The sequence below is a fragment of the Chryseolinea sp. H1M3-3 genome, from assembly GCF_029360725.1.
Lineage (GTDB): Bacteria > Bacteroidota > Bacteroidia > Cytophagales > Cyclobacteriaceae > Chryseolinea.
Genome location: NZ_JARKMY010000019.1, coordinates 230685 through 346027, shown reverse-complemented (window position 1 = coordinate 346027; position 115343 = coordinate 230685). Strand labels below are relative to the sequence as shown.

At 42.4% G+C, this 115343-nt stretch carries 76 protein-coding genes (2 of these 76 cut by a window edge); 24 read left to right on the top strand and 52 right to left on the bottom strand.

Annotated elements, in window-relative coordinates; all coding sequences use genetic code 11:
* Positions 1 to 1124, bottom strand: the 5' portion of a protein-coding gene (locus tag P2W71_RS28465) for a carboxylesterase family protein (RefSeq protein WP_276375001.1). 463 nt of this gene lie to the left of the window's left edge; only the first 1124 of its 1587 coding nucleotides appear in the window; its start codon is at positions 1122 to 1124; the stop codon falls past the left edge of the window.
* 138 nt (positions 1125 to 1262) lie between these two features.
* Between P2W71_RS28465 and P2W71_RS28460 the strand changes: the two genes are divergently transcribed.
* The gene (locus tag P2W71_RS28460) at positions 1263 to 1961 is read left to right on the top strand and encodes an NUDIX domain-containing protein (RefSeq protein ID WP_276374956.1); all 699 of its coding nucleotides are present in this window, start codon (positions 1263 to 1265) and stop codon (positions 1959 to 1961) included.
* 126 nt (positions 1962 to 2087) lie between these two features.
* Positions 2088 to 2513, top strand: a complete 426-nt coding sequence (tsaA, locus tag P2W71_RS28455) for a tRNA (N6-threonylcarbamoyladenosine(37)-N6)-methyltransferase TrmO (protein ID WP_276374955.1) — start codon at positions 2088 to 2090, stop codon at positions 2511 to 2513.
* Positions 2514 to 2997: 484 nt separating this feature from the next.
* Here tsaA and P2W71_RS28450 read toward each other — a convergent pair whose 3' ends face one another.
* Positions 2998 to 3393: a rhodanese-like domain-containing protein gene (locus P2W71_RS28450; protein ID WP_276374954.1), complete on the bottom strand. Its 396-nt coding sequence runs from the start codon at positions 3391 to 3393 to the stop codon at positions 2998 to 3000.
* Between the two features lie 206 nt (positions 3394 to 3599).
* On the opposite strand from P2W71_RS28450, the gene P2W71_RS28445 reads away from it, so the two are divergent.
* The 5 genes from P2W71_RS28445 (at position 3600) to P2W71_RS28425 (ending at position 8530) form a co-directional block, all read left to right on the top strand.
* Complete coding sequence (locus P2W71_RS28445) at positions 3600 to 4505, top strand: LysR family transcriptional regulator (RefSeq protein WP_276374953.1); 906 nt, start codon at positions 3600 to 3602, stop codon at positions 4503 to 4505.
* On the top strand, positions 4493 to 4942 hold the full coding sequence (locus P2W71_RS28440; protein ID WP_276374952.1) for a GNAT family N-acetyltransferase: 450 nt from the start codon (positions 4493 to 4495) through the stop codon (positions 4940 to 4942). Before P2W71_RS28445 ends, P2W71_RS28440 begins: the two co-directional genes overlap by 13 nt.
* Before the next feature lie 140 nt (positions 4943 to 5082).
* Complete coding sequence (locus P2W71_RS28435) at positions 5083 to 7005, top strand: tetratricopeptide repeat-containing sensor histidine kinase (RefSeq protein WP_276374951.1); 1923 nt, start codon at positions 5083 to 5085, stop codon at positions 7003 to 7005.
* Positions 7006 to 7139: 134 nt separating this feature from the next.
* The gene (locus P2W71_RS28430; RefSeq protein WP_276374950.1) at positions 7140 to 7955 is read left to right on the top strand and encodes a helix-turn-helix domain-containing protein; all 816 of its coding nucleotides are present in this window, start codon (positions 7140 to 7142) and stop codon (positions 7953 to 7955) included.
* 62 nt (positions 7956 to 8017) lie between these two features.
* Positions 8018 to 8530, top strand: coding sequence for a VOC family protein (locus tag P2W71_RS28425; protein ID WP_276374949.1), 513 nt, complete (start codon positions 8018 to 8020; stop codon positions 8528 to 8530).
* Positions 8531 to 8535: 5 nt separating this feature from the next.
* Here P2W71_RS28425 and P2W71_RS28420 read toward each other — a convergent pair whose 3' ends face one another.
* A complete protein-coding gene (locus tag P2W71_RS28420) occupies positions 8536 to 9303 on the bottom strand; it encodes a LuxR C-terminal-related transcriptional regulator (RefSeq protein WP_276374948.1) in 768 nt (255 codons plus the stop codon).
* Between the two features lie 235 nt (positions 9304 to 9538).
* On the opposite strand from P2W71_RS28420, the gene P2W71_RS28415 reads away from it, so the two are divergent.
* The gene (locus P2W71_RS28415) at positions 9539 to 11053 is read left to right on the top strand and encodes a hypothetical protein (RefSeq protein ID WP_276374947.1); all 1515 of its coding nucleotides are present in this window, start codon (positions 9539 to 9541) and stop codon (positions 11051 to 11053) included.
* Positions 11050 to 11580, top strand: coding sequence for a YceI family protein (locus P2W71_RS28410; RefSeq protein ID WP_276374946.1), 531 nt, complete (start codon positions 11050 to 11052; stop codon positions 11578 to 11580). Before P2W71_RS28415 ends, P2W71_RS28410 begins: the two co-directional genes overlap by 4 nt.
* A gap of 137 nt (positions 11581 to 11717) precedes the next feature.
* Here the strand turns inward: P2W71_RS28410 and P2W71_RS28405 are convergent, their stop codons facing one another.
* On the bottom strand, positions 11718 to 12524 hold the full coding sequence (locus P2W71_RS28405) for an ion transporter (RefSeq protein WP_276374945.1): 807 nt from the start codon (positions 12522 to 12524) through the stop codon (positions 11718 to 11720).
* 38 nt (positions 12525 to 12562) lie between these two features.
* Positions 12563 to 15322, bottom strand: coding sequence for a discoidin domain-containing protein (locus tag P2W71_RS28400; RefSeq protein WP_276374944.1), 2760 nt, complete (start codon positions 15320 to 15322; stop codon positions 12563 to 12565).
* 263 nt (positions 15323 to 15585) lie between these two features.
* Here P2W71_RS28400 and P2W71_RS28395 point away from each other — a divergent pair, with 263 nt between their 5' ends.
* On the top strand, positions 15586 to 16440 hold the full coding sequence (locus P2W71_RS28395) for a sugar phosphate isomerase/epimerase (RefSeq protein ID WP_276374943.1): 855 nt from the start codon (positions 15586 to 15588) through the stop codon (positions 16438 to 16440).
* A gap of 252 nt (positions 16441 to 16692) precedes the next feature.
* Here P2W71_RS28395 and P2W71_RS28390 read toward each other — a convergent pair whose 3' ends face one another.
* The 4 genes from P2W71_RS28390 to P2W71_RS28375 form a co-directional block, all read right to left on the bottom strand.
* Complete coding sequence (locus tag P2W71_RS28390) at positions 16693 to 18801, bottom strand: molybdopterin cofactor-binding domain-containing protein (RefSeq protein ID WP_276374942.1); 2109 nt, start codon at positions 18799 to 18801, stop codon at positions 16693 to 16695.
* A 3-nt stretch (positions 18802 to 18804) separates the two neighbouring features.
* A complete protein-coding gene (locus tag P2W71_RS28385) occupies positions 18805 to 19254 on the bottom strand; it encodes a (2Fe-2S)-binding protein (RefSeq protein WP_276374941.1) in 450 nt (149 codons plus the stop codon).
* A gap of 233 nt (positions 19255 to 19487) precedes the next feature.
* Positions 19488 to 20150, bottom strand: coding sequence for a DinB family protein (locus P2W71_RS28380; protein WP_276374940.1), 663 nt, complete (start codon positions 20148 to 20150; stop codon positions 19488 to 19490).
* A gap of 234 nt (positions 20151 to 20384) precedes the next feature.
* Positions 20385 to 22442, bottom strand: coding sequence for a CehA/McbA family metallohydrolase (locus tag P2W71_RS28375; protein ID WP_276374939.1), 2058 nt, complete (start codon positions 22440 to 22442; stop codon positions 20385 to 20387).
* Positions 22443 to 22602: 160 nt separating this feature from the next.
* On the opposite strand from P2W71_RS28375, the gene P2W71_RS28370 reads away from it, so the two are divergent.
* Complete coding sequence (locus P2W71_RS28370; protein ID WP_276374938.1) at positions 22603 to 23607, top strand: glycoside hydrolase family 5 protein; 1005 nt, start codon at positions 22603 to 22605, stop codon at positions 23605 to 23607.
* A gap of 476 nt (positions 23608 to 24083) precedes the next feature.
* Here P2W71_RS28370 and P2W71_RS28365 read toward each other — a convergent pair whose 3' ends face one another.
* Together P2W71_RS28365 and P2W71_RS28360 are read right to left on the bottom strand one after the other, a co-directional pair.
* Positions 24084 to 25655: an OmpA family protein gene (locus tag P2W71_RS28365; protein WP_276374937.1), complete on the bottom strand. Its 1572-nt coding sequence runs from the start codon at positions 25653 to 25655 to the stop codon at positions 24084 to 24086.
* 62 nt (positions 25656 to 25717) lie between these two features.
* Positions 25718 to 26308, bottom strand: a complete 591-nt coding sequence (locus P2W71_RS28360; protein ID WP_276374936.1) for a DNA-3-methyladenine glycosylase — start codon at positions 26306 to 26308, stop codon at positions 25718 to 25720.
* A gap of 72 nt (positions 26309 to 26380) precedes the next feature.
* On the opposite strand from P2W71_RS28360, the gene P2W71_RS28355 reads away from it, so the two are divergent.
* Positions 26381 to 27232, top strand: coding sequence for a DUF2911 domain-containing protein (locus tag P2W71_RS28355; RefSeq protein WP_276374935.1), 852 nt, complete (start codon positions 26381 to 26383; stop codon positions 27230 to 27232).
* A 458-nt stretch (positions 27233 to 27690) separates the two neighbouring features.
* Here the strand turns inward: P2W71_RS28355 and P2W71_RS28350 are convergent, their stop codons facing one another.
* The gene (locus P2W71_RS28350) at positions 27691 to 28539 is read right to left on the bottom strand and encodes a neutral zinc metallopeptidase (protein WP_276374934.1); all 849 of its coding nucleotides are present in this window, start codon (positions 28537 to 28539) and stop codon (positions 27691 to 27693) included.
* A gap of 407 nt (positions 28540 to 28946) precedes the next feature.
* Here P2W71_RS28350 and P2W71_RS28345 point away from each other — a divergent pair, with 407 nt between their 5' ends.
* Positions 28947 to 30161, top strand: a complete 1215-nt coding sequence (locus P2W71_RS28345) for an MFS transporter (protein ID WP_276374933.1) — start codon at positions 28947 to 28949, stop codon at positions 30159 to 30161.
* A gap of 152 nt (positions 30162 to 30313) precedes the next feature.
* A complete protein-coding gene (locus P2W71_RS28340; RefSeq protein ID WP_276374932.1) occupies positions 30314 to 30985 on the top strand; it encodes an SGNH/GDSL hydrolase family protein in 672 nt (223 codons plus the stop codon).
* 86 nt (positions 30986 to 31071) lie between these two features.
* Here P2W71_RS28340 and P2W71_RS28335 read toward each other — a convergent pair whose 3' ends face one another.
* From P2W71_RS28335 to P2W71_RS28280, 12 genes are all read right to left on the bottom strand, one after another.
* Positions 31072 to 31680, bottom strand: coding sequence for a hypothetical protein (locus P2W71_RS28335; RefSeq protein ID WP_276374931.1), 609 nt, complete (start codon positions 31678 to 31680; stop codon positions 31072 to 31074).
* A 37-nt stretch (positions 31681 to 31717) separates the two neighbouring features.
* On the bottom strand, positions 31718 to 32485 hold the full coding sequence (locus tag P2W71_RS28330; RefSeq protein WP_276374930.1) for a hypothetical protein: 768 nt from the start codon (positions 32483 to 32485) through the stop codon (positions 31718 to 31720).
* A gap of 146 nt (positions 32486 to 32631) precedes the next feature.
* On the bottom strand, positions 32632 to 33429 hold the full coding sequence (locus P2W71_RS28325; RefSeq protein WP_276374929.1) for a penicillin-binding transpeptidase domain-containing protein: 798 nt from the start codon (positions 33427 to 33429) through the stop codon (positions 32632 to 32634).
* Between the two features lie 102 nt (positions 33430 to 33531).
* Positions 33532 to 33951 (bottom strand): nuclear transport factor 2 family protein, encoded by a 420-nt coding sequence (locus P2W71_RS28320; RefSeq protein WP_276374928.1) that lies wholly within the window; start codon positions 33949 to 33951, stop codon positions 33532 to 33534.
* A gap of 398 nt (positions 33952 to 34349) precedes the next feature.
* Positions 34350 to 36635, bottom strand: coding sequence for a glycoside hydrolase family 65 protein (locus tag P2W71_RS28315; protein WP_276374927.1), 2286 nt, complete (start codon positions 36633 to 36635; stop codon positions 34350 to 34352).
* Positions 36636 to 36738: 103 nt separating this feature from the next.
* Positions 36739 to 37383, bottom strand: a complete 645-nt coding sequence (gene pgmB, locus P2W71_RS28310) for a beta-phosphoglucomutase (protein WP_276375000.1) — start codon at positions 37381 to 37383, stop codon at positions 36739 to 36741.
* A 26-nt stretch (positions 37384 to 37409) separates the two neighbouring features.
* On the bottom strand, positions 37410 to 38381 hold the full coding sequence (locus tag P2W71_RS28305) for a PfkB family carbohydrate kinase (protein WP_276374926.1): 972 nt from the start codon (positions 38379 to 38381) through the stop codon (positions 37410 to 37412).
* A gap of 71 nt (positions 38382 to 38452) precedes the next feature.
* Complete coding sequence (locus P2W71_RS28300; protein WP_276374925.1) at positions 38453 to 38815, bottom strand: glyoxalase superfamily protein; 363 nt, start codon at positions 38813 to 38815, stop codon at positions 38453 to 38455.
* A gap of 10 nt (positions 38816 to 38825) precedes the next feature.
* On the bottom strand, positions 38826 to 39761 hold the full coding sequence (locus tag P2W71_RS28295) for an ROK family protein (protein WP_276374924.1): 936 nt from the start codon (positions 39759 to 39761) through the stop codon (positions 38826 to 38828).
* A 258-nt stretch (positions 39762 to 40019) separates the two neighbouring features.
* Positions 40020 to 41666: a glycerol-3-phosphate dehydrogenase/oxidase gene (locus P2W71_RS28290; protein ID WP_276374923.1), complete on the bottom strand. Its 1647-nt coding sequence runs from the start codon at positions 41664 to 41666 to the stop codon at positions 40020 to 40022.
* 145 nt (positions 41667 to 41811) lie between these two features.
* Complete coding sequence (gene glpK, locus P2W71_RS28285) at positions 41812 to 43296, bottom strand: glycerol kinase GlpK (RefSeq protein ID WP_276374922.1); 1485 nt, start codon at positions 43294 to 43296, stop codon at positions 41812 to 41814.
* A gap of 76 nt (positions 43297 to 43372) precedes the next feature.
* On the bottom strand, positions 43373 to 44083 hold the full coding sequence (locus P2W71_RS28280) for an MIP/aquaporin family protein (protein WP_276374921.1): 711 nt from the start codon (positions 44081 to 44083) through the stop codon (positions 43373 to 43375).
* A 262-nt stretch (positions 44084 to 44345) separates the two neighbouring features.
* On the opposite strand from P2W71_RS28280, the gene P2W71_RS28275 reads away from it, so the two are divergent.
* Positions 44346 to 46766 (top strand): TonB-dependent receptor, encoded by a 2421-nt coding sequence (locus P2W71_RS28275; protein WP_276374920.1) that lies wholly within the window; start codon positions 44346 to 44348, stop codon positions 46764 to 46766.
* A gap of 68 nt (positions 46767 to 46834) precedes the next feature.
* A complete protein-coding gene (locus tag P2W71_RS28270) occupies positions 46835 to 47836 on the top strand; it encodes a DUF4249 domain-containing protein (protein WP_276374919.1) in 1002 nt (333 codons plus the stop codon).
* Position 47837: 1 nt separating this feature from the next.
* Here the strand turns inward: P2W71_RS28270 and P2W71_RS28265 are convergent, their stop codons facing one another.
* The 13 genes from P2W71_RS28265 to P2W71_RS28205 form a co-directional block, all read right to left on the bottom strand.
* Positions 47838 to 49184: a vanadium-dependent haloperoxidase gene (locus P2W71_RS28265; protein WP_276374918.1), complete on the bottom strand. Its 1347-nt coding sequence runs from the start codon at positions 49182 to 49184 to the stop codon at positions 47838 to 47840.
* A gap of 592 nt (positions 49185 to 49776) precedes the next feature.
* The gene (locus P2W71_RS28260) at positions 49777 to 52983 is read right to left on the bottom strand and encodes a VCBS repeat-containing protein (protein ID WP_276374917.1); all 3207 of its coding nucleotides are present in this window, start codon (positions 52981 to 52983) and stop codon (positions 49777 to 49779) included.
* A 297-nt stretch (positions 52984 to 53280) separates the two neighbouring features.
* The gene (locus P2W71_RS28255) at positions 53281 to 56616 is read right to left on the bottom strand and encodes a VCBS repeat-containing protein (protein WP_276374916.1); all 3336 of its coding nucleotides are present in this window, start codon (positions 56614 to 56616) and stop codon (positions 53281 to 53283) included.
* Positions 56613 to 59942, bottom strand: a complete 3330-nt coding sequence (locus P2W71_RS28250) for a VCBS repeat-containing protein (protein ID WP_276374915.1) — start codon at positions 59940 to 59942, stop codon at positions 56613 to 56615. The genes P2W71_RS28255 and P2W71_RS28250 overlap by 4 nt, the downstream gene beginning before the upstream one ends.
* A 10-nt stretch (positions 59943 to 59952) precedes the next feature.
* Positions 59953 to 60522, bottom strand: coding sequence for a hypothetical protein (locus P2W71_RS28245; protein WP_276374914.1), 570 nt, complete (start codon positions 60520 to 60522; stop codon positions 59953 to 59955).
* On the bottom strand, positions 60519 to 63863 hold the full coding sequence (locus tag P2W71_RS28240; protein WP_276374999.1) for a VCBS repeat-containing protein: 3345 nt from the start codon (positions 63861 to 63863) through the stop codon (positions 60519 to 60521). Before P2W71_RS28240 ends, P2W71_RS28245 begins: the two co-directional genes overlap by 4 nt.
* Positions 63864 to 64030: 167 nt before the next feature.
* Positions 64031 to 65644, bottom strand: coding sequence for a RagB/SusD family nutrient uptake outer membrane protein (locus P2W71_RS28235; protein ID WP_276374913.1), 1614 nt, complete (start codon positions 65642 to 65644; stop codon positions 64031 to 64033).
* Positions 65645 to 65662: 18 nt separating this feature from the next.
* Positions 65663 to 68665 carry a SusC/RagA family TonB-linked outer membrane protein gene (locus P2W71_RS28230; RefSeq protein ID WP_276374912.1) on the bottom strand — a complete coding sequence of 1001 codons (3003 nt, stop codon included), beginning with the start codon at positions 68663 to 68665 and terminating at the stop codon, positions 65663 to 65665.
* Between the two features lie 129 nt (positions 68666 to 68794).
* A complete protein-coding gene (locus P2W71_RS28225) occupies positions 68795 to 70726 on the bottom strand; it encodes a glycoside hydrolase family 13 protein (protein ID WP_276374911.1) in 1932 nt (643 codons plus the stop codon).
* A 19-nt stretch (positions 70727 to 70745) separates the two neighbouring features.
* Complete coding sequence (locus P2W71_RS28220) at positions 70746 to 73595, bottom strand: alpha-amylase family glycosyl hydrolase (protein WP_276374910.1); 2850 nt, start codon at positions 73593 to 73595, stop codon at positions 70746 to 70748.
* A 66-nt stretch (positions 73596 to 73661) separates the two neighbouring features.
* Positions 73662 to 75257, bottom strand: a complete 1596-nt coding sequence (locus tag P2W71_RS28215) for a SusF/SusE family outer membrane protein (protein WP_276374909.1) — start codon at positions 75255 to 75257, stop codon at positions 73662 to 73664.
* Positions 75258 to 75282: 25 nt separating this feature from the next.
* Positions 75283 to 76878, bottom strand: coding sequence for a RagB/SusD family nutrient uptake outer membrane protein (locus P2W71_RS28210; RefSeq protein ID WP_276374908.1), 1596 nt, complete (start codon positions 76876 to 76878; stop codon positions 75283 to 75285).
* Positions 76879 to 76892: 14 nt separating this feature from the next.
* Positions 76893 to 79934 carry a TonB-dependent receptor gene (locus P2W71_RS28205; protein WP_276374907.1) on the bottom strand — a complete coding sequence of 1014 codons (3042 nt, stop codon included), beginning with the start codon at positions 79932 to 79934 and terminating at the stop codon, positions 76893 to 76895.
* Between the two features lie 211 nt (positions 79935 to 80145).
* Between P2W71_RS28205 and P2W71_RS28200 the strand changes: the two genes are divergently transcribed.
* The 4 genes from P2W71_RS28200 to P2W71_RS28185 all read left to right on the top strand — a co-directional run bounded on the left by P2W71_RS28200 (position 80146) and on the right by P2W71_RS28185 (position 86694).
* Entirely contained in the window at positions 80146 to 81195 is a 1050-nt protein-coding gene (locus tag P2W71_RS28200) for a LacI family DNA-binding transcriptional regulator (RefSeq protein WP_276374906.1), read from the top strand.
* Between the two features lie 133 nt (positions 81196 to 81328).
* Complete coding sequence (locus P2W71_RS28195; protein ID WP_276374905.1) at positions 81329 to 83734, top strand: glycoside hydrolase family 31 protein; 2406 nt, start codon at positions 81329 to 81331, stop codon at positions 83732 to 83734.
* A 127-nt stretch (positions 83735 to 83861) separates the two neighbouring features.
* Positions 83862 to 85199 carry an MFS transporter gene (locus P2W71_RS28190; RefSeq protein WP_276374904.1) on the top strand — a complete coding sequence of 446 codons (1338 nt, stop codon included), beginning with the start codon at positions 83862 to 83864 and terminating at the stop codon, positions 85197 to 85199.
* Positions 85200 to 85554: 355 nt separating this feature from the next.
* Positions 85555 to 86694, top strand: coding sequence for a hypothetical protein (locus P2W71_RS28185; RefSeq protein WP_276374903.1), 1140 nt, complete (start codon positions 85555 to 85557; stop codon positions 86692 to 86694).
* Between the two features lie 47 nt (positions 86695 to 86741).
* On the opposite strand, the gene P2W71_RS28180 is transcribed toward P2W71_RS28185, so the two are convergent.
* From P2W71_RS28180 to P2W71_RS28160, 5 genes are all read right to left on the bottom strand, one after another.
* Complete coding sequence (locus P2W71_RS28180; protein ID WP_276374902.1) at positions 86742 to 87428, bottom strand: response regulator transcription factor; 687 nt, start codon at positions 87426 to 87428, stop codon at positions 86742 to 86744.
* Positions 87425 to 89002, bottom strand: a complete 1578-nt coding sequence (locus tag P2W71_RS28175; protein WP_276374901.1) for a HAMP domain-containing sensor histidine kinase — start codon at positions 89000 to 89002, stop codon at positions 87425 to 87427. Before P2W71_RS28175 ends, P2W71_RS28180 begins: the two co-directional genes overlap by 4 nt.
* Before the next feature lie 90 nt (positions 89003 to 89092).
* Positions 89093 to 90016 (bottom strand): polysaccharide deacetylase family protein, encoded by a 924-nt coding sequence (locus tag P2W71_RS28170; protein WP_276374900.1) that lies wholly within the window; start codon positions 90014 to 90016, stop codon positions 89093 to 89095.
* Between the two features lie 132 nt (positions 90017 to 90148).
* Positions 90149 to 91045 carry a phytanoyl-CoA dioxygenase family protein gene (locus P2W71_RS28165; protein WP_276374899.1) on the bottom strand — a complete coding sequence of 299 codons (897 nt, stop codon included), beginning with the start codon at positions 91043 to 91045 and terminating at the stop codon, positions 90149 to 90151.
* 293 nt (positions 91046 to 91338) lie between these two features.
* Positions 91339 to 91644 (bottom strand): hypothetical protein, encoded by a 306-nt coding sequence (locus P2W71_RS28160; protein WP_276374898.1) that lies wholly within the window; start codon positions 91642 to 91644, stop codon positions 91339 to 91341.
* 236 nt (positions 91645 to 91880) lie between these two features.
* On the opposite strand from P2W71_RS28160, the gene P2W71_RS28155 reads away from it, so the two are divergent.
* Positions 91881 to 92747 (top strand): AraC family transcriptional regulator, encoded by an 867-nt coding sequence (locus P2W71_RS28155; protein ID WP_276374897.1) that lies wholly within the window; start codon positions 91881 to 91883, stop codon positions 92745 to 92747.
* A 67-nt stretch (positions 92748 to 92814) separates the two neighbouring features.
* Here the strand turns inward: P2W71_RS28155 and P2W71_RS28150 are convergent, their stop codons facing one another.
* The 4 genes from P2W71_RS28150 to P2W71_RS28135 form a co-directional block, all read right to left on the bottom strand.
* Positions 92815 to 94965 carry a molybdopterin cofactor-binding domain-containing protein gene (locus P2W71_RS28150; RefSeq protein WP_276374896.1) on the bottom strand — a complete coding sequence of 717 codons (2151 nt, stop codon included), beginning with the start codon at positions 94963 to 94965 and terminating at the stop codon, positions 92815 to 92817.
* Between the two features lie 2 nt (positions 94966 to 94967).
* Complete coding sequence (locus P2W71_RS28145; protein WP_276374895.1) at positions 94968 to 95429, bottom strand: (2Fe-2S)-binding protein; 462 nt, start codon at positions 95427 to 95429, stop codon at positions 94968 to 94970.
* A gap of 134 nt (positions 95430 to 95563) precedes the next feature.
* Entirely contained in the window at positions 95564 to 96025 is a 462-nt protein-coding gene (locus P2W71_RS28140) for a hypothetical protein (protein WP_276374894.1), read from the bottom strand.
* Positions 96026 to 96225: 200 nt separating this feature from the next.
* The gene (locus P2W71_RS28135; protein WP_276374893.1) at positions 96226 to 98133 is read right to left on the bottom strand and encodes a sialate O-acetylesterase; all 1908 of its coding nucleotides are present in this window, start codon (positions 98131 to 98133) and stop codon (positions 96226 to 96228) included.
* Between the two features lie 257 nt (positions 98134 to 98390).
* Here P2W71_RS28135 and P2W71_RS28130 point away from each other — a divergent pair, with 257 nt between their 5' ends.
* From P2W71_RS28130 to uxaC, 3 genes are all read left to right on the top strand, one after another.
* A complete protein-coding gene (locus P2W71_RS28130; protein WP_276374892.1) occupies positions 98391 to 99797 on the top strand; it encodes a DUF1080 domain-containing protein in 1407 nt (468 codons plus the stop codon).
* A 46-nt stretch (positions 99798 to 99843) separates the two neighbouring features.
* The gene (locus P2W71_RS28125; RefSeq protein WP_276374891.1) at positions 99844 to 101205 is read left to right on the top strand and encodes a Gfo/Idh/MocA family oxidoreductase; all 1362 of its coding nucleotides are present in this window, start codon (positions 99844 to 99846) and stop codon (positions 101203 to 101205) included.
* 370 nt (positions 101206 to 101575) lie between these two features.
* On the top strand, positions 101576 to 102985 hold the full coding sequence (uxaC, locus tag P2W71_RS28120) for a glucuronate isomerase (protein ID WP_276374890.1): 1410 nt from the start codon (positions 101576 to 101578) through the stop codon (positions 102983 to 102985).
* A gap of 170 nt (positions 102986 to 103155) precedes the next feature.
* Here the strand turns inward: uxaC and P2W71_RS28115 are convergent, their stop codons facing one another.
* From P2W71_RS28115 to P2W71_RS28090, 6 genes are all read right to left on the bottom strand, one after another.
* A complete protein-coding gene (locus tag P2W71_RS28115) occupies positions 103156 to 104706 on the bottom strand; it encodes a hypothetical protein (RefSeq protein WP_276374889.1) in 1551 nt (516 codons plus the stop codon).
* A gap of 254 nt (positions 104707 to 104960) precedes the next feature.
* A complete protein-coding gene (locus P2W71_RS28110; RefSeq protein WP_276374888.1) occupies positions 104961 to 105158 on the bottom strand; it encodes a hypothetical protein in 198 nt (65 codons plus the stop codon).
* 268 nt (positions 105159 to 105426) lie between these two features.
* Positions 105427 to 105654: a hypothetical protein gene (locus P2W71_RS28105; protein WP_276374887.1), complete on the bottom strand. Its 228-nt coding sequence runs from the start codon at positions 105652 to 105654 to the stop codon at positions 105427 to 105429.
* A gap of 59 nt (positions 105655 to 105713) precedes the next feature.
* The gene (locus tag P2W71_RS28100; RefSeq protein WP_276374886.1) at positions 105714 to 106253 is read right to left on the bottom strand and encodes an ORF6N domain-containing protein; all 540 of its coding nucleotides are present in this window, start codon (positions 106251 to 106253) and stop codon (positions 105714 to 105716) included.
* Between the two features lie 1272 nt (positions 106254 to 107525).
* Positions 107526 to 108101, bottom strand: a complete 576-nt coding sequence (locus P2W71_RS28095; RefSeq protein ID WP_276374885.1) for a hypothetical protein — start codon at positions 108099 to 108101, stop codon at positions 107526 to 107528.
* Positions 108088 to 115343, bottom strand: partial view of an Ig-like domain-containing protein gene (locus tag P2W71_RS28090; protein ID WP_276374884.1) — the 3' portion only. The gene runs 1315 nt beyond the window's last position; 7256 of the gene's 8571 nt are visible here — the last part of the coding sequence; the start codon falls outside the window, past its right edge — the gene reads right to left on this strand; the stop codon is at positions 108088 to 108090. The genes P2W71_RS28095 and P2W71_RS28090 overlap by 14 nt, the downstream gene beginning before the upstream one ends.

Here is a 115343-nt window from a genome sequence, read left to right as displayed (position 1 = left end):
AATCTATCCGAAGCCAGGGCCGTAGCCGATACTTCAATCTCTCTGGGACTGCCGTGCGGATAAAGCTTCAAAACCTCATCGGCATGATTAGGATATACTTCCTTTACTTTTTTGATGTAGTTCTCTTCAGAATAAGGCAATCCTTGCATAAATGCTCCGCCAGGAATTTCAGCGGAGTTCCAACCCAGTAATAATGGTACTTGTGCCTGCTCCTTTGCTTTAAAAATTTCAGGGATGGTTTTCGGATAAAAATATCCGTCGATTACAGAAGGAAATCCAAAACGTTTTGACTCGTTATAAATTTCGTAGATCTCACGTGTTGATAATGCACGAAGCTGCGCCAGTGTTGGATAGCCTGCGTTCTTAGCGAACTCGGATCCAATTTTCTCAGCTTCGATCAGCGGCACGGGTGCCAGCGTCGGATTGATGCCGGCCCCGCTTTCGCCGATGGCTCCTGAGATTAGATTTCTTGACAACGGTGATGCCATTTGAGCACTGACGGCAATCGACCCGGCCGATTCTCCGGCGATCGTCACTTTCTTAGAGTCTCCACCAAATGCTGCAATATTTTTTTGAACCCATACCAAGCTGGCATGCTGATCGAGCAGTCCATAGTTACCTGATGCTTTGTATGGTGACTCTTTACTAAGTTCTGGGTGTGCAAAAAATCCGAAGATGTTTAAACGATAATTGACGGTGACAACCACAATACCTTTTTTCGCCATACTTGCACCATCATATCTTGGCTCGGATCCATCACCGGCTACAAAGCCGCCGCCAAAGAAATACACAAGTACGGGTAGCCCGGACGTGTTCCGTTTTGCTGGCGTCCATACGTTGAGATATAAACAGTCTTCGCTAACGCCATTGGAACGTGAATTCATATCACCAAACACGACAGCTTGTACAGGACGCGGGCCAAATGCCTTGGTTTTCAACACATCCTTCCACGGCTCCAACGGCTGGGGTGCTTTCCAACGCAGATCGCCTATTGGTGGTTTTGCAAATGGAATTCCAAGATAAAGTTGAAGCCCGGAACGGGTATCATAAAGTCCTTCAATTACACCATGTTCAATCTTCGCCTGAACCGGAAAACTATCTTTTTGCTGCGCACTTGCTGTCATGTTTAGGATAGAAATGGCACTTAAGGCAAAGGTTAACTTCAGAACAGTGATACCGTATTTCATTATTGTCTCATTTCATGACAATAATAATTAGCTTTTTGGTGAGATGCCATTTATTTTTGAAAAAACAGGTTTAAGGTGGCGTCAACAGACTATATTCCCCATATTTCTTACGATTCAGTGATTTTTGGATTTTCGGGTGATAAACTAAAAATACTATTGCTAGAGTACCACAACACGGAATTGCTGGCGCTGCCAGGCGGTTTTGTAAAAAATACAGAAGATTTGAATGATGCTGTACGCCGCGGGCTTGAGGAACGCACCGGTCTTAAAAACATTTACCTGGAACAGTTTTACACGTTCGGTAATTATCAGCGCCACCAGCCACAAGTATTAAAAACCATACTGGAGGCTAATGGCTTTGATTCAGGCGGTGAATATCGATGGATGCTGGACCGTTTCATTACCGTCGCCTATTATGCACTTATCAATTACAATGAAGTTGTGCCCCAGCCAGACGAGCTGTCGGATTTCTGTAAATGGTATCCTGTCGATCAGTTACCACCATTAATGCTGGACCATGCTGACATCGTCGCTAAAGCGATCGACACGCTCCGGGAAAACATTGACCGCAAATTAATCGGCATGAATCTACTACCCGAAAAATTTACGATGAAAGAGCTGCAGCACGTTTATGAGGCAATCCTTGGAGTCAACCTGCGTCGTACTACTTTTCAGCGTAAAATGCTCGCTTCAGATTTATTGATAAGACACGAAAAAAAATATTCAGGAGAAGCACATAAGGCCCCTTTTCTTTATAGTTTCCGAATTAAGTAAGTGTTGAGGTGTTGATGTTCGAAGTGTTGAAGTGTAGTGAGGGGCGAATGAGTGCTTCAGAAGTAAATTGATTATTGCTTATATCATGGCTCATAAGTTTTTATCGTTCGACTATAATTTCAATATATGACAGATCATGACACTACGCTTCTTCCCACGCTTTATCCGGTTGGTATTGTAAGATCTGGGTTACTTCGAAAAGAAGATTGCCCTTTGCAGGGAGATGAAGGTGCACCGGAAGCCTGGGTCGAGATTGATGAAAAGTTCTCGGAAGGATTAAAAGGACTTAAAGCCGGGCAGTCCGTTATTTTACTTACGTGGTTTCATTTAGCAAACCGCGAGACGTTGGCCTGTTATCCAAGAAATGAGATACATGCGCCGCATGTTGGTGTATTTACAACGCGTTCTCCCGATCGTCCAAATCCAATTGGCTTACATCGGGTAAAAATTTTAGACATCGCAAATGGAAAGCTGAAAGTATATCCTTTAGAAGCTTTGAATGGCACTTTGGTGATTGATATTAAACCCGTCCTTTCTGCTGAAGAATCCTGAATAGAAAGGGAGACTCATCATCAACCCACTAACCTTTAATTTTTATCAGGATGGCATTCATGGACCATCCCGGATTTAGTCCTATTGTAAAGTGCAGACAGTGTGGAGCAAGAGTGGAGCGACAGTGGAACCAGGTTAAGGTTTTCGATCGATGTCTAAGTACCACGCATCCATAATCTCCAACATCCTTACAAGATAAAAAAATGCAACGTAATAAGACAGAATAGCAACGAAAATCACACTTCAAATTTCCTTGCTGCATTGCATAAGTCCCGTTAGGGATAATATATTGGTAGAAGAATATTTCATGCCCATGGTAATCCCGTTAGGGATGGTATATCGTTAGAAAATTCATCACGTTCGAACAAATCCCGTTAGGATGTAATATCATTCACCCCCCGGGATGACTTTAAACCTTTGCCGAATCACCGTTGTGCACCATGACTCACTAAGGAAATGATGCACAACATTTCGGTAAGTTAAGCTAACAAAAGCATCGAACCTTTGCACCCAGCGTTACACCTTGCGTTCCTTCTGTATCATATCCATCCAACTTCCACCACTCAATTCCCCCGATAAGCTCCTTTACTTTAAATCCAAATGAAGCTAACTTAAGCGCACCCTTCGTTGAGGCGTTGCAACCAATACCATCACAATACGTAACGTACAAAACATCCTTCGCAAGGGTCTTGGTGCTTTCTTCACTCATCAATCGATGCGGGAGATTAATAGCACCCGGAATGTGTTCCTTGCTATAACCTTCCGGTCGCCGTGCATCCACCGGAATAATTTTTTCACCATTATTCATCCCTTCAAATAGGTCGGAGGGATCCATCTCGTAAGCAAGTTTGTTCTCGTAGAAATTTACTTGTGCATTCATTGTTGTTTGGTTTAAACACATCAAAAGTGCGCGATAAACAAGTTGTATAAAAACGAAAAGATTTCATCAACATCATCAGCATCGTTCATAATCCAATTTCGATGTCAATAAGACATTTTAACGCTTTTATTTCATCAAATGCATTAGAAAATTTCATTCATAGTCCTGGGGCTAATCACTAACTTTGTCGTCATAAGAATGGGTTCATGGAAATCAGACATCTACGGCTAATAAAAGCAATCGTTGAGGAAGGGAGTATTACCAAAGCCATCGATAAATTGCATCTCACACAATCGGCGTTAAGCCACCAATTAAAAGAAGCAGAATTCCAACTCGGGACGCCCATCTTTCACCGTATCAATAAAAAGATGGTCCTCACTAATGCGGGGGAAAAATTGTATGCCACAGCTAATGAAATTCTTCAAAAACTTTCAGAGACGGAATCTGAAATAAAAAAAATGGTTTTTGGTGAGTCGGGAGAAATTAGAATTAGTACGGAGTGTTATTCCAGTTATCATTGGCTTCCATCATTGATGCGCCAATTTCATTTGCTTTACCCCAATGTTGAACTTAAGATCGTAATGGAGGCGACGCATTATCCATTGGAGAAATTGTTAGCCGGAAATCTTGATGTGGGACTCGTGACCGACATTATCAAGGATGACAACATCGAGTATCTCGAATTATTCCAGGATGAAATGGTTGCTGTCGTAAGCGGGATGCATGAATGGACCGAGCGCAGATATGTAGAGGCAGAGGATTTTGCCAAAGAAAATTTATTCATTCATTCATTGCCCATCAATACTGTCACGGTACATGAAATGGTACTGAAGCCAGCAAATGTAAAACCGAAGAAGATCACGGTGTTACCGATGACCGAAGCATGCCTGGAAATGGTAAAAGCTGAGATGGGAATTATTGTGATGGCCAAGTGGGCGCTAAAACCTTACCTATCACTGTATAATGGGCATTTAAAAATGGTTAAAATCGGAAAACAAGGTTTGAAGAGAACACATTATATCGCAACATTGAAGAACAAGGAAAAGCCGGACTACTTTAAACAGTTTATCGAGTTTTTACAGCATGAAATTACGACAGCATGGAGTATTTGATCCGAAATTTTCAAGAGGGTGATACTACTTCTTTAATTGTATTGTGCGGAAAGCATGCAGCCCATGAGCAAGCGCACTACGAACCAAAGGGGAAAGCCATGAAACTAAAATCAGTACTACTTTCTTCCCCTCCGGCACTTCACTGCTGGGTTGTCGTTGTGGATGGCAATGTTGTCGGATATGCGTCGTTCACATTTGATTTCTCCACATGGGATGCCGGATACTACCTTCACGTCGATTGTATTTTCCTCGACGAACCTTTCCGGGGCCTTGGCATCGGCAAGGATCTTATGAACCGTTTGCTGCAGGTGGCCGTTCAGCGGGGATGTATTAACATGCAGTGGCAGACACCAGCTTTTAATAACCAGGCTATCCAATTTTATAACCGCCTCGGTGCCCAGTCACTGGACAAGAAACGTTTCTTCATAAATTTCTGATCTTGCACCTGTGAAATTGCAGAACGTTATCATTTTTAGCTAGCCGTACATGTTTTATATTATCTTTTAAAGCAAAAGTATTTTAAACAATTATATTTGTTCGGATAACGTGTTGTGCGAATTAGATTTATTTTCATGCAATGAATAAGACGGTATTTACCCTTTTATTATTTCTTACACTGCACTGCCATTTTTTACTTCTTGGGCAGCGCGTTGAAAGTATAGATAGCCTCAAGCTTGCATTAACGACACCTGATGTTAGTGACACCACGGAAATCCACTTGCTGCTTACCATATCCATGAAGTATCAAGGCTTTCAAAACGACTCAGCAATGGCTTATGCTTCGGCGAGTTTAAAGAAGGCAGATGCGATTCAGTATACAAAAGGAAGGGCCGATGCATTGCTTCAAATCGGGCGATTGAAAAGGGATCAGGACAATGCCGCTGAAGCCCTGACTGAAATGTTTACGGCGTTAAAACTATATCGAGAAATTAACGATCAGGTACAAATAGCCAATGCGTTAAATGATATCAGTATCATCTATGCAAATTCGGGTGATTACGAAAAATCATTAGCATATTTCAAACAAGCTCTTGAAATCTTCAGGCAAATGGGTGATTCAAAGGGCGAGTCATATGCCTTGAATAATATAGGGATGATTTATCAGGAATTGAATGACGATGCGATGGCAAAAGATTATTTTTTACAGTCGCTTAAGATTAAAGAGAAGAATCATGACATATACGGCATCTCCCGCGGATACTCTAACCTCGGCTTGCTATCTGAAAACAGCAAACAATGGAATGAGGCTTTGCAATATTACTACAAAGCGGACAGCCTTTATGAAAAAGCGCTGGATGTGAAAGCCCAAGCTATTAATCTAATTTCCATCGCGAGAATAAAAAAAATACAAGGAAAAAATAATGAGGCGAAAAAATATGTTACGCTGGCATTAGAGAAAGGGAAAGAAGTCACAGCGCTTTCTACTATGCTTAATGCATACGAACTCTTATCGTCCCTGGAAGAAGAAAAGGGTAATTTCAAGGCTTCATTGGAATATCAAAAATTATATAATCGCACGGCAGATAGTCTCAACAATGAGAACCACAGGTCCAACCTTGAAGAACTGAAAACAAGATTTAACCTCGAAGAAAAAGAAAGAGAAATTGCGCTGCTAAAAAAAGACAGGGAGTTGCAGCAAGCTGTAGTAGAACGGAAAAATATTGTGACCTATGGGCTAACGGCAGGAATTGTTTTGATGGTCATCATCTTAGCGCTGGTGTTTTACGCTTATCGAGCTACAAAAAGTAAAAAGGATAGTCTCACCGTTAAGAACAAAGAAATTGAACAGCAGCGAAACGACCTTGATAAACTGAATAAAGACAAAGACAGATTTTTCTCTATTTTATCGCATGACCTACGCGGTCCCCTCAGCTCTTTGAAAGGACTCTCCCATTTGCTTACAGGTCATTTAGATGCGTTCACTCCACAGGAACTTATCCAAATTAGAACGAAGATTGACATGTCACTCGACAATCTCACCAACCTGATCAATAATATTTTGGAGTGGTCAATTGCTTCGTCACAAAAAAGAAAAGCAAAGTTCGACAAGATCAATACGCTCGATTTAATTCAAAAAAATATTTCTTTCTACAAGACTATCGCGGAAACCAAGGGAGTAACCATCAGGCACGAGCCGCAGGCAGAATTGTTTGCCTACGCCGATTATCATGCCATTGACACCGTTGTTAGAAATTTGCTGTCGAACAGTATCAAATTCAGTCATCCCAATAAGGAGGTTAGTATCGCTGCATCCAGGTCGAATGGATCAGTTCTCATTTCAGTAAAAGACCAGGGTATTGGTATTCCATTAGACATTCAAAACAATCTATTTACACTCACCGGAAACGTTAGCCAGCCTGGCACCAATAACGAAAAGGGCACCGGACTAGGCCTGACATTATGCAAGGAGCTGATGAAAGAAAATCATGGGGATATTCAAGTAAAAAGTAAACCCGGTGAAGGCAGTGAATTTATTATTACCATTCCAGCGCACGCCTGAATGAAAGTGTCAGGATGCTCTAATCATATATGCGTATAAACCACGTCCCCAGCCATAACACTTTAAAAACGTTTTACGGTGATTGACGGACGTTCGATTCGAGAAATGAATTGATTATCTTTATCAGATTAATCATGGCAATGATTGAAACTTTTCACCAACAGACATTCACACCTATGCAGCCAACGGTCAGGCCAGCAGATCCATTTGTTTCTTATACCGAATTAAAACCAGCCTTTGCGCTTACAGACTTTATATATTGCTATTGGCGACTTAAGTCGGGGAATTTAATTTCCCCGTTTACTTACCGCGTAATTCCTGACGGGTGCATTGACATTTTTTTTGATATGAATAATGTTAACGACAGCAGTGTTATGGGTTGTAGTACGTCGTATTCATCGTTCGACCTGGGGCTTTCGTTCGATTATATCGGCATCAGGTTCATGCCTGCGGCTTTTACGTGCCTCTTCGGGATTGATGCATCGCTATTAGCAAATAAGGAAGAGAATTTTGGTAATGTCGTTCCTGGGGTTTCAAAACAATTATGCCAACTGCTCGAAGGTGTTAGGGATTTTAGCCTTGTAAAAGAGATATTTGATCAATACTTTTTAAAAAAAACTGCTGAACAAAAATTTGCCGTTGACCCTCGCCTACACCAGGCAATTTTGAAAATATGTAAAACACACGGCGGTGTTCATTTGGAACGTGAAATTGATACAGGCCTAAGTCCGAGACAACTACGACGACTTTTTGATTTTTATGTGGGTACTTCTCCGAAAATGTTTTGTAGAATAATTCGTTTTCAATACTTTTTTCACCTCCTAGCTTCATCGGATGGTCCGGGCTACAATAAGTTGCTATATGATGCCGGGTATTATGATCAACCGCATTTTGTGAAGGACTTCAAAAGTTTTTTTGGCCTCACTCCTTCCGAGGCATTACATTCCTAAGATGTCCGTTTTTTACAAGACATTTCCGCCTGCGAAAAGCAGCTTTGTAAAAACTTTGACAAATGACGAAATCCATGTTAACAGCGCTGTTTATAGCGACCATTACATCTGCTGCCTGGAGTCAACAAAACGTAATATCAGATACAATGAATGTAATTAAAATCGATCATGTGTATACGGTTTTTATCACTGCAAAACTTGAGGAGACCGTGAAATTTTATGAACAATATTTTGGATTTACAAAGCTATTCGAATCTGGTTTTTTTGTATTGCTTCAGAGTGCTGGCGACTCAAAATTCAATATCGCCTTTATGGATGAAAAACATCCAACAACTCCGCCTAACCCAAGGGCATTCAATGGCAATGGATCATTTATAACACTTGAAGTCTCTGATGCAAAGATCGTATATGAATCGTTGAAAAGCCGTAAACTTCCCATTGCATATCCATTGAAAGATGAACCGTGGGGACAAAGACGGTTTGGTGTTTTAGATCCCAACAATCTTTGGGTTGATGTTGTCGAACAAATAGAACCTCAACAAGGATATTGGGATCAGTATATGAAGAAACAATAAACCTTTCAATAGTTCTGCCTCACGTAGTTAGCGAGTTCGAGGCTGTTTTTTACATTTGCTTTCCTGAAAAGCATTTGCTTATGATTCTTGACTGTGTATATACTCACAGAAAGCTGATCGGCAATTTCCTGATTTGTAAAACCTTTTACGATTAGTTTTGCAATATCATTTTGACGTGGTGTAATACCTTTTTGTTCTTGCTTGGGATTATAGGTATAAGATTTTATAAAACCATTTTTCCCTTGTTTGAATACATCCAGTGTTACATGGTAAAACTTTTCTTCCGCGGAAACATTGGAGAAGACCATCAGATACAAATACGTTTCGTTGGAAGTTTTGATGGCAAGATTATCATTTTGAATATGCACATATTCACCGTGTTTATTTCTTACCCGATACCGTATCACAAATCGGTGGGCAGATGGATCGTAAGGCTCCGATTGTTTGATGAAAGCGAAGCATTGCTTCAAGGGATGAAGATCATCTTCATGCACAAGCTGAAAAAAATCAGCAAGGTCAAGCTTTTCTAAAAAATCATGAGGATGACCAAAAATTCTTTCGCAATTGATACCCACATATTTGGATTTTACATGGGAGATTGGGCAAAGCATTATTCCACCCTCAGGAAATATCATTTCCGCAAATCGCAAATGGGTAAAAATGATATCACTATTATCCTCAGCTTTATACTCATCATGCTGTGATCCCTTGATTTGTTCGCTTGCAAAAAGATTCTCGTAAGCCTTTGCGGTGTTCTGGGCCTCTCTCTTCATGTTCAGACAATGTTTTTTGTTTCGAAAGTACTGCTAAGAAATGCCCCAAAGTGTCACCTAATTATTGTCAACGTTGGAAGCAATAGTATCTATACGTGATTTTTCAGAATAGGGTTATGAAATTGATTCTTTAGTACTATTTCTACACCAGCGGCAATTCTAAAACTTTGTGCCACAAAAAATTCTCAATAAGGCGAATACACTTTTTTGTTAACGTCACTTTACAACTTATCAAATGAAAAAAATCATTCTCCTGCTTGCGGGTACTTTAATGATACTTCCCGTCACTTCGTTTATAAAAAATTTCAATGGCATACCAAAAACATGGAACTTAGAAGCTATCAAGGCATTCCATCTACCTCCACCTGACGCTAGCGTGAAGGTAGTATATGCGCCAGAGGAATATTACAATTCGTTACCGGATCATATTATTTACAAAACATTTCCGGTATACCTCAGGGAATTTGAAAAACCAGGTTATGTCGATTCATTGAGAAATCTTGAGCCCGAGGTAGTCTTTGATCCGACCAAACTAAAAACACCAGAAGATTGGATCAAAGCTGGGGAACTTGTTTTTAACTGGCCAGTTGCGTATAGCCCTATGAATGACAGCGTGTCAAAGTTAAGCAAAAGTTTATTCGAAGGTTCAAACGGGAGAACTACCCTTGACGGCATTTACCCTTTCAATCGCTATGTACTTTCGGAGAAAGGAAAACTTATGGTTGGATCAGTTTCCTGCGCGTCGTGTCACACCCGAATAATGGATAACGGCGAAGTGATTGCAGGGGCACAGGGAAATCTTTTTAACAATACAAATTTTGCAAATGCAATCCGTAGTGGAAAAATTCCTTTTCCAATTTTGCAGCAAGGATCACATCAATTGAATTATGCACCATGGTCACCATCCAACGTAAAGACTATGCCCTCGAATGCGAATGAGTTTGCGGACTATATTCAGTCAGCACCCGGTGGTGTCATAGACCGGCAAGGTGGTGGTTACGAATATCCTTTCGCGGTGCCCAGCCTGATCGGGATTAAAGACATCAAGTATTTTGATCGCACCGGCTTAATGAGACATAATGGTCCCGGCGACCTCATGCGTTATGCAGCCTTCAATCAAGGAATGGACATGCTTACTTCTTATAACGGTTATATTCCAGGCGGAAAAAACAAGAATTCAGAACTACCAGCTCCCAAGGAATGGAATCATCCGTTTGGATATGTCGGAAAGAAATATACAGACGCACAGCTGTATGCATTGACGCAATACATCTATTCGCTTAAACCACCAAAAAATCCAAACAAGTTTCCCGCTGAATTAATTACACGAGGACGGGCAGTCTTCGCCAAAGCCGGATGTGTTTCATGCCATACGCCTCCGTTGTACACCAATAACAAGCTCACACCGGTGAACGGGTTTGAGCCTCCTAAAGAACATTTTGAAAAGTACGACATCTTTAATGTATCCGTAGAAACAGACTCAGTATCCGCCTTGTATACCAGACGAGGAACAGGCTATTACAAAGTGCCATCATTGCGAGGTGTCTGGTATCAAAGCGCTTTCTTTCACAACGGTAGCCTTAGTACACTGGAAGAAGTGCTGGATCCTAAACGACTTCAACCTGATTTTATTCCCACCGGATTCAAGCCACCACACGTCAAGACGATGGCCGTGAAGGGCCATCCGTTTGGCATGGAGTTGAGTGATGGTGATAAGCGTGCGTTAATTGCCTTTATGAAAACCCTATGAAGATGTTGACAATTTTTCTTTTTGTGTTGGCAATTAAATCAGCACAAATGAACACATCGCCTGTGCCCAGTTGCACGGTAAACTTCAACGTCAATAATGCTGGGTTTGACGTTGAAGGGTCTATCGGTGTCATTGATTCAAAAATTGAATTTGATATCAACGATCCGTCTCATGGAATTATGGAGGCCATCTTGGATCCAGCTACTATTAGAACTGGAATTGACATTCGGGATAAACACCTTAAGCGAAGCGACTTTTTCGACATAGAGAATTATCCAAAAATTCATGTTCGCTCCATTCGTTTCAAGAAAACCGGCAAAAATAAGTTCGATGCTGAATTCGCAATCACCATTAAATCAATAACGAAAAATATTATTGTGCCTCTAACCGTCAGGCAGGAAAGTCGCAAAATTTCTTACACCGCCAATTTTAAAATCAATCGACTTGACTTTAAAATCGGTGAAGAAAGTCTTACGCTTGATGAAATTGTAAATGTAGATGTTCAGGCTAGTGTCAATATTCATTAATAAATTCAAACAAGAGAATTATTACCTACGGCAATACCGTTTCCGCACAACATTCCATGGTTATGCCAGGAAATTAAGGTCTCCAGGACAAAAGTCCTTGACGCTTTTGCAAAAGATCTCATGATTATGCTGATGCATCAAGTTCGAATTTTCTTCTCAAAAGATTTTAATATTTCTTTCATCTCAAGGACCTCACGTTGGAGCATCTCAATTTGTTTTGCACCGGCAATCTCAGCCTTTTTGTTTTCCGCGTCCCGTCCGAGGAAAAATGTTGCAATAGTCGCAGTGATGTATCCGAAGACAGCAAAGGCGAATAGCGATAGGATTATGCATAGCACCCGCCCTTCTGGGGTTTGAGGCCAATACTCGGAACCTAACGTTGTCATGATCATGGTGGTCCACCAAAGTGCCGTACCATAATCGTTTAATCCTCCGGTAATATCTTTTTCGAAGGCATACATTCCTGCCGCCCCTGCAAAAATTACAATTGTTGTCAACAGCAAAACATATCCGAAAGCCCGCCGCTCCATCGTGGCGGATAGCGCTTTAATACCTCTATTTAGACTGCCGATAATTTTAACCAATCTTAAACTTCTTGAAAACCGCAGAATCCGTACGACACGAAAGACGCGTGCAATACGTAACGCAGGTACGACTAAGGAGATCACCGTTAGTACGTTCGACTTGATGTATTGAACTTTCTTTGGCGCAAGAGAAAACTTCAACAAAAAATCAATAATGAAAATAATCCAAATGACGACACCAATTCGTTCGAGCAATGGGTTCGTCTCGAACACAAGTTCGACAACCAGTAAAATCAGCCAGATAAATCCGAGTATGATCAGTGGACCCTCAAAGAGATTTTCAATCCTGGCTAAAAGTCTCTTCCTTTCTTTGATTGCGTTTGTACCCATCCGTTGTTTCTTATCTTCTGGATTAAACAACAGGATTCTAATTTTGATTAGCGGATCATTTGTTTTCCCTATAAGAAACCGTACAGTTTAAACTCTCGCATTGTCCATGCCACTTCATAGTCAAATGGTTGACCCCTTCTTTCTCCGTGAACGATGGATTCTGATTTAGTCAACGTAATGCGGAAAAATTTTGCTTGAACCGGGTTGAATCGAATGGTAGTATTTGCTCCGGAGCCTTCACCATCGCTAACTATTTTCGTCCACTGACTGCCGTCCATGGAGACTTCCAAGTCATATCCCCTTGGATAGGTATGAATAGGTGGTGGCGAGCCTTGTCTCCAGCCCCTGTTGATCGGTGGCGACTTAAACTGAATTTCAGAAATGGTTGCCACTTTTGGAAGTTCAACCTGGAACCACATCCCTTTTTGTTGCGTAACGCCCGTGGTCCAACCTTCAAAGTTAAACGCTCCAAGTGCCGATGCGGTGCTCCCTTTCCGGACTTCCCCTGTATGACTTGCGGTCATTTTCCATTGCGGATCAGCCTCCAGCACTTTTGGAATGGATGCCCACAATGCATCAAACTTATACATAGATTTTTGCTGCGCAGTTTCCTTCCGCACGCGTGCTACGTCGGCTGGCGTGATCAATGAAGATTCATTCTCGAAATTGGCCCTTACAAAAGAGGCGACGGAAGCGATCCATTTGTCGTTATTGCTACCCATAGGCGCCATCATAATACCTGCATACGATTCACCCTGGATATCCCCCGTCATGCCATGAAGAAGGGTTTTAACAATGTAATCAGGATGGGCCTGGATGCGAGACGAGCCCACCAACGATGGTGCTAATAGCTTGCCCTGGCCAGCAGGCGTTCCGTTGCCCAGCGGACCATGACATGTTGCACACAGGCTGCTGAAAATCTTCGCCCCTTCGCTTACAAGTGCCTGCTCTTCTTCGCTGAAGTTTGGATTACTTCTTCCAAAAAAGGCGGTAACCACGGGTGGTTCCAAAACTTGCTTTCCTACTAACTGGACACCAGCCGTCGTATCACTCGCCATAACCTTTTTAACTTTGTCATTGGTGCCCGGAATTTTCAAAAGTCTACCGGTCATCATAGCACGCATTTTTACCTGCGTGTCTTTGTCGTCCATCATGCTAAGATAGTCATCGGCAAAGGACTTATCTCCAGCTTTATAAAGTGATTCGCTTACCCAAAGCGCCATCGCCCGCATGCGTGGGTTTGAATCTTTTAACAGTTCTTTAACGAGCGGCGATTCCAGCGCTCCAATGCCCTCCAATACCCATAGTGCATGGAATTTTGCTACCAGGTTATCGCTTGTTTTTACGATGTTAACCAACGCTGGGGCTACAGATTTATCTTGCCGTTGCACTAATACCTGTTGGGCCATATCGCGCCACCAGCCATTCGGGTGACTGAGGTGCTTTAACAATTCCTGCGATGATTCTTCATACATTCTGGGCTTCGTTTTATCGCGATCCATGTCTTCGTATGTCAATCGCCAGATCCGTCCTAAGTTTATCACCTTATCCAATTGATACTGCTCGATTTTCGCTCTTAGATAGGAACCCACAGGTGTCCATTCGCCCTCTTGAATAATTCCATGATACATATCAACAATGTACAGGGTACCATCAGGTGCTGTCGCCATATCGACGGGTCTGAAAAGCGGATCTGACGAGCGAATAAATTCTGCTTTCTGATCCTGATATACATTATGCAGTATGGACAACCCACCTTTTATTTCTGTATTGACTTGTCTTACGATACGGGCTACTGGCTCACCGTAAAAATACTGTCCAACCAACTCTTTGGGTAGGCGGTGACCCCGGAAGATATCGTTACCAGATGCGCCCGTTACACGATTGAGCGTTCCCTCAGGCATCCTCACCGCGGCCATACCACCTTGCATGTCGGCTACGAGTACCGGTGCACCCCACGGCACATCGAAACCTTCGGCGAAATTCTTTTCAACAATATAGTCACCATAGTGAACTGGAAACTGAAAATAGGAAGGCAATCCATTCGAGCCACCTTGAAACCAGAGTTTGCCGTCATCATCATGAGTTATTCCCCACTGCGCGTGGTTCGATGCCGTTGATTCGCGTATAACACCGTTTGGCGTTTCGCGAACGCGAAATGGATTAACGGTACTGTATAACCAGTTATCCATACCCCAGTATAAAAATGCCTGCTGATGTTCAACATTACCGGCGCGACCAAAATTGCCTGTAAAAAATTCCTTCTTATCTGCTTTGCCGTCGTTATTTGTGTCGGTGTATTTATAAACATTGTCGGCATTGGATTCCATGGTAAGAATGCTGTTGGGTCCAACGGGTAATACGAAGCGCGGAAACACGAGGCTATCTACGAACATACCGCCACTTTCATACACCCCATCATTGTCTTCGTCCTCCCAGCGGGAAATTCCACTCACGGGTTCGAGTGTACCTTTTGAATCGGCTGTTAGCATGTATGAACGAAGTTCCAGTACATACATTCTCCCGTTACCATCAAATGTAATTGCACCCGGCTGCTGGATCTGAGGCTCGGTCAGCACGGCTTCTAATGAATATCCCTTCGGCAAAATAAACTTATCTTTTTCTTCGTCGACAGGCAATGGAAGCACCGGAGGTTTCGGTTCGAGATCAATACCTTTCCAATATTCACTGGTAGTGTCGGCGCCCTCGGGTAATTTTACCACCGGCCAACTTGCCTTGTCTGCTTCTTTGTTAGCTTTAGAACAGGCGGAAAAAATAAACACGGTACCGGCAAAAAAATAAACATGCCGGATGCGAAAGACTTTCATTGAAATCATAATGTGGTTAATTGGGTATGCAAAATATCCTGTTACGCATTAATATCATAGCCGCTTAAATAAGATATGAGGAATCTGTCAACCGTTGGTCTTTAATGGCCCTCCGAAGGATTGCGGAGATGATAAAAATGAATATCATCCACCTCTGAAAAAAATCCTGTTTGACAATTCATGGAATTAGCTTAATTAGCCTGGGACTGATTCAATAAACCCAAGTTACCTAAGCAACTCAACCACTAAACACATTACAACACATGAAAAAGTTAACAACGAAATGTCTGTTGATATTGATGCTGATCATTCCAGCCTGCGTTCTGGAAAGCCACGCGCAGGCAATTGGAATTCAGTTAGGCACGATGCGTAAAATGATGCCGGAAGGAATGCCAGCAGTTATCGCAAAATTAAAGGAACTCGGGATAACGGAGATTGAAGGAGGTGGCGGCAGAAATATGGATCCCGCAGCTTTCAGAAAGTTAGTAGAGCAAAATGGATTAAAGGTAATTGCCACCGGTGCTGGTTTCGATAATCTGCAAAACAAAGACAGCATTCAAAAAATTATTAAGAATGCAAAAGCACTTGGTGCTCAATACGTCATCTGCTATTGGATTCCTCATGACGGCGATAACTTCACCTTTGCAGACATGAAAAAAGGAGTTGAAGTATTTAATGCTGCCGGCAAAACATTAAAGGAAAACGGCTTGACATTATCCTATCATGCCCATGGCTATGAGTTTAGAGAATATGCAGAAGGAAAAGGAACGCTTTTCGAATACTTTATGGAAAACACCAAACCGGAATATGTAACGCTTCAGATGGATGTTTTTTGGATGAAAAATCCTGGACAAGATCCTGTAGCACTACTAAAAAAATATCCAACGCGTTGGAAAAGCCTTCATCTTAAGGACAGAAGAGTTGGAACACCTGACAATCTAAACGGACGCCAGGATAAGGAAACAAATGTAGTGCTCGGTACAGGTGACGTTGGAATTGGAGAGGTTATGAAAACTGCCAAACAAATAGGCATTAAACATTTTTTTATAGAAGACGAATCTACGCGAGCGCTGGAACAATTGCCGCAACATGTGGCGTATCTAAAGTCGCTTAAATAGTGAGCGCAAGTAGTGTCATCGTTAGCCGCGACCTGATTTCAAGAAATGATTGTACAAAGCGTAAGTATTAAAACTTCGGCGGTAATTGGAGCTTGCACGATGCCAAGGCGAACAGGTTAAATTCGTTTTTGCGTCGTGCAAGCCTTTTGTATTTCTGGCAGGGAGTTCAAAAAACTACTGGCAATAAAAGGCATCCTTAGTCACACGATGTATCTTCCGTATTTAGTGAATTACCTGATTGTCTCTGTAAGCTTACGTGGTCATGTCCAGCGGCAGGCCATACATCTTCCTTCCGGTTGCATGATCTATCGCATTCCTGACTGCCGGTGCAATACCAAGAATAGGTGTCTCCCCTGCTCCCACTGAAGGGATATCTTTCCGGTTGAGCATGACAACGTCCAGTTCGGGAGTGTCGCTAAACCGCGGCACACGATACTTTGAAAAAGATGCATTTAGTATTTTTCCGTCCTTGAAGTCAATGCGTTCAAAGAGTGCGCCGCCCAATCCTTGAATTACTGCGCCCTGAATTTGATTTTTCAAATGTTCTGGATTGATAATAGCCCCGCATTCGAACGCAACGACTACACGCAGCAATTTTGGAATCGCGTTTGAGGAATCTATTGATACCTCCGCGCAGGTGGCAACATAGCTTCCCTTTTCATTGCCACACGCAATTCCATAGCCATGGTTAGCGTCCGGCTTTTTATTCCATCCAAACTTTTGCGCCGCAGCTTGGAGTACATCCTTCATCCGCTGTTCACGCAAATTTTTCAACCGAAACTCCAATGGGTCTTGCTTTAGTTCCCTAGCGAGGTCATTCATTATACATTCTCTTGCAAAGACATTGGCAGTGGCAGCCAATCCACGGTAACTGCCCTGACGCAACGGAGAATCCATGCCGTGAAATTGAATCTTCTTATTGGTCACCTCATATGGTGTTTCAATTCCTGATCCACCCGAATTATGATTGTGAAATTCCCAGGATGTTAACTTACCGTCTTTGCCTGCGCTTGCTTTTATATCGATAACACCAGCGGGACGAAAATATGCCCAGGTAAATTCTTCTTCACGTGTCCACACAATTTTCACCGGCATAGTTGCAGCTTTCGCTAAGCGCGCAGCTTCAATGCCAGCTTCGCCTGTATGTTTTCCGCCATACCCTGAGCCTGTATCGGGTTGGATAACGCGAATGTTTTCTTTTGGCATGTTAAATACTTCCGCAAGATCTTCTTGCACACCAAAAGGACGTTGCGTTCCTGTCCAAACCGTAAGTTTATTATTTGCCCATTGCGCAAGACCCGCGCGGGGTTCTAAAGGAGCATGTGCGATATAGTCGATCGTAAATGTTTTTTCAATCTTTACCTCCGCATTGGTAAACGCATTGGCAGCATCGCCAGCGGAACCTTCGTCGGAACCATTTTTGTCCGAGTGCTTCCTGATGTAATCAAATATTTCCGTTCGAGATGGTTGAGGAGTTGTCTTCCATTCCGCTTTAATTGCTTTTATAGCTTTGGATGCAGTAGCCAAATCGGGGGCTGCCACTCCGATAAAATCTCCCTCGTGAACGACCGTCACTCCGTTCATATCTTTCGCAGCCTTTGCATCAACCGATATCAGCGATGCCCCGAAAGAAGGAGCACGAAGGACCTTTCCATAAAGCATACCCGGCAACTTCATATCGGAAACAAACTTATGTTTGCCCGTAACAAATGATTCGCCTCTCACCTTTTTAATGGAGGTTCCCGCGACTTTCCATTCGTCGACGCGCTTAATATTTACTTTATCATTAATGGATTTGAGTAGCTTCTCGCCTTTTGTTAATTCACCAATATTTATGGATTGATCGGCTGTAGTATTTTTTATGACGCCGTTTTCCATGAACAACTGTCTGCGTTCAATTTTCCATTTTGCTGCGGCCATGTCCATCAGGATCTCCCGAGCAGTTGCAGCAGCTTTTCTCAATTGTGGTCCCATGTAAGGAATAGACCTGCTTCCAAATGTGCCGCGATCGTATGGCGTAAGCGCCGTGTCTCCCATTACCATATCAATCTTGTCCATTGAAACCGGGAATTCTTCCGCCACAATTTGCGCGAGAGAAGTTCGAATGTTTTGTCCTACTTCTGCTTTACCGGTGTACACAGTAACCTGACCTGTCTCGTTCACATGAATCCATGCTGCAACCTGATCTTCCGGCACGGGTGATATCAGTTCTTTTGATAAACCGGTTGTGAGGGTAAACGTAACAGCAATACCACTTCCCAATATTTCAAAGAAGCTTCTCCTGTTCATTTTAAACTGATGCGATGGTTTTTCAAACAGTTCATACTGCTCCGGCGCAATGTCTGGCTTTTCTGCTTTCATAATTTATACCGTTGAAGCTTCCTGAATTGCTTTAATAATACGTGGATAAGTGCCGCACCGGCAAATGTTACCTTGCATAGCGGATACTATGTCTTGATCCGAAGGATTTGAGTTCTTTTGAAGCAAGGATACCGCTGACATGATCATGCCAGGCGCGCAGTATGCACATTGAAATACATCAGCATTAAGAAACGCCGTTTGTACCGGATGCAACTCACCATTCTTTTCCAGGCCTTCAATGGTGGTGATTTCTTTTCCTTCCATGCTACTGGCTGGTGTTATGCACGAACGGGTGGCCTTTCCATCTATCAATACAGTGCATGCGCCACAAGCGCCTTCCCCGCATCCATATTTGCTTCCTGTAAGATCGAGGTGATTGCGCAATACCATCAGCAAACTTTCGTCAGGGCCAGCGTTTACTGAATGTTGCTTATTGTTTATGTTTAGTACCATAGGCAATTGGTGGTTAGCGGATCCAGATAATTACATGAAACGTAATTATTCGTTAACAAATTTTGTTCATAATTGTCTCAACGCCCTGATAATTGTATTCGAAAAGGAAATCGAGGCAGGCATATTAATCGTAGTATGGCTAAAGATGCATCGTTTGATATTCTTGGCCTGCCATCAAAAACTTGCGCAGATCAAATCGAAATATTGAGCAACATTAATATACAATAGCGATATTAATCATTACCCGGTTTAGCCCCTGGCAGGCGACTTCTTAAAAATGCAATCTGCCCGCGGTGATTTGCTTCGTGCTCACAGACATGAAACCATTTCCAGTACGTGTTTAGCGGGCGCTCTTTTGACCATTCAGGATCAACGGCTAACAACCAGTTATCGTCTTTCTTTTTTAATTCGGCCAGGGTCTTTTGTCGTACTTCAGTAATGGCATCAATATAATATTGGACTTCCTTTCCTTTAATATTTTTTCTGCCTTCATCGCCCAGCTTCATCGCAGCTCCCCACATTTTTTTTTCTTCATCATTATAATCTTGCCTGCCTTCGAATGTATTGGCCTGATAAAACTTCTCCGTGGCGCCTAAGTGCATTATTAAGGCACCGATGGTATTGGCATGCGCATCGTGCTGGTAATCCAGTTGCTGCATGGACATAGATTTAACCATAGAGATGATTGTATGGCGGTTATAGTTCAGCATAGATACCAATGTTCCAATTTGAGGCGAATAACCTTCCAAAGGTCCGATTACAAAAACACTTTCATCGGAAGCGATTTCATTTGCATAAGCAACTTGGTTTAATCCGCTAAAGCCGATGAGACTTGTAGCAACGGAAGCAGTCGTTTTGAAAAACTTCCTTCGGTTTACTTGTTGAACGGGTTTCATTTTATTGAGGGTATTTTGAGATATCGATCGGTAATTAAAGTTAACGGATAAAAGTGCATAATGATAATCCCGACTTCGAATTTGCGGAAACTATTTTGACCCACGAGATAGCTTACCCTTAGAGTTTTAACGAATAGTTGAGCTAGTTTCTGATCCTGTCCTCATCATTCGCTCGACACATTCATGTACTAATTAATCTGGAGAGTTTACCGGCGTAATTTAATGGTGTAAGATTCAATCCCGTTTCAACAATTTTATTTCATTCGTCGCTACCTCAAATCCCGATTTTGTTTTCGCCTCTGCACTCCTCAAAGCTTTTGTTATCTCCGGCGAAGTCAGAATTTTCCCTTGTTTCCACAATATAACAGCAGCTTGAATTGCAACGGCTTCGTCAAATGCGGCGAGTTGTTTTATGATGTTGTCGACATCTCCCTTTGACGTATCGACGATCGTTTTAGCATAATCAAAGGCAGAATCCCGTCTGCCATTTTTATCTCCATCAAACCAGACGGCGCCGGTTGAGCCCATCAATTTGGGTGTCCAATCTGTTGACGCTGGCTGATATGGCTTTGCTATTGGCCAATAACGCATTCCCTGACCAGGACCTTCTGCAATGGCAACCAGGAAAATATCATGTTTAGGAAGTTGAAGATTCCAGGTACGTTTCCATTTCATACCTGCCAAATTTTGTGTATTAATCAATTCTTCACGGATCTTTTTTCCATTGGAATACAGAACCACGCGATCTGCATTTGTCCACGACGGACCCGTGACCTCAATTGTAACGGTGAGCCTATTGGAATACGGAGCAATATCGCCAGGCCCGTATTGATCATTGACAAGAATTTTAGTCATTAATCCTAAGCTAACCATCACTTTTCCATCTCGAAAATTTTTAATTGCCTCATCGACGTTTATCTCACCAGGATCTTTGTCATTGCATTGTATATACGTTCTGCCTTGACCTACAATAAAACGACTTACATCATGCGAATCGCTTGATCCGGCTGGTGTTAAAAAATAACCGCGGTTAAGCATACCAAACCAATCGTGAAAGAGATTCATGATGTGAGTTTGTTGCGAGCCCGAGTTAATAACTTCCATTGCATTGGCTGGAAATTTCCAATCCTCCGCGGATGTACCAGCACTGGATAAATGACGTTCCGGACCAAATGGACGAAAGCCGTGATGAATATCACGGGCGTGATTGAGAATTACAGCGCCCCGGTTTTTAACATCACCGATATTTTCTAATACATCGTTCCAATCCTTTACTTCGTGATCGATGGCAGGTGCTCCTACCGAAGTTTTAAACAAATTGAAATGCCCGAATTTCGTTGTCAGTTCATCTCCTGTTACCGGTGTAAAAAACTCAGCAACACCCATCGCTTTTGCTGCCGGTGATAAATCAATATTCAGATTATGATCTGTAAGAATGGGTAATTCAATTCCTTCTCCTGCAATGGTAATGGCACGTTCTTCTATCGAGGCATCACCATGGCGTGAATGCGTAAACGTATGGATGTGTGTATCGCTGCTGATCCAGCCCTCCGTATCAACTTCACGTTTCAGTTGTAAAGTTTTTTTAATATGATCTCCAGCTTTCAAATTTAATTGAATCGAATCAACATTATATTCAAAACCACGGCCCGCGTATAGGGTATACCGTCCGGCGGGCAAATGCAGCAGCACCTTTCCATTTCCGGAATACACGATGCCCGGTCTGATGGCTAGCTGTGCAGTTTCAGGTGATGTTACGGTTTGAAGAATTCGATTATGATTTACGATCGTCAGTCGGCAAGGAAGATGTTTTTTTGATATCTCCTCTAAAACACTAATTTCAACAGCAGCTTCAGAAAGCACATCTTTCAATTGGCGCGTATCAATTTTAATATTGCCAACCTTTATATCATCCGATGTTGTATAGTCACTACATTTGATTTGCAATTTATTCTCTCCATCTAGAAGTAAATTCGATGGAATTGAATAGTAGGTCATCATGGCTTGTTCATCAATGACAAGTGAACCGATCTCGCGATTATTAATTTGTATTTTCCAGTTTTGTTTTACATCGTATTGCTGCAACGATAATGTTTGTTCACTGACATTGACATGCCCGCGAAAATGTATAACGAGTTCTTTTTCGTTTGCATCTAACGGGAATTCGGACCATTCCCTGCTTCCACCATTTCGCAAGTGGTGCATGACGTTATCGAGAGCTACACCCTGACCATAGCTTTCATAGCCCAATAATATCCCTATGCATACAATTCTCACAAAGTAATTCACCATGTCACACGCTCATTTTAATGTCTGATCTTCACATACACCCAAGGCGGTAAAAGTTAATTCTTTTAACCATTTTTTCTATTACTTTTAGGACGCTAAAAATTATAATGCCGTTTCATGCAACTCAAATATCCAATGCTAAACCGCTTTCAACTTTACATCCATGAAAAACCATTTTGCAACCCTCACTTTTAGTCTCGTTTGTTTTATTTGTCTGAGCGCCTATTCACAAAACAAAGAGCTTAGTCGCATCGGTGTCAAGGGAAATAAATTTGTAACAGCTGACGATAAGGTTATTGTTTTCCGTGGGCTCGATACCAGTGATCCGAACAAATTGTCCAAAGAAGGCCACTGGAACAAGGAATACTTTCAGGAAATGAAAAACTGGGGCGCTAATATTTGCCGTTTTCCTGTTCATCCCGCCGCATGGCGTGAACAAGGAAAAGAAAATTATATCAAACTACTGGACCAGGGAATTGCATGGGCGAAGGAAATGGGGATGTATGTCATTATCGATTGGCACAGCATTGGGAATTTGAGAACGGAGATGTATCAGAATGATATGTATGAAACCACGCAAAAGGAAACGTTCGAATTTTGGCGTACCATGGCCAAACAATATAAAGACAATACTAGCGTAGCCTTCTTCGAACTTTTTAATGAACCCACTATTTACAATGGTCAACTTGGGCAATGTACATGGCCGCAATGGAAGGCGCTTGTTGAAGAGATGATTGGAATCATCCGCGCGCACGGATGTACAACGGTACCCCTGGTCGGTGGATTTAACTGGGCTTATGATCTTAAACCCGTGGCAACAGATCCGATTAACGCCGAAGGAATTGGGTATGTAAGTCACCCATATCCAATGAAACGCCAGAAACCCTGGGAAGCACAATGGACGGCTGACTGGGGTTTTGTAGCTGAAAAATATCCGTTGATTTTAACGGAAATCGGATTCTGCGGACCCGATGACAAAGGTGCACATGTTCCTGTTATTAGCGACGAATCTTATGGCGATGCGATAACCAAGTATTGCGCTGAACGAGGCATCTCTTATACGGTCTGGGTTTTCGATCCACAATGGTCACCGATGCTTTTCACGGATTGGAATTTTACGCCTTCAAGACAGGGGAAATATTTTAAAGCAGCGTTGCAGAAAAAATAGAAAGAGTGATTTTGGACCGAGTGATTCCAAATGCTTGGGTGACTTCGAGAATTGGCCTAACGTTCAAATTGCCGTTATTACGGCTACGTGTTACAGCAGTGAACTGATGAGATACACTAGACCCGTGATCGCAAGAACTGCTGCATAAAACATCATCTCAGCCTGGAGCAATAAAAGGAATCCTTTTCCAACTCGTTTTAAAATATTCATAATGGCAGAAGTTTAATGTTTAAACGGAATGTAAATGGGTTAGGTTTGGAAGTCCGAATGAGTCTTCTGTTTACGATTTAGGACCTCAATGTCCTAACGGCATAGCATTCGACCTCGCCACCTAAGATAGTGAGAGTTTAGACTTTTAACAAGTCCCTTACCCTTGATTCATAGATGAACCCCCGACGTACGGAAGACCGGATTTGAATATAAATTTCCAGCTATACCTTAAAAAACTACTAGTTGATTTATCGATAAAAAAACCCTCAGTACTTCTTGATCGTAAACTCCACCCTTCTGTTTAACAGTCTCGTTTCTTCGGATTCGTTGCTGGCAATAGGTTTTGATCCGCCATATCCTTTTCCGGTAATTCGTTTTTTTTCAATTCCTTTGGAGACCAGGTACGATTTTACTTTTTCTACCCGCGCTTGAGACAACTTCAAGTTTTGTCCTGGTATACCACGATTATCTGTGTGGCCAGCCAATTCAATTTTTACTTTCGGGTTTGACTTTAGAAATGCAACGACAAGATCAAGTTCCGGGTATGATTGAGATAACAGCGTGGTTTTACCTTGTTCAAACAGGATGTCTTTCAAATTGACGGTCGTTCCAACTTCAACCGGCTGAAGCTTAAAATTCATTTCAAGCTCCTTCATTTCATAAGTTTGGATGTCAAGTTTCTCAAGCGTGCTGATATACCCTGGCGCTTCAATCTTTACGGAATATTGTTCTGTGGAAGGAACCAACACATCGTAACCTGATTCAGTGGTCGACCGAGAAGATTCACTTAGGAACGCGGAAGAAAAGTAAATGCTTGCGTTGATCGGTTCACCAGTCTTTGAGTTTGTTACTTTCCCATAAACTTTTACGCGTTTATCAGCTGTGGCTTCTCGTGGCACCTCCACAATTTTAATGGTGTCGGGAACTGCCGCCGGTATGGTATCTTGAATAGCGGGTTCGCCGCTGATAAATATTTTCACATCACCATAACCGTCGCTATTTTTTGTACTTGTATATAAAGCATAACCAGATTTTTCATAGGGGCGATAAAACAATTCGCGTCCTTCTGAATTGATAGCATTGCCAAGATTTTCCGGCGTTGACCAATTCGTCCAGGTATCATCTTGCCGTGTTGAAGAATATACATCGAAGCTTCCGGCACCTTTGCTTCCATTGGTTGAAAAGTAGAGTGTCTTACCATCGTTTGACAGGGAAGGGCTAAGCTCCTGGAAAGGTGTATTAATTGTTCCTCCCAAATTTTTTGGTTCCGACCAGGTACCGTCTGATTTTTTTGTACATACATAAATATCTTCAACACCACGGGATCCGTATGTTTCAGCTGAAAATATAAACACAGATTGATCAGGTAGTATGTACCCACTCAGTACACCGGATTTGTTCTGGAAATATGGGATAGCAATGTTTTCTGGCTTAGACCAACCGTTGCCACTTGAACGTGACATAGAAATACCTTGTGTACGCGCCGCATTTCCACCGCTGCCATAGTGACTTAATAAAAACATCAGGCTTCCGTCTGCCGAAAAGCCTGCTACCGCGTTGTAGCTGTTGTCGTTTAACACGGGTCCTGCATGAACCGGCGCAGACCATTGATTATTTTCGGTGAGCACAGAAATCCAGATATCACCCGGATCTCTTTTACCTCCTTCGTTCTGGGGATGATTAGCTACTGTAATATATTGTGAACGACCATCAGGACTGATCACTGGGTTTAGCTCATCATAACCTGTGTTAGACTGTTGAAAGGAATTCGTGGTTAAGCTTTGCGCTGAAGATAAAAAAGTCACGAATAATAAGGCTGAGGAAAAAATAAATCTCATGCGTTGAAAGAAACAATTTGCTGCAAATATACGCTCCTGATTCATTTCTCAAATGTATTCGCTTACTTACTCACCCAATCATTTCCTTTTACTGTAAACCTCCAGGGTAACAATGCGTCTTCTCCCGCATAGTCTATACCTATACGTGGACTTGCAATGATGTTACGCGTTGGAATCCGATGGCCTTTATCTTCGACCCAAACTTCGTCACCTTGTAAAAACTTTGCATTTAACTTTCTGTCAATGCCCATCGCTTTAGTCAACTTGCCAGGACCGGAGGTAAGATGAAAATTGTTTTTCAACTTGCCTCTTCGCAAATGCATCTCCTCAATTCCGTGGAGAGGTTCAAGGGCGCGGATCAGTACTGCCTCGGGAATATCCGGTTGGTTCGTAACGATGTTAAACAGATAATGCATGCCATAGCAGAGGTACACATAGGTAAATCCACCGTTTTCAAACATCACTGCATTGCGCTGGGTCTTCTTTGCTCCATACGCATGACAGCCTCTCTCCTTCCAGGAATACGCTTCTGTTTCCACGATCATACCGCCAGTGACAATTCCATTGATGTTCGTATACAACACTTTACCCAGTAATTCACGTGCAATCTTCACGACATTTGTCCGCTGGTAAAAGCTATCTGCAAGCTTCATGTTTTCTTGATTCAATCTCTCAAAAGATTAGTTAACTTTGACACCCAAACTTAAAATATAAACATACCACCAATGAAAAAAAGTTTATTGATTGTTGCCCTCGCTATTTTATCGCTAGTTGTGGAGGCCCAGGTTCAAACCCCACAACCTAGTCCGGCAGGCTCTGTGTCCACAGTCGTGGGACTTACCGATGTAAAAATTGATTACTTCAGGCCACGCGTTAAGGGTAGAAAAATTTTTACAACGGATGCTTCTGCTTTGGTGCCTTATGGAAAAATCTGGAGAACCGGCGCTAACAACGGAACAAAGATCACATTTTCAGACGACGTAAAAGTTGAAGGTACTGCTGTACCCAAAGGTGAATATCTTATTCTCACATGGCCCGGCGAAACTGAATGGACTGTTTCCTTGTACAAAGACCTTGGTCTTGGCGGCAATATGAATGCATATGATGCCAGCAAAGACGCTGCAAAGTTTAAAGTGAAGCCAACAAAACTTGCCGAAAAAGTTGAGACATTAACCTTTAACATCGGCGATATTTCTGATGACAGCAAGAGTGCAAAGGTTCAGATGGCCTGGGAAAATACTTCCGTAAAATTCACGATTGCAACGGATTATGATGCTAAGGTTATGAAATCAATTGAAGCATCTACAAAAGTAAATCCTAACAACTATTTCCAAGCCGCAGTCTATTATCTAGAGAATGGTAAAGATTTGAAACAAGCAAAAGTGTGGATCGACGAAGCTGCAAAAGCTAATCCGACTGCATTCTGGGTTCTCCATCAAAAAGCTAAAATTGAAAAAGCCCTTGGTGACAAGACGGCAGCTTCAGCGTCGGCAAATGCATCTTTAAAAGCTGCTAAGGAAGCGAACAACCGTGACTATCAAATGATGAATGAAGAACTATTGAAATCCCTGAATTAATATTTTTTTGTTATCCGTTATCCGAATCGCTCTAATGATACGGATAACGGATAACAATTTACACTTTACTTACCAGCCTTCTTTGCTTTCTTCTCGGCACGTTTTTCTTTCAACGATTTGGCTGCTGGTTTTTTTGTTTCTTTCTTCTGATCGCGTGACTTTGACATAAAATTAAATTTTAAAGTTTAAGGTTTATTTTCAGATTCGTATAGATCCATTGATGCCGGGACGGGACGGACCCAACGTATGACAATTGATATTAAGGTTGCATAGATGCGATGGACTTGTAGATTTTGCCTTTTCAATAGGCCAAATATAGCGGTTTAAAAAAATCTACTCACTTCAATCGAAGCACAAAATATTTCAAAACTTGGGTTTGGATTTTTTTTCCTAAAAGTACGATGGTACTATCAATACCGTTTACCTGATCACAGAATACCTGACCACTAATTGCCTGCCTACAAATCCTCCCTAAAAGTATCTCCCTGCTCAATATCGCCAGTCTCGAAACCTTTCTTAAACCAAAACATCCGTTGTTCGGAAGTGCCGTGGGTAAATGCATCTGGTACCACATAGCCCTGAGATTGCTTTTGAAGACGATCATCGCCAATAGCATTCGCCGCATTCAATGCTTCTTCTATATCGCCAGGCTCCAGGATATTATTTAATTTTTGATTATGATGTGCCCAGACTCCGGCCAGAAAATCAGCCTGAAGTTCAAGCTTCACCGACATCTTGTTATTTTCTTCTTCGTTGAGTCGATCACGCATTCCATGTACCTTATCTGTGATGCCCCACAAATGTTGAACATGATGACCAACTTCATGGGCAACAACGTATGCCATCGCAAAATCTCCCGGCGCGCCGAAGCGTGATTGAAGGTCATCATAAAAGCTTAAGTCGATATATACTTTTGAGTCCAATGGACAATAAAATGGTCCCATCGCTGCGCTTGCCATCCCGCACCCCGATTGACCGCTCCCGGTAAATAGCACCAGTACAGGTTCCTGGTATGCCTCTCCCCGTTGCTGGAACAGCGCGTTCCAAACATCTTCAGTATCCTTTAACACAACTCGCACAAACTGTGCCTGTTGGTTCTCTTCCTCAGGTCTGGGCACCTGCTGCTGTTGTTCATAAGCGGAAGAGCCGCCATCGGCATTGAGGTAATCAAGTGGATTTTGTCCGAGAAGCAAACTGATGATTACGATAATCAAACCTGCACCACCGCCAATGGCAATTTTGCCACCACCGCCCATCCCCCGACGGTCTTCTACATTACCACTTCCTTGTCTACCGATCCAGCGCATATTATATTTAAGTTTAAAGATTGTATATAAAACAAGAGGTTTGTAAGAAGGTTATTGTCCTCTGGAGCCGATAAACTTGCTAGTTAAAAGTTAATGGATTACAGGAGTAGTAGCAAAGGCAACGCAGATAAAATTCTTTTGATTTGGGAATATTTCCGAGAAATGGCCAACAAAGCTAAACGTCCATAGCTTCACTTTTAACTTTCGCTAACACAAAATCACAAAGCTGTTGCAGAATTTTCTTTTTAGGCGCATCTTAACCGGAATAAACCGAAACCCAAAGAACATGGAACCGAAATCCGACCCTTGACCAAGGTACCCTATCTTTATTGCCACGGTAAGGCCATGCTACGTGGTAATTGAAAAATTATTATTTTCCCGGTACACAAACTTAAACCAGACAATATATGAGTGATCAAAACCATAAAAGACTCTTTTACGGTAGTTGCTTTGCCTTAATCACAACTGCTTTTTCCTTCAGTATCAGAGCCGGTATTCTTCCACAGCTGGGAGAAACATTTAGCCTCAGCGCATCACAACTCGGACTAATTAACTCCATGTGGTTCTTAGGTTTTCCGATTTCAATGGTGTTGGGTGGAATATTTTACGGGTCAGTTGGGCCGAAAAAAATCATGATTATTGCCTTTTTTGCACATACCCTTGGTATCCTGCTGACGATTTATTCCGGTGGATATGTCGGTCTGCTCATCTCAACTTTACTTATTGGAATTGGTAACGGATGTACTGAAGCTGCCTGTAATCCGATGATTGCAACTGCGTACAGCGGTAAACTCATGAACACTTTGCTGAATAGATTTCATATGTGGTTTCCAGGAGGTATCGTGATCGGTAGCCTGGTATCCCTGTTCATGACAAAAATGAATTTGGGGTGGGAAGCGCAAATATGGATCATCATGATTCCGACACTGATTTATGCATACTTGTTTTACGGACAAACATTTCCGGAACCAACTGGCGAAGTTTCTTCGCTGGCAAGTAATCTTAAAGCGATGGCCACGCCGCTCTTTATTTTTATTACGGCTTGCATGACCCTTACTGCTATCTCTGAGTTTGGTCCTACGCAGTGGGCCCAATTAATTCTCGCCAAAAGCGGCGCAGAGCCCATGGTGATCCTTGCACTTATCACTGGATTGATGGCCGTCGGAAGGTACTTCGGTGGTGAGTTCGTTCATAAGTTTGATCAGACAGGTGTACTTCTTGCCTCTGCTATTTTAACTGCCCTGGGGATCTTTTTATTCAGCACCCAGACAGGCGCAATGGCTTATGTTGCTGCAGTGGTATTTGCAACCGGCGTCTGCTATTTCTGGCCGAATATGATTGGCTTTACCGCGGAAAAAATTCCTTTAAGTGGTGCGATTGGGATGTCTATCGTAGGTGCTGCAGGTATGTTTTCAACTTCCATCTGGCAATCAGTTATTGGCGGTTGGATCGATAGTGCCCGCGAAGAGGCGTCATCTACTGGATTAACGGGTGATGCATTGGAACTTGCTGCTGGGCAAGCAACGCTACAAAAGATGTTGACATTTCCAATCATCCTGATTGTGTTGTTCACCATTCTTTTATTCTGGGTTCGAAGAAGAAAGGCTGCAACTGCCCATTGATTGAAAGCAATATGTATTACCTGAATAATAACGGAGGATGGCGAAAACCATCCTCTTTGTTTTTGTCGTAAGTCAACAAAATTTAAAGACCTACTGTTTGATTTATTATGAAAGTGCTGACTCCACTCCTATTTTTGATTTCATCATCGACAATGGCGCAGTTAATAATTGAGGACAATGTAAAATTTTTAGCCCTTGGTGATTCGTACACCATTGGTGAGAGCGTGGTGGCAAATGATCGCTGGCCAATTCAACTCTTGGATTCCCTGAGTGTGCGCGGACTGGATTATGTAGAGTGTAAAATTATTGCTGTTACAGGATGGAGAACGGATAACCTGAGAGAAGCAATCAAGGACGCGAAGATAAAATCTGAATATACGCTGGTGTCATTGCTTATTGGTGTGAATAATTATTACCAGGGAAAATCTGTTGAAAGTTATCGACCTGAGTTTGAAGAGCTATTGCAAACCGCGCTCAAACTTGCCGGCGGAATTAAATCACGCGTATTTGTATTATCGATTCCAGATTACGGGTACACACCTTTTGGAAAAGAGAAGCAGCAAGTTATTAGCAAAGGAATAGATGCTTTTAATGCCGTAAATGAATCGATCACCAAGAAATATAATATAGAATACATTAACATCACCGATATTTCTAGGAGAGGTTTGAAAGAACCGGACCTGGTAGCTTTTGATGGGTTGCATCCCTCGGGTAAGATGTATAGTGAATGGGTTCAACGAATATTGCGAGAAGCAAAGCTCAAGTTTTCTGCAGCGTCTGATCTTGAGGCTGATGAGGACAGTGCTGACGATGATGGAAAGTGATCCAGAGCGGAGGTTGAGAATCTGTTAAAATTATATCCTAAAGACCCTGTCCAATTATTGTATGTTCGATGAGTTGCGGGAGGGTGTTACTTTGAATTGTATAATTTCACAAGGGCCGGAACTGACCGGTAATTTACCTTACCCTTCACCTCGTCGTATTTTTTAATATATTTTTCAGGGAAAAAGTCAGCTAACGATTCTAATAATTTTTCTCTCTTGGAAGGCAAGGCTTTTAAAAAGCCGGTTTCTTTGTCTTCGAGAATATATATGTACGTATAATTCCCCAGACTCTCATCGACAATTGCAGGAATAATTCCGCCTCCGGTATACGTGCTGACGCGATTTACATTTTGATAATTATCAATAATATATAAATTGATCTTACCACTTGACTTTAATTTAGCGTCGACTATTTCAAAGAATGTTTCGTTGTCGGGAAATGGTGTGAATTGATGCAGCACTTTGAAGGTGTCCTTTTTAATAGCATATTCATTAATTCTCTGCTTTGATATTTTTAGGGGTTCCTTATCTTTCTTGGTTCTCCAGAATTCAATTCCCTGATGGCCGTCCTTGATTGAAGTATAGTACCGCAAATATCCTGTAAGTGTTGAATCATTTTGAAGTTTGATATAACCGTTTTGTCCAATTAGGGCAAACGTAGGGAGTATCAGTATTATTGAAAAGATTAATTTCATCTTGTAAGCAATTTTGCTAACGTTTACCCTACCGGTTTCATTTCCACCATTTGGCTTGTTCGATCTTTCGGGCTTTGTCGATCTTTTCTTTGTCATTTCCACCGTTGTATGCCTCGATGTAACTGGTCCAACCCTTTGCCTGGTACTTTTTATCAGGATAAAATTCACCTACCCCTACGTCAAGATTTCCCGCCATTGGTATTCTTCTATCTCCCCAATTGCAAACTTTCGATACCGTTCCGACATAACTGGTCCAGGTTCCCACAAATCCATTGTTATTAAAAGTGTCCGCTACGGCTGACAAGTCATCGTACTTAAGATTTTCGTCTTTGTCGATGTACCAATTCGAACTAAAAACTCCTTTGAATAGTCCCACGTGTTTTTGTGATGGGTTTTCATAGAACAGATATTCGCCGATAATTTTGCCCTGTTTTGCTTCCGGGATTTCGGGATTTCTGGTATTGAATACATTTGTTACAGTGATCGTCCCCTGAAAATCACAGACGTTTTCTTTTACCATACTTTTTCCATAAACAAAGTACTGGCTTGGTTTGTCATTATTCTTAATTACGGAAATTAGCTTTACGCGAATTCGTTGATAGTCGTCTCCTATGAATCCAAAAATCCTGGAGTTTTCAGTTTTGGTCAAAATATCAGAGATATCATATTTAATAAATTCATTTCTGATATCTGTCTTGACAAGATATTCATCAGATAGAATTTCGTTTTTAAATTTTTCACTATTCGACTGGCCAAAAATATAGTTCGTTGCGAATAAAAATATTATGAGCAGGGTTTCTTTCATGTTCAATCGCGAAAAACTTGAAGCATAAGTAAGCACGCTAACTTTACAGATCACTCCGTTTGAACAATAAATTTAGTCGCAGAGCAGTTGAAATCAAAATGGGCACCATAGATCAGTAACGTTTAACATTCTGCACGTCCGAGGTTTTAATCTATTACCCCCATCTGCCTTAAAATTGTCTTAGTGATTTCCTTTCTGCATTTTCCGAAATCGGGGTTGAACGTTGTCCGATCTTTAATAAGCCTTGTGGCAAAGAAATAAATATTATCCTTTCGTTCAACATAGCCGACCCACCAGCCAGTGTCTTTCCCTCCATCCCGCGTCCACCCTGTTTTCGCCCTGAGCGTATAGTTGTTAGTTTGTTCTTCTATCATCATTTCTTTCAGGATGGAGAATGACTTTTTGGAGAATGGAAGCGTCTCTTCGTGCACGCCAATTAACATTTCAATTTGATTAGCTGGAGAAATTGCAAGTTTTCCAAAATTCCAGAAATCCGGATCTTTAATTGATACGTCTGCATTTCCGTAATGAGCATCCACAAGAAAACGCTTGTATCGCTCCTTGCCTATTCTTTTGGATAATTCAACATATGCCCAACCGGCGGATAGTTTGAATGCCTCCTTGATGCTGATGTCATGATAAATATCGGGGCGATGGCCATACTTAATCGTATCCGTTTCCCCCGGCCATTTTACGATTGAGTTTTCGTTATCGATCACACCTGTTTCAAGCGCAATCAGTGTATTGATAATTTTAAAGGTAGAAGCTGGCAGTGTACCAAAGTGACTATCTGTAATATCACTCGATATCCATTTCTTGGCATTGTAATCATAAATAGTAATACTGCCTTTAATGTTACAGTCGTGAAATGGTGTTGATAGATTTGCCTGTCCATAAAGTTTGGATACAGCAAATATCGCTAACAAGAATATGGCTTGTCTCATTGTATTTGAGTAACAAAACTAAAATGCAAATCCATCCGATTCACAAGACGGCGTTATTAAAATATAATGATGTTAACAGGCGCAAACCAACACCGTAAATTTTTAAATTGCTCGTGTGTTCTTTGATTCCTGTGTCCATCCCATGGCTTGCCCGATTAGAAATGTATCTGTATACTGATTGAATTCTGTAATTTTTCCCTCCTTAACTTTATACTCGCAAGCAAATTCTGCCCGCAATGATCGTCCTGTTGTGTTGTAAGTGCCTTCGTAAAACCCTACAACAAAAACACCGTCTCCACTGTCAATGTAACGGGTAATGGTAGCTTTCCAGCCAGTCCAATCTTTTCTAAATCCGTCAAACACTTTTTCAAAAATCGCCTCCGCTCCTATGTATTGTCCGCCGTCAGGGAAACCTTTCATCTGATTCCATCTTATATTTTCATCAAAAATGTTTTTAATGGCCTCATAGTCCTTCGTGGCAAAAAGTTCATACATTTTTTTTACTGTGTTGATGTTGTTCATGTTCAATCAATGTGCTATGATCGGCAAATATATGTAATGATCTTTTTTATAAATAATCATTCCTTATATACATCGTCCTTATAGGACCTACAGCACAATGGAATCCATTCTTTTTTGACTTTGTGTTTTTGCTTCACATATCCGAATCTATGTGTAAAGTTTTTGAGGCAGCGCAACCGGTACCGTTAGACATCAAATATTGGTAGCGCTTAATTAAAGATTTGAGGAGTGCCGTAGGCATGATAGATAACCGCTGCGAAACGGATTAGACGAGGATCGTTTTCTTTGATCGCACGCCATTGATTTATTGCAACACAAGGCAATTGTTAAGTCAATTATCAATGAGATTAACAAAAAAAAAGAGCCAAAGCTCCTGATTCTTTATCTGCAAAAGGCGATTACTTTAATTCTTTCACTTCATCCTTGAGCACAATCTCCATTGGTTCCCCTGATTCCAGAATCGTTTCACAGCTATCCTTTGTTACCGTGAGTTTTATTACCCTATTTCTGAATTCCAAGCGAAAGGAATATGATTTCCATTTGTCGGGAATAAATGGGTTGAAATGAAGTTTACCTTCCTTAACACGCATACCTCCAAATCCTTTTACAACACTCATCCACGTACCTGCCATGGATGTAATATGACAACCTTCTTCCGTGTCATTATTATAATCGTCAAGATCCAAGCGGGCGGTGCGCAAGTAGAATTCGTATGCCCGTTCTTTGTATCCTAATTTAGAAGCGAGAATAGCGTGAACGCACGGCGATAACGATGATTCGTGGACGGTCATCGGTTCATAGAAATCAAAATTCTTCCGAATACTCTCCTGTTCAAAATCATCCTCAAACAGATACAATCCCTGAAGCACATCTGCTTGCTTGATGAAACATGAACGAAGAATTCTATCCCACGACCACTTCTGATTGATGGGGCGATCTTCCGGTTTTAGTTCCGTAACCCTCAAAAGTTCTTTATCAAGAAACCCATCTTGTTGCAGGAAAACACCCCGCTTCTCATCTTCCGGGAAATACATTTTGGTAGCAATTTCTTTCCAGTTTGCTGTTTCTTCCTTTTCGTTTAGTTTGGTTTTTTCGACAATCTCTGAAAACCTTTTTGGGTCTTCCTTCTTCACATAATCAATCGCCTGTTGGGTATATTTTAACGTCCAAACACCCAGGTAATTGGTGTACCAGTTATTGTTCACATTATTTTCATATTCATTCGGGCCGGTAACGCCCAGGATAACATACTTATTTTTATCCGAAGACCAGTTTACCCGTTGTGCCCAGAACCTTGAAATGCCGATCAGTACTTCAAGGCCGAACTCCGCCAAGTAATGACTGTCGCCGGTATAATCTATGTAATCACGAATTGCATATGCCATCGCGCTCGTTCTATGTATTTCCTCAAACGTGATTTCCCACTCATTGTGACATTCTTCACCATTCATCGTGACAAAAGGATAAAATGCCGCGCCATCTTTGAATCCTAGCTTCCGCGCATTTTCAATTGCCTTTGGCAGGTGTTTGTAGCGATAGATCAATAAATTTCTTGCAACTTTTTGTTCGGCTGTACCCAGGTAAAATGGAATACAATAAGCCTCAGTGTCCCAGTATGTGCTTCCGCCATATTTTTCACCTGTAAATCCCTTCGGCCCTATATTCAAACGCTCATCTTCGCCAGTGTACGTCTGGCTCAGTTGAAATATGTTAAATCGAATTCCCTGTTGTGCTGCAACATCGCCGTCAATTGTAATGTCACATTCCTCCCATTTATGTGCCCATACTTTTTCGTGCTCTGCAAACAGTGTCTCGAATCCCGCATCAAATGCTTCATCTAAAACCTTCCTGCAATTTTCAACAAGTTTTTCTTTAGGATGATTTTCGGAAGATAAGATCGCAGCATATTTGTACACCACTAATTCTTTTCCTTCTTCAAGATTAAGTTGGACGATGTTGCCGGAAAATTTCTCACGTTGTTCGATATTGATTCTCTCCGGTTTTATTTTTTTACCATCCGAGAGAATAACGTAACGCATACCTGTCGTTACATGAAAAAAGGTCTTTTTTGTTTGTGCCGTAACGATTGCTATTCCTTCCGAGCCTTCTTTATAGATTTCCTCCCAAAATTTCTCATCATAGTTTGAATCTTTGTTTACCACATCTGCATTAACAAAGATTGACAACGTTCCCTTCGAAGAAAAATTTAAGGGTGTGATTGAATATCGGATAGCGCCCACTTCGCCGCGGGCCATGCTGCAAAACCTTTTCGACTCCACGCGTACTTTCTTTCCATCAGGAAGTGTAGCGGCAAAACTTCTCATGAGAAGTCCTGCCTTCATATCCAGCACACGTTTAAAATCTTCAACCTTGCATTTGGCTAAATCCAGTTTTTGATCATCGATTCTCACATGTATGCCGATCCAGTCGGGCGCATTTAGAACCTTCGCAAAATATTCCGGGTAACCATTCTTCCACCAGCCTACCCGTGTCTTATCAGGGTAGTAGACTCCGGCGACATAACTACCGCGCAACGTTTCGCCTGTATATTCTTCTTCGAAGTTTGCGCGTTGACCCATCCGGCCATTGCCGATGCTGAAAACACTTTCTGAAATTTTATTGGTATGCGGATCAAGTCCTTCTTCAATGATATGCCATTCGTGATGCTTGAGATACTGCTTCATGGGAAGGTTAAGTTAAACATCCCGACTGTTATCGGGATTCGTTGTTTTTATGTTGCGTGCTACGCCTAAGTTCCAAAGTTATATACTTAACATGGAATGAATGTTACAGTTTTGCTAATTCTGTAATTTTAAAATCGGCAGTTTTAGCTACTACTTCATGCGCTCGATTCAGTTGCAACGGGCTTCCAACACCAACACATTTCATTCCTGCAGCCAATGCAGCTTCAACGCCGGCTTCGGCATCTTCAAAGACCAGACATTCCTCCGGGACAATACCCAATTTTTCCGCTGTTAATAAAAAGATTTCAGGATGTGGTTTTGAGTTCACAATCATTGTACCATCAACAATCGCATCGAATTCATTTTGAATACCAAGGAGCTGAATAACGGTTTTTGCATTTTTACTACTAGAGGCAAGCCCAACTTTCACTCCTTTTGCTTTCAATTCCCGAATAAGCTGTTTTACGCCCGGAAAGATTTCTTCTGGCATCATGCGATCCACAAAGTCGTTGAACCAGGCGTTTTTTTTATTCGCCAGGACTTCTTTTTCATGCTCCGTTGCTGTGATGCCACCCAATTGTAATACAATGTCAAGGGATTGCATACGGCTCACTCCTTTCAACTGCTCATTATCAGCGGGTGTTAATTCAAAACCCAACTCGTTTGCTAATCGCTTCCACGCCAAAAAATGATAATGGGCAGTATCTACTAATACACCATCAAGATCGAAAATACAGGCTCTGATCAAATTCAATTTCTTGTTTTCAATATGCCTCAAAAATAGGTTTCCTGAATGATTTTATCCGTTTCTTCCAAAGATTTAAATACTGCAAACGTTTTACCCTGGGTTCTTAAAGCACCTAAGGTATTTCCATATTGCGCTGCCCTGATATAATCCTTCGGATTCTGGGCTAATCCGAAACCAATACCTCCTGCAAAGGAATCACCGCAGCCGGTGGTATCTATAACTTGCGCAACTTTAACGGCAGGCACCATCTCTTCTTTAAGTTTCCCTTTCTCCTTGTAATACACAAGACAACCGCGCGAATCGACGGTTATATAAAGACATTTTACACCGATGCTTAAACAATGATTTGCAAAATCACGCATTTCTTCCCTATTAATATCAGGCGATTCGGAAAAATCCCTGCTCTCATATTCTTTTTTAAACCATGAAGCGTTAGCTTCTTCCTGGTTCATCTTTAAAACATCGATGTAAGGCAACCATTGATCACGGTCAATCCAGAATTTGCGTTGCCGTTCACCAGTGTATAGGCACGCCGTTGTAGGGCCGTGTGCATCAAAAACAATAATTCCCTTGCTGTTTGCCTTAATGTATTGAAGTGTTTCCAGGGAAATTTCATAATCACTGATAGGAATAAACACAAACACATCGCAATCCATTAAGCCTTTTACATCGTCGGGTAAGATAGGATCCATAAATCCGGTTTGTCGTTCTAACCGGTTATTCATATCTACAAATTTCAGACTGATAATGTCGCCCTGGTCTTTCTTACTGGAGAGATGTTTCAAGTTTATTCCAGGATATCCATGAAATACTTCACGAACGTTATCAAGATCCACTTGACGAACATGCGATACTGGAATGATTTCCATTTTGTTGCCAACCATCGTTGATAAAGCAATTACAGGGTGGGTTACACATCCCCATTTCTGTATGAGATCTCCCTGATGGGTTACAATATGGTCACGTGGTATTGGACCCAGGATAGCGATTCGTTTCATTCGTTTGGAGTTCGAAGCTTTAAAAGTTAAGGTTAAATGTTTGCAAATTTATACGAGTAGCCTAGCTGATTCTATTCCTGGCTTTCGCTAAATAACAGTTTATTTCCAAAGGGATCAGTTACCTCCATGCAGATTGCATTCCATGGACTTTTCTCCAATCCTGGTTTATTAAATTTATAATTCTTGCTGGTTAAAAGGTGGTGATACGCTGCAATGTTTTGGAATTCGATAAAAACTTTTGCGCCTGGACTTGCGTCACCATGATGCTCTGATAAATGCAGGGTTATGTGCTCCCGTGAGATCTGTAGATACAAAGGTGCGTTGCTTTCAAAACGATGCTCCCAGTCGATGGTGAATTCAAGCCAATCCATATAGAACTCATGAGCCTTCGCATAATCAAAAATCCGCAAAACAGGAATTATCTTATGGCCCATACAGACGAAATCAACTTACCAAAAAAGCAGCACCAAATACACCTGCACTATCACCCAATGAAGGTCTAACAATCGGTGTATCGAGTCTGTTATTAAAAACATACTTTTTCACCGAATCCAATCCACGGTCGTACAGCAAATCAATATTCCCTACCCCTCCTCCAATTACGATTACATCAGGATCCAGAATATTGATGACGACGCTTAAACCTTTTCCAAAAAATTCGATCAATCTTAGCATGGTGCGTTGTGCTGTGGGGTCAACCTTTGATTCTGCTAAAGCGACAATGTCTTTCAGTGGCTTTCGATTGCCGGTTTCTTTAAAGTAATATTTCTCAAGTGCAGGACCAGAAATAACATTTTCAACACAACCGGTTTTACCACAATAACAAGGTCCGCCCGACTCATCCAAAAAATTGTGACCCCACTCGCCTGCAATGCCTTGCAATCCTATGATGGCACGGCCGTCAACAACGATTCCACCACCAACACCTGTACCCATAATCACGCCAAAAACTACCCGTGCATCGGGGAACCGTTCTTTGACAACGCCGTATCTCGCTTCTGCTAACGCAAAGCAATCGGCGTCATTTGCCATCTCGACTTTTATACCCAGCATGTTTTCCAGGTCATCTTTCATGCGTTGACCATTCATGACCGTAGTATTGCAGTTTTTCATGGTACCTAACTTAGGATCTAAAACGCCGGGTGTGCTAAATCCAATCCGATCGGGTTTGTAGCCAGCTTCCTTTTCCATCATGTCCACGATTTTTTTGACCTGGTCAAGGATGTGCTGATACCCCTGCGCTGCCTCGGTAGGAACGCGATCCCGGAAAAGTACCTCAGGTTCATCCTGATTTTTTAAGATCAGTCCCTCAATTTTTGTTCCGCCCATGTCAATTCCCCACAAGATGTTTTTGTGTGCCATGCTTTGTCTAGTCGTCATAGTTTCTTTTATGCCATCGTTTACGGGATGTAATTTAATAGTCTGGGGCTGAAAACAATTAGCTGTTTGATTTTAATTTGATGGATGGTTGGGGGCTTTTAGGGGGTGGCGGATAGTCGCTAACTTTTTGCCTTGTATCTGACTTAGCAACATTTTAAATGACTGCTATGCGTGGGAATGAAGTTAGTTGGTGCATAGCCCAGGGTTACGAGTTAACTGCATCGGTTATGCTGGTTCAAGTTGTTGATCGCGACGCATTCATTTTGAAAATGCAGTAATAGACGCAATGAGTTGGTCCAATTCATTCAACTCTTTAGATACCCGCTCGTTGCTCCAGCCCAGGTAAATTTTACATACCTCAGCAATTTCTGTTTTGCACCGAATGACTTTCTGAATATCAAAATTAATTAGGCCTGTTCTTCGAACGAAGAAGTCCGCGAGCGTGCATACCATTTCGTATTGAATGCAAAAAATAAGTTCAGCTTTTAACAATGAAAGCTCAGGATTTTCTTGTGTGTCACGATCAGCCCAATGGTCCAGTATGATGACAACCTGTTGACCATAATTCTCCACGAGATATGAGGCCGTATGAGGAGGCAGGTTACTGTCTTTGAGTTTGTCCGTGAGGGAAAGGACAAACTTCTTTACTTCCTTACCGTCTTTAAAGGCATTACCTCCCAACTTAATAAGATGAGTTCTGCATTCTTTGAGTGATTTTTTTTCGAAGTATTTTTTTATGACCAGGTTAACAACACGTTCAGCCATTTTTCGATAGCCAGTAAGTTTGCCGCCGGCAATCGATATCAATCTGCTGGGTGATTCAAAAATTTCATCTTTGCGTGAAAGCTCAGAAGCAGACTTACCTTCCTCATGAATCAGCGGCCTTAACCCTGCCCAACTTGATTCGACGTCGGATAGGCCTAACGTAACAGAAGGGAAATTTGTATTGACAGCGGCAATGAGGTATTCAGCATCTTGTCTAGTAGTGAACACCCGGTCCTTATCCCCATCATAAAAAGTGTCCGTTGTTCCCACGTAGGTTGTTCTGCCCCTCGGTATAGCGAATATCATTCGACCATCGTCTACATTGAAATAAATGGCTTGTTTCACCGGAAGCTTTGCACGTGGTAGAACAATATGCACACCTTTTGTCAGGTGTAGCCATTTTCCTTCTTTTGATTTATTGATGTCGCGCAACTCGTCAACCCAAGGACCAGCCGCATTTACCGTAACCGTGGCGCGGATCGCAAAAAAGTTATTGGATAACTGATCTGCAATTTTCGCCCCAACTATATTACCATTTTCATAAATAAATTCTTCTGCCCTGGCATAACTCAAAAGATCCGCGCCTTCAGCAGCTGCCGTTTTAACAATCTCAATGGTTAGCCGGGCATCGTCCGTTCTATATTCCGCATAGATAGCTCCCCCTTTTACGTCGTCTTTTTTTAGAAGCGGTTCATATTTCAGCGTTTGTGGTTTGGTCAACATTTTTCGCTGGTCCTCCGCTTTAACTCCGGCAAGCCAATCATAGATCTTTAGCCCGATGGAAGTCAACCCATACCCTAAGCCTTTTTTTTCAGAAAGCGGCAAAAGCATTTTTTCAGGAATAACAAGATGCGGTGCCAGTCGATGAACAATGGCACGTTCACTGCCGACCTCCTTAACAAGTCCGAATTCAAGTTGCTTGAGATATCGAAGTCCACCGTGGATGAGTTTCGTAGACCGACTACTGGTACCAAAGGCAAAATCATTTTTTTCAACGAGCGCTGTTTTTAATCCGCGAGATGCCGCATCAAGTGCAATACCAGCACCTGTAATTCCACCACCGATCACAAGCAGATCATAATGCTCTGTGGAGAGCTTGTTCATGATTGCCTGGCGATCGGAGAATGAAAATTTTATCATGAGTTTGTGATTTGATTAATGCCGTGAGAAACAGGTAGTTTTGAAAGTCAACAACGTTCCTGCAACGGGCTTTACACTATTTTATGTCCAGAGGAAAAGAGAATTTGAACGTATCAAATGACTTAATGAGTTTAATCTTCGCCATTTATTTATCATCTACCCAATCCATCGAACGCTTCACCGCTTTCTTCCATCCGTTGTACAACCGGACGCGGGTATCTTCATCCATTTTCGATATGAACGTTTTTTGAATTCTCCTATTACGAACAATGATTTCTTTTTTCCAAAGACCTATCTGAATGCCAGCCAGATAAGCTGCGCCCATGGCTGTTGATTCAATTACTTCGGGCCGTTCCACTTTGGTGTTCAATATGTCTGCTTGAAATTGCATCAGGATATTATTTGCCGAAGCACCGCCGTCAACTTTCAAGCTTGCCAATTTAATTCCTGCGTCTTCTTCCATTGCATTTAAAATATCTTTGGTCTGATAGGCCAATGATTCGAGCGTAGCTTTGATGATGTGGTCTTTTCCGGTGTCCCGGGTTAATCCAAAAATTGCACCCCGTGCATACATATCCCAATAAGGAGCACCCAGTCCGGCAAATGCCGGAACTACATATACTTCGTTCGAACCCAGTGCTTTCATTGCAAAATATTCAGAATCCTTTGATTGATCAATCAAATGTAAACTATCACGCAGCCACTGAACAGCTGCACCTGCAATGAAGACACTTCCTTCCAATGCATATTCCACTTTGTTCTCAAGTCCCCAGGCAATTGTGGTTATCAAACCATTTTTTGAATGTTGGATTTTCGTTCCGGTATTCATGAGCATAAAGCAACCTGTGCCATAGGTGTTTTTCGCCATACCCGGTTCAAAACACGCTTGTCCAAATAATGCAGCTTGCTGATCGCCGGCGACGCCCGCAATGGGTATATCCTTACCGTTGAACTTAAACGTGCCAAAGTTCGCTGCGGAAGGTTTTACTTCGGGAAGTACCGACTCCGGTATTTCAAGTTCATTTAACAATTTCTTATCCCAGGCTAAAGCTTTGATATCATACAGCATCGTGCGCGATGCATTGGTATAATCTGTTACATGGCTTTTTCCCTGGGTCATGTTCCAGATAAGCCACGTATCAATCGTACCAAAAACAAGTTCGCCTCGCTTCGCCTTTTCTTTTGCATTTGGTACATTGTCCAGCATCCACTTTATTTTGGTAGCAGAAAAATATGAGTCAATGACGAGACCCGTATGCTCCTTTACATAGTCGTCTAGTCCTCTTTTTTTTAAATCTTCGCATAGTGGTGCTGTACGTTTGTCTTGCCACACAATAGCGTTATAAATCGGCTGGCCGGTTTTTCGATCCCAGAGCACTGCGGTTTCACGTTGATTGGTTATACCAACGGCGGCGATAGATGCCGCATCAATATTATGTTCGCGAACCACCCTGTCAAGGACACCTAATTGCGTCGCCAGAATTTCATTGGCATCATGTTCTACCCACCCCGACTGAGGAAATATTTGTCTAAATTCCTGTTGGGCAATTCCAAGAATCTGCCCATCTTCTTTAAACAGTACTGCGCGTGAACTGGTGGTACCTTGATCTAGTGCAATGATATATTTCATAGGAGTGCTGAAGTGTTGAGGTATTCTGGTGTTTATGTGTTTAGGTGTTTACGTGGGGACGGGAGGCAATTCAAAATCATAATTCAAATAGGATCTCATACAAGCCCGCTCCAAGAAGGCCACCGATCAACGGACCTACTACTGGTATCCAACTGTATGACCAGTCAGATGACCCTTTTCCCGGAATTGGCAGCAGAAAATGTGCAATGCGCGGGCCTAGGTCGCGCGCGGGATTAATTGCAAAACCTGTTGTACCACCCAAACTTAAGCCAATAGAAGTTATCAATGCCCCAACGATTAAGGGATTCAGCCCATCGGCAAATTTATTTGCTCCGATAAAAAGTATGGCGGTAACAAGAACCATGGTACCAATAATTTCACTGATCAGATTTGGCAGCGTTGAACGAATGGCCGGCGCGCAACTGAATATCGCGAGCTTTAACCCGGCATTGTCCGTCAATTTCCAATGGGGTAAGTAATGTATCCATACCAATACTGCGCCCACAAATGCGCCGGAAAATTGTGCTACAAGATAACCGAACACTAAATTAGATTGAAAGTCACCGGTAGCCCAAAGCGCTATTGTAATCGCAGGGTTAAGGTGAGCATTGCTGATTCTTCCGACGGCATAAATGGCTAAGGTGACAGCTAGTCCCCAGCCAATCACAATGGTTAGCCATCCGGCATTTTCTGCCTTGGAATTTTTTAATAGAACACCAGCAACGACACCATTTCCTAGTAAAATAAGGACCATGGTGCCGAAAAATTCTGCAACGTAAGGCGACATATTTGTTTCTTGGTTTGTGCCAATATATTAAACTTATATCGATTGTATTGATATGAAAATAAACATTTGGAAATTTTCATTATCGCCGGTTCCCTTTTTTTGAATCTCACATTTAAGTTTCAATTGGATTTGGTTTATGGCGCCCCAAAATCGTAATTGGGTATAAATCAGTAGGAGATGATGTTTCGAAAAGATTTACTGAGTCTTTCCAATGTAACACAACGCGTTCGGTGTCTTTGGTGTTAGATCTTAAATTTAAAGCATGATTGTTTTTACTTGCAGGGTATTCTTGGTCATTTTATTCGCACAGCTCAGCGGTCATGCCATTGCTCAAGATGATTGGGATGTAGCCTGGCAAGTTGTCGGCGACTCAGCTGAACTAATTCCCAAACAAAATTTAATTCTTACGGGTAGGGTCACGCAAAAAGACTCGGGGGAACCGGTGACGGGTGCATCCATTTCTGCCGAAACATTCAAATATTTTGATTACACTGATCAGACGGGAAGTTATGTCCTCGAACTTCCTCCGGGGAGGTATCGAATTATGGTAAGGCACGTGGGCATGAAAACCGTTTACCTTAGGCTGCGAATAGTGTCTTCAGGATTATTCAATATACAGATGGAGGAGGGTACTACAGGCCTTGATGAGGTAGTGATATCATCGCGGGCGATCGACAGCAACGTTAAACAATCACTTCCCGGATTGACCAAACTGAATGTACAAGAAATCAAGACCTTACCGACGCTAATGGGTGAAGTAGATATTCTTAAAAGTTTACAACTATTACCGGGTGTAAGCAGCGTAGGCGAAGGCTCCGCCGGATTTAATGTCAGAGGCGGGCGGATGGATCAGAATCTTGTTTTATTGAATGACGTCCCATTATTCAATACGTCCCACGCCCTTGGTTTTGTGTCAGCCTTCAATCAGGATATTGTCAAAGATTTTAGTCTATTCAAAGGAAATGTACCGGCCAATCTTGGAGGGAGAGCTTCGTCCGTTTTAGAAATTACAACACGGCGTGGTGATTTTGATAAATGGAAATTTCAGGGTGGTGTGGGCCCGATTACAAGTCGGATTTCTGCCGAAGGGCCAATCAAATCGGGTAAGAGTTCCATATTGTTGGCAGGCAGAATTTCGCATGCGAATTGGTTACTGAAAAAAGTCGCCGACCCGAACGTAAAAAGAAGTAAATTATCCTTTTATGATACCTATGCGGGATGGAGTCATAGATTTTCATCCAATAGCACAACCGATGTAACATTTTATTCAAGTGCTGATGAGTTTCAATATTCTGATCAATTTGGATATGCATGGAATAATCATGTTGTAAACGGAAAATGGCAAGCCCTCACAGATCGCAACGCATCCCCTATCCTTTCCATTTCGTATGGTCACTTTAAAAATACACTCATTGACCCTTCTGGTGTTGAAGCGTCAGAAGTGACCAATACTCTAAATTATTTTCAAATTAGCGAAACCGTAAATTACATCCGTAAAAAACACAACATAATAGCAGGCGTTTCAGGCATAGGATATTTACCCAAAGCAGAAGAACGGCAAGGTTACAAGGGAAACCCTCGAATTGAAAGAAAATCAATAGCCAAAAATAATGGTGTTGAACTAGCAATTTTCGCCAATGATGACTACGAAATTTCCGAAAATTTCAGCATCTCATTGGGGCTTCGATATTCGCATTATACACATCTTGGCGAAGATACGTTATACACCTATCAGCCCAATGTACCAAAAACCGTTTCAACGATTGAAGATACCATATACTTTTCAAAATTTGAGCGTATAAAAACATTTGGAGGCCTGGAGCCTCGGATCTCCGCCCGGTTTAACATTACGCCCAGCCAGTCCGTGAAAGCTAGTTATAATAGAATGCGTCAGTACATTCATTTGATTTCAAACACCACATCTCCGACGCCAATTGATCTTTGGCAAGTAAGCAACGAGTATTTGCCACCACAGGTAACAGATAACTATTCCATAGGCTACTTTTTAAATATAAAAGATAATCGGTGGGAAACTTCTGCGGAGTTATTTTACAAAGACATGAGAAACCTCGTTGAGTATAAAGATTTTCCAGCATTATTTCTAAATCCTCACTTGGAGACGGAATTACTTACCGGATCTGGCCGAGCGTACGGAGGAGAATTATACATCCGGAGATTAAAAGGAAAATGGACCGGCTGGATTTCTTACACATATTCTCAAACAGAATTAAGAGTTCCATCGCAAAATGGGGCCGAGTCTATAAATGACGGGAAACGGTATTCCTCTAACTATAATAAGCCACACACTTTTAATTTAGTGATTGATCGTAAGCTCAGGAACAAAGGCGCTTTCTCTGTCATTGTATCCTATACAACAGGCCGACCATTAACGGCCATTGAATCCAGTTATATTGTTGGTAGTACCGTAGTTCCCATTTATTCTGATCGAAACGAATACAAAATTCCAAATTATTTGCGCATTGACTTTTCTTTCACGATTGGAAACATTGTAAAAAAGATAGACGACTCCCTGGTGTTTTCAGTTTATAATTTATTGGGACGCGACAACGCATATTCTGTTTTCTATAGGCGGCCTGCCAACAACTATTTTATCCCAAAGCCTTTTAAACTTTCAGTGCTTGGCGCAGCACTTCCATCGATAACTTATAATTTCAAATTTTAATGATACTAGGAAGCAACGTCATAAAATTATGCGTAAGATCGATATCGACGCTTTTGCTCAGTAGTTGTTTGACGCCTATAGAGGTTGAAACGGAGAATATTGGAGGAAAATTAGTAGTCAGTGGGCAAGTCAGCTCTATCCCGGAGCGGAATTTCGTCCAACTAGGGATAACAGCAAATACAGAACGTCTTCCTGTCCCGCTGTCAGGGGCTGACGTCATTCTATTGAGTGAAGGCGGACAATCCTATGGATACACGGAAGACCCTTCAAATCAAGGGATGTATTTTTTGCAAGGTATCTCAGGTGAACCTTTAAAAACCTACCAGATACGGGTGACCACGCCTTCTGGGGAGATCTATGAATCGGCATGGGAGGAAATGCCTCAACAGGCTGGACAAGTTACCGCGACGTATGAATTTGTGAGAGAAGAATTTACTGACCTGGAAGGGATTGTGTCAACCGAGCCATTTATAAAAATATATTTAAATTCCACGTTGCCCGCGGGATCACAGACACCCTACGTGAAATGGAATACAATCGAAAGTTTTCTGCTTACGCCTACCGATTTTCCCGACCCGCTTGGTTACGTACCTCCTCCCTGCTTCATTATCCAAGATGCGGACCCGCAGCGTATCGTGCTTTTCAATGGCGAAGATGTCAAAGCAACTACTGTCGAAAATCTTTTAGCAGTATCACGAATTGTTGATTGGACCTTTATTGAAAAACATTATTTCACCACATATCAATCGTCCCTTACAAGAGACGCTTATGAGTATTGGAGAAAAGTGAATATTGTAGCTAACCAGGTAGGCTCCATTTTCGACACCCCTCCCGCGGAGATCAAAGGTAATATCAACAACATCAAAAATCCGGACGAAAAAGTTTACGGTTACTTCCAGGCTACAAATGAAAGTTTTTACCGTTTTTACTTACTACAAAGGGATTTGGGTTTTCCTTTGCTAGTTACGACTTGTACTTATAACAACCGGAATTTTCAAGAGTATCCGTCACGTTGCTTGGATTGTAGTTCACTTCGCAACAGTACTTATCAACGACCAATTTGGTTTTAACCTATTGGCTGATTGTTAAGTCTTCTCTCCTTGTTTTTATTTTGGAGAGGATATAGGTACCCACTGCCTTACCTTCCACGAGTCCAAGTTCAAACGCAGGCCTGTAGTGTATTCCGCCATACATCCTACTAACTGCCGCCTCTTCGCATGCTTCTTGAAAGGATTTAAACGACCGGGATGTTAGGCCAAACTCAATTTCAGTAGAATCAACAAAAGAAAAGTTATCACCAAAAAGATCTGTTAATGTTACCGCTGCGGCGGCAGAAATAACGCTATGGCCACTGGTATACTCAGGGAAGGGCGGTGTTTGTAAAAGTGGCACCCAGTTTTCGTCTATGTATTGATTTATGTAGGTTTCAGGGCGTATTAATCTGCTTCTATACTTCTCGTCCCAGCATGACACAAAACCGTCGAATAACGATACGGATACTCGCATGTAAGCTTCCGCCGCCTTTACAAAGTCTGCTTTGGTCTTCGCACACGCCACGTGTGTAATATTCATCCAATGCCCACCTGGTGAAATTTTCTTTGTAGCAAACATCACATGGCCCTTTACATTCATCACAAATGGATTACAATCCCAAAAGGAAGCGATTTCACGTTGTTCTTGTGTCATTTTTTTTCCGATGTCATAGACTTCTAAGGCTTCCTTATAGAAAGTGCTTTCTTTGTCTATCGAGAAAGGGGTTGGCGGCTTAGGTTTAAATTGCCCGGCGGAGTCTATTCCGAATGTACGAATCTTATTCCAGTGCGGTTCGATGGCATCCATATAGGCAGGCGGCGTTGGTTTCCACGTCGCCGGATCATCTAAAATAGAATATTTCGGAAAGGAACGACTTTGTTTATAATTGTCTTTACTTGACCATGCGATGATGTGATCAGCCACTTGGGTACCGTAGGCGACAGACCGTTCATAAACCTCATCGGGTATGCCAGTGTCCCTAAATTCTTTCATGATCTTTTCATAAAAAGCATCCATTTTGTCTTCCGAGAAGACCAAATTTCTTCCAACTTTTAACATTGCCTGAACTGCGGAAAGCTGATAGCAATACTCTACGCCATCTTGAGGTGCGGGGACAGTCTCAAGTCCATTTAGCTGGCCCGCCATTGACACATATTGTTGATCACGGTGAATAGCAGCTTCATAGCCTGCAACACTCATATACGCATATATACGCGACGCAACCGGGGGCGAAAAAATATCATGCACAATGACATCTGTGACTTGTTTTACAGAACGATGTAAAAAATCGGCCCGGTCAACCTTTGATCTCCACTCTTTTTCATCGCTGGAACATGAAAACAATACCACACATAGGATTACCAAACTCAGTAGAGACTTCTTCATAAGAAACCAATAATTTAACCTCTAAAATTACCCAATCTTCAGAAATATAAAAGAATTTATCGAACGCAACTGAGCTTTTGAAAAGCTCCGCCCTCTTTGCGACGATTCGAAATTTTAAAAAAACAACAGTTAATTCTTTCAGTAAATTCCCTAAACTAAAGTCAAAAGCTGAATGAAATCTGAATTTATAAAGTCAGCATTCTTGGGAGGCAACAACCAGCATCTTTGTTTTGGAGTTTACATGCTAAGGGCTCCCAACGAATCATTATTGCTGATTGCTAGAAAGAAGATAACGCTTGGAAATTCCCTTTCCCTTTAAGAATTAATCCATAGCGCCCGTCATAACGACCCATTTTGGGTATTTGGATGATAAAAATAACATGAGGGCATAACGTCTAATAACTCCTCTTTATCAAACATGATAATGAATATTCATGCGTGAAAATTGCGCCACTTCGGGAAGGAATGAACTTAAATTTCCCTCTTCCCAGATCAATTGAAACATTCAGAAATTCCCCACTGCCTTTTTCTTTGCTGCTACAACCTAACAACAGGAATAAAAAACTAGTTGAAAGACGATTTGTAATACGATTTATTTAATACGGTAGAATACGACGGTATTATTATTACGGATAAAAGTGAGCGTTTTATTGGCCTTGCTGTTTAAGGTGCTAATATGTCTCACCTCGCCTTCTATAGCCAATCCCGATTCTATTGAACTTAATGGTTTAAAGTTGCCGTGACCATCGTTCTTTAAAACAAGTCCCCGCAATCCATCATACCGGCCAACCTCTGGTTTCACCGCAAATAGATTACCTCCAATAATAAGATCGTCAATATGGTCCCCGTCCACATCAAAAACCTCGATTCCATAAACTGGTGAATACTGCGCCTCGACAGGCAGATGTTTTAATTTAAATCCTTTCGTACCGTTGTTAACAAGTAAGGATGTATGCGGTTCATAAAACTGTAGTTTGTGCGCCTTTTTTAGTGAGGCTTTGTCAACTACTTCCTCAATTGTTTTGTCAGCATAATCTTTATAAAAGACAAACTCCTTTTTCAAGGAAGGTATTTGTTTGATGATGTCCTGGCGAAGGGCAAAAGGAAATTCTCTGCCTTGCGTGTTGTGAATGAAAATCGGTTCTATGGATCCATTTTTGTCAAAATCGCTAACATATAGCGAAACAGGTGCCGACGCATTGGGCTTAAATATGGAGTTCAAACCTAAATTTCCCAAGACAAAATCCTCATCACCATCGTTGTCAATATCGACGGCTTTAAGCCGGTTCCACCATCCTTCAGAATGATCAACGCCCGTAATTTTTTCTGCTTTCATTAATTTTTTTCCGTCATTCATAAACAGCGTTACAGGCATCCACTCGCCAATGATAAGCAGATCGGAAAATCCATTCTTATCGTAGTCGAACCAATGTGCATCCGTGACCATTCCCAATTGTTTGAGTTGGGGAGCCAAGGTTACTGTTTGATCTCTGAATGTGCCAGTGCCATCATTTACCAACAGCACTTGATCGCACGGCAACCCGTAATAAGATGGCAACAAGCGTGTACCAACGAACAAATCTATATCGCCGTCATTGTCAACATCGGCCGGCTTAACACAACTTCCACTTTGATAAATCAGTGGAATGCGGTCCGTAGATTTCTCAAAGACCGGCGTTCCGTTTTTAATACCCTCATTGACATATAACCGGTCCACTTGGTGAATAGATTGTGTCGTATTCTCCGTTCCACCTGTTACGACATACAGGTCAAGGTCTTCATCGTTATCAGCGTCAAAAAAAACGGCAGCCACATCTTCAGCAGCGCTATCTGCCGCGAACACTTCGGATAGCGCGTTAAACTTGTTATCAGCTTGCTGAATATAAATTGCACCGGTATAACCCGCTGATCCCCCTAAATAGAAATCATCAAGACCATCCTTATTAATATCAGCTTTTGCAAATGCAGGACCTTGGGTAGACAACATGTGATATTTGAGACGATCGCGATCGAAATCGTTAAATGTATTTTCGTAATGAACGATTGAATCATTCTTTACGGGGCTTAACAGCGGCACAATTCTAGCCGGCATGACTTTAAGGTCCTTCGCTGCTTCATTTGAGACGGTAAGCAATTGATTTGCCTTTACATCCTTCATTATCTGAACCCTCCGGTCGGGCCATGTAACGACCAGGCTATCTACCTGTTCAAGTTTACCTAACCCAATAATGATTTTATAATCCATGCTTGATTGAAATCCACGAATGGGCATATGATCAAAGGCCAAAACACCTGAATCCACATAAGCTTGCACCGTGGCACCTAAACCGAAAACATTTTTTTTGTTTCCTTTAAAACTGAACGCTAAGTAGTTGTTTTGATTCAACTCGCGACTTCTGTTTTGATAAACAAAAACTTCCTGGTTTACATTATTAACAACCAGATCTAAATCACCATCATTATCTAAGTCGCCATAAGCGGCACCGTTCGAAAAACTTGGTTCATCCAGCCCCCACTCTTTTGCCTTGTTCTTAAATTGAAGATCGTCCTGTTGCGCAAATAAAAAATTGCTAAGTTTTTGAGAAGGCATTTTTTCTGTAAACTCTTCGAAGTCGATTTCCTTTCCTTCGATTGCGGTCCGCATTTGGTCGCTACTTCCTAAATATTCTACGAAGTCCTGGTTGATAAGATCTTTGTAGATGCCATTACAAACAAATATTTCTTTATGCTGGTCGTTATTAAAATCGGCGATCAATGCACCCCAACTCCAGTCGGTAGCAGATACGCCGGCGAGTTCTCCCATTTCTGTAAAACTTCCGTCCCGGTTATTGAGATGAAGCATGTTTCGCATGAACTGATGGTAATATCCGTTTCGTATGCGCAGTTGATATACATCATATGTTTCAAATGCCGTTAGTGTTTTTAAACGAATGTCGTCTTCGGGTAGCATATCCGTTGAAAATATTTCCGGATACCCGTCGTTATTCAAATCAGCCAGATCAGCTCCCATCGAAAACATGCTGATGTGGCCCATGTATTTTTCCAGGCTTTCATTGAATGTACCGTCTCCGTTGTTGATATAGAGGTAATCACGTTCATAAAAATCGTTGGAGATATAAATGTCAGGCCAGGAATCCTGGTTGACATCGCCCACAGTAACGCCCAGCCCAAACCCTATTACGCTCCCAAAAATTCCAGCCGATTCGCTGACATCCACAAACTTATTATTGTCGTTTCGGTACAGTTTGTGTCCTCCAAATTCATCACGAACATTTCTGAGGTTTCGATATCCGAGCGATGAAACAGGTTTATAGGAATTGTTCAAAACATAACAATCCAGATCCCCATCTTTATCGTAATCAAAAAAAGCCGCGTGGGTGCCAAATCCTTTGTCCGCTAACCCATACTGAGCTGCGCTTTCTTTGAATGTGAGATTGCCATTGTTAATGAATAGTTCGTTTTCACGATTGCCGTTTTTTACATCACCTGCATTGCAAACATAGATGTCGAGAAAACCATCGGCATTGATATCAACAACACTTACACCTGTTGACCAGGCCTTTGTGCCCGCGATTCCGGAAGGTTCCGTTATGTCTTCAAACTTCCAGTCCCCTTTGTTGATAAAAAGCCTATTGGGGCCCATGTTTGAAGTGAGAAACACATCTGATAATCCATCATTGTTGAAGTCAGCAAGGCCAACACCGCCTCCGTTGTAAAAATTGCGATAACGGAATACATTCAGTTCATCAGTTGTCTCTACCTTATTAACAAATGCAATTCCGGTTTCTGTTGAACTCATCCTTTTAAAAAGGGCGTTAGGATTTGGACGAGCAGTATAGTCATCTTTCTCGCGGCAGGCTAATACACCAATAATCAAAAAAAATAACAATAACCGCATCCTTTTTTTTATGAATCAGAAAAATATAAAAAAGACGGCAGGTATTAATAACTTTAGCAGGTTCTTCTTAGTGGCTGTTTAAAAATTCAGGAGCAATTCTGGCTCGATTAGTTCTGAAACCGTTACATTATTTCCTGTCTATAATCATTCTTCACGATCTCAACAGCAAAATTAAAAAGCACAAAGCTTTTTCTTATCTCAATTTTTCCCTTTTATGAATACCTTAATACTCGCGTTGTTTCTGGAAACTGCAAATCTTTTTTTGTTCTTATAATCTTTTAACACCTTAATATCCCTCCCTTGTCCTTTGACGACAAAGCCAGATTGTTGCGCCTCAAGGGATTTAAAACCGTGCTTGCCGTCGCCCATTATAACTAAGCCATAACCAGCATCATAACGACCGAAATCTGGCTGGACGGCATCTAAATTTCCTACCATTAAAATATCGGCATTGCCGTCGTCATTTAGATCATCGACATTAAACGAAAAGATTGGGAACATCTGTGCTTCAATGGGAAGTTGACGTATTAAGAATTTATCTTTTCCTGTGTTCTGAACGTACACCGAGCTAAATGTATATGCATCCTTCCGGCTAAACTTCTTTTGACTGTTCTGATCAAGAATGTCCTCAAGTTTAACATTCTTGTAAGCATCATATTTTAGAAACTTACGCCTCAGGGATGGTATCTGTTTTACAAGTTGGTCGCGTGATGTTATAGGATAACGCTCGCCCTGGTTGTAATACGTTAAGATGTGATCGAGGCTATTGTTATTGTCGATGTCGCCGATAAAAATGCTTACTGGCTCGTTTATGGTAGCCTTTAGACGAGAATTATGACCCAGGTTGCCGACAACAAAATCAACGTTTCCGTCTTTGTCAAAATCGTGCGCTGAAATGGTATTCCACCATCCATTGGTTTGCTCCAGGCCGTATGCCTTTGTTTTGTTTTTGAAAAAACCTGATTCATCTTGAATCATTACTGTAATGGGCATCCACTCACCGACGACAACTAAATCAGTTCTTGCATCGTTATTGACGTCTTGCCACACAGCGTCGGTCACCATCCCCAGTGTTGTGGTATTATTTTCGTGTTGAACCAAACGCGAAGTTTCCTCTTGAAAAATGCCTCTGCCATTATTTATCAGCAAGACACTTGGTGGATCTACTCCGTATGTTCCTGAAATTACTCGGCCTCCGATGAACAAATCGATATCGCCGTCATTATCTACGTCTCCTGGTTCTACACACGACGCATTAACAAATATGTCTGGAAGATTTTCTTCGGCTCTAACAAATTTTCCGTGCCCATCATTTAGGTATAAGCGGGCCAAAAGATTCTTACTCCTTCCTTTGAATTCTTGTCCTCCTCCTACTACAATTAAATCCAGTGTTTCATTACCGTCTACATCCGCAAAGGTGGCATCAACATCTTCTGCTAATGAATCTGATTCAATGATCGGCTGAACAGATTGAACGAAGTCACCATTTTTATTTTGAATAAAAATCGCACTTGGTTGTCGGGCTGCACCACACACGAAAAAATCGTCGACCTTGTCCCCATTAACATCGCCGACAGCAATTTTTGGGCCCTGCGTGGTTAATGTGTGAGGAATCAATCGTTCGGTATTAAAGGCCGTAAAGTTATTTTCTTTGTGTGTGAATAAATGTTCAATACCTTCGTGGAGCAGCTGATGGCCAGCCTCCCGCACTTTTTGATGCTGAACAAATGCATCTGATTGTTTTACCGTAATCGTTTCTCTTGGCTGGATAGTTTTCAATGTCTGAGTTTTGTTGTCTGTCCAACGAATAGAAATTGAATCCACCTTTTCATTTCCAAGTCCGATATGCATCGTGTAATCAACAGAAGATAACCAACCTCGCGAAGGGATTTGCTCGTGTATAATTTTTTTATTCCCTGTAAAGACCAAGACTTTCGCACCGATGCCGAATCGATTGGCGCCGTTGCCTTCAAATTTAATTTTCAGAAAATTGAAATCTTTTTGTCCTAAATCATTGCGGTATAGGAAAGCCTTTTCATTAATATTGTTGACCACCAAATCCAAATCGCCATCGTTGTCCAGATCTGCATAAGATGCTCCATTAGACAAACTGGGTTCACTTCCTATCCATGAGACTGAAACATCCTGAAACGACAAATTCCCTTGATTCCTAAAAAAAACATTTGGTACTTTACCGGAAGGCATTTGTTCAACAAGCTGTTGATCGGAAAGATAGCGCTGCGATGAATCGCGCACGATAAAATTAATATAGTCCAAGTCATTTGGTCTTCCAACGATGCCATTAGCTACAAAGAGATCTTTGTAACCATCATTGTCAAAATCGGCCAACAGTGGAGCCCAACTCCAATCCGTAGCCTCTATTCCAGCAAGAGATGCAACGTCACTAAACATTAAATTATTTGTATCATCACATCCACGGTTTAGCTGAAGAGTATTTCTTGCAAATTGATAGTGATATCCATGCTGGAGTTTAAACTCGTATATCTCATAAGGATCCTCGCCGGCGGTCGTTTTTATTACCTTTTCATTTTTTGGCAGCATGTCTAAAGTCACGATATCCATCAAGCCATCATTGTTGATGTCGGCAATATCGTTTCCCATTGAGAATCGACTTGAATGTGGGATCGCCTTTTCCAATTCTTGAGTGAATGTTCCATTGCGCTGATTTATATAGAGGTAATCATTTTCATTAAAATCGTTGGACACGTAAATATCTAAATATCCATCCAGATTAAGATCCGAAATTCCAACGGCCAGGCCATACCCGATTTGACTGTTTAAAATTCCAGCTTCCGAAGTAACATCATTGAAATAGGTTTTGCCAGTGGGAATCAATTCGTTTCGATACAACTTGTCTCCGGCTAGCGAATCACTTTGAAATCGTAGCGTTGCATTGCCATAGGATCTTCGCGTATGGACGGAATGATTGACAAGATACAGGTCGAGATCACCATCATTATCATAATCAAAAAAAGAGCCCTGAGTAGAGAACCCCCGGAAAGTTAAGCCATACTCGTCAGTCTTTTCCGAAAAAGTAAGGTTACCATTATTGATGAAAAGTTGATTCCTGCCATTGAATTGTTTATAGTTCCCAACACCGCATACGAATATATCGAGGAACCCATCGCCATTTACATCGGCCATTGTTACTCCTGTTTTCCAATTTCCAATGCCCGAGACGCCCGCTTTCGATGTAATATCTTCAAAGGCAAATTTTCCCTTATTCAGGTAGAGCTTGTTTGATTGCTGATTTGATGAAAAGTAAATATCTGCTAATCCATCATTATTAATATCCCCTAATGCTACTCCCCCACCGTTGTAAAAATATAAATACTCGATGATGTTAAAATCGTCGGAGTCTTTAAGGGTGTTTTCAAAATTTACGTTTGTTTGTGAAACTGGGACCTTATAAAAAAGCTGATTCCTTTTTTGATTGTTTTGACAGCTTTGTAACCCGATAGCCAACAATACACAAAAAAGTACGCTCGTGATAAGATAGAAATTACGGATCACTTTTTCTTCTTCTTAAATGCTAAGATTGAATCGTTATTGCGGGCAGCTAAAATCAGGTCACCCTGTTCTGTTTTAACGTAAATGATATCTCTTACCTCACCATCCATTTTAATACCTGAATCTTTTGAAGAAACTGGCTTAAAATTTCCTTTTCCATCCCCTTTTAAAAAGACTCCATAACTCGCATCGTAGCGCCCCACCTCTGGCTTTGCTTTATACAAATTACCGCCCAATAGTATATCCGGATGATTATCACTGTCAATATCCGCTATTTCAATTCCGTATACGGGAGATAGCTGCGCTTCAATCGGAAGCGGTCGCAATGAAAATTTTCCATGTCCCTGGTTGATCAAAATGCTCGTTGAAAACTCATATGCATCAAGTTTGGACGACTGCTTGATCTGCTCAGGCGAGAATATGTCAGTTATTGTCTGATCTTTATAATTCTCATATTTCAAGTATTTCTTCTTCAAAGAAGGTATTTGTTTTACCAAATCATGCCGGAGGGCCATAGGATAGCTTGTAACTCCATTGTATGTGCATATGATTTGTTCGACTGTGCCATTTTGATCAAAATCGTTGATGTACATACATACAGGTTGATCAACGGAGGCCCTAAATCTTGAATTCAAGCCATGATTACCTATAACAAAATCAATATCGCCGTCATGATCTAAATCAGAACCTTCCAGGCGGTTCCACCAGCCATTGCTTTTACTAAGGCCTGATTCCGATGTCCGATCCTTCAGCTTCCCCTCATTATTTAAAAAAATTTTCACTGGCATGTATTCCCCAATAATAAGCAAGTCATAATCGTTGTCACCGTCAATGTCAGCCCATACCCCATCCGTGATCATCCCTACGTTGGTCAGCTCCGGCGCGATTTCAGCAGTTACATTTTTAAAATTTCCGTTTCCGTCATTATTTAAAATGTATCCACTCATTGGTGCGCCATACGAAAATGGAAGAAGCCGGACGCCTACGAATAGATCCTGATCACCATCGCTATCGTAATCTGCCGCACTGACGGTAGATGTACTCTCAAACTTTGACGTGGGAAGTACCTGGTTTGATTTACTAAAATTACCCTTGCCGTCATTGATGTATAACCTGTCAATTAAAGCAGTAGACACATTTGAAAATTCGTTCCCTCCACTGCACACATACAAATCGACATCACCATCATTATCGGCATCAAAAAATGTGCTTGCCATATCCTCAGCGGCCTGGTCTTTTACAAAGACCTTTTCATTTGTGCGCTTAAATCCCCCGTTGTCGGTTTGAATAAACAATGCGCCGGGTTGATCTTTGGCTCCACCGATGTAAAAATCTTGGCGCCCATCTCCATTAACATCTCCCATTGTCATACGCGGACCCTCCATGCTTAGCATATGATAGATCAACGGGTCTCTATCAAAGTCTACAAAATCATTTTCTTTGTGCAGGAATTCGGCAACATCTTTAGCGGGTGTAAATGTAGGATCAACGTTAATTACTTCGGGCTGGTACAATTTAATGCTCTGAAGAGGAACACCATTCTTTTGCTCAAGAATCAAAGTTTGATTAGTGGGCACATCAAAAAGGAGTTCGCCATTTCCATCGGGCCATTCAACCACAATTCTTTCGACGGTATCAATCTTCCCCAGTCCTATGTTTGGGCGAGGATCCATGGAGGATTCAAAACCTCGGATGGGCATCTGTTCCAGGTAAAAAGTTTTATCCTTGTGTAGTATAGTGATCTTTGTGCCAAATGCCGATGTATTTTTACCCATCCCCTTCAATTCAAACTTCAAATAGCGATTAATTAAACGCTGATTAGTTTCATTTCGAAAAACTGACGCTTCGCTATTAACGTTGTTGATGACTAAGTCTAAATCTCCATCATTATCTAAATCTCCATAGGCAGAACCATTCGAAAAATTCGGTTCACCCAATCCCCATTCACTGGCTTTATCAACAAAACGTAAGTTACCTTGATTATGAAAAGCAAAATTTGGAATTGGTACCGATGGAATTGGTTCTATGAGCTTTTTATAATCTACGCCATTTCCGGACACAACATTTTTCACAATCTCCGGGTTTGAGGCGTATTGAAGATAATCCTGATTTGTCAAATCCTGGAAAATACCATTCGATACAAAAATATCTTTTAGACCATCATTGTCCATGTCGAATATTAATGCGCCCCAGCTCCAGTCCGTGGCCTCAACGCCGGCTAACCGTCCGATCTCACTAAAACTTCCATCACCATTGTTGTATTGAAGCATATTTCTTGTAAACTGGTGATAGTAATCGTTTTGCACACTATAATTATACCGATCCCAGTTTTCGAATGTAGTAACGGTTTTTAGCCGTGAATTTTCTTTAGGCAACATTTCCGTTACGAAAATATCAGCGTAAGCATCATTGTTGATATCCGCCAGGTCTGCTCCCATTGATGCCCCGCTAATAGACTTCATTTGTTCTGTAAGGCTTTCCTTAAATGAACCGTCATGATTGTTGATGTATAAATAATCGCGTTCAAAAAAATCATTGGAGACATAAATGTCCAACCAACCATCTTTATCTACATCGCCGACCGTTACGCCCAATCCAAAACCAATTACACTTCCATAAATGCCGGCTTCCGCACTGACGTCAATAAACTTGTTTCCATCATTACGCAAAAGTTTGTCACCGCCCAGCGAATCCCGTTGTGGGCGTTCATTTTTCCGAAGATTAAAACTGCCTATCGCCTGATACGAGTTGTTGAGTATGTATAAATCAAGGTCACCGTCTTTGTCATAATCGAAAAAAGCCGCGTGTGTGGTATAACCGCGATCCGCAATTCCGTACTCCTGGGCGCGCTCCGTAAACGTCAGGTCCCCATTATTAATGAACAGTTCATTTTGTTTATTGTCGCCTTTTACGTCGCCGGAGTTACAGACATAAATATCAACCAGGCCGTCGCCATTGACATCCGCCATGCTCACACCAGTTGACCAAGCTCTCTTCCCTGCCACGCCCGCCTTTTCCGTGATATCTTCAAACCTGAAGTCGCCCTTGTTCAAAAATAGTTTGTTGGGTACAATATTTCCGGTGAGGTACACATCGAGAAGACCATCGTTATTGATATCGCCCAGTGCAACACCCCCCCCGTTGTAATAATTGCGATATGTATAAATGTTAAAGTCCTTGTCGAACGATAGCGTATTAGCAAAGGCGATTCCAGTGCGGTCAGCATCCAGTTCGGTAAAAAGCGGATCGTGTTTTTTTTCCCGTGTCGAGCAACCGGTAGCTACTAAGACCACGATACACCACGAAACAAAGTCAGATTTATAGAACATTGATGACCGTTCAGTTGCTTTTCTCAGCCTCTTCCCTTTTCCTTTCTTTTTCTAATGCAAGATCTGTAAAAACCGCTTGCACGAACTGATCATCTCGAAGGAATAAATTTATCCTTCGCTTCCCATCCATCTTAACGTATACTTTTCCCTGAGATGGATGCTGTATCACCTTAAAATCTTCGCCATACCATTTTTTAAAGACAGGAAGCATTTTAGTCAACAGAGAATCTGAACTGAACTGCTTATTCCAGGGTGCCCAGGCTTCATAGGAAAAAGTGACCGGCATGTCGACAATTCTATCTTTATAAAAAGAAGGATAAAACCGCATTACAACGGGTTTCTCGAGCTCGCTTGTCAGCATATACTCAACACTGGTATTGGTAGGACCGTGCGTAAATACTTTTAAGCGATTTAGCTCGGCGCAGTGATCGTAGAACTCGGATCTTGTCATTCCGAGGTGAATGCCCAAGAACAGACTATCGTAATTTTTTTCTGATAGCAATTCTTTGCCTCGACCACATGACATCATTGACATACAACAACCTACCAAGCCAAAGAACAATAAACCGTTAATTTTCATTTTGATAAATTTAATACTTCAATCGTATCATTATTTTTAGCCACCAGTAATATTGCTCCTTCACCATTATTTATCTTCCTGAAGCCCCGGATCTCACCTTTTATTTTAAGCCCGGATTTTTCTGCAGCAACAGCCTTAAATCCACCGTGTCCGTCGCCAGATAAAAGAAGGCCATAACCACCGGCATAAATACCCGTCTCTGGTTTCGCCCTATGAAGGTTTCCTCCCATTAAAATATCCAAGGTGCCATTGTAATCATAATCATCGAGATGAAGGGCATATACAGGAAAAAATTGTGCCTGAATGGGCAAGTCTATCTTAAGAAATGACGACTTTCCAGTATTCAGCCAAACCGCTGTTTGAAATGAATAGGCATTCAATACGGTAGTTCCCTGGCGTTGATCGGCAGAGAAAATTTCTTCCATCGTCTTTTCTTTATAATCCTTATAACGCAGGTATTTTTTTTTCAGCGACGGGATTTGCGTCACCATATCCTGCCGAAGAACCATTGGATAAGACTTACCCTTATCATATTGTGTTATGATATGCTCCACAGTTCCATTTTGATCAAAGTCATTGATGTACATCGACACAGGTTCGGTTCTTGACGCTTTGAACCGAGAATTTATGCCGTGATTTCCGACTACCAAGTCAACGTAGCCATCCTTATTAAAATCACCGGCTTCAATCGCATTGTACCAACCTTCCGTTTTGTCGAACCCATATTCGGAACTCCGATCCACAAACTTGCCATTTTCCTGAACGAATATTTTAATAGGCATCCATTCGCCTACGATCACCAAGTCCTGAAAACCGTCATTATTTACATCAATCCATTGCGCGCCCGTGATCATGCCCAACTTAGTGATTTGAACAGCAATGGTCTTTGTTACATTCGTGAAATTCCCTTTTCCATCATTGTTGAGGATGTAGCCATTAGCTGGAGTTCCATATGCAAATGGGATTAATCTTGCACCGACGAATAAATCCTGATCTCCATCTTTGTCATAATCATTTGAAACAACGGTACCCGTACTCTCAAAATTTGTTGACACGGGCAACGGTTGATTAATTTTTTTGAGTTTCCCGCTACCATCATTAAGGTAAAGCCGATCGAGCAACGCAGGTGAACTCCTGGAAAATTCCACGCCACCGCTGGTCACATAAAGGTCGAGCGAACCGTTACTGTCAGCATCAAAAAAAATACAGTCTGTATCTTCGGACTCCTTATCCTTTTCAAAAACGGTTGTATCCGAGGCGGCAAACGCCCCAGAGGGCTTTTGAATGAATAACCTTCCCGACTGATCTTTGGCTCCTCCCACATAAAAGTCTTCGCGACCATCACCATTCACGTCGCCTGTGCATAAACAGGGGCCTTCGTTTGAGACCATATTAAATAATAGCCGATCTCGATCAAAATCGACATATTCATTTTCAACATGACAAAAAGCGATGCCTTTCTTTTTAGGGATAGGGTCGAAGATCGTTTGGTTAATTTTTTTTGCGCTATCTGGTCTTGTAATCACCGATGCATCTTTTTGATACAGGTGAATAACTTGATTGGATTTCACATTCGATAACATTGTTACCTTATCGTTAGGCCAGGCTACTACAATTGTATCGACGAAGGCAACATTACCCACGCCTACATGAATCCGGTTATCCACAGTTGACATGAACCCACGCATCGGTGACAGTTCCTGATAAATTGATTGATTACCTGTTCTTATGGTTATTTTTGTGCCCAGCGCAAATGAATTAGCCTGGTCCCCATGCATAACAAATGAAAGCGTGTTATTGCGCGGCAATATTTGTTTTGCCTGATTTTCAAAGACCATCGAGGGCATATTGACGTTGTTCAAAATCAAATCCAGGTCGCCGTCATTGTCCAGATCGCCGTAAGCCGATCCATTGGAATGCGTGGGAACATCCAGCCCCCATTCCCTTGTCTTGTTTTTAAAGGATAGGTTACCCTGGTTATGAAAGACATAGTTGCTTATTGGCGTAGACGGAATAGAATCGATCAATTTTGTGATGACGCCTTCTTTTTTGCTTGATATTTCCTGTATAAACTTTGGGTTCGAAGCATAATTAACATAGTCTTGGTTCAAAAGCTCTTTATAAATTCCATTGGCAACAAAAATATCTTTTTGCCCATCATTGTCCATATCAAAAATTAAAGCGCCCCAACTCCAGTCAGTCGCATGGACGCCTGAAAGCCGAGCAATTTCACTGAAGGTATTGTTCCCATTGTTGAACTGTAAAACATTACGGCTGAATTGTCGGAAATATCCGTTTTTCAAATTCAAATTATATTTGTCCCAACTTTCAAACTGTGTGGTCGTCTTTAGTCGATCATCATGTTCGGGTAGCATCTCCGTTACAAAAACTTCCGGAAACGCATCATTGTTGATGTCTGCCATGTCTGCACCCATCGAGCCAAGGCTTATCTCTTGCATGTATTCTTCCAGCGATTCCTTAAATGTTCCGTCAGCATTGTTGATGTATAAATAATCTTTTTCAAAAAAATCGTTGGACACATACATATCCTGCCAACCATCTTTATTCAAGTCGCCAATCGTAATGCCTAAACCAAAACCGATTGCGCTCGTGTAGATGCCTGCTTTTTCGCTTACGTCAACATATTTTCCGTTATCATTTCTCAAAAGTTTATTCCCCCCTGATGGATCGGGAAGATTTCGCTGCCCGACGCGGAGGTCATATCCACCCACAGATCGAAAAGAATTGTTTAATAAATAGCAGTCTAAGTCGCCATCTTTATCGAAATCAAAAAACGCCGCGTGCGTAGAAAGACCTTCAAAGGCAAGGCCATACGCCTTGGCTCTTTCCGTAAACGTAAGATCGCCATTATTAATAAATAATTCATTATGCCTTCTTGCGCCTCCGGGTGGTCCCGATTTGCATAGATAAACATCCAAGAGCCCGTCGCCATTAATATCTACTACACTGATCCCGGTTGTCCAAACTCCGTTGATGCTGACACCGGAGGTGGTTGAAATGTCTTCAAATTTCCAGTTGCCTTTATTAAGATACAATTTGTTTGGAACCAGGTTTCCAGAAAAAAATATATCAATCAGGCCATCATTATTAAAATCTCCGAGGCCAACGCCTCCACCGCTGTAAAAGTTCTTGTAAGTATAAGTGTTTAATTGCTCCGTATAGTCGAGCTGGTTTATAAAGTTAATTCCGGTTTCCTCAGGCGAGCGAAGTTTAAATAAGGTATCGGATGAAGTTTTATTTTCCGGAACAGAGCAGGAGCCTAAGAATACAAGGATGATCGAACAGATAAGCTTAAAATACAATCGCATTCCCACAGTCACAGCATTCAAACCAATTCAAAATTAAGAATCAATTTCACAAAAATCTACGCTAGTCAAAATCATTACAATGTCAAAACATTTCACAAATTAACGGGTGGGATACAGGTCCAAAAAACAAAAAAGCAAATAGCATGAAGCTACTTGCTTTTTTGCGTATGTTAAATTTTTTATCCTCCGGCACCCGGGTAGCCAGGGTTTTGCACAAGCTTATCATTAGCATCAAGCTGTGCTTTTGGAATTGGGAACAATTGGTAGTGAGGTGCACTCACGTCTTTTTCCCACCACGCATCATCCCATTTACCAAAGCGGATCTGATCTTGCCTGCGCGTCATTTCAGCATACATTTCACGTCCTCTTTCAGCATAAAGAAGGTCGTCTGTCAGGGTAAGATATGGATCTACCCCTGCTCTTTCCCGAATGGTATTTACCAATATTAAAGCTTCAGCGGTTTGCCCTAAGCGATGTTTTGCTTCAGCAAGAGATAATATGATATCTGACAATCTGAAGATAACGAAGTCGTTGCTCATATTTTCAGTGCTACCAACTTCAAACTCATACTTGCCGATTCGAGCACCTGCTTGTCTCAAACCTTGTGGATATATCTCGTTCAACTGCGGCGTGAACGTGACGGGGGCTCCATCGAAATCATTTGCTTCAAAACCTCCATCGAGAGTACGTGTTCCGTCTTGATTGTACTGTGGCCCGACAATAAAGTTGGACAACCGGAGATCTTGTGTACCTACATCATCTGAGATGCCGTCCTGATTAAGGTCTTTGGTAAGGCCTTTCCAAACGGGGCCCTGAGGTCCTGGATTCTGAGCGGGATCTATGTACGAGTTATAAAACTCTTCCACGGTCTGATATCCATTCCAGGGTTGAAACGTTAAATTCAGGGTCGGGGTGCTGGCGACAGAAAGTGTCATTGCGATCCAATTGAAGCCAGGTGCGAACACCTTATCGTAAGGATAAACAAAGATGTTTTCTGTTGAGCGGGCATTGTTGGCAGCAAAGTTCGACTTATAATCATCTTCCAACATATAGCCACCGTTGGTGATGATTTCATTCGCGTCATCCGCTGCTTTTTGCCACTGTGGAGTGCCTGTATATACGCCGGCGTTCAGATAGAGCTTGCATCTTACTGCGAGCGCAGACCATTTAGTCATTCGACCATAGGTCGATGCATCTTTTGCCGTGGGTAATAATGGTATCACTTCATTTAACTCACTTTCAATAAAATTGAATACTTCCTGACGCGACGCTGTTGCCGGTGGCTCAGCATCTTCAAAATCTACCACCAACGGAACATTCCCAAACGCATCAACTGCCCAATAATACCAAAGTGCACGAACGGCACGAAGTTCTATTATAAAAGCTTCAGCTTCAGGCGTGCCCAGGGCTTTGAACTGGAATATGAGACGATTACAAGCATTAATACCACCGTAAATAAACGTCCATGCATTATTGAAGAAACCGTTATCAGGGGCAAACTTATGCTCATGCAATTGGAGTAACACGCCACCATCATACCAATCCCCTCCTTTTGTGGACACAACTATTTCATCACTTGAGATCTCATTGATTGACCATAAGTTTGAGTGATTTCCAATGCCGCCAAATGAGGAGTAGGCCTGACCCAGGGATGCAATAAATTCATCCTCCGTTTTAAAGAATTTATCTGCAATGACAGTATCGTACACTTCTTCATCAAGATTCGTACAGGACATCGTGAAGCATGTGATCCCTAGCCCTACCGTTATAATTCGCTTTATTGATTTTTTCATGTTCGTAATCATTTATTTTTAAAAGCCAAGATTCACGCCCAGTGTAAAAGTTCTTGTCGTGAAGTACGTTCCCCTTCTTTCTACACCAGGAGAAAGAGGGTCAGGCAAGTCAGGGAAAAATCCGTTCGGGTCTACATCATTTGTATCAACATAACGCACCTCAGGATCAACACCCGTGTAGTTAGTAATCACAAAGAGATTTTGTGCGGCCACATAAACTCGGAACCTGTTCAAGGCTTTCCCTTCTAATGGCAGACTGTATCCAATGGACATATTGTCCAGCTTTACAAAATCAGCTTTTTCGACGTGGGTATTATTTACAGTTGCTTTTTTAATGTTTGGATCAAAATTTTTCGTGTTAACGATATTGTAGTTAACTACAGTTGTCGGCTCAGTATTCTCATAAAATCCTCTATAGCTATTGAGCAGATCATGACCGAAAGAACCGCGTAAAAAGATCGTCGCATCCCAGTTGCCGAATGTAAAAGAGTTATTCCAGCCCATCGTCAGTTTTGGCAAACCATTACCAATAACGGTCTTATCGTCGTCGCAATTACAGAATGTGCCATCGCCATTTAAGTCTTTAAAGACTAAATTTCCGTCAGCGCTTACACTTTCCTGAATCGGTCCCCAAAGTTGTCCAAGCTCATCGCCTTCTTTCACACGAACCAACCTTGTATCATTCTGGCCAGGTGACCCCATATTCGCCCGGTACTGGACGCCACCTTCTCCAACGGAAAATTCAGCTGAGCTTAAGCTAACAACCTTTGTTTTCATCGTGGCTAAATTCACGCCAGTAGACCACGTTAGATTAGATTTGTTTATGGCTAAATAATTAAGCGCCAGTTCGAACCCCTGGTTCTCAAGCTCGCCAATATTCACTAAGGTTTGCGGAAAAAGATTTGGCGGAACTGGTACATCCACGGAAATTAACAAATCCTTTGTACTTCTAATGTAGTAATCGGCAGTTCCAGTCAACCGGCTATCTAACATAGCAAAGTCCAGTCCGAAGTCGAACTCTGCCTTCGTTTCCCATTGTAAATCTGGATTCGCATTACTTGCGGGGCCATAACTTGGTATATATCCACCGTTGTAATAGAAATATCCTGTCTGTCTTAGCCTCGGAAGAGAAAGATATGAATCGCGTGGCTGATTACCGGTAACACCATAGCTGGCACGCAATTTTAAGGTATTTACAGCTGGAATATCAAAGAGGTTACTCAGTGTCACACCAGCACTTGCTGCGGGAAAAATACCCCATTTGTTATTTGCGCCAAATCTAGAAGAGCCTTCATATCTACCACTTACAGAGAGAAAGTAATTACCGTTGACGTTCAGATTAGCTCGTCCAAAGAATGCTACTAGCTTATTTGTATTTGTGTAGCTTACAATTTGCCCTAGACCTCGGTCAAAGTCCAACGCAGTTTCCATGTTAAAATTGGCAAGCGCATCGGTTAAGAAATTTCCGCCCTGCATTCCAAAACCCTCATTCTTAAAATCCTGATAGGAATAACCTCCTAAGATGGCCAGGTTAGCGCCGCCAAAATCTTTGTCATAATTAAGTGTAGTCTCAAAAAGTTGCGTGAACATCTGCTTGGTTAATCGGTTCCCCAAACCATTTCTATTTGCCCCAATCCATTTAGAAGTTTTCGCATAGTACTGACCTCTGATTTCTGATTCATTTTGTTGAGAATAGAAGACGGATGCACGTATTCCAGGAATGATATCGCTAAAATCGTATTCTGCTCTTAAACTGGCAATTAGTCGCGTATCAACCCCATCATTCTTGTTTTGTTCTGCAATGGAAACAGGATTGAAGTAATCAAAGATACCGCGTTCAGCATAACCCCCGTATTCTCCACCACCTGTTTCACTATCGGCGGCCAATCTATTATCATGAACTGGCATGGTGGGATTTGAAATAATAGCGTATCGAAGTGATTCTAAAAAGCCGAACTCAGCTTCTTTTCTCGTGGTAGACAAGTTCACTGTAAAGGTAGCCTTATCATTCAACGCTTTCTGCGTCAGGTTAAATCGGCCATTGATTTGATTGAACCCCGAATTGATAGCAATACCCGTAGCATCTCGTATATTAAATGATCCTCTGAAAGCAGTCCCGCCAGCGCCACCTGCTAAAGACAGATTATGAACATGATAGCTACCGGTCTGCGTGACTTCATCCAGCCAATCCGTACTAGATCCAAAATCCTTTGCGCCAGCAACACCTCTATATTCATCTGCCGTCATCACTTTGATTGTCCGACCGATATCTTCCACGGCAACCGAGCCATTATATTCGACGGTAAATTTTCCTGCTTTTCCGGTTTTAGTAGTAATAAGAATAACACCACTTCCACCACGTGAACCATAAATTGCTGCAGCAGAACCGTCTTTCAAAATATCGATAGACGCGATGTCGTTGGGATCGACCGTGCTTAATGATCCACCGATTACCCCGTCGATTACTACGAGAGGCTCCGTATTGGCACCAAAACTCGCAATACCTCTGAGTCTGATATTGAAACCACCATTGGGGTCATTTCCAGCTCTGGCGATGTTTAATCCGGCCACTTTCCCTTGCAATAATTGGGCGGGATCATTTACAGTCCCCCGGTTAAAATCTTCTGATTTAACACTGGTAACGGCACTTGTCAATTCCTTTTTCTCTTGCGTACCATATCCGATCACAACCACTTCACTTAGGGACGTCACGTCCAACTTGAGGCTAACATCGAGAGTCGTTTGATTCCCTATTGGTACTTCCTGCGATACATAACCGACGAATGAAAAAATCAGTGTGGCGCCACTTTGGATCGTCATACTATAATTTCCGCTTGCATCAGTGACCGTACCATTGCTGGTACCCTTTTCTAATACGTTTACACCAGGGATACCGGTTCCATCTTCTTCTGCAGTTACCTTTCCGGTAACGGTCTTACTCTGCGACCATGCTGTCGTAGCAATAAGTAGAAGCACTAGAACCGATGCATACCTGCAAAAAGACAGATAAAATGTTCTCATACGGCTGTTTGGGTTTAGGTTAATGACTAACTGGGAGCTTGGGTTTCTCCCTTTCGTCAAGTAAATAAAATTCAGGGAATAATAAGTGAAAAAGTTCATTTATTTTAATTTAAATCGGTTGCATCCATTTTACTTTTGAAGTTCTAAAATCAGGATCCCCCAGGATGGACAAGTAATAGAATTAAGGGATTCGAGTCTTTTCTGTGTTAGAATATCGACGGCTGAAACAAACGGTTTCATGTGCTCATGAAATCGTTCGGTCACAAGTTCCTTCTTCATATCGTTGGCATTAAGAACTACCATGATGGCTTTGTCTTCGTAATGGCGGAAGTACACATAAATGTTATCCTCCGGAATGTAGTGTGTTAGCTTACCAGCATAAACGGTCGGCTCAGATTTACGCCAATGCAAAAGATTTTTCAGGTAATCATAAATTTCATTTTGCTCGGGCGTCCGTCCTGATGCTGAAAAAGCATTAGCGGGATCACCATTCCATCCCCCTGGAAAATCCTTTCGAACATTGGGATGATAACCACCATCGCCATCCATTAGTAACTCCGTGCCGTAATACAATTGAGGAATTCCTCTTGTCGTTAATAAAAAAGCTAATGCCATTTTCATTTTCCGCATATCACGCTGCAGCGAAAGATATATCCGCGTCATGTCATGATTGTCTAAAAAAATCAGATTACCATTTGCATTCGGGTACGCAAAATCCTGGCTTAGCACATTGTACAGCCGCCGCATGCCGGTGTCCCAACTGCCGGGTTCATTCAATGCTTTGGGGATTGAAAAGCAAAGTGGAAAGTCGGTGACAGCAGGTAAAGTAGATTCATATCCATCCGAATTCTTCGAACCCTTCTGCCAATAGGCGGTCGTCGCGATGTTATCGATCCACACTTCGCCAACAATATTAAATGAAGGATACTCGTACATCACATCCTTCACCCAACTTGCCATAAAGTTTTTGTCTGGATAAGGATAAGTATCCATCCGGATTCCGTCGATGCCAGAATGCTCAATCCACCACAGCGTGTTTTGAATCAGGTAGGTCGCAAAAAGTGGATCAGTTTGATTTACGTCAGGCATAGTGGTATCAAACCATCCATTGCTGATAAGATTTGCATCGTACGCTGATTGATATGGGTCGGAAACAACGGTACCCTGATAATTGGATCGTGTAAATTCCGGGAACTGATGGATCCAATTTTTTTCGGGAAGGTCCTTTGCCAGCCAATGATAACTGCCGATATGATTCATGACCATATCCTGAATCACTTTCAATCCAAGCTGGTGACTTTTGTTGATAAAGGATATATAATCTTCGTTCGAACCAAAGCGCCTGTCAACCTGATAAAGGTCGGTGATGGCATATCCGTGATAACTGGAATAGGGTTGATTGTTTTCAAGTACAGGGTTCAGCCATATCGCAGTTACACCAAGGTCTTTGATGTATTCTAAGTGATCAGAAATCCCTTTGAGGTCACCCCCATGCCTGCCTTCTGGTTTTGATCTTTGTGCGCCTTCCAACATTCCAGGCAGCGAATCATTTTTTACATCGCCGTTGGCAAACCGGTCGGGCATGATCAAATAAATTACGTCAGAAGCATCGAATCCTTTAATCCGGTTATCAGCGGTCGATTTGTTTTTCAGCGTATACTGGTACGTAATCTTTTTCTTTCCGTTCGAGAATTGAATCGGTACGTTTCCGGCCTTTGCACTTGGTGCTATTTCCAATGTAAGAAACAAGTAATGCGAATTAGAAACCTTTTTAACATCTTTCAGCTGAACGCCGTCGTAAGCGATCGATGCAGTGTATTGAGAAACATTTACGTCCTTGTTATAAAAAAGAATTTGAAGGGTGGTGTTTTTCATTCCTATCCACCAAAACGGCGGCTCAACCTTATGAAATGAATCTTGTGTTTTTTGCGCCAGGGCTGAAGTGGACAGCAAAACAAATAAAAGTAAATGTCGAACCATTTTCATGTCGGAAAAAGTATTGGAGCGTTGTTGTGGTAAGTGCTGAAGGGTTTGTGTTGCGTTGTATTGTTTCGATACCATAGAATATTTTTTTGGAAGCTCAGCGCTTGATGATTTTGGTTTGCATCACGCCTGCGTGTGTCGTGATTTTAATGATGTAAAGTCCCGTTGGATATTCCGCCAGGTTCCATGACCGGCTGGAGTTTTTCGTTATCGGTAGTTCCTTGCCTTCAGGTGTATAGAGTTTAATGGAAGTTATTCTGTTATCGTCAACAAACATTTCATCTCTTACAGGATTTGGGTAAGGCATGAAATCAAAAGTCATTTCGTCCTCAACACTGGTGACCGGATCCTTTAGGGGGTAATCCGTGTAGAGTTTATATTCTCCCGGTGCTAAGGTTAAATTATAGGATGCTCCTGTGACGTAAATCGTTTCCGCAGTGTAGTACTCATACCAAGTTCCCGGATGTGCAAATTGAACCGGAGTAGCTTTTTCCGTAACATCAAAATTTACGGCCAGTTGAACATTCATTTCTGTTGCATCGGCTGGGCTACTGGTGTAGGGAGAGTTTTTAATTCCGATTTGCTTCACCAGCGACGTGCCCGGCTGGATTGTGACTGTACCAGAAGTAAAAACATCGTATGCATTTCGCATCCGGATCAACTCGGCGACGTGAGTGTACAATTCATAGCGTTCTTCGTCTTCCCGGTAATCCCAGCGAATCGGTTTAGGAGACACCCGACATCCATCGCTGATGCTTCCGTCTCCACATCGGTTTATGCTTTGATCGTATCCAAGTTCTCCAAACTGCCAGATCATTTTTGGCCCCGGAATGGTAAAAAACAAAAGACTTGCAGCTTTAATTCGATCCAACGCAGTGGCTATATCTTTCACACTGTACGAGCCGGCAGATTTTCCATTTTGCAGGTTACGATACATTAACCTTTCTTCGTCATGGCTCTCCATGTATCCAATCAAATGCGGAACCGACCATGACCTGTTCGCATGATAGATACTGCTAAACTCTGTCCCTGAGTTGCCAGTCACATTCTGGCTGTAGGCATTGTTATAATTGCCCCATAACAGCATGCCTTTTCCTTCGTCCGCACGATATTCAGCCAATTCTTTTTCTTCTGTGTTGTCAGCAAAATGTTCTAAGATCACATACGCATCCGGCGAGTGACTCCAGATTTTATCAGCCATTCGTTTTAGGATGGCAATGCGTGAGGCATCATACTGACCCCATCCGGAAACATTGCTTCCGGAATTTTTTTGAGTGAAACCTTTCGATAAATCAAACCTGTATCCATCGAATTTGTATTCATGAATCCAATAATAGTTCACAGTGTCAAGGTATTGCTGTGTATAAGCACTCTCATGATTCAGGTCGAAGAAAACATTGAAGGGATGTGTGGCGTCCTGATTAAACCAAGGATTGTCGGCAGAAGGTTTTCCCGCATTAAAATCATAGTACATCAACACATAGGGATTAGGTAAATCCTGTTGATTCATCACGACATCAAGGATGACCGCAATGTCTTCTGCATGACACCGATCGATGAATTCTTTCAATTTATTTTTCGTGCCGTAGTATTTATCAGGTGCAAACATGAAGGCAGGATTATATCCCCAGCTTTCATTACCATTGAACTCTGTGACTGGCATGAGTTCAATCGCATTTACACCGAGCTTTTTAAAGTAGCCGATGGTGTCGATGAGATTTTGATAACTTCGCTCACCTGCTTCAAAAAAATCACGTACCAGCAATTCATAGATCACCAGGTTTTCTTTTTTTGGTTTTTCATAATCGACTGTCTCCCATTCAAAGGTCTGCTGCCCGGTCTGTAATACAGAAGTTCGGTTAAAGTACCATTGTTCCTTTTTTGCAGCTGGCGGAAATGGTTTCAAATTCGGATACGTCTTAACGGGAATATACTGATCATCCGGGTCCAGAATTTTATCCGCATAGGGATCTGCTATATACAACGCTTCGTCTACCAGAAATTGGTAAGCATATTCCTCACCTTCAGTCAATCCATTTATTTCTAACCAGAAATGTTCGCCATCTTTTTTCATGAGGTATTCTGGCAAGATCTCCCACCCGGTGAAATCTCCGATAACATAAACAGAGGATTTCAGAGGAGCCCACAGACTCAAGGTTACAGACGTCGGGTCTTCACTGTAATTTATTCCATCGATGATCCCGGCTGGTCGCTGTTCAGAATTCACCATACTTCGGATCACATAGCTGAAAGATTTTTCCTTTACCGCGGTACCATCATTCGCGATGAGTACTACTTGAATGGTTCCGGGAGATTCGGCAACAGTATGGGAATAGCTAACCGACGTGACTGATTGCTCATTGAGAACTTCAATGCCATTGATTTTTAATACGATATCAGATGCTTTTGAAATTATCGCATTGATCTCGATTGTTTCTCCTGCATTCTTGAATATAGGAAACAGATCTGGAGCTGTTAAATTGATCTGCAACTGATTTCCTTCATACAGGTCGATGAATATATCAGTATTGGTACTACTTTTTCCTTCTTTACAGATCGTAGAGTTCCCTGCAAAACCACCACAAGGTCCAGCACTTCGGAAAACCATTCCAATTCTGTAAATCGGGATACCGTCATCTACATTAAAATATGTACGCGGCGTCAATTTAATTTGCCATTTATTGTTTCCAAGGGAGGTCATTTCACCGACAGCCCCCGGGTTCCCCCAATCGCCTTGCACATTTTCCCAGCCTGTTCCTGTTGGTCCGCTTAGAATAACACCCGCATGGATAAATACCTTGGCAGCCCCAACGAGTCCCGATGTACCCCGGGTGGCATCGTAAACGATCGTGATCTCTTCATCAGCTGTGGGAAATGATGGCGTAACAGTAACTTGTGCAAATGCACCGGTGGTAATAATTGACAACAGAAGAAGTATCTTTTTCATGCTAATGGGGTAAAGAGAAACAGCGCAAAGAAAATTCTTCACGCTGTTTTATAACCGAACTATAAATTAGTTCGGAGCCACAGTATAGGTATAGCCGTTTTCAGGATCGAGTGTAATTTCAATGTGGTAATCACCTGCGCCAGGAGAAGGAATGTTTCCACTATTGAATTTTAAAGTGCCATCGGAATCGCCTTTGCCAAAATTAATGTCCCATCCGTCATTTGCACGGAACTTAAATTCTCCTGTAGTAAGGGTGACATCGATCTCCCAGGTATAACTTCCCAGTCCGCCGACAAAGGACATATCCGTATCTGTATTCCATCCACCGGGTGTAGCATCGCCGACAATTCCCCACTCCACTTCCGTTACATTATAGCTGAGAATTGTAAAATCTACGAGTATCCTGTAGAAACCATCTGCAGTCACTTCAACGTTGTCTTCTCCCTCCTGTTCAATAACCCCTTCTGAAGCTTTCCCCCAATCGCCATCATAATTTTTTGCCTGAAGAAATTTAAATCCTCCGCCAGATGATGTCAGGTAAGTGTATATCTCAAATTTTCCATCTGCTACTTTAACAAGCTTAACCGCGTCGGCCGGAGTCCAGCCTGCTACTGTTGAGCCTCCAACCAAATACAGCTCAGCTGGGTAGGGATACCTAAGTAACGTAAAGCTATAAGCGCGGGTAGCGTCGTTAAAAGTTATTTTGTAGAAAGCATCTACGAATGATACTGGTAAAACGATATTAGGCCCGAACTCATCGGCTTTACCATCGAACGCCGCATCGCCATAATTTTTGCCCTCGAAGAAAGGGCTCTCGGCAAACTTAAAAGCATCGCCAGCCTTTAGCCTGATCTCTGGAAGCTCCCAGGTGTTATTGGCGATGAGATTTAATTTTGGTACCGGTCCTTGAAACGTATTAAAGGTTCCTAGTAAATAAAGCGCCGAAAGATTTGTAGCATAATTGACTGATGGAACAACGGAATATTTCAGCGTCTCGTCATTAAAGCGAACATTGACAAGACCAGTATACCCGCATTCGGTGTTAGCCCCGCCGCCTGTTGTAATCTCCATTACCTTATCGCAATTTGAGTCGCCCCAATCCGCGCCGGTCCAATCCGCCGTATTTTTGAATTTCCAGGGACCTCCTTGTAAATCAATTTCTTTAATCTCCCATGTATTGTCAGAAATTAATTCAAGTTGGTCTGCACCCCAACCGTTGAAAGCACCTGCAATAAACATTTCATTGTGGTTGGCAGCATAAAGCTGATTTGCGATCTTGAAGTTGTTAACCGTCTCTGTTGAGTTTCCTTTGCTATCAACTGCATTGATTGCAATGGAATAATCGCCCAAGGGCAGCGCTGATGCGTTGAAAGCTGAACCTTGAATCACTACAGAATCCATCATCCCGGTTAGTGATTCTGTCACTGTATAAAGCTGCGTACCCGAGGCATCCTTCAAAATAATCGTCGCGCTCGACAAAGGTGATTTTGGCCCGTCAGCAAGTGTTACCTTAATGGAAAAGTCGCCAATCTTCACACTTGTTTTGGGCGTCACGCTCATGACGGTTGGTGGATAGTTTAATAGCTCATCGGCATTGATCTCATCATCGCAGGATGACAAGACGATGAATGATAAGATCGAGAATATAAATATATTTTTCATTGGATTCTGTTTGTGTTCTTACAACTTAATAACCTTCGTTCTGAACGAGTTTTGGATTTGCAATAATCTGCGACGATGGAAGCGGAAAAACATCCCGGAATCCTTCTGTCTCTTTACCTTCCGCAACGCCACCCTTCCACGGCCATACAGCCCTTGGGTTAGATTCTTCACTATCACTAAAAAGTCCGAATCGAATCAAGTCAGTGCGGCGATGTGCTTCCCAATACAATTCGCGGGCCCGTTCGTCAATAAGGAAATCCAATGTAAGCTGTGCAGCGGTGATGTTTCCACTATCGTCGCCGTAAGCGCGATTGCGAAGGAGGTTAATATAACTAACAGCATTTGCTTCGTCACCGCCTGTTCCCCCACGTTCAACAGCCTCTGCATACATCAGGTATACATCTGCCAATCTGAACATTGGAAAATCAGTATCTACAAATTCCAGACTTGAGCCCGGATCGCCGTCTACATTCAAGTTCCTGAATTTTGGAACAGCATAGCCCTCGCTGAAAGCCGAGATAGGTGTATTTGGAATTTCTTTTGATTGACCATTGGTATAGAAGATTGCACGGCCATCCGTATCACCAGTTTCATCGGGGAAAAGGTTTACAAGGTTTTTAGTCGCACGCAATCCTGCCCATCCCGTGTTTACGCCGTAGTCCCCGGGATTCATCGATCCGCCTATAGAGGCATGAATTAAAAACGTCATACCGCCATAGGTCTGGGTTCTGTTTCCGTCAAAATTAACAGCGAAAATAATTTCCGGCGAGCTTACGTTTTCAAGCATGAAAAGTGAATTATAGTTCGCATCAAGCTGATATCCGGCATCAATGATTTTAGAGCAATAAGAAATACATTCTGTATATTTTGGCTGTCCGGTATAAACTTCGGCGTTGATGTACAGTTTGGCGAGCACCATCCATGCCATGCCCTGATCTACTCTTCCATATTCTATTTGTCCGGCCGCTGCCAATTCATTTTCTATTGATTTTAACTCCGACTCAATAAAATCGAAAACCTCTTGTTTTGTAGATTGGTCTGGAACACTTATACCAACCTCATTTGCTTCTGTTACAATAGGAATGGCACCAAACATGTCCAGTCCATGCCAGTAGCTTAGCGCTCGCAAGGCGCGCGCCTCTGCCCGATACTGCTGTACCGCAGCGCGTAGTTGGTCCGTGGTGTTACGGCTATCGAGTTTTTCATCTGTTGTTTCACGAAGAAATTCATTCGCCATCGAGATCTGGAAATATATCCGGTTGAACATGGCATTGATAAACTCGTTTTGCGCGGTCCAGGTGTGCAAGTGATAGGTTGGCAAAGTACCGTCGTTCCAGCCGATCACAGTCTCATCTGTGGTGAGCTGCTGCGCTTTCCAATATTGTCTTAAGTAGTTGGAAAAACCTTCGTCAATGCCTTTGATATCAGGATTACCAGCAGGGCCTTGCTGACCACTAATGGCAAGACCCGCATAAATTCTTGCGAGGAATTGTTCATATGCTCTTGGGTTATTGAAGATGACATTCGCAGTTGCCGAACTTTTTGGACTAACATCCAAATCTGTACATGACATGACAGTGATGATTAGCACCAGTAGTGTAAATATATTATTTCGCTTCATAAGAATTTCTATTATCAGAATCCGACGTTAAGACCAAATATGAAAGTGCGTGATCGTGGGTAGACATTATTGTCTATGCCGGGAGCCAAAGTGGCACCGGAACCGGACGATACTTCAGGATCCAGACCGGAATAATCTGTTAATAAGAAAAGATTTTGAGCCGTAACGTAAAGTCTGAGCTTTACCTTATTTGACAATATTTCATTAGCTGTGTAGCCCAGCGTAATATTATCCATCCGCAGGAAATCTGCACTTTCGATGTAGTAGTCTGTAAAATATTGTGGGTTCTTAAAGTTAGACTTTAAAACAGACGTCACCATGTTTCTTGGCACGAAGTTATCGTTTGCCCTGCTGAGATTGGCTGTGTTAGAAGCAACATTGTTATAGATGTATCCGCCTAGATTGCTCCTCAAGGTGAAACTCAAATCAAAGTTTTTATAATTAACGCTCGATGAAAGTCCTAGAAGTACCTTCGGAGCACGTTGATGAAAAGGTCGTCTGTCCTGATCGTTGACGGCCCCATCGTTGTTTACATCCTCGTACATATCTGCCAAGTTTGTTTGGCCATCTTCATTATGATCTTCGCCATCAACCAACGGAGCACCATCTGCACCATATTTTTGCTTGTATACATAGAATGAATATGCAGGCTGACCAACTTTCAGTATTTGCACGTTGTTACCAACACCTCCAGAAATTCCACCAACTTCATATCCTTTGAAGTTTGGATCATCACTGCCATCCAGCGCAACTATTTCATTTTTGTTGTAAGCAGCATTTACCGAAACATTCCATGTCAGGTTTGCATTGCTGATGGCCACGGTATTCAGCGTTAATTCAATGCCTGTATTCTCAACTTCACCAATGTTTGATAGAATGATATTGGTTAAGTTAGAACCTGAAGGAACGGTGCGTTCAAATAACAGGTCCTTTGTGTTCTTTTTATAAAACTCAAGAGATCCATAAACTCTTCCTTTTAGAATTCCATAGTCTAAACCAACGTTGAAAGAAGAAGTCTCTTCCCATTTCAAATTACTGTCGTATCCGTTGGGCCTTAACGTAGTAACAAATCTGTTTCCGAACTGGTATTGTGCCGTTGATGTACTCGGAGAATAAGAAGGGATGTAGAGATAGTCACCAATTTCCTGGTTACCGTTAACACCATATCCGATCCTGAACTTTAGATCGGAAAAAGTATTCTGAAGTCCGCTCATGAACCCCTCGTCGATCACGCGCCAAGCAAGGGCCGCAGAAGGAAAAACTCCCCACCGATTTTGTTGACTGAACCGGGTCGATCCATCCCTGCGCAAGGATGCGGTAAGAATATACCGGTCGTTGTACGTGAAATTGACACGTCCGAAAAAGGAGATTAGCCGGTTTTCGAGGACACTGTTAAACGCTTCGACTTTGTTCGCTATGGAAGGATTGTTTACACCATAGCTGTTGTCGGTCAGTCGGGTGGCACGAAGACTTGGATATTTTGAATTGAAATTTTGCCAGGAATAACCTGCAATGACATCCAGCTTGCTTTTGATCCCTTCAAAATTTTTCTTGTAGTTAAGGTAAGTTTCTACTAATTGGCTAAGGCGAGAATAGTTTTCAATTTTTATCTCACCTGTATCTGCGGCAACCGCGAAGTAATTCGATGGCTGAAATCTTTCACGATCGCCATTCGCTATGTCATAACCAAGATTTACGTTTGCCGACAGACCATTAATTGGCAGGTTGTAATCAAGTTGTATATTCCCGATGCTTCGGTTGGTAGAACCTAATTCCTGAACCATGGCCAGCGACGAAACAGGATTGATAGTGGCTTGCCTTTCATATTCACCTGCATCATTTCTCCAGACGAAATATCCGCCCCAGGGACTTGTTGGATCAAGAATAGGTTGTGTTGGATCCATCTCCATCGCAGGTCCAACAACCAAAGGGGAAAACCGGTCATGGGTTCTGGAACCCTTCAGGTTAACGGTTATGCTCAGATCGTCATCAAGTAATCTTTGATTTAGGCTCATCGAGAAGCTTGTTCTCTTTGTGTCAGATGTTCTGATAATTCCCTCCTGATCCTGATGCCCGACTGACGCCCGGTATCCAAATTTCTCCGTTCCTCCTGAAATCGTGACGGAATGATTTTGCCCGTAGGCAGTACGGTAGATTTCATCTTGCCAGTCTGTGTTGGCAGTACCTAAGCGCCCTAAATGCTTGGGTGCCTTTGCCGCAATAATTTCACGGAATTGATCCGCGCTGAATACCTCCAACTTTTCGGCTATACTACCAACAGAAAACCAACCGTCATAAGTTACTTCAGGGGCTCCGCTTTTTCCTTTTTTGGTAGTAATAATAATTACGCCATTAGCGGCGCGCGATCCATAAATCGCTGCTGCCGATGCATCTTTTAAAACTGTGAAACTTTCGATATCGTTAGGATTAATAAAGTTAAGCGGATTGCGGCCGCTGGCAAGTCCACCGGGATTGAAAGCCGAATTGTCAATTGGAAAGCCATCGATTACATACAACGGCTCGTTACTGGCATTGAGGGAAGTTCCGCCTCGGATCCGGATGGAAGATTGGCCGCCAGGTTCTCCGCTATTTTGGAGGATCTGTACACCGGCGATCTTACCTGTGATCAATTGATCGGGGGAAACAATAGCGCCTTTATTGAAGTTTTCGGCGTTGACTGCGGCTACTACACCAGTAACATCTTTTTGCTCCTGCTGGCCATATCCAACAACAACAACTTCATTCAGTGCGATAACATCCGTGGTTAAAACAACATTGATCGAAGATTTGCTTCCAACAGGTATCTCCTGCGTTGTAAATCCGACAAACGAAAAAATGAGTGTTGCGTTGTCGCCGGCGGTGATTGCATATTCACCATTTACATCAGTAACGGTTCCGTTAGTGGTCCCTTTTTCAAGGATACTAACGCCAGGTAGCGCTGTTCCATCGTCTTCGGAGGTCACTTTACCGGTGACTCGAGTTTGTGACCAGGCCTGGAAGGATCCTAGCAGCAAAAAGACGACAAACCATGTTTTAGGTAGATAGAGTTTTATCATATAACATTAGAAAGGTTAGGGTGTATGGAGAAAACGTGAATTCAATCGCTTGCGCGAGAAAAGTACATAAACGGATGTATGTAAAATTCAAAATATATCAAATAAAGTTACGAAATCGAGGTCGTAAACGAGGTCGCAATCGATTGCGAAGTTGCGAAATAAATTGCGCTTACGTTGCGGTGATTCAGATTAAGTTGGTTAAACTTGCAGTATGAAGTACAATCAAGTAACTATTAAAGACATCGCCCGTGAACTGGGCATCTCTCCATCCACTGTATCACGGGCACTGAAGGATCACCCCGATATCAGCCCTCAAACGAAGAAGGCTGTGAACGAGCTGGCGGAAAAACTGAACTATCAACCCAACATCGTAGCACTCAGCTTGCGTCAAAGTAAGACCAATACCCTGGGCGTTATAATTCCGGAGCTGGTTCACTTTTTCTTTTCTACCGTAATCAGCGGGATTGAAGATGTTGCCTACAGTGCAGGTTACAATGTTATCATCACACAGTCAAACGAGTCCTTACAACGTGAAAAAACTGACATCAAAGCACTCTTCAATAGCCGTGTAGATGGTATGCTGATTTCGGTTTCAAGAGAGACTAACACGTTCGATCACATTGAAGGTATTCTTGCCAAAGGTGTTCCAATGGTTTTCTTTGACCGCGTTTATGAAAATGCTAACTCAAGCATGGTAATCGTAGATGACTTGAGTGGCGCAAAAGAAGCGACTCAACATTTGATTGACCAGGGCTGTAAACGAATCGCCCACCTTGAAGGCCCTCCAAATTTGGGTATCACCAAACAGCGACTGGAAGGCTATATCGAGGCTCTGAAGGAAGCTAATATTCCTGTAAATGAAGAGTTGATTGTTTCTTGTCCGCTCGGAACCATCGAAGAAGGAAAATCTGCAACGGAACAGCTATTGAAAATGTCAAACCCGCCCGATGCAATATTTGCTACGAACGACCCTGCCGCCATGGGCGCCATGCAGGCAATTAAAGAAGCAGGATTGAAAATACCTCAGGACATTGCCGTTGTAGGATTTAGCAACTGGTTCTTTAGTGCGCTTCTTGAACCACCGCTGACTTCTGTAGACCAACCCGGATTCGAAATGGGTCAGGAAGCGGCTAAGCTTTTGATACGCCAGATCGAATTCAAATCCAAAGATAATCTTGACCCTGTTCCCGAACGAAAAATTCTCAAAACACGCCTGATTGTCCGGGACTCATCTCTCAAAAAAGGTAAACCAAAAAAATAACACTCATGCGCGGCGAACAACCGCGCATTTTTTTTGTCATGTTCCCGCAATCGATTATTGCATTTTTATTTTATTGATCGTTGGTTTACGCTAGACAATTAGGTTTACTTGAGGAAAAGTTTATAATTTTTAAATGACAAAACATTTTAACTCTGCGTTAAGTCATAGTTTAGGAGATCTCACCACATGGAAGCAAGAAAAGTACGGGCTTACGGGAGATACCACCTATGGTAAGTTCAGAATTCAACTCTATAACGACAACGTCGTTCGAATACAGATTACACGTGAAGCGGGTTTTGAGGACTTCTCGTATGCCGTTGAAGCCACTCCTAGTATTGAAATACTCACCATACTGGACCAGTCGGAAAACCTTGTTGTAAAGACACCCAATTTTGTTCTTACGATTACAAAAGCTCCCGTACGATTTAGCTTTTATACTATCCACGATCAACTCATTAATGAGGATGATACTTTTGGAACAAGTTGGAACGGTGAACAAGTAACGACTTACAAAAGAATACAGGAAGGAGAACGATTTATAGGTTTGGGTGAAAAAACAGGGCCCCTGGATCGCCGGGGCCACGGCTACGAAAATTATAACACGGATAATTTTGCATACTCACCCAATGGAGATCCACTGTACTGCAGTTTTCCATTTTATATCGGTGCTCATCATCATTTATGCTATGGGATTTTCCTTGACAACACGTATAAATCTTTTTTCAATTTCGGAGCGTCCAATAATCGATTTACCAGCTTCTCGGCCGATGCCGGCGAGATGAATTATTATTTCATCTACGATCACTCCGTCGCCGATATCATCAAGCATTACACGCACTTAACCGGCAGGATGGAAATGCCGCCGCTATGGAGCCTCGGTTATCAGCAATGTCGATACAGCTATTACCCCGACAAAGAAGTGCTGAGTGTTGCAAAAACTTTTCGCGAAAAAGATATTCCGGCAGATGTCATCGTACTTGATATCCATTATATGGAATCCTATAAAATTTTCACCTGGAGCAAGCGGGATTTTCCTGATCCCAAAAAATTGCTCAGTGAGCTGAAAGCATTAGGCTTCAACGTAGTGGTGATCTGCGATCCGGGAATTAAAATTGAAGAAGGATATAAAGCTTACGAAGAGGGAATTCGTGACGATGTCTTTATTAAATATCCGGATGGCTCGTACTATGCCGGACAAGTTTGGCCAGGATGGTGTCACTTTCCCGATTTTACAAATCCTAAAGCCCGTAAATGGTGGAAAGATCACCTGGAAGATTATTTCAACGTAGGGGTTACTGGACTGTGGAATGACATGAATGAGATAGCGACATGGGGTAACATGCTACCTGAAAATATGGAGATGGATTTTGAAGGAAACAAGAGCTCCATACGCCGTGGAAGAAACATCTATGGTTTTCAAATGGCACGCAGTAGCTATGAAGCAGCGAAGTCGTTGATGAAAAACAAAAGACCGTTCAATTTAACACGCTCGGCTTTTTCGGGCGTTCAGCGATATTCAGCCGTTTGGACGGGAGACAATGTAGCCTACGATGAACACATGCTGTTAGGTGTAAGACTTGTATCAAGTCTTGGATTGGCAGGTGTTGCTTTTGCAGGATATGATGTCGGCGGATTTGTGGGTGATGCAAGCACAAAACTTTTCGCGCGATGGATTTCCATTGGCGCCTTCTCCCCTTTTTTTCGTGGGCATTCCATGATCAATAGTCGTGACTCAGAACCTTGGGCCTATGGAGAAGAAGTGGAACAGATTTCCCGTAACTATATCAAATTCAGGTACCAACTTCTTCCATACATCTATTCGCTATTTCATGAAGCGTCGGAAACGGGTATGCCTGTACAACGGTCACTCGCTGTTCAATATACCCATGACTATAAAGTTTACAATGGCCTTTATCAAAATCAATATTTGTTCGGACCGTACTTTCTGATTGCGCCCGTTGAAAGCACGAAAGACCTGGTGAAAGTTTACCTGCCCGAAGGCTTGTGGTATTATCTATACGATGGACACAAGTACACGGGCCAATCGGAGATTATATTGGATTGCCCCTTACATAAATTACCTGTATTCGTAAAAGCCGGCGCGATATTTCCCATGCAACCTATCACGTCGCACACCGGCGAAGCAACGCATACCATCATTCTACACATATACGCCGGCGACTCGTCAACGTTCAATTTTTATGAAGATGATGGCGTCAGTTATGACTACCAAAAGGGGAATTATGCACTTCGAAAACTTTCCCACGACCATCATTCCAAAAGAATTATAATCTCTGAGGTTGAAGGAAAATTTATCTCTAACGCCAAGCGATTCAAATTGGTATTTCATGGCCTCGCTGCTGATACACATCGCATCATTGTGAATGGCAACGAGCTTGGATTAATCCGTGATATCAATACTTCTTTTGTGGCCCTTGAAAAATTTGACCCGATCCACGATCCTGACCCCGCACCACAACAAAGTGTCCATACAGTTGATTTTGACTATGTAAAAGAAGAGATTGTAATACAGTTTTAGCTTGACGTTTGACCGTCTGATTTCCCTGGTCAACTCCAACACATCGAACTCCAACACGTCAACACTCCATTAGGGAATCTCAGTGGTTTTATGCACATTAGTAATACTTACCACCGATTTCCTAACTATGACTTCATCCGTTCCTCCCGCCAGGCCCAGATTAAAATACTGGCAAATCTGGAATATGAGCCTTGGATTCTTTGGAATCCAATTCGGGTTCGCGCTTCAAAATGGAAACGCTTCACGCATCCTGAGTACGTTCGGAGCGGAAGTTGAACACCTGTCATTATTTTGGCTAGCCGCACCGTTGACAGGCATGATCGTACAACCGCTCATCGGACATTATAGCGATCATACCTGGACTGCCTTAGGCAGGCGTAGGCCCTATTTTTTATCGGGCGCGTTGCTCGCTTCCATTGCTTTAATGTTTATGCCCAATGCCGACATCTTGGTTAGCATACTTCCTCCATTATATGTTGGCGCCGGAATTCTAATGATTATGGACGCGTCGTTTAACGTCGCGATGGAACCGTTCAGAGCGTTGGTGGCAGACTTGCTTCCTTCCGACCAGCGAACTTTAGGATTTTCCATTCAGACAATTTTGATTGGCCTGGGCGCCGTGATTGGCTCATGGCTTCCCTACATTTTTGCAGAGTTTTTCGACGTAGCAAAAACAGCTGCCGATGGAGAAGTGCCATTTAACGTTACCCTTTCGTTTTACGTTGGTGCTGTTATTTTTATCCTAACCATAGTATGGACCGTTATCACTACAAAAGAGTATCCACCCGATAAATACATTGCCGATAAATCTCCTAAGTCAAGTGTTGCACAAATCTTCACGGATTTTGCCGCCATGCCTAAGGCTATGAAACAACTTGGACTTGTTCAATTCTTTTCCTGGTTTGCTTTATTTTCCATGTGGGTGTTCACGACGCCGGCCATCGCTACGCATATTTATAACGTGCCTTTATCAGACAGCAAATCGGTAACGTATCAGGATGCTGCGAATTGGGTGGGGATAATCTTCGGCGTTTACAACGGTGTGTCTGCACTATATGCTTTTGTGCTTCCCGCAATTGCGTTGAAAGTGGGAAGAAAAACAACCCATGCATTATCATTGGCTGCTGGTGGCATCGGCCTCATTTCGATATACTTTGTTCAAGACCCAGATTATCTGATCGTTTCAATGATTGGTGTTGGAATGGCGTGGGCCAGCATCCTGGCGATGCCTTACGCAATCCTGGCGGGCTCAATTCCTCCATACAAAATGGGTGTGTACATGGGAATCTTTAACTTTTTCATCACCTTTCCACAAATCGTCAATGGAATTATTGGCGGGTCAATCGTAAAATATTTTTATAACTCACAGCCTATCTACAGCTTGATCATGGCAGGCGTATTTTTATTTATTGCTGCATTTTGCGTTCGGTTTGTTGAAGACAAAGATGATGTGGCAAAGGTTTAGAGCGATCAAACTGTGCGGAACAGAGTAAACGAGGAACAAGTTAATCGTGAAGCTCGACCGAGTATTCAAGTATTTGAGCTTAAATTAAATTTACGCGATTACCTGTTTCTAAGCTTCCTCCCCCCTACTACAAAGAAAAAACAATAGCCAATCTCCGCTATTGAAGACATTTATTGAAGCAGTCAAAAACCTGCAATATTTTCACGCTAAAAACACATGTACCTTTCCTGATCATTACGTCTTCTAAAAACAATGATTTTGAAGGGGTCGTGCCGTTGCCTAATTCCTTTTTTCTCATCCTATAAGTAACTTTCGGCTTGCTTATTGATTCTCGTAAGCTATATTTTATTAACCTATGAAATCAGCATTTTTTGCAAGCATCGTTCTTGCGTTAGTTGTCTTCGGATGCAGCTCTGGAAAGAAAGCCTATGAACGCGGCGACTATTATGGTGCGGTAATGAAATCCGTCAACAGACTTCGCCAGAATCCGGACCATTCCAAATCCATTGAAGCACTGCAAAGCGCCTATCCATTGGCCGTTGAGTTTTATGAAAATGAAGCGAAGAATGAGATTGCTTCTAATTCAAATTATAAATGGAAAAACGCTATTCAGGCTTATAATAATATTAACGCTTTGTACGAGGCCATTCGTCAATGCCCTGGTTGTAAAAAAGCAGTTCCTGATCCAAAGAATTATTATTCTGAAATTGGTCCCTTAAAAGAAAAAGCCGCTGAAGAAAGTTATAACGCGGGGATTACACTGTTGATGAAAGGTAATCGTAACGACGCCAAACAGGCTTATTTTAATTTCACTGACGCACAACGGTTCGTTCCCGGCTATAAGGATGTTGTTGAGTACCTCGGCAAAGCAAAAGATGAAGCGACATTGAAAGTTATTCTCGAGCAGATACCAGTACCGGCCAGGTATAACCTAAGCGGTGGATTTTTCCAGGACAAGGTTGAAGAATTTTTACATAACAATTATAATGAAGAATCATTTATTAAATTCTTTACACCCGAAGAAGCACGTTTGGTAAACCTTCCGGATGCTGATCAAATTATGCGAATTCAATTCGATGACTTTTCGGTAGGTAATTCTGTTTTGAAAGAGAAAGAAGAGACACTAACTAAAGACAGTGTTAAAGTAGGTGAAGCAAAAATTGAAGGTAAAACGGTTCCCGTTTACAACACAGTGAAAGCTAAATTAACGACCTATCGGAAAGAAATTATTTCAAACGGCTTGCTTAGCATGATCGTGGTCGATGCAAAAACCAATGGCATACTTACAACCAGAAAGTTCAACGGGGAATTTGTCTGGGTCAGCCAGTGGGCAAGATTCAATGGAGATGAAAGAGCGTTGACAGATCAACAAATAAAGATTTGCCAGTTGCGGGAACAACAACCTCCACATCCCCAGGATATGTTCCTTGAATTCACCAAGCCAATTTACAACCAATTAATCCCTGCAGTAAAAGGGTTTTATCAGAATTACTAACACCATTGGAGGAGTAAAGCTTTGAAAAGGAACACAACGGGAGGCGTTTACTGTATCAACGTATAACCTGTTCCGTGAACCGTCAATATAATTTTCGGGTTATTGGGGTCGTCTTCAATTTTATGCCGAAGCTTCACAATAAAATTATCAACGGTACGGGTAGTCGGTGTTTCCTCGTATCCCCAGACGTTTTCTAATAAGTCAGTCCGCGAGATGATCTCATTTTTATGCTGGAATAAATACTTCAGGATTGCATATTCTTTGTGAGACATTTTAACAACACCATTAGAATCTTGGGCGGTATATCGGTTAAAGTCCAATGCAAGCTTTCCTATTCTGAATCCTTCTCCTTCTTTGATGTTCACATCAGGGTTTCTTCTTAGTACCGCTTTTATCCTGGCTAGGAATTCACGGAGACTGAATGGCTTGGTGATATAATCGTCTGCGCCAAGTTCCAATCCCACCACTTTATCGATCTCCTCACTTTTAGCTGTTAGCAGAATGATCGGTACGGCGATGCCTGCTTCACGCACGTTTTTACAAACATCCAAGCCCGACATTTCGGGCATCATTACATCCATTACGATCAAAGCATAAGGATGCGTAAGAATCATATTGAGTCCTGACGCGCCATTGTCAGCCACATCAACCTCGTAACCTTCGAATTCAAGGTTATCTTTAAGGCCACGGCTCATGCTTGGCTCATCCTCAACAATGAGAATTTTTCTTTTCATGGCGCAATATCTTTTTTAATAGGGAAATATAACCGAAAAGTACTGCCCCTTCCAGGGATACTGTCAACTTTTACTTTGCCACGATGCGCATCCATCGTTTTCCTGACTAACGTTAATCCTAGTCCCGATCCCTTTGTGTCGTGTACATCACCCGTTGGGGCGCGATAAAACTGGTCAAATATTTCTTCCTGATGCTTCTTTAAGATTCCTATTCCCTCGTCTTTAACTTCAATAAAATTGAATTTGCCATCCCTTCCTGTAGCGATTAAAATATTTTTTTTATCACGGCTGTATTTCATCGCATTATCAATCAGGTTAATGAAAGCTTCTGCAATAGATTCCCGATCACCCCTTATCATTTCGAGTGTTTCGTCTTTGTCGAGTTTGCAAGTAAATCCTTTATCTTTTAAATGAAAGAAGTACGATTTCAAAACCTCATCCACCAGATCATTAAGCTGAATAGGTTTTGATTCATACTGTTTTTTGTTTGCCTGGATCTGTGAAAAATTCAAGATACGATTAACAATACCCGAAAGCCTGGCAGCTTCTTTCGCGATAACAGTATGATACTCTTTCTTTTTTTCTTCACTCACACGGTTCATCTCCAATGTTTCAGCATACATACTGATTAATGACAGCGGTGTTCGAATCTCATGTGAAACATTTGAAACGAATTCAGATTTTGCTTGTGCGAGATACATTTCCCTGCGAATATTTTTATAAAGAAACCAAATGCCTAATCCTAAAATCGCAATCAACAATCCTAAAATGACCAGGCTTGTTATCATTCGTTCCCTTACCAGGTCGTTGATTGTTGCCCCAGGCAAGGCAATACTTACATAATATCCAGGCAACAACCAGAATGATTTTTTTTGTGATTGATCATTGGCTGGTAAAGCTGCCGTTTCATCTGCCGACACCGTGGAAAAAATAAGCGAATCGGTATCCGTTCGGAAGGCGGTGATAATGAATTTGTCCTGGGCAATAGCCTGCATCTTTGGGCCAAGTGTGCTTTCGATAAAAACAGGAAGGTCAATGACCATAGCGCCTAGCCGGTATGTGGTACTTCCTGAATCAAGCACAAAAAATACAGGTACAGGCCGATCGGTATTAATGGTATCCATCAATTCCATTTTTCTGAACCCGGCCCGTTTGTACGTGATTAACCTATCGATTCTATCGCGGTTTTGTTTGACAACATTGTCAAGCCTTATTTGCGCGTCTGGCGCCTTTATTCCCTCAGCGTTGTAAACTATCGATGCCCCATTCAGATCATTAAAGTAGATGTGTTGAACTGCCACTATTTGATTTAGAACGGAAGTGATTTGCCGAGTACTGTCTCCGGAATACTTTTCCTCAATCAAGGCAATATTGAATCGGTTTGCCCAACTGTTGATAACATCATCCGAATATTGGTTAATGGAATACAAAATGGCATCCAATTGATTCTGATAAATCTCTTTTACAATTTTTTCATTTTCTGATAAAGTATTGAGTTCATGTAAAATGAAACCTATCGGTAAAATAGCAACCACAATAAAGATGGCTGTAATTCTCTTCAACGGATTTCTCATACAACTAAAGTAACTAAAGTTGCGAGTAGTTGAACAGTATTTAAGATACTTAAAATTTTAGGCCTTGATCAGTGCCTGGCGTGGATCAACTTATCGAACAAGCTTATCCCTTACTTCCCGCCATGTGATCAGCGCTATCTTCTCATCTTTGATGAGCTTCTTACATTTTGCGCTTGTAAAGAAATTGACGTCTTGTTGTCTCCACGCTGACCCGAAGTCGATATGTTCTACCGTAACACCTTGCATTTCATGATTGTCGAACGCGGCATGCAACAACAATACAGTCAATCCTGGTTGAAGTGATTTCAATTGCTCCGTGTAGAAGTTGTCCATTCCTTTTTTAAAGTCAGCGCCACTTGCCATAATTGTTTTGTCAACGACGACATCTTGATCGGTTAGATGGGGCGTGAAATCATAGTTGAATATCATTGAAAATTCCTTGCCCACATGCACGGGAACTTTATACTCACGCCCTAATTTTAAAAGTATCTTCAGATATTCTGGAGCACTGATAGCAGCAGCCATGTGTGAATCAAAATGAGTCGGGTCGATCCCGAATTGTTTTGCCCGCTCAATCTGGCTTCTCAATTCCTTCTCAACATCTGCTGCTTGTGCATTTTTTAGAAACGCTTCGGTGGTCTCGTTTAAATATCCCTGGTCATCCAACAAACTCGGTACCTGATCATACGGTGTAACCGGACGCCACTTATAAAGCTTCCACTCACTGGTAAGTGTCAGATGCAATCCAAGATCAGCCTTCGGGTTTGCTTTGGCATAGGCGGCGATTTCTGGAAACCAAGGGCATGGCACCATGATGCTGGCGGAGTTGACAATGCCGTTGGTCATTACCGCTATCGATGCCATATTTTCGGAATGTGATACACCTAAATCATCGGCATGAATAATCAATAACTTGGTATCCTTCGAATAACCCAGCCGCTCTTGAATGGTTTTTTGTTGACCCTTCGCAGCGAAGCCAACCATAATAAGAATTAAAAGAAGACGGTATTCCATACGTTGTGTTTAACGCAATTGAAACTGTAAGTAAATTTTCTATAAGCACGGACTTCAGTTTCTGAAGGTATTTTCAGTCTCAAGCTATTGTACGCCATACTTCAATAACGTAGGCAGCAACGCTTATCACACTTATCTATGCATCTCTGCCGGATCAAACAACAGTGGAAAAAACTGCCCTTTCAGTTGTTTGCCTTTCTGAATTATGGGTACACCCGCCAGAATTTCTCCATCTGAATCGGAATAGGTGCCGTCCGCAAATACATTCAACACAAAAGCCCGCCGCGGCCTTGACGACTTATTTTCGTATGAGCCATGCACCATGAGTGGATGATGAAATGTTGCGTATCCGCGTTTCATTTCTATCGGGACTTTCTCGGCAAATTGCTTCTTTTGTTCGTCGGTTAAAAAGCGCTGGAGGCCATCCATATCTCCGGCCAACTCAGGCTTGTCCAGTAGCCCCCACGTATGACTTTTCGGGACATAATACAAACATCCGTTTTCCTTGGTCACATCATCAAGTCCAACCCAACAGGTGAGATGTTGCATAGGTAATGTGCGTTGCCAATAACTATAGTCCTGATGCCACGCTACCACGCCACCGTGATGCGCTGGTTTACAAAAAAGCTGATCGTGCCAAAAGCGCACTGGTTTATTACCCAATAACTGACTTGCGGCCACAACAAAAGCAGGGTTCCACAAGATATCATGGAAACCTGGTGTAATTCGCCAATGACCCAACGAATGAAAAAGCACTGCGCTGGGATCTTTCGATTCGTTCGTGTGGAATTCATAAAACAGGTGATGTTTAGGATGCGACGGTTCTTTAATCTCATCCAGCTCCTTTAGTAGTTCATCAACCTGGTGATCGTCTAATAACTTAACGCCGGCCAGAAAGCCGTAAGTGTTAAAGAACGATACCTGTTCATCCGTTAGTTTATACCTTTCCCATGCTTCCTTTGGGGATATTTCAGGAAATAGATCGCCTACAAGCTGATGATGCTCAGATAAATCTTGCTTTACATTCATAGTCTACAGAAGATATATTCATACACTTTTTCCCTTGACGCTTTGTATTAAACACCCTAATCTTAACCATGTTTTTAACAATGGTCAGTTGTACTTTTACTTTCAACGGTAGATAGCGAATTTTTGATATTTGAATGTTCGCTAGCAGCTGGCCTTGCTCCCAGAATCTCGCCTGGTTTAAAAATTTTGTGTCCAAACCCACCGTTGTAAAAGCCCATTTGGTAATTAAGGTCCTGCTTCGTAAGAGAGGAATCCTTTTCGTTCAGCATTCCTTTTATTTCATCGAACTATTGCTACGATGCATTTGAATTCCTTGCCTGTTCCATTTCCGAATGCAATTCTGACAGGAGATCTTTCCCACAACGGTGGTATTCATCCCCTGCCATGTGAATTGCTTCGAACTGGGCTCCAGCTTCTTGGTATAGTCTTTGGAATTCATCGATAACTTTCTGATGAATGTGTAAACCGGCGGACGTTGTAACGCCCGTGACGTTCAATAGTGAGATAGAGATACTTGAATACGTTGAAGTTTCTTTCGAATCTTTTAATAAATAATGATTTGGCTCCTCGCTATTTCCTACTACTAAATCCTCGGCCACAAAAGTATTTTGCTTCTGTGAATCGGCTTGAATACTATTTGAAAGTATCAGGAAACAGCAAAATAAGAGGGTTGCAGCTAAAGATTTTATCCGGATCATAACCATGCTATGCGTGCTCAAATTACGGTTCCGCGCAATAATTAAAGTTTCCAATTTTGTCCAATAAGTACCTTATTTTGCCTATGGGCAGTTTATTTTATACCTTATTATCGGTATTCACAGTCAAAATAAGGTATATGAAAGCGCATTATGAGAAGATAATACCGTTAGAATCAAATTCATTTAAAGCTTTTTCCTATGAAATGGAGGAATTTGATAACCCCTGGCATTACCATCCGGAATATGAACTCACTTATATTGTATCCAGCCAGGGCGTCCGTTATACGGGAAATAGTTTTGAGAATTTTAAAGAGAACGATTTTGTGCTGTTAGGTCCCAACCTCCCCCATTGTTGGAAAAATACGGGGCCACAAATACAAAAAGCGAGCGCTATAGTTGTACACTGGGATAATAGTCTATTGGGGCACGATTGGCTGCAAAATCGTGAGTTTAAAAATATCAACAAGTTATTCCAGTTGTCGGAGAAGGGAATCAAATTCGATTCAGATTTTTCGTTGCAGCTGAAAAGCAAACTTGAGCGACTGTTAATCTCGGCTCCTTTCGAAAAACTTCTTCACTTGCTGGAGATACTGCAAGAGCTTGCTACTACCGACAAAGTGAAAATATTATGTGATCGCAGTTTTCATGAACAGCTTAAGTTAGACGACCACGAACGAATCAACGTCATCTACCATTATGTCCGTTCAAACTACACAGAGAAAATCAGCCTAGCTCAGATAGCCAACGAGGTGAATATGGGCACGGAATCGTTCTCCAGGTATTTCAGCAAAATCATGAACAAACCTTTTTTCGCTTTCTTGAACGAATATCGGATCAATGCTGCCTGCAAACTTCTTATTGAATCTGATCTCCAGGTAACCGAAATATGTTATGCCTGCGGATTTGAAAGCCTTCCATTTTTTTACCGGCAGTTTAAGAAGTACAAAGGAAATTCACCCCATCAATACCGTTCAGCTTATCAAAGGATTTCTTTTTTGGCGTAACTATTTGGCAAAAAAAAGAGTCCCGGTTTAACGGGACCCTGATTCGTTGTTTATCACAAAAAGGCTCTTATAATTTTTCTCCGAGGCTAACACCTTTTAATTCTTCTTGTAAAGAGAATGGCTGGTTATACAAGCGTTTACCGGTAGCTTTAAAATAAGCATTCGCCACTGCACCGCCAGTGGGAGGAAGTGCGGGTTCACCTAAACCGGTTGGATCGATACCATTATCAACAAAGTGACATTCAACTTCAGGTATTTCTTTCATCTTGATTAACCTGTATGTGTTGAAGTTCTTTTGCTCGGGCAGACCGTCCTTGAAGGTTAGGTTGCTAAACATCGCATGACCCAACCCATCAACTACGCCACCCATCACTTGTTGCTTTGCGCCACCCATATTGACTACGATACCACAGTCAGCTGCAGCATAGATCTTCTTTAAAGCTGGTTTACCTTTCTTCATTTCTACTTCAGCAACCTGTGCAACGTAAGAGCGATGAGAGAAGTAAACACTGAAACCTTGCGCCAGGTTTTTCTTCGTTCCCCACCCTGATTTTTCCGCGGCAAGTTGGATGACCGCTTTCATTCGGTCAATATCGTATTTGATCTCTCCTACCGGAGAAGATTTTGCGCGATCCAATAAATCTAATCTAAACTTAACCGGATCCTTCTTCGAAGCCATAGCGACCTCATCCAGGAAGGACTGTTCCGCGAAAGCGAGGAAGTTAGTAATGGGTGCACGCCATGGTCCGGTCGTAATTGGTGATTTATGCTCCACGGAATCAATCAACAGATTATCAACGGCACCGGAAGGAAAATTATCTTCACGCGTACAATTACCGGCATTAATACCAACCCCGCGCAGTTTGTAGCCGATCAGATTTCCATTAGCATCCAGTGCTGCATCGAAACGATATCGTACTGCAGGGCGATAGCTTCCGCCGGTGAGATCATCTTCGCGCGTCCAGATAACTTTAACAGGAGCTTTGATGATACTCGATAACTCCGCAGCTTCCAGGGCATAATCAGCTTGCAGTCTTCTTCCAAAACCACCGCCTAACCGGGTTAACTGAACGGTAACATTATCCGGAAACATGTTCAGCAACTTAGCTACCTCCATGCGCGCTCTGTCTGGCGTTTGCGTAGGTCCTACCAACTCAACACCATCGGCACGAACATGCGCAAAAAAGTTCATAGGCTCCATCGGACTATGGGAAAGGAACGGGCATTGATATTCCCGTGAGATAACCTTTGCGGCCGACTTGAAGGCAGCATCAACATCTCCATCCTTACGTCTTACTGTCGCCTCTCCATTTGTCATTAACTCTTTAAAGAGCTTATCGTGGTCGGAAGTACTTTCTACCGCACCTTCCTTTTCGTATTCAATCTTGAGCGCTTTGCGTGCTTTAATAATTTGCCACGTAGACTTGCCGACTACCGCTACGTTATTTTTGAAAGAGACCACATCGACAATGCCTGGCATTGCTTTAGCAGCAGCCGTATCTACAGATTTCAATTTCATCCCAAAGGCAGGGCGCTGAATCATGGCGGTCAGCATTCCTTCGCGATGGAAGTCCATTCCATACAGAGGTTTGCCTGTAAACATATCTTTGTTGTCCACATTTCTTACAGACTTACCGATAAGCTTAAAATCCTTGCGGTCCTTTAGTTTAACATCCTTAGGGAGAGCAATTTTTGAAGCTTCAGTTGCAAGTTCACCGTAACTAAGTTTTCGGTTTCCTGCCTTGTCAATAACAAAGCTGTTCTCTGCCGTAAGTGAACTCGCGGGTACACTCCAGCGTTTTGCTGCTGCTTCAATCATCAGGTGACGGGCAGTTGCGCCAGCTTTGCGAAGCCTTTCCCAAGAATGCGGGATAGCACCACTACCGCCAGTAACCTGACGTTCAAATTTCTTCGTATCTAAGGGAGCTTGAAGTACTTTTACTTTCGACCAGTCCGCATCCAATTCTTCTGCAACCACCATCGGAAACGAAGTCTTGATATTCTGTCCTAATTCAGGGTTGGGCGAAAAAATTGTGATAACACCTTCAGGGGAGATCGATAGATAACTATTGAAATTCACGTCGTCGGCCATGCTGCCAACAACTTTCATGGCCGAAGCATCGGCGCTGTTCCAATGAAAGCCAATGAGAAGGCCACCACCTGCTGTGGCAGCAATCTTTAGAAAGTTTCGTCTGCTCGTTTTAGGAAAGGTTGTCATGGCTATTTCATTTTAGAGGATGCAAGTACAATAGCTTCTTTGATTCTGTGATAGGTTCCACAACGGCAAATATTTCCGTTCATAGCGGTTTCAATTTCTTCGACCGTTGGCTTGGTCTTTTTGTTTAATAAAGCCGTGGCTGACATGATCTGCCCGGCCTGGCAATAACCACATTGCGCGACGTCAACTTCGTCCCAGGCTAGTTGCACAGGATGGTCGCCATCGGCGGAGAGTCCTTCTATGGTTGTAATTTTACCCGACCCTACCGCTGAAACAGGTAGCGCACATGCGCGAACTGCGTTACCATTCAAGTGTACAGTGCATGCACCACATTGAGCGATTCCACATCCGTACTTGGTGCCGACCAGACCGAAATTATCACGCAAAACCCAGAGAAGAGGGGTATCTGCATCAACGTCGGCCTCGTAGCTCCGGCCGTTAATTTGCAATTTGTAATTAGCCATTTTTTTGGTGAGTTTTTATCATGTCAAGTTAGGAAAAATATTTTGGCATGCTTAAGAACAAACGCGCTTTCTCGTGAAATTTTAGGATAAACTGTTCTGGGGTTACATGGGTGGCTTCTTAAAAATTCCCACAACTAGATCTTGCCACGCTTTTCTCCGTTGACGAGATATGTTCCGTCTTCTTCAAAAAAGATCTCAATCCTGCTCGATGGCGTTTTGTCTTTGGTGAAGAAGGTTATGATGTATTGATGGGCAGTTGCGCGATCTTTAATATCATCTGTAAAACCAAGATCAAGGCGCACCTTAACTTTAGAATCAAATTTTCGCGTAAGCAAATTCTCGCCCTTATTATTATTTACTTTGATACGCACTTCTTCGGGAAGCGGTTTTATCACCAGTAAATCAATATAGAGATATGGGGCGTCCATACCTGATGTAGGCAACGTACGTTTTTCCATTTCAATAGTATGATTTTCTGTATAAGGGCGCTTTTTGAATTGGAGGTCAAGCTTAAGTTGAAATTCATCCGTTGGCTTGAAAGGCACCTGGTCCTGTAACAGGCTAAAAAAAATGATGGCGACCCAGAGAATTTTCATGTTTGATTTTGGATGTATTAAGTTACGGAATAAATTCCAAGCTCACCCCAATTCGCATCCTAAATCGTAAGCCGCGAATGAGGTGACTACTTAATTGTCGCATCAATCCACAAGCCCTGGTGAGTAAACTCCCACGAAGTTCGTCAGCGAGGTAGCACGTACATATGGTACGTTACAATACAATACTCTATGATTAATGGCTATTGGTCGGTTCTGAATGGACATGCCGGCAATCCTTCTTTGTTGTATAAATTTGCATCATCGGGATTATCGCCCCAGGCATATCTTACGGATACGGGGTCTTTTATCTGATCGCTGTAAACCACAACCTGATCACCTTCCACATAGGCTTTTGCCCACACATATTTCTTGTCGCTACCAGCGATTGCAAAACCTTTAACGTATCCATATTTATCCTTTGCGTAAAGACCTCCTCCTGCGTTCGTGAAACTCAATTTGATTTTTTGTCCTTCAGCGGTCATGGATTTGTAAACGGGCCCGGAATGCACTACATCCTTATTATATGCAACCTTCAGTGCACTGAGCGCCAACCGTAGGCCTACATCTTGTTTGTTGCGCGGATGAATGTCTTTTGCTTCACCAATGTCGATCGCTATTGCTTGTCCGGTAGCAGGCAGTTTCAGCGTCAGACTTTGTGCTTCACGGAGTTCCGCCCATTGACTTTCGTTAGGGAACTCGGCAGGCGCCATGAAGTTAGCGAGCTGCACCCAGAGAAAAGGAAAATCATATCCCCACTTGTTCCTCCAGTTCTTAATTAGCGAGGGAAACAAAACCTGATAATGTTTTGCTTTTGAAGCATTCGACTCACCTTGATACCAAATCACACCTTTCATGGTAAAAGACGTCAACGGTGCAATCATAGCGTTGTACAACTGTGATGGAAATGTGTTGGGACCTGTTTCTTTAATTCCAAAATCACTTGTCAGTACCGATGACTTATAATCCCACGAGCCTGCCAATGAAAAACGCTTTCCATTAATCTCCAAAAAGACCTGATCCTTTTTACCGTATAAACCACCACCCCCACCGGTGTCTGTCACTTTTACGACAATCACATTTCTTCCTGCTTTTAACAGACCGGGCTCCAAAGAATATTGACGATCCTTCGTGTATTCGCGAGACGAACCAACCAGTTTTCCATTCACATACGTATCATCTCCATCATCCACCGGACCCAAGCCAAGCAACGCTGGCTGACCCTGAACATCAGCTGGCAGTTCAACTTCCTTTCTAAACCAGACAATACCATCGCTGCCTCCAAGTTCTGTATTTCTCCATTCCTGGGGTTGTTCCATTTTTTTCCAGTCGTTCGCTGGATAGGAAACGTCATACCATTTTTCGAAAAGGCCTTTATCCTGTTTTAAAGCAGCGTCATATTTTTCAACACGGCTTGCATTTTCCTTTGCCATAGACGCGTATGCTTTTGGATCTATTGTTTTATAATCCTCCTCCAGCGACATGATATCCCAGCTTATCCATGTTTCAATATTTGTTCCTCCCCATGAACTGTTGATCAGTCCAATAGGAACATCCAACTCTTTTAATAATTTTCTTCCGAAATAATACGCGACAGCGGAAAAGTCACCAACGGTTTGGCTAGAACATACTTGCCAGGGACCACCCGATATATCTTCCATGGGTGAATAACTCATCGCTTTGTTGACCGTAAAGAGTCGGATTTTATCATAATTGCCTTCTGCAAGCTCCTCACTGGCATTATTGGAATTTTTAACAACCCACTCCATATTGGATTGGCCGCTTCCAAGCCAGACGTCTCCAATGAGAATGTTAGCTAACACTATCGGCTCCTTATTACGTTCCGTAATTCTCATTTCAAATGGCCCGCCATGCGACATAGGCTTGAGGGTCACCATCCAAAATCCTTTGCTATTAGATTTCGTTTCCGCCGTCTGACCTTGAAACATTACCGAAATATTCGCTTGTCTATCCGCCCATCCCCAGATCTTAACGGGTGCATCACGCTGAAGCACCATGTTGTCTGAAAATATTTTCGGAAGCCTGATCGCTGCAGAAATGGAAATATTGAAACCAAGAATACAGGTGAGTAATAATATTATTTTCTTCATGCGTGGTAAATAAAATTCCGGGATTGAAAGATGGTGATATGGATGACAAAACAAAATGAATCTAAATTTTTAAGATTCCAACTTCTCAAAAATGACTTTTTAAATATATTTGGCGAAATATTAATTTTTCAATTCGTGCACGTATCCATGCTTCTCCAACACCCGATACCACAGGATACCCGCTCAATCTTTATTGTACCTACCAAGAATCGTAATACTTCTGTTAACATTTGTTTATCTTGGCTTTCAATTAATAGATGAGTGTACGTATTGGTTCTAAAATAGAAACGTCTGTTGATGTCAATATGAAAAAATATCTCACTATTCTTTTACTCTGCGCGACCATTCATGGTGTATCACAAACAAAAACAAAAGAGGTCAGTCTTTTTAATGGAAAAGATCTGACTGGCTGGAAAATTCTAAATGGAAAGGCAAAGTATGATGTGGTAAAAGGCGAGATCGTTGGTACGACTGTTCCCAATGAACCGAACTCATTCCTTGTCACGGACCAGGTATTCGGGGATTTCATTTTTTCACTGGAATTTAAGATCGACTCAGGAACAAACTCGGGAATTCAATTTCGAAGCGAAAGCAAACCTGAATATCAAAATGGACGAGTACATGGGTATCAGATGGAGTTTGATACATCACCGCGTGCGTGGACAGGAGGAATTTATGATGAAGGTCGCCGGCAATGGTTATATCCGCTGGAATATAACCCAGTAGCCAAGAAAGCTTTCAGGATGAAGGAATGGAATACGGCAAGAATAGAATGCATCGGCAATACACTTCGTACTTTCATAAATGACATACCTGTCGCTCACCTGGTGGACGACATGACTCCCAAGGGCTTCATCGCCCTTCAAGTGCACTCTGTTAGCAAACCGGAAGATGCAGGTAAACAAGTGCGTTGGCGAAACATCAAAATTCAGACGCAAAATCTCAAACCTAGTCCAGCCGATAACATCCATGTTGTTAACCTCATACCTAACACATTAAGCGATCAGGAAAAGAAAAACGGTGTCACCTTGTTATGGGATGGAAAAACAAATGAAGGGTGGCGTGCGGCCTATTCGGATAAATTTCCGGAGCAGGGATGGGAAATAAAAGACGGTAGCCTTACCGTGCTGAAACCTAGCGCACCGAACAGCAAACACAACGACATTGTTACCGAAAAAGAATTCGGTGCTTTCGATCTTCAGTTTGAATTTAAATTAACAGAAGGCGCTAACAGTGGCGTAAAATATTTTGTACAGGAAAACGAAAAATACAAAGGTGCAGCCATCGGGTTGGAATACCAGGTGCTGGATGATGCCAAACATCCGGATGCCAAACAAGGTGTTGTAGGAAACAGAAGACAAGCGTCGTTATATGATTTGATCCCCGCAATACAAAATACTCGGGGGCAACACAAAGTAGGTGAATGGAACTGGGCACGAATTGTTGTATACCCGGATAACCGCGTAGAGCATTGGTTGAATGGATACAAAGTGGTAGAGTATCAAAGAGGCACGCCTATTTATGATGCACTCATAGCAAGAAGCAAATATGCCGAATATGAAAAGTTTGGAATGGGTGAAAAAGGTAGAATTCTTTTACAAGACCATGGTGATGAAGTTTCTTTCCGCAGCATCAAGATCAAAGATTTGACAGCAACAAAATAAACGGAACGACGACAAATAAATTAAACCAGAACTAAACCGCTGAGATATGAAAAAAAATTCCAGAAGAGATTTTATTAAAAAGACTGCTGTAGCAGCAACGGGAACCTATCTCGGTGCGTTGGGTTTTAGTCCAAAAAGCTATGGCAACATCATCGGTGCTAACGACCGTGTTCGTGTAGGCGTCGTCGGCTATTCAGACCGGTTTGTAGGTTCACTCCTACCCTGTTTCTTAAACCACCATAAAGAACTGAACTTCGATATGGTAGCGGTTTCCGATATCTGGAAGTTGCGCCGTGAAGAAGGCCAGGCGAATCTGAAGCAAAAATTAGGACACGATATCAAGGCATGCCGCAACAACGACGAGTTGTACGCCACCAAAGATATTGATGCGGTCATCATCAGTACAGCGGATTTTCAACATGCATTGCATACTATCGAAGCCGTTAAAGCGGGATGCGATACTTATACGGAAAAACCATTTGCAGAAACCATGGAAGATAACCGCGCAGCGTTGAAAGCTGTGCGCGAGTCGAAGAAGATTGTGCAGATAGGATCACAACGAAGAAGTGGTGCTAACTACCATGCGGCATACGACTTCATTCAAAGCGGGAAGTTCGGACCTATTACCATGGTGGAACTGTCCTGGAATGTGAACCAGCCCGGCCGTTGGAGAAGACCCGGAGCTGTCGAAAAAATGAAAGAAGCGGACACGGACTGGAGGCGTTTCTTATTGAACCGTCCATTTGAAGCCTTTGACGCCCGTAAACATCTTGAGTTCCGGTTGTTCTGGCCATATTCTTCCGGAATGCCTGGACAATGGATGAGTCACCAAATTGATACGGTTCATTGGTTTAGTAAATTACAACATCCAAGAAGCGTTGTTGCCAACGGTGGAATATATGCATGGAAAGATGGCCGCAAGAATTGGGATACCATGACCGCAGTGTTCGACTATGGTCCACTCAATGACATGACTTCCGGTTTCCAGGTCATGTTTACGTCACGCATGCATAATGGAAAAGAAAACCCCGCGGAAATCTATTACTCCAATGGTGGTGAGTTAAATCTTAACACCAACAAGATTACATCAAATGGTGGATTGGATGAAAGGCATGCCAAGGCTATGAACATGCAGGCAAACCTGTTGCCAACGATGGATATTTCAGCAGCAGCGGAAAAAGTAGTGGCTTCGGCGAACACCGGTGGCGACTCACTCACTTCTTCACACATGAGAAACTGGATGGAATGTGTTAGAAGCAGAAAAGAACCTAACGCTCCAATTGAAGCCGGTTATTCTCACTCCATTGCCAGCATCATGACAACAGCAGCAGCCCGCTCCGGCACGAAAGCAACTTTTGACGAACAAAAGCAAGAGGTAATGGTAGGCAAAGAAGCATTTAAATATTAATTCAAATTTGAGAGCAACATTGGCATTCATTCATTATTCGATATTCGATATTCGATGTTCCTTGTTCGATATTCTTGTTGGCTACTTCTCCAGAAATTAGAATATCGAATATCGAACAAGGAATATTGAATGATGAATGGCCGTTCGAAGAAAAGGATTTTAAAAATAACAAATGACGAGACGAACGCACTCATTCGATATTCGATATTCGATATTCCTTGTTCGATATTCTTATGGTACTTTCGAAACCAGAATATCGAATATCGAACACCGAATATTGAATGATGAGCGGCCGTTCTAAAAAAGCGATTCGAAAAATAACAAATGACGATTTTCAAAAAACCAAAATTGCAAAACGATTTAAACTAATATGATCAAAACTTCCAGGCCTTTTTTAGGTGATGATTTTCTATTGGAGACTGAGGCATCCATTCACTTGTACGAAAAATATGCTGCACCCGCTGCTATCTTGGATTATCATTGTCACTTGTCACCTAAAGACATCGCCGAAAACAGGAAGTTTCAAAACCTTACTGAAATTTGGTTAGAGGGCGATCATTATAAATGGCGAGCCATGCGAACCAACGGTGTGGCAGAGCGCTATTGCACGGGCAATGTTTCACCTTATGAAAAATTTTTGGAATGGGCGAAGACAGTTCCGTACACCATGCGGAATCCCTTGTACCATTGGACGCACCTTGAATTAAAGAATTACTTTGGAATAACAAGTGTACTGGACGAGACCACCGCTAAAGATATTTATAACGAATGTACCGCTGCCTTGCAGCAGGATGACTTCAGTGTGCAGTCCCTCCTTAGGCGAATGAACGTTGAGGTTGTCTGTACCACGGATGACCCTATCGATGCATTAAATTATCATCAACAGTTCAGCAAACAAAAAACCAACATCCGGATGTTCCCTACCTTCCGTCCGGATAAAGCTTTTGCAGTAGAGAATCCAAAAAGTTATAACGAATACCTTGAAAAGCTCAGCACGTCTTCAAATGTTTCTATCCAGACATTCGGTGATCTTTTAATCGCTCTGAAAAACAGAATTGAATTTTTCGACTCATTAGGTTGCCGGGCTGCCGACCATGGCCTGGAATTCATGTTTTTTGATGAAGACGCAAAAGCGAAAGGCTCGGCGCTGTTTAAAAAGGTTCGCTCAGGCACTGTGTTAGATTATACCGAACGTGTTCAGTTTAAATGCGCCGTGCTCATCGAGCTTTGCAAACTGTATCATTCGAAAAACTGGGTACAACAATTTCACCTGGGCGCGTTGCGTGGAAACAATTCGCGCATGCTTCGTGAGCTCGGACCAGACACAGGATTTGACTCCATGGGTGATTTTCCACAAGCACAAAGCATGTCGCGGTTTTTTAATGAATTAGATGATACCAATCAGTTAGCCAAAACCATTATTTACAATATCAATCCTTCGGATAATGAAACGTTTGCCACCATGCTGGGCAATTTTAGCTTAGGAATACCGGGCAAAATGCAGTGGGGATCAGGGTGGTGGTTTCTTGATCAGAAGGATGGTATGGAAAAACAAATGAACACCCTCTCCAACATGGGACTCTTATCCCGCTTCGTCGGCATGGTCACGGACTCCAGGAGCTTTATGTCTTTCCCAAGGCATGAATATTTCAGACGAATTCTTTGTAACCTTTTGGGCAAGGACATAGAAAACGGAGAGCTGCCAGACAATTTTGAATGGATTGGGAAGATCGTTGGCGATGTCTGCTATAACAATACAAAGGAGTACTTTAGATTGTAAGTCGTGTGAGGCTGATAGTTAAACGTTAAGACTGCCAGATTTATCGTTATCGTCCTCGTATTGGCTTTGTCTTTACGGAAAATTCGGCGCTTATGCGGTGGGTTGTTATCAATCAAATCAACAGCGACTAGCCACAGAACGATCACCGCGCATATCGTTCAACTATAACTTTAATCTTTTTTCTTTTTCATTGGGAATTCAAACCCAAAACGCACATTAACTACGTCGGCGTACGGACTTTTATGATCGGGATTGAATAGTCGCATCATCACCAGGGCCGTACCTTTTACGTTTTTAATGAATTTGTATTCTTTCTTAACACCTACAAAAGCCCCCCATACCCACTCCCGTTGAAACGGATCAACGGTAGGTGTACGCGTAATCGGCGGAACGTTAGTATTCATAACCTCAACTTCAACACGCGGGGAAAAACCTTTCCATAATTTAAATTCTCCAAAGGTTCGCGGTCCGTAGATTTTAGCTTGAGCATTAAAAATACCATTGTCAAAATTATAGGCCACCCGTTGGTTCCATCCTATTCCGGCTGTGATACGACCGGTGAAACGATATCCGGCGTCGGGATTGAAATCTACCAGCACATCTCCCCCTTTCTTCTGAATTTGAATGCCAACGCCAGGGACTAAACGTTCGATGAAAGGTTTTCCTTTCATTTCATTGGGAGGGCGTTTGGTAGCTTCACTAAGGCTGTTTAAACTGGAATATTTGGATTTGTATTTGGCGAGTGTTTCCATCGCTTCCTTTAACTGTTGCTCTTTCCCTGCAAAATGATTTACTGCCACTTGTTTTGCCTCCTGTATCGCTAACTCCTTTAAAGAATCGGGATTCTGCATGCTGCCCGCGATATCTTTGTATTCATCCAAAACCTTCGTCTGATCTTTCACTTCATTCATACCAGACAAGTCTTCGGCTTTCGATTCAGCTGCACCGGGTATATTCTTTACTTCACTTAAATCTCCTTTCACAACGCCCTGAACATCTTTCCCATATTCGCCGACTTTACCTGTGACATCTGAAATGCGTCCCGTTTCTTCACCAATACCTTTTAGGCCCTCCATGCCAGGAATAGCTGCATCACCCAAGGGCGATTGGATATCAAGTCCCCCTAGACTTTCCATACCCGACTTTCCAACCCCCATAGCGGGAATGTTTAGATCACCAGCCGGAATTTGAAATCCGTCAATTTTAGTGGTTACATCGGCTACCTTTCCTAAAAGCTGTGACGGTAGTTTTAAGTCGTTAAGTTTGCCCACCGTTTTTTCTTTAAGCTTTTTCACCTTCATATCGAGTTCTGAAAGCGTGCTACCACGAAGTTGATTTAAGCTATCAAGTGTGCGTGTAATTTTTGAGGCCGATTCATTTATCGATGTTAAGCTGTCTATCTTGTTTTTAAACCCGGACTGAATGGAATCGATGCGGTGGTTGGATAGAGTATTAGATGAAAAAGAAAGTGATGTTAAACTATCAAGTCTCCCCTGCCAGATGCTTTTTGCTGAATCCAGTTTACCGAGTTTGCGTCCATAAGAGGCTTTCAAACTGTCTGTGCTGGCATAGAATGCTGACTGAAGAGAATCTACCGCTCGATATTCCTCTGCAAACTTTTCTTCTTGGGGAATGGCCGTAAGGCTGTCAACGGTTACATTTTGTCCAAAGGAAATAGTAACAACGAAGCAAAACAACGGGATAATAATACACAACTTCATACATTGTAAATGTAGAAAAATAAGTGGTTTTTGGTTTCCCGGCGCTTGTATTTTTTTTGGTTCCTATTCAATATCATCTTTTTGAACGAATTTTAAAAATAGGGAACAAATAAATATTCATGCAAAGACGCAATGGCGCAAATAGGCGCAAAGGTTTTCCTGACTAACTGTAAACATTGGTGGCTGCAAAAAAATGTGACATAAGATTACAGAAGGGTCGGCCGTGTGTCGGATATGGATGGACTGCCGCGTAACTAATCTTCCTTCTTATGCTTGAATCCAATTTTGCGCATGGGCTTTGTCGGGGGATTCAGTAATTCTTTCAGGTAATCAAAGATTAGTTTTATATCATCATCGTGTTGACCTACTTTCCTTTCTATTTGTTCGAGCTTTAGTAAAATGTCTTTGTTTGTAAGAACCATCTCACGCAGCTTGGTAAATATTCTTATCACTCTGATGTTTACTTCTATTGCTGTGCTGCTATTTAAAATACAAGACAGCATGGTAACTCCTTGCTCTGTAAAATTGGAGGACGCAAATTGCGTCCTCCAATTTATCTATCCTAGTGGATGGAACTTATTTACTTCTTCCGTCAGTCCTTCCTTTTCATTTATGCGATATGCTTCCGTTGAACTGAACCCCGCAATGGCGCAAATAGGCGCAAAGGTTTTCCTGACTAACTGTAAACATTGGTGGCTGCAAAAAAATGTGACATAAAAATTACAGGAGGGTCGGCGTGTGTCGGGTGCGGGATGGAGCGACCAGTACCCCCGTCAAAAAAGGTTCCTGAACGCGCCGTCCTTGCGCGATCTGTGTCATCAGCGTTGTGAGGGCTTCTGTCCAGTTTTTGGTATTGTTGTCAAGATATTTCGCATAGACTTCCATCTCAACGGTATCGCCAGGCGTTACACTTAAAGATTTGCCTAGTCCGGATTTGTCATTAGGCATGCCGGTAAGGATCGGCCGCGCGTTGGCTGTGGGGAACTACTCTATGGAATGCAGGTGAACTAATCTTCTTCCTTGTGCTTAAATCCGATCTTGCGCATGGGTTGGGTTGGCGGATTGAGTAGCTCTTTCAAATATTTAAAGATTAACTTAATGTCGCCATCATGTTGCATTGCTTTCCTTTCCAACTTTTCCAGTTTCAGTAAAATATCTTTGTGAGTCAGCAACATCTCCCGCATCCGTGTAAATATTCTCACGATCTGCACATTTACTTCAATAGCTCTTTCACTATTCAATACGCTTGCTAACATTACCGCACCATGTTCAGTAAATGCAAATGGACGATTCGGTGAGTATTTCAGCTTATTCAAGTGTGCATAGCTTTCTATTAAATGTTGCTTCTCTTCCTGACTTAGTTGGAACATAAAGTCTTCAGGGAAGCGTTTTATATTTCGCTTTACTTGCTCATTTAATCGCTTGGTTGTTACTCCGTACAACTCGGCAAGGTCCGTGTCGATCATTACTTTCCTCCCTCTGACAATAAATATTTTGCTGATTACTATTTCATCGGGGATGGCTACTTCTGCGTTCTTTTTGCTCATATCGGATGTTTTAGAGGTGGTCGCATTTTGCGACCACCTCTTGTGGCTAAATTAGAAATATTCATTTATAAAATTTTGGGAAGTCACAAATTGTGACATCCAATTTTCCTATCCCAATGGATGAAACTTATCCACTTCTTCCATCGGTCCCTCCATTTCATTTATGCGATACGCCTGTGGAACTGATGTATCGATGACCAGCCAGGTATTGCACTTGGCTTAAGTTGTATTACTTCAACCACTTCACGATCACGCTGGCCTGATCTGCTTTAGCATTCACTACTAATTTATTTTGCTTTCGAAGTCGCACCATTAATCGCGTCATGTAATTAGTCAGGTCTCTCCCACGTTCGATGCTCACAAAAAGCTTGTCGTTTTTTTCTTTTGACTTCTTAAGGATCCCTTTTCGTGTTTATAAAAAATATTCGTGCACGACCAGGAAGACTTGAACTACGCTGAGAAAAGAACAAATATTATTACATCGATCTAGTCATTCACGATGTAAAAATCAAGAAGGGACAGGCTGCTTAAATTCCAACGTAACGAACTTAATAAACGCTAATAATGCGCGAAGAACTAATGCTCACTTAAGTTCAATTCTCCAATTTATCCTTTCGAGATCTTTAACAGAAAATTCCATTTCCTTCGCATAATACCCACTAGATGTTAAAAGTTTTCCGGTCATATTTTTTTAACGTATCGATTTGGAATGGTAAACGTGAAATTTTCCATGATCGCTGTTACGTATGTATCGTTCCCACGCATTGCCCCCTCCTGTAAGGATTTGCACTTGTTTGGTATTGGGAGCAATTTCTTTATGGTAATTAGTGTAGAAGGTCTTAATAGCTAACCTGTCCAGTCCCGCATTGTACAATTCCATCACTTCGTCATGGGAAGTGCATACAAATGTACGGTATCATCTGATACATTTTAACGATAAGCTTATCATCGACTGGGTCGCAATTTAAGAGCATCGTTCCGAGAAAAAATAATAACAGTTGTTTCATACTAAAATTCAAATGTGTCGCTAGATAAATCTTGGAGAGAATTTAGCTCGAACTCTATGATTTAGAAATTGGTTTATTTAAGTTCAGCTTCGCCAGTTCGAAAACTGGCAACATGACAAGTCCTAGTCTCGCCACCCCACATGCCGACGCTGGAAGACTTGAACTAGACGGGTCTCGCCAGCACAAATGTCAACGCTAGAAGACTTAAACTTGCTCTTCCATTGAACGAGAAACTCGGACTAAAATGGGAGGTTCAGAGGTTAAGTTAAGGCCTTCTGATTTTTATATCGGCTGGGGCTATTAACAGCAAATCCTCTTTCCTGTCAACTATTTGGTATGATTCAACATAGGACCCCTTTATTTTCTTAGTGCTTTCTTCAACAACCATTATATACCGTTGATCCTCATAAGCATTTTCAAGCGTAACTTTGTAGTTATATAAGTAAATACCAAAAATTCTATGTTTAAAACATCCTGAGATGAAATTATTTTTTAAAAATAATGCCAGAGAAACAAATTTAAATGACTCGATTTCATTTAATCCCGTGACATTCTTCACCGTATCTATAAAACTTATCTTATCGCCAATTGCCATTCGACCAATTTTTTTATTGTTTATGAACAAATATTCTTCATTATCAAAGAAAAAATTTTTGACTTCAGCATCATTTATTTGATCCAATAAATGCCCCATCAATTTTACTGAATCCTGTACCATTGCAACCGAATTGTTAAAAACAATTTCGTTCCTGTTCTCTGAATTTTTAGCACAGGATTCGACGATTAGTACATAAACTAATAGTACAAAAACAGAGACAGTCTGTAATTTATTTTTTATCATAAGTTCCATTAAACCCATTAACGATCATTAAAGTGTCCCTAGCATGGTCAAAATACCCGTCCATATTTCCGTAATCCGCATTACCCTTTGATACTTGATTAAGTCCAGCTCCTAGTAAAGCTAACTCCAACGGCAAACCAAATGATTTGGCCGCGGCTCCATAATTGTAATTACCAAAATCATCAAAGCGCATCAGTCTCCCATTGTACCATGCGAATTGTCCGCCTAGCTCTCCAGGGCTGTAACCTTTACCTGGTTGTTTTATATCATATGGGGCACCTGTCTTCACCTTTTCCGTAAAATGTGCAAGTTGCATAGACAAAATCACAAGGGGATCAATCTCTGGATCCTTGTAAAGTTTGTCATACTCCTTGTATTTTGAACTAAAGTACATCCTAGTTTCAGCTAATGTCTTGCTAAACTTTTTAGTTGCATCTAACCACTCGCTAGTATTATCGTTTTTATTACCGGTTTCTGAATATCCTTTTTGTTCATGGCCAACTTTGCTCAACAAATCGCTAAAACCAAAACCCGGTCCCCCTCCAGTATTTCCGCCACCATTTTGCCCCTCATTTCCACTGTTGCCACTTGCATAATAAATGTCAATGTGCTTCTTACCGTCCTTGCCCACATACTCGGTTCTGTAAACTTCCTCCCCTGAGCAGTTACATTCCTTCTTTGTCTTATCGTCATTGGACATGCCGAAAGGATCTACAAACCTGATTGGATTATTATATGCATAGGCATATGGATTCCATGATGCAAAGGCGTCCGATAGAGGATCCACTACATGCCACCTTCCAATTTGCGCATCATACATCCTAGCCCCGTAATCCATCCACTGCAAGTTCAGCTCATCCTGTATTTCCTTTCCGTTATACTGATGAGGTTGTTGAATAGAATTTTCTCTTTGATAAGCGTTGAAGGCAAGTCCAAACGGATAATAATCCTGCGATGACACAATTGGTCCTTTGCTGTGCTTCACTTTAAAGTCATCAAAGTAAACTTCCACGGGGGTGTCGTTTTCGTTGCTTAGGTAAATATACACATAACCAGGTTCTTTCACGATGATCCGTTCGGCGCCTTCGAAGGCCAACTTCTCATGCGCTACATCCGTTCCATTTTCTTTTGGTAAATCTGATAAGCGTTTAAAGCCGCCTGTTTTGAATACAAAGTTTTTATCGAAGATCATGTAGTTCAAATAGGCTTTGGGGCCTGTACCGGTCTCGCCGGTTCGGGGTAGCACGCCTATGAATGGGAAGGTTGTACCGTCTATGCTGCCTGGTGCGCCGCCATCGATGAAGGTTCCTGAAGGTGCCGTTCCTTGCGCGATCTGTGTCATCAGCGTTGTGAGGGCTTCGGTCCAGTTATTGGTATTGTTGTCAAGATATTTGGCATAGACCTCCATCTCAACGGTATCGCCAGGCATTACGCTTAACGATTTGGCAAGTCCATATTTGTCATTAGGCATGCCGGTAAGGCGTGTGGCATAACTTGTCACGCCAGGGTTAACGCTTATGGTAGCCTGTGCGGTAAAGCTCCCCTCATCGCTCGTAGCGGTAATAATCGCCGTGCCCGTTGAGACGGCAGTAACAACACCGTTGTTGTTTACCGTGGCAATCTCAGTGTCGCTGGAAGTCCAGCTCACCAGCCGGTTCGTTGCATTGGACGGCGCGATGATCCTGTTAAGCTGTGCGGTTTGTCCCGTGGATAGCGAAAGCCGGCTGGGTGAAACACTCAGTCCACTCACGGAAACAAAACCTGTTGTGATGTCCTTTACTATCACCTTGTCAAGCCAGACATCGCTGATAACTCCTTTAGCAAGGTAGAAAGCAAGCGTAAAGGAACTGTTCAATGTTACATTGCCGTCATTGCAGAAAAACTGATAGGGACCGAATGTCTGGGCCGTTGTTGTGAGTGTGGCATTGGCAGACCAAAAATCGGTGTTGGTCTGCAAACCGCGCAGCGCTACGGTGAGGTCACGGCCTGTTTGACCTTTGGCCATGAAGCTGATCTCATAAGTATGACCATAGTCGAGCCGGAAATTAAGACTATTGAATGGCTGCAGCGTCCAGCTTTCATTGTTGGCATCTACAACGTCTACTTTGAGCGCGTTGGTGCCCGAGAGATTTGCTCCTGTAACCACGCTCATGCTGGCGCCCCCTGGTGAATAACCCGGACCAGTCCAGTCTCCCAGTGTCCAGTTCGTTGTGCCTGTATCGAACTCCCCGTTGACCACCGAATTGTTGCCTGCTGCCGTTACCGTTAGTGATGTATTCGCCGTGTAATTACCGGCGATTGATGTGGCGGTAATAGTTGCGCTTCCCGGAGCAAGGGCGGTTATAAGACCGTTTCTGTTGACTACGGCAATGGCGGTGTTGCTCGAAATCCAGGTGACTTCGTTCAAGGCGTTGGCGGGAAGCACGGTCGGCGTGATCTGGCCATGCTGGCCCACTGCCAGGCTTAATGCTGATGGTGATACGGTAAGGCTGGTGGCAGGAGTACTTCCCGGTGTAACATCTTTGACGATCACCTTGTCGATCCAGACGTCACTAACGGTACAGGTCGCAAGGAAGAAGGCCATGGTAAAAGAAGTGTTAGCGGTGACGGCATAATCCGTACAGGTAAACTGATATGGCCCGAAGGTCTGCGCGGAGGTTGTAAGGCTTACATTGGTGTTCCAGAAATCGGTATTTGTTTGCTCGCCACGCAAAGCGGCACCTATCGTTCGTGCCGATTGTGCCTTGGCAATGAAACTGATCTCATAAGTCTTCCCTGCCTCCAATTTATAATTTAACGGTGTATAGGGTTGAATGGTCCAATACTCGCAACTGTTACTGACGATATCAACAAACATAGCCTTGCTTCCCGACATATCACTGACCGTTGCAGCGGAATATTGATTCGAGCCTTGCGAATATCCCGGGCCAGTCCAATCGCCCAGGGTCCATCCTGTCAACACGTCAAACTCTGAGTTGCTTATCATGTTGACATCGCCGGGCGTCACGCGAACCACTGCTTTCGCCGTATGCCCGCCGGATGCGGTCGTCACCGTAATCATCGCCGTGCCGTTGGCAACCGCTGTCACGACACCACTGCTGTTCACCGTCGCAACGGATGGGTTATCCGAAGACCAGCTTACGCTCTGGTCTGTCGCCTCAGCTGGTGTTATAGTTTTTAACAACCTGCCTGTCTGTCCCGCAGACAATGCAAGTGATGTATTTTGAAGGCTGATGCCCTTCACGGGCAAGCCATTAACGCCAGGTCCCGTAAATTCCAGCCAATCCATGTTGATCACAGCTCCGGCGTCTTTAATGAGCACCACGATATTTTGTGCACCGGTAACGGGGGTCAGGGGAATTATATAGCTGGAGTAGGCTGACCAGCTTCCGGTATTCGGACCCTGCATATAGCCTAAAAGTTGCCCGGACGGTGTGCCGAGGCGCACCTCAACCCGGCCGGCGCTTTCCGGTGCTCCGCAAAGAATTTTCACGCCTGTAACCCCCGTCATGTTGATGTTGTTGTATTGCAACCAATCTCCATCGTCGCAGTAACCAACAATACCGGCCGTCACAGCAATACCGCTTTGTGCATTATAATTTTCCGCTTCTATATGTAGGTTAATGCTCCCTTGCGGAGACGTTTCAGGCACACCGGTAATTTGGTCGGAATGATCGAAGACTTTGGCATTCACTTTAACAGCCTCATCATAGTAAATGAATTGAGATCGTTCCTGCGGAACATTCAACATTTCGAGCGTAGCAAGGCTTTGGTCAATATCTTGTTTTGTGGTAAAGGTTACGCGTACGTTACCCAAGTGATCTTTGAGATGGTATTGATATTCCGGTGTGGTCGTGCTCGTAAGCTTGATGATCTCAAACTCATTCAGGAACATTACTTCGCCGTTAGTCACGGTATTCCATACCAATCCCCCGTGCAGCGTCGTGGTAGCCGCAGGAATGGTAACGACTTGCTCTATCCAGGATTCGTTGGCAACACCAGCGGGAAGTTTTGCTCCGGGCCAGTTGAGGTCATTTCCATTTGCTTTTATCTGAAGGTACGCTGCACTGCTCCCGGTGCTATACCCTTTTACACGGATAATATATTTTTCACCTTGAGAAACCGAAATTTGTCCGCCAACGGAAGATGCGCCCGTTCTTGCCACTGTACCATTGGAAGTGATCTGCAGATATTTTTCATTCCCATTTTGTGTAACGGTTGACAAGCTGGCATTGGACGTGGTGATGCCGGATGTTGTTTCGCCATTGTGAAGCGAGATAAGTTTATTTTCCGCCATAACGATCCGGCCCTCGGAATGATTGATGAATTGAAGTACATCATTTTCATACTGCAGTTCCCCGATGTAGTCCACCTGCTTATTGATGGCACCAAAAGTGGTGACTTGTGAGAGCTTGCGACCGGTGGCATCGTAGATGTACCGGATACTATTACCGCCTTTGGTAACTTTTTCAGGAAGATTCAAAAAGTTGTAGGTAACTTTGTTTGTTGTGTCGGCAAGCGTTGTTCCAATGCCTTTGTTCAGGTCCCGCGTCATGTTGCCATTGTCATCATAGGTGTAATCCTGAACGTCGCCGGCATTAACCTCATTGAAACCTTTCACTTTATCGGTTGCGTTTGCTGTCTGATCCTTTACGTACAATAGCTTATTGCTCAACGTTGAGCCAGCGCCGTAATGATATGCCAGGTCATCGATCAGTACACCCCCTTCTCCTCTTCGCTGGAGGGACTGAATGTTTCCGTTCATGTCGTAAGACAAACCATTCTCATCAAACTGGCCAGCAGCCCATGTATTTGTTGCCGTTGATTGTTTGTGCGCTGCGGCAGTCAGCCTGTTCATGGGATCGTATAAAAAGTCATACGCCATTTCTTTAACTGTGCCTTGACCAAGGCCGGCACTCCACCTGATTGCAGATATGTTTCCGTTGTAATTTTTTTGTGTGATGGTAAAGTTTCCACTTGCAAAATTTTCGTTGTAGGCAAGGTTTATTCCGAAGTAGTCGGTCGGATCTCCTTCTTCTGCTGTCAGGTTGCTGTCATTGATCCTGGTTAGCCAACCGCGGATATTGTAACGATAATCCACGGACTGTTTGGCATTGGTGCCGTTGGTATTCGTACTGTGAAGTTTTTTATCGACAAGCTGTCCCATTTCATTGTACTTGTTCAGGGCAAGCACTACCGGGGTACTGCCGTTAACAGAGTGTTTGATCCACTTCAGGCGGCCCATGTGGTCGTATTCCGGATTTTCTTCAATAGTGGGGCCGGCCTCGCCGGTATAAGTGTATGTTCGGCGGGTAAGCAACACCTTTCCTACAAAGTCAACAATATTGGATATCCTAACCGTACCCTTTTGATGATCGCTGATGGATTGTACCAGGCGGTATTTGGCATCATAAAAATTCACCGTACGCATCCATTGGTTGGAGTACAGGTTTCGCACCCGCATCGCTGTTACTTGTCCGCGTACTTTCACCGCGTTTATGGTGGTAGCATTTTCCTGTTGTGCAAGCGTTTCAGGGTCCGCCAGCGACTCGTAAGTATAGGTATAGCCGACCGGTGCAATGTATGTATCATATCGATCGTAATAGGTAGCGGTGAGATATGCAGCTTCTACCGGAGCGGTTGGAAACGATATATTTGTATATCCCAATATCGCACCAGTCGCCCCCTGATAGGTTTCTGACCAGGCTTTTCCGGTTGTAAGGGGAACGGTATAAAAGGTGTCCACAGCTGCTTGCACAGTAGCCCTAACGTCATTGTTAACGTATTTACCGGTTAGCACGGGGCGGTTCATCGCGTCGTACTTAATGAATGTCCATTCCTTGCTTGCCGGGATGCGTTGGTTCCCGTCCTGTGTAAGCACCAGCCGGTCACGGCCATCATACACCATATAAACAGGTTTTGCGCCCGGTACTTGTTTTTCAATCATTCTGCTTCGTCCGTCGTACTTATATTGGAAAGCCCAGTTTTCCAAGTCGGCAGCTGTAGGATCGTAGGTATCATTCTGATGAATTTTTTTACTGAGTTCCGGAGGAAAAACAAAACGAAGATTTCCCTTGTCATCATACACATAATAGGTGAGCGCCCAGTCGGAAGTCAGGTTTAAATTTGTTGACCCAGTCACGGCCTGCACTTTCTTTAATACAATCTGGCCAGCCTTATTACTGTATTCGCGAACGGCATTGTTCTTTTCGTCAACAGTCACCTTAATGGAAAGTTGGTTACTGCTATAATATCCCCCCGTCTCAATGTAGTTGGTAATTGCGGTATCTCGTTTTGGTAGACCGCTTGCATCAATTTCCCATAAAATTACTTTTTCCTCCGTTGTGTTGCCATTCGTATTGTGCGAATTAATAAGATATTGGAATTGGACGTATTTATCCTGGCCGCCCTCCAAGGCAGGGCGCCAATCTTTTCCAACGCCATATACTTTGTCAGGTCGGTTCAGCGGTGAAGGCTCGAAGAACGTTTCGCCATAGGGAAACTGGTCATCTTTTACTTTATCAGTTTCGCCGTTGTTGTGGTAGTTGTAGTGCAACGAACCAGCGTAGGTGCTGGTTCCCAGTGGGTTTGCTTTGAAGTAACCACTTACTTCGGTAGAAACGTATGGAAGGTATTGTTTTGTTTCACGGCCATATTGGTCATAGGCCATGGGTTGTACAATATCTTTTGATTCCGGAGACCCCTTTGTATTTACGGATTGAAGAGAACGGCCGAGACCATCGAAATAAGTATACGACTCGATGCGACTGCCAATAGGGAGAAGGGCGACATCTTCAAAAGCAAGTACACCTTTAACTGCTACTTGTTGCTCATGCACATAATTCTGGTTGTTGAAGGGAAACACAGCAACCGTGACATAATCGGATTGAGCATCACCTGTATCATCGGTCGCAGTAAATTTAAATGTATAATTTCCAGGCAATGGGTTACTGAGGATGAGTGTTGTCGTAGTTGTTCCACTCATCGTAACGGTCTCGCCGGCAACTTTCTCCCAAAGACGTGTTTGGATCGTTCCATCGGGATCACTGGCAGTTCCTGTCAGGGTTACCGTTGTAATGGGATAATTAACCTGTTGTGCGGGACCAGCATCCACAATTGGTAAAGCATTAACCAGCAGGTTTAATGTTGATGAGGTTGAGGTGCAGTTGTTTGCTGTTACGTCAAGGCTATATGTGCCGGGTTCATCAGTGGTATAAGAAGGTGTTGATGAGGGCCCTGTTA

What these genes read in the sequence shown, in the direction of transcription:
- P2W71_RS28165 (WP_276374899.1), bottom strand. Translation starts at nt 91,045, where the DNA reads ATGAATGTAAAGCAAGATTTATCTGAGCATCATCAGCTTGTAGGCGAT.
- uxaC (WP_276374890.1), top strand. Translation starts at nt 101,576, where the DNA reads ATGATCAAAACTTCCAGGCCTTTTTTAGGTGATGATTTTCTATTGGAG.
- P2W71_RS28235 (WP_276374913.1), bottom strand. Translation starts at nt 65,644, where the DNA reads ATGAAAAAATCAATAAAGCGAATTATAACGGTAGGGCTAGGGATCACA.
- P2W71_RS28340 (WP_276374932.1), top strand. Translation starts at nt 30,314, where the DNA reads ATGGCGCAGTTAATAATTGAGGACAATGTAAAATTTTTAGCCCTTGGT.
- P2W71_RS28435 (WP_276374951.1), top strand. Translation starts at nt 5,083, where the DNA reads ATGAATAAGACGGTATTTACCCTTTTATTATTTCTTACACTGCACTGC.
- P2W71_RS28145 (WP_276374895.1), bottom strand. Translation starts at nt 95,429, where the DNA reads ATGGCTAATTACAAATTGCAAATTAACGGCCGGAGCTACGAGGCCGAC.
- P2W71_RS28375 (WP_276374939.1), bottom strand. Translation starts at nt 22,442, where the DNA reads ATGGTGAATTACTTTGTGAGAATTGTATGCATAGGGATATTATTGGGC.
- P2W71_RS28105 (WP_276374887.1), bottom strand. Translation starts at nt 105,654, where the DNA reads ATGCCTAATGACAAATCCGGACTAGGCAAATCTTTAAGTGTAACGCCT.
- P2W71_RS28125 (WP_276374891.1), top strand. Translation starts at nt 99,844, where the DNA reads ATGAAAAAAAATTCCAGAAGAGATTTTATTAAAAAGACTGCTGTAGCA.
- P2W71_RS28335 (WP_276374931.1), bottom strand. Translation starts at nt 31,680, where the DNA reads ATGAAATTAATCTTTTCAATAATACTGATACTCCCTACGTTTGCCCTA.
- P2W71_RS28370 (WP_276374938.1), top strand. Translation starts at nt 22,603, where the DNA reads ATGAAAAACCATTTTGCAACCCTCACTTTTAGTCTCGTTTGTTTTATT.
- P2W71_RS28140 (WP_276374894.1), bottom strand. Translation starts at nt 96,025, where the DNA reads ATGAAAATTCTCTGGGTCGCCATCATTTTTTTTAGCCTGTTACAGGAC.
- P2W71_RS28095 (WP_276374885.1), bottom strand. Translation starts at nt 108,101, where the DNA reads ATGATAAAAAATAAATTACAGACTGTCTCTGTTTTTGTACTATTAGTT.
- P2W71_RS28245 (WP_276374914.1), bottom strand. Translation starts at nt 60,522, where the DNA reads ATGAAAATTAACGGTTTATTGTTCTTTGGCTTGGTAGGTTGTTGTATG.
- P2W71_RS28155 (WP_276374897.1), top strand. Translation starts at nt 91,881, where the DNA reads ATGAAAGCGCATTATGAGAAGATAATACCGTTAGAATCAAATTCATTT.
- P2W71_RS28205 (WP_276374907.1), bottom strand. Translation starts at nt 79,934, where the DNA reads ATGATAAAACTCTATCTACCTAAAACATGGTTTGTCGTCTTTTTGCTG.
- P2W71_RS28215 (WP_276374909.1), bottom strand. Translation starts at nt 75,257, where the DNA reads ATGAAAAATATATTTATATTCTCGATCTTATCATTCATCGTCTTGTCA.
- P2W71_RS28260 (WP_276374917.1), bottom strand. Translation starts at nt 52,983, where the DNA reads ATGAGTTCAACAGAAACCGGAATTGCATTTGTTAATAAGGTAGAGACA.
- P2W71_RS28390 (WP_276374942.1), bottom strand. Translation starts at nt 18,801, where the DNA reads ATGAAAGCAGAAAAGCCAGACATTGCGCCGGAGCAGTATGAACTGTTT.
- P2W71_RS28100 (WP_276374886.1), bottom strand. Translation starts at nt 106,253, where the DNA reads ATGAGCAAAAAGAACGCAGAAGTAGCCATCCCCGATGAAATAGTAATC.
- P2W71_RS28200 (WP_276374906.1), top strand. Translation starts at nt 80,146, where the DNA reads ATGAAGTACAATCAAGTAACTATTAAAGACATCGCCCGTGAACTGGGC.
- P2W71_RS28420 (WP_276374948.1), bottom strand. Translation starts at nt 9,303, where the DNA reads ATGAAGAGAGAGGCCCAGAACACCGCAAAGGCTTACGAGAATCTTTTT.
- glpK (WP_276374922.1), bottom strand. Translation starts at nt 43,296, where the DNA reads ATGAAATATATCATTGCACTAGATCAAGGTACCACCAGTTCACGCGCA.
- P2W71_RS28395 (WP_276374943.1), top strand. Translation starts at nt 15,586, where the DNA reads ATGAAAAAGTTAACAACGAAATGTCTGTTGATATTGATGCTGATCATT.
- P2W71_RS28230 (WP_276374912.1), bottom strand. Translation starts at nt 68,665, where the DNA reads ATGAGAACATTTTATCTGTCTTTTTGCAGGTATGCATCGGTTCTAGTG.
- P2W71_RS28360 (WP_276374936.1), bottom strand. Translation starts at nt 26,308, where the DNA reads ATGAAGCTTGCAGATAGCTTTTACCAGCGGACAAATGTCGTGAAGATT.
- P2W71_RS28280 (WP_276374921.1), bottom strand. Translation starts at nt 44,083, where the DNA reads ATGTCGCCTTACGTTGCAGAATTTTTCGGCACCATGGTCCTTATTTTA.
- P2W71_RS28170 (WP_276374900.1), bottom strand. Translation starts at nt 90,016, where the DNA reads ATGGAATACCGTCTTCTTTTAATTCTTATTATGGTTGGCTTCGCTGCG.
- P2W71_RS28385 (WP_276374941.1), bottom strand. Translation starts at nt 19,254, where the DNA reads ATGGTACTAAACATAAACAATAAGCAACATTCAGTAAACGCTGGCCCT.
- P2W71_RS28305 (WP_276374926.1), bottom strand. Translation starts at nt 38,381, where the DNA reads ATGAAACGAATCGCTATCCTGGGTCCAATACCACGTGACCATATTGTA.
- P2W71_RS28210 (WP_276374908.1), bottom strand. Translation starts at nt 76,878, where the DNA reads ATGAAGCGAAATAATATATTTACACTACTGGTGCTAATCATCACTGTC.
- P2W71_RS28430 (WP_276374950.1), top strand. Translation starts at nt 7,140, where the DNA reads ATGGCAATGATTGAAACTTTTCACCAACAGACATTCACACCTATGCAG.
- tsaA (WP_276374955.1), top strand. Translation starts at nt 2,088, where the DNA reads ATGACAGATCATGACACTACGCTTCTTCCCACGCTTTATCCGGTTGGT.
- P2W71_RS28315 (WP_276374927.1), bottom strand. Translation starts at nt 36,635, where the DNA reads ATGAAGCAGTATCTCAAGCATCACGAATGGCATATCATTGAAGAAGGA.
- P2W71_RS28275 (WP_276374920.1), top strand. Translation starts at nt 44,346, where the DNA reads ATGATTGTTTTTACTTGCAGGGTATTCTTGGTCATTTTATTCGCACAG.
- P2W71_RS28135 (WP_276374893.1), bottom strand. Translation starts at nt 98,133, where the DNA reads ATGAAGAAAATAATATTATTACTCACCTGTATTCTTGGTTTCAATATT.
- P2W71_RS28410 (WP_276374946.1), top strand. Translation starts at nt 11,050, where the DNA reads ATGAAGATGTTGACAATTTTTCTTTTTGTGTTGGCAATTAAATCAGCA.
- P2W71_RS28440 (WP_276374952.1), top strand. Translation starts at nt 4,493, where the DNA reads ATGGAGTATTTGATCCGAAATTTTCAAGAGGGTGATACTACTTCTTTA.
- P2W71_RS28180 (WP_276374902.1), bottom strand. Translation starts at nt 87,428, where the DNA reads ATGAAAAGAAAAATTCTCATTGTTGAGGATGAGCCAAGCATGAGCCGT.
- P2W71_RS28290 (WP_276374923.1), bottom strand. Translation starts at nt 41,666, where the DNA reads ATGATAAAATTTTCATTCTCCGATCGCCAGGCAATCATGAACAAGCTC.
- P2W71_RS28185 (WP_276374903.1), top strand. Translation starts at nt 85,555, where the DNA reads ATGAAATCAGCATTTTTTGCAAGCATCGTTCTTGCGTTAGTTGTCTTC.
- P2W71_RS28330 (WP_276374930.1), bottom strand. Translation starts at nt 32,485, where the DNA reads ATGAAAGAAACCCTGCTCATAATATTTTTATTCGCAACGAACTATATT.
- P2W71_RS28365 (WP_276374937.1), bottom strand. Translation starts at nt 25,655, where the DNA reads ATGAGATTTATTTTTTCCTCAGCCTTATTATTCGTGACTTTTTTATCT.
- P2W71_RS28195 (WP_276374905.1), top strand. Translation starts at nt 81,329, where the DNA reads ATGACAAAACATTTTAACTCTGCGTTAAGTCATAGTTTAGGAGATCTC.
- P2W71_RS28115 (WP_276374889.1), bottom strand. Translation starts at nt 104,706, where the DNA reads ATGAAGTTGTGTATTATTATCCCGTTGTTTTGCTTCGTTGTTACTATT.
- P2W71_RS28380 (WP_276374940.1), bottom strand. Translation starts at nt 20,150, where the DNA reads ATGAAACCCGTTCAACAAGTAAACCGAAGGAAGTTTTTCAAAACGACT.
- P2W71_RS28345 (WP_276374933.1), top strand. Translation starts at nt 28,947, where the DNA reads ATGAGTGATCAAAACCATAAAAGACTCTTTTACGGTAGTTGCTTTGCC.
- P2W71_RS28265 (WP_276374918.1), bottom strand. Translation starts at nt 49,184, where the DNA reads ATGAAGAAGTCTCTACTGAGTTTGGTAATCCTATGTGTGGTATTGTTT.
- P2W71_RS28220 (WP_276374910.1), bottom strand. Translation starts at nt 73,595, where the DNA reads ATGAAAAAGATACTTCTTCTGTTGTCAATTATTACCACCGGTGCATTT.
- P2W71_RS28190 (WP_276374904.1), top strand. Translation starts at nt 83,862, where the DNA reads ATGACTTCATCCGTTCCTCCCGCCAGGCCCAGATTAAAATACTGGCAA.
- P2W71_RS28400 (WP_276374944.1), bottom strand. Translation starts at nt 15,322, where the DNA reads ATGAAAGTCTTTCGCATCCGGCATGTTTATTTTTTTGCCGGTACCGTG.
- P2W71_RS28175 (WP_276374901.1), bottom strand. Translation starts at nt 89,002, where the DNA reads ATGAGAAATCCGTTGAAGAGAATTACAGCCATCTTTATTGTGGTTGCT.
- P2W71_RS28415 (WP_276374947.1), top strand. Translation starts at nt 9,539, where the DNA reads ATGAAAAAAATCATTCTCCTGCTTGCGGGTACTTTAATGATACTTCCC.
- P2W71_RS28450 (WP_276374954.1), bottom strand. Translation starts at nt 3,393, where the DNA reads ATGAATGCACAAGTAAATTTCTACGAGAACAAACTTGCTTACGAGATG.
- P2W71_RS28325 (WP_276374929.1), bottom strand. Translation starts at nt 33,429, where the DNA reads ATGAGACAAGCCATATTCTTGTTAGCGATATTTGCTGTATCCAAACTT.
- P2W71_RS28150 (WP_276374896.1), bottom strand. Translation starts at nt 94,965, where the DNA reads ATGACAACCTTTCCTAAAACGAGCAGACGAAACTTTCTAAAGATTGCT.
- P2W71_RS28300 (WP_276374925.1), bottom strand. Translation starts at nt 38,815, where the DNA reads ATGGGCCATAAGATAATTCCTGTTTTGCGGATTTTTGATTATGCGAAG.
- P2W71_RS28320 (WP_276374928.1), bottom strand. Translation starts at nt 33,951, where the DNA reads ATGAACAACATCAACACAGTAAAAAAAATGTATGAACTTTTTGCCACG.
- P2W71_RS28445 (WP_276374953.1), top strand. Translation starts at nt 3,600, where the DNA reads ATGGAAATCAGACATCTACGGCTAATAAAAGCAATCGTTGAGGAAGGG.
- P2W71_RS28355 (WP_276374935.1), top strand. Translation starts at nt 26,381, where the DNA reads ATGAAAAAAAGTTTATTGATTGTTGCCCTCGCTATTTTATCGCTAGTT.
- P2W71_RS28225 (WP_276374911.1), bottom strand. Translation starts at nt 70,726, where the DNA reads ATGGTATCGAAACAATACAACGCAACACAAACCCTTCAGCACTTACCA.
- P2W71_RS28350 (WP_276374934.1), bottom strand. Translation starts at nt 28,539, where the DNA reads ATGCGCTGGATCGGTAGACAAGGAAGTGGTAATGTAGAAGACCGTCGG.
- P2W71_RS28425 (WP_276374949.1), top strand. Translation starts at nt 8,018, where the DNA reads ATGACGAAATCCATGTTAACAGCGCTGTTTATAGCGACCATTACATCT.
- P2W71_RS28130 (WP_276374892.1), top strand. Translation starts at nt 98,391, where the DNA reads ATGAGTGTACGTATTGGTTCTAAAATAGAAACGTCTGTTGATGTCAAT.
- P2W71_RS28250 (WP_276374915.1), bottom strand. Translation starts at nt 59,942, where the DNA reads ATGTTCTATAAATCTGACTTTGTTTCGTGGTGTATCGTGGTCTTAGTA.
- P2W71_RS28295 (WP_276374924.1), bottom strand. Translation starts at nt 39,761, where the DNA reads ATGACGACTAGACAAAGCATGGCACACAAAAACATCTTGTGGGGAATT.